The sequence below is a fragment of the Cellulosimicrobium sp. SH8 genome (assembly GCF_025818875.1).
In the GTDB taxonomy this organism is placed as follows: domain Bacteria; phylum Actinomycetota; class Actinomycetes; order Actinomycetales; family Cellulomonadaceae; genus Cellulosimicrobium; species Cellulosimicrobium cellulans_D.
In genome coordinates this window covers 55,346-170,688 of the sequence record NZ_JAMXMH010000007.1, presented here as the reverse complement: position 1 = coordinate 170,688, position 115,343 = coordinate 55,346, and the positions used below count along the sequence as shown (strand labels likewise).

Sequence of the window (115,343 nt, the reverse complement as noted above, 5' to 3'; positions counted from 1 at the left end):
CGAGCAGCGAGTACGCGCACCTCGTCGGCGGGCAGTTCGCCCACCACCCGCGCCGCACCGCCGGGCCGGGTACGCCGCTCGGGCCGCTGCGCGGCGACGAGACGGACAGCTTCGTCACGCACAGCGTGCGCGTCGTCCCGGAGCGGTCCCACCACCCCGTCGTCGCCGGGCTCGACGACTTCGAGATCACTACCGAGCAGTACTGGGTCCTCACCGACGACTACGACGACGTCCTCGCGACGACGACCGTCGAGGCCCGGCCCGAGGACTCCTGGCACGACCCGTCGACCTCGCCCGCCGTCTGGACGCGACGGTGGGGCGCCGGCCGCGTGTTCGTGTGCACCGTCGGGCACCGGCCCGAGGACCTCGAGCACCCGACCGTCCGCACGATGGTCGAGCGCGGGATGCTCTGGGCGAGCCGGCAGGAGCACGCGCTGTGACCGCCGAGGCGCCGACCCTCGCGGCGACCGCCGGAGCCACCGGTCGCCCGGCGGGAGTGGGGATCGTCGGCTGCGGTGCGATCAGCGGCCAGTACCTCGCGACCCTGCCCCGGCTCGACGGCCTGCGGCTCGTCGCCGTCGCCGACCTCGACCCGGAGCGCGCGGCGGCCGTCGCGGCGGAGCAGGGCGTGCGCGCCCTCACGGTCGACGCGCTCGTGCGCGACCCCGAGGTCGACGTCGTCCTCAACCTCACCACGCCCGCCGCGCACGAGGAGGTGGCGCTCGCGGCGGTCGCCGCGGGCAAGGACGTGTACGGCGAGAAGCCGCTCGCTGCGGACCGGGTCGCCGCCGCGCGGGTCCTCGCGGCCGCCGACGCCGCGGGCGTGCGCGTCGGGTGCGCGCCCGACACCGTGCTCGGCACGGGCATCCAGACCGCGCGCCGCGCCGTCGACGACGGCCTGCTCGGGACGCCGGTCGGCGCGACCGCGACGATGGTCACGGCGGGCCACGAGCGCTGGCACCCGCACCCCGACTTCTACTACCGCCCCGGCGGCGGGCCCCTGCTCGACATGGGTCCCTACTACGTCACGGCGCTCGTGCACCTGCTCGGCCCGGTGGCGTCCGTGGTCGGCACGTCGAGCCGGGCGCGCGCGACGCGCACGATCGGCTCCGGGCCGCGCGCGGGCGAAGAGATCCCGGTCGAGGTGGACACGCACGTCACGGGGGTCCTCACGCACGCGTCGGGCGCGCTCTCGACCCTCCTCATGAGCTTCGACGCCCCGGCGAGCCAGGCGCCGCCGATCGAGGTCCACGGCACGCTCGCGTCGCTCCAGGTGCCCGACCCGAACGGGTTCGACGGCGCGGTCCGCATCCGCGAGGCCGCCGGAGACACGTGGCGCGAGCTCCCGGTGCGCGCGGGCTTCCGCGGCGCCGGGCGCGGGTACGGCCTCGCGGACCTCGTCGCCACGCCCGACGGCGTCGAGCCGCGCGCGAGCGGTCGGCTCGCCCTGCACGTGCTCGACGTCATGGAGTCGTTGCTCGACGCCGCGCGCACGGGTGCGCGCGGGGAGGTCGGCGCTGCCGCCGCCCGCCCGCGTGCCGTCCCGCTCACGACCGTCCCCGACGAGAGGGGGTAGCACACGACGCTCCTGCACGAGACGTGACCGACCGTGCCGGGACCGTGACGACGACGTCGCGCCGGCACCCCCAGAGAAACGGACTTGAGCACATGAGCTTCACCCGACGTTCCTTCCTCGGCCTGACGGCCGCCGCCGCGGCGACCGCCGCCGTCGGCACCTCCGCCTCCGCCGCCGGCCCGGCCGCGGCAGCCCTCCCGGGCGCCGCCGTGGCGGTCAGCCCGCCCGGCGACGTCGTCGGCAAGATCACCGCCGGCTACCAGGGCTGGTTCGCGTGCCGGGGCGACGGCGCCCCCATCGACGCGTGGTGGCACTGGGCCCGCCAGGCCGACCAGGCGCCGTCGACCACCAACACCGTCATCAAGTCGTGGCCCGACGTCCGCGAGTACACGACGACGTACCAGACCGCGTTCCCCGCGCTCGGCGACGGCCGCCCCGCGCGCCTCTTCTCGTCGTACGACCAGCAGACGGTCGACACGCACCTGCGGTGGATGGCCGAGAACGGCATCCACACGGCCGCGCTCCAGCGCTTCAACCCGTTCGGCGGCGAGGGTCCGACGCGTGACGTCATGGCGAGCCGCACGCGCACCGCCGCGGAGCGCGCGGGCGTGAAGTTCTACGTCATGTACGACGTGAGCGACTGGTACGCGATGCGTAACCAGATCACCCAGGACTGGACGACGAAGATGTCCGCTCACGTCGCCTCTCCCGCGTACGCGCGGCAGAACGGCAAGCCCGTCGTCGGCATCTGGGGCTTCGGGTTCGACGACGCCCAGCGTCCGTTCACGCCGCAGGAGTGCCAGGAGGTCGTCGACTGGTTCAAGGCGCAGGGGTGCTACGTCATGGGCGGCGTCCCCACGTGGTGGCGCGAGGGGACGGGTGACTCGCGCCCCGGGTTCGGGGGCGTCTACCGGTCGTTCGACATGATCTCGCCGTGGCTCGTCGGCCGGATCGGGAACGTCGCGGGCGCGGACGACTTCTTCCAGCGCGCCACCGTGCCCGACCTCGCGGAGTGCACGCGCCTCGGCATCGACTACCAGCCGTGCGTCCTGCCCGGCGACCTCCAGGAGGGCCAGCGCGCGCACGGCGACTTCATGTGGCGCCAGTTCTACAACCACGCCCGGGCGGGCGTCGCGAGCGCGTACATCTCGATGTTCGACGAGTACAACGAGGGCAACCAGATCGCGAAGACGGCCGCGACGGCGGCGGACGTGCCCGCCGGGTCGGGCATGCGCGCCCTCGACGAGGACGGCACGGCGTGCTCCTCCGACTACTACCTGCGCCTCACGAACGACGGCGGCCGCCTGCTCCGCGGCGAGATCGCGCTCACGGCCGTGCGCCCGACGCCGCCCGTCGTCGGCGGTGGGCCGGGCCCCGTGACCGGCCTCGTCACTCTGCGGGCGCGCGCGAACGCGCAGTACGTCCAGGCCCGCCAGACCGACGGCGGCACGCTCGTCGCGGGCGGACCGACGGTCGGCGCGTGGGAACGGTTCCGGCTGGAGGAGCTGGGCGGCGGGGTCGTGGCGCTGCGCGCCGAGGTGAACGGGCAGTACGTGTGCGCGGAAGGCGCCGGCGCTCAGCCGCTCGTCGCGAACCGTGCCGCCGTGGGCGCGTGGGAACGGTTCCGGCTCGAGGACCTCGGTGGCGGTGCGGTCGCGCTGCGCGCCGAGGTCAACGGCCGCTACGTGTGCGCCGACGGCGCGGGCGCCCAGCCGCTCGTCGCGAACCGGACCGCCGTCGGGCCGTGGGAGACGTTCGACCTCGTCCGGCTCTGACCCGCGTCACCACCCGTTGGCGCTGCGGCGGATGACGTCGCGCCGCAGGTCCAGCAGCGCTGCGCGGGCACGGCGACGGCGGTCGGCCGGGTCCACGGTGAGCTCGTCGCCCGGGTTGGCACGACGCTGCGGCTCCTCGCGGGGGCGCAGGTCCAGCGACACCCCGAGGTCGGTGGTCCGGTGCGCGGCGGTCCGGTGGTCCGCCGCCCGATCGCCGGCGGACGCTCGCGTCGACGGAGCGTCGGCGCGGCCGGGGATCGACGGGGCGGAGAAGAGCGGGCGGTTGTCCGGCACGGGAGCCTCCTCGGGGGCGGCCGCGAGGGCGGCCGCGGGTCGGGACGGATGCTGGTGCGCCGGGCTCGTGGCCCGGCGCACCTCCATCGTGCGACCGCGACGTTTCCCCCGGTCGTCCGAGGCGTTTCGGTCGTGTTGCAGCCGATCCGCCGCCCCGTGAGACGCCCGCCCGGGCCGAGCACGAGGTTGCTGCCGTTTTCGGGCCCATGACGCCAGCAACCTCGTGCTCGACGCCGCGTGACGTCGTGCTCGCCGCGCCCAGGACGACGGTCAGGTGGAGCCGCGGCCTCCGCACGAGGCGACCGTCTCGCCCTCGACGACGACGGACGCCTCCCAGTTCCATGCCGTCGGGAGCGCTGCGACCGTCGCCAAGGGGACGTGGACCGTGTACAGCCCTGCGCCGGCGGCCGTGGGCGGGACGACTTCCCACTCGCTGCCGCCGTCCGCGCGCTGCTCGACCCGGAACGGCGACCGGAACTCGCCCAGAGGCTCGCCCTGCCACGTCTCGAGGCGCAGGACGAGGGCGGCGTCCAACGGTCTGTCGGGCGTGGCGTCCAGGTCGAGGTCGACCGCGAACGACGCGTCGAGGCCCGCCTCGTCTCCGGCCTCGTCGGGGAGCGGGCTCGTCCGGGTCACGCCCCACCGGCTCTCGGTGCCCGGCATCGACCAGTTGACGACCTGCACGTCGCCGACGGTCAGGGGGGACTCGTCCGACACCTCCGGTGTGCACGTCGCCGTCCATACGTCGCCGCCGGTGTACGTGGCAGGGCCGAGGACGAAGACGGCGCTCCCCACCGAGAGGATCGTCGCCGCGGCGGTGACGGTGCGCGACGGCGTCGGGCCCCCGGTGCCGGTCCCCGGGCCGAGGAACGGCACTGGCGGGCGGACCCGGCGCAGCACGACCGTGCTGCACACCGAGTCGGCGAACGTCCGGCGCTGCGCGTGCCAGAGCGGGCGGAGGAAGCCGATGTACAGGATCGCGTCGAGGAGGTGGGCCAGGTGGCGCAGGACGGTGCGGATCAGCCCGGCGGGCCGCCCGGTCGTGTCGTGCACGACGACGATCCCCACAGTCCGCTTGCCGGGCGTCGCCCCGGTCCAGCCCTGGAGGGCGAAGAGCGCGGCCGCGGTGCCGAGAGCCCACCAGGTGCCGCCAGGGACCACGGTGCTCGTGGTCACGCCGAAGCTGATCGCCGGGATCCAGGCCACCTCGTAGGCGGGCCCGACCGCGAGGAACAGCACCGTCGCGACGATCGCCGTGTCGAGCAGCGACGCGACGACCCGGCGGGACCAGCTCGCGTACTCCTCGCGCGTCGGCTCCGGACCGAGTCCGGGAAGGGTGGGCTCGAGGTCTCCGGCTCCGACGTCGTGCGTCGGCCCCCTGCCGGTCGGGGCGTCGATGGCCACGCGCCGATCCTGGCAGAGACCCCGCCGGGCGGGAAGCCCGCGCCACGCCGCGGAGGAGCGGGTCAGCGGAAGGAGTGGCGCCGGCCCGCGACGACGGTCGCCAGGACCGGGACCATGAGGGCGAGCGAGACCCACGGCAGCCCGGCCGGTCCGGCGACGGCGAGCGCCGCCCCGCCCACCGCACCGCCGAGCGCTACGGACGTGTTCCAGACGGTGACGAGCGCGGACTGCGCGACGTCGGCGCCGTCGCCCGCGGCCCGGGCGGCGGCGGTCGTGTAGAGGGTGCCGGCCCCGCCGAACGCGGCACCCCACGCGGCGACGGCGAGCACGACGATCACCGTCGACGTCGGCGCGAGGCCGAGGACGAGCATCGCGAGAGCGAACACGACGACGGACCCGAGGGTGAGCGCACGCAGCCGGTGGTCGATGAGCGCCCCGACGAGGACGAGCGCGCCCGCCGACGCCGCGCCGAGCACGAGCAGCAGCGCGCTGGTCCGCGAACCCTGGCCGAGGTGAGCGAGGTGGATCGCGACGTACGTGTACAGCGACGTGTTGGCGAGCACGTTGAGTCCGGTCACGAGGAGCACGGGCCGCAGCCCGGGACGGGGGAGCACGGCGCGGATCGGGAGCTGGGCGCCGCGCGGGGTGCCCGCGGCGGCGGGGACGCCGAGCCGTACCCAGGCGAGCAGGCCGAGGCCGACGAGCGAGAGGACGCCGAACGTCCACCGCCACCCGACGGCGGCGCCGAGCACCGCACCCGCGGGCACCCCGAGCGTGAGGGCGAGCGGACCCCCGGCCATCGCGATCGTCATGGCGCGCCCGACGCGGTCGGCGGGCACGATCCGGCGCACGTACCCGGGCAGGAGCGCCCACGTGAGCCCGGCCACGAGCCCGGCGGCGAAGCGCGCGACGAGCGTCAGCGCGAACGACGACGACACCGCGGTGACGGTGTTCGCGACGACGAACCCGGCGACCGTCACGAGCAGCAGGGTGCGGCGGTCCCACCGCGCCGTGGCGCGCGTGAGGGGGATCGCGGCGACGATCGCGCCGACGGCGAACGCCGTGACGGTCTGCCCGGCGGCACCGGCTCCGACGCCGAGGTCGGCGGCCATGGCGGGCAGCACGCCCGCGGGCAGGATCTCGGTGAGCAGCGTGAGGAACCCCGACGCCGCGAGCGCGAGGAGGGCGCCGACCGGCAGCACGCCCGGGCTGCGGGCGCCGGAGGCGGGGCGAGGGGCGCCGGCCGACGCGGTGCCGGGGTCCGGGACGGTGGCGGTGATGGGTGTGCTCGTCGTGGACATGGGGTTAGCATGGATGTCTGACATTGATGTGAAGGTCAAGCGGGGCGACCCGGTGAGGTGGATCACGTGCGGATCGGCGAGCTGTCCCGGCGCACCGGGACCCCGACGCGGCTCCTGCGGTACTACGAGGAGCAGGGCCTGTTCACGCCCGAGCGGGCCGAGAACGGGTACCGCGAGTACGGCGAGCACCTGGTCGACCGCGTGCTCCAGATCCGCGGGCTGCTCGAGGTCGGCTTCACGACGAAGATCATCAAGGAGTTCCTGCCCTGCCTCGGCAACGCGCCGGAGATCCACCTGCACAACGCCTACCCGGACAAGATCGCGCTCCTGGAGACGGAGCTCGCGCGCCTGGAGGACCGCCTCCGCATCCTCGAGAAGAACCGCGACGCCATCGCCGACTACCTCGAGCGCATCCGCCCGTTCGCCCAGCGCCCCGAGGACCGCGTCCCGGCGTCCGCGCAGCCCGCCGTCGTCCCCTGACCCGCCCACCCGCCTGCCCGGCTTTCCCGCCGAACACGAGGTTGGTCTCGTTATCGGACCGAAAACGACAGCAAGGTCGTGCTCGACAGCGCGCAGGGTCGTGGTCGACGGCGGCGGTCGCGTCGCGGAGGCGCGGCGCCGCCAGGCTGTTGCTACTCCGGGCGCGGCGCGTACATGATGACGGCGACGCCGGCGAGGCAGAGCAGCGCGCCGGCGACGTCCCAGCGGTCCGGGCGGAAGCCGTCCACGACCATGCCCCACGCGAGCGAGCCGGCGACGAACACCCCGCCGTACGCGGCGAGGATGCGGCCGAAGTTCGCGTCGGGCTGCAGCGTCGCGACGACGCCGTAGAGCCCGAGCGCGACGACGCCCGCCCCGATCCACAGCCAGCCCCGGTGCTCGCGCAGTCCCTGCCACACGAGCCACGCCCCGCCGATCTCCAGCAGCGCGGCGAGCACGAACAGCGGGATCGAGCGCGCGAGGTCCATGCGCGCCAGCGTAGGCCCGCCCGACCCCCGCCCCGTCGCTGCCGGCGAGCTCGCGCGCCCGGCCCGCGACCCGCCGTCGAACACGACCCTCGGCGGGGGAGGGGTGGTCAGCGCAGGGGGTCGAAGGGGCGGATCTCGTCGGGGGTCTCCCCGGTCGTGACGAGGTGGGCGAGCGCACGGCCGGTCGCGGGCCCGAGCACCATGCCCCACATGCCGTGGCCGCCCGCGACGTAGACGCCGGGGGTGCGGGTCGCGCCGACGAGCGGCAGGCCGTCGGGCGTGACGGGGCGCGACCCGACCCACTCGTCGTGCCGGTCGTCGAGGTCGACGCCTTGGAACAGGTGCCGCACGGACGCGAGGATCGCCTCGATGCGGCGCGGCTGGAGAGGCTCGTCCGGGCCGCGGAACTCCATGGTCCCCGCGATGCGGAACCGCCCCTGGTACGGCGTGCACGCGACGCGGCGCGCGGGCAGGTAGATCGGCGTCTCCACGGGCTCGTCGGTCTTCACGGTGAACGAGTAGCCGCGCCCGGCCTGCACGCGCGTGCGCACGCCGAGCGGCGCGGCGAGCGTCGGCAGCCACGCGCCGGTCGCGAGCACGACGGCGTCGCCCCGCAGCACCACCCCTTCCTCGCGCTCGGTGGGGGACCCGGCTCGGCGCGGCGCCCCGGCGTCGCGCCCGACGGCGTCGCTCGCTCTGCTCGTGTCCCTCGCCCCGGCGAGCCCGGAGTCCCCGGCCGTGCCGACGAGCGCCGGGTGTGCGGCGGCGTCGGGGTGCACGGCCCGCGCGTAGACGCACGCGCCGAGGCGTCCGGGCTCGACGTCGAGGACCTCGAGCCCGGTGAGGATCCGTCCGCCGCGGGCGCGCACGGAGTCGGCGAGGGCGTGGACGAACGGCCCCGGCTCGAGGAAGCGCTGGCCCTCGAGGGCGTACACGGTGGAGACGCTGTCGGTGAGCTGGTGGGCGCGTTCGCCGGCCTCGACGCGCCGGACCGGGACGGTCTGCCCTGCGGCGGCGACGTGCTCGAGCTCGCGGAGGAACGGCCGCGCCTCGCGCACGTGCTCGAACGCGACGGTGAACGGCCCGGGCGTGGTCCCCGCCTCGACACCGTGGCCGAGGCTCCCGCCCGCGGCGAGCTCGTCGAACGCGTCGAGCGCGACGCGGTCGATCGGGGTGAGGGCCGCCATCGCGTGGTCCCAGCGGCGCTGCGTCGCGTGCGCCATGAAGCGTGCGAAGAACGCCCACAGGCGCGGGTCGAACCGCAGCGGCACGTGCAGGGGTGCGGCGGGGTCGAGGAGGGCGCGCGGCCCGTACGTCCAGAGGGACGGGTCGGCGAGCGGCATCGCCATGCCGGGGGTGAGCCACCCGGCGTTGCCCCACGAGGATCCGGCGGCGACGCCCTCGCGGTCGACGACGGTGACCTCGACACCTTGCTCCTGGAGGTGCCAGGCGGTCGCGAGTCCGACCATGCCGGCGCCGACGACGACCGCCGTGCGGGGCGCTCGGCCCGGCGACGCGGACCGGGCGTCACGGGTGCGGGGACGGGGACGAGAGGTCGTGCTCACGCCGGGCTCCTTCGACCGACGCCCGCCTCGCGGGTGGCGAGGCGGGCGCGTGGCTGGTGTGCGACGGGATGGTGTCGCAACCCCTTCAGCGTGGTGGATCCTTCGGTGTGCGGCAAGATGTTCCGAAGGATCGTCACAGAGTCGGGCAGCGACCGCGGTGACCTTCAAGGAACCGTCAGAGGAGGCTCCCCGTGCCGAAGGATCTTCGACCCGTCGTCCTGGACGACGTCGACCGCCGCATCCTCGACGTCCTCGCGACCGACGCGCGGGCGACGAACGCGGCGGTCGCGGCCCGCGTCGGCATCGCCGCGTCGACGTGCCACGCGCGCGTGCGCGCCCTCGTGGACCGGGGCGTGATCCGCGGCTTCCGGGCGGACGTCGACCCGGCCGCGCTCGGCCGCGGGCTCGAGGCGCTCATCGCGATCCGGCTCCAGGCGGGAGCGCGCAAGGGCCTCGAGGCGTTCCGCGACTACCTGCTCACGCTGCCGGACGTCGAGGGCGTCTTCTTCGTCACCGGCGACCGCGACTTCCTCCTGCACGTCGCCGTCGCCGACTCCGACGCCCTGCGCGACCTGGTCTCCAAGACGCTCAGCGTGCGGCCCGAGGTCGCGGGGACCAGCACGACCGTGATCTTCGAGCACGCGCGCCCCTGACGCCGCACGGCGCCCCGCACTCCCCGGCCGGGCCGCGGCGGCCGACGATCGCTCAGGCCGTCGCCCGACGGTCAGCCCTGGAGGTAGTGCAGCACCGCGAGCACGCGGCGGCTGTACCCGCCGGCGGCGTCGAGCCCGAGCTTCGTGAAGATCGCGTTGCCGTGCTTCTCCACCGCGGACAGCGACAGGTGCAGCGCTGACGCGATGCCTGCGTTGGTCCGGCCCTCGGCCATGAGTCGCAGGACGTCGTGCTCGCGCGGGGTCAGTCGCGACAGGGGATCGGCGCGACGGGTGTCGGCGAAGAGCTGGCGGACCACCTCCGGGTCCACGACGAAGTCGCCCGCGTCGACGCGCCGCAGCGCGTCGAGGAGCTCCGAGACCCGCATCACCCGGTCCTTGAGCAGGTAGCCGACGCCGGCGCCGTCTCCGGTCACGAGGTCTCGCGTCGGCTCGGCCTCGACGTACTGCGAGAGCACGAGCACCCCGACCCCGGGGAACCGGCCACGGATCTCGATCGCCGCGCGGATGCCCTCGTCCGTGTGCGTCGGGGGCATGCGCACGTCGAGCAGGACGACGTCGGGTGCCGGTCGGCGTCCGAGCAGCGCGAGGAGCTCGTCGGCGTCGCCGACCGCGGCAACGACCGTGATGCCCTCGTCCTCGAGGAGGGCCCGCAGCCCCTCGCGCAGGAGCGCGGAGTCCTCGGCGATCATCACACGCACGGCAGCACCGCCGTCACGGTGGTGGGGCCATCACGCGGGCTGTCCACGTCGAACGAACCCCCGAGCGCCGCCGTCCGGGCCGCGAGGCCCGCGAGCCCCCGGCCTCCTCGGGCGGTCGCACCGCCCCGCCCGTCGTCGGTGACGCGTGCCGTGACGACGCCGTCGCCCGCGGTGACCGCGACCGCGGCCCGCGTCGCGTCGGCATGCTTGGTGACGTTCATCAGGGCCTCGGAGACGACGTAGTACACGCACGCCTCGATCTCTGGGCGCAGGCGACCGTCGAGCCGGTAGTCGAGCCGCGCGGGGGGCATGGCGCGCGCCGCCAGACGGGCCAGGACCGGGCGCAGCCCGCGGGTGTCCAGCGCGGCGGGGTGCACCCGCCACGCGACGTCGCGGATGCCCGTGAGCACACGGGACGCCTCGTCGGAGGCCTCGGCGAGGAGCCGGTCGCGGACCACGGGATCCGGGGTACGCCGTCCGCGGTCGAGCAGCATGCCGAGCGCGACGACCTGCTGCTGGACGCCGTCGTGCAGATCGCGCTCGACCCGCCTGCGTTCCGCCTCGACGGCCGCGACGATGTCCGAGCGGGAGGCCGTGAGCGTCTCGATCTGCGCGAGGAGCTGAGTCCGGTCCTCCGCGCCGAGCAGCCGGCTCGCCGCCGCCCGCTCGAGCGCCGCGGACCCGACGAGCCCCATGAGCGCGAGGTACAGCAGGACCGCGCCCGGGACCGCCGCGGACAGGATGGTGAGCCCGTGGACGGGGTACTGGTCGTCGTTCGCCAGCGAGGGCACGTGCAGGTCGAACGCCCACGACGCGATCATGAGCGTCGCGGCGAACGCCCCGTAGGCGAGCAGGACCACGATCCCGGCGCTGAGCACGCCCACCGGGAGACGCGCGGCGAGGTAGCGCACGGGCCGGCCGGCGTCGTCCGTCGCCTCGGTGCGCCAGGCGAGCCAGCGCCCCAGCCGGCGTACGTGCACGCGTACGGTCGCCCGGACGACGCGGTCGCGCCACGCGCCGACGCGCGACGAGGTGCGTGCGAACGGGGCGACCGCCGCCGCTGCGAGCAGCGTCAGCGCGTCCATCGGGACGAGGCACGCCCCGAGCGCGACACCGTACGACGCGCGGACCACGGACGGCGGTCGGAGAGGCACGCGCCTCACCCTAGCCAGGAGTCGCTGCGGGCGGACTGCGGAAAACCGCATCCTGGACCGCGGGCTGCCGCAGCGGCTCGTGCGCGACACCGCGCGGCGGTGGTGCCCGAGACACTCCTAGCGTCGACGCCATGACTGACTCGACGGCCTCCGCCCTGGTTGCGGCGTCCTCCGACGCCGGACCGATCACCCGCCTCACGGACTGGGCCGTGAGCCTGATGGAGTCTCTCGGCGCTCCGGGCGCGGGCCTGGCGGTGGCCCTGGAGAACCTCTTCCCGCCGATCCCGAGCGAGGTGATCCTGCCGCTCGCCGGGTTCACGGCCGCCCAGGGGCGCCTCGGTCTGCTCGAGGCGATCGTGTGGACCACGGCGGGCTCCGTCGTCGGAGCGCTCCTGCTCTACTGGCTCGGCGCCGCCCTCGGCGTCGAGAGGCTCCGCGCGGTCGCGGCACGCCTGCCGCTCGTCCGGGTCGAGGACGTCGACACCGCGGAGGCGTGGTTCGCCCGGTACGGGAAGACCGCGGTCCTCGTCGGGCGCGTCGTCCCGATCGTGCGCAGCCTCATCTCGATCCCGGCCGGCGTCGAGCGCATGCCGTGGGGGACGTTCCTCGCCCTGACCGCGGTCGGCAGCGGCGTCTGGAACACCGCTCTCGTCCTGCTCGGCTACGGTCTCGGTGAGCGGTGGCCCGAGATCGAGGCCGCGATCGGGACGTACCAGAAGGGGGTCCTCGCCGTCGTCGCCGTGCTCGCCGTGGTGTACGTCGTCCACCTGCTGCTCCGCCGCGCGCGTGCCGACGCGGTGCCGCGGCCGGGTGGCTCCGCGCCGAGGCGGCACGCGCGTCGGTGAGCACCCTCGTCGGCGAGGAGGCGCATGGGTTCGTGGGAACGGGGCGACGGCGTCGTCGAGCTGCCGGACGGGCGCCGGGTGCGGGGTCGCGGTCTGCGTTCCGGGCCGCCCGGGCCGGGCGACGTGCCGGAGCTCGGCGTCTACCTCACCGGAAGGCGGCCGCCGTCGCAGGCCTGGGAGTCGTGCTGGGTCCGGTGGCCGGACTTCGCGCTGCCGCGGTCCACTCCGGACGCCGTCGAGACGCTCCGCGAGGCCTACGAGCGGGCGGCGGACGAGCGTGTGGAGGTCGCCTGCGGGGGCGGGACCGGCCGGACCGGCACGGCGCTCGCGCTCCTCGCCGTCTGGGGCGGCGTCCGTCCCGACGACGCCGTCGCCTGGGTCCGCGCGCACTACCGGCCTCGCGCCGTCGAGACGCCGTGGCAGCGCCGCTGGGTCCGCCGCACCGGGGCCGGCATGGTCCCGTAGAGCCGGCTCCGGAACACGGGCGTGCCGGGGAGATCGTCCGTGGGTGCCTGGTCGTACCGTCCGAGGCATGGATCGAGAGACCTTCTGGGAGATCGTCGACGCCGCGCGGGACCGGGCGGGCGCGGGCGCGGACGACCGCGGCGCCGAGGACGACCCGCTGCCCGGCGTCCTGACCGACCTGCTCGTCGAGCGGCTGAGCCCGGACGAGATCCTCGCGTTCGCCGACGTCGCCGGTGCCGTGGCGCGCGACGCCTACGCGTGGCCGGTGTGGGGAGCGGCGTACCTCGTCGAGGGCGGGTGCAGCGACGACGGCTTCATGGACTTCCGCGACGGGCTCGTCCTCGCGGGTCGTGCGACGTTCGAGCGTGCGGTCACCGCCCCGGACTCCCTCGCCGACCATCCCGTCGTCGCCGCGATGGCCGACGGCGGGTCGCCCTGGTTGGGGTTCGAGTCGCTGGACTCGCTCGTGGGGGACGCGTGGTCCCGCGCAACCGGCGAGGACGACGAGGCGTACTACGCGGCCCGGGAGCGGACGTCGTCGGGCCACGCCCTCGCCGAGCCCGCCGGCGAGCAGTGGGACTTCGACGACGACGAGGAGAACGCGCGCCGTCTTCCGCGGCTCACCGCGCTCTTCGCGGTGTGACCGGCACGGGCCGGGGCGCCTCCCCCGGGCGCCGGGGGAGGCGACGAGGTCAGACCCGCCAGGCGAAGAGGCCCGTCGGGTCGTAGGCCGACCGGACCGACGCGAGCCGCGCCGCTGTCTCGGGCGACCAGGCCCGCGCGAGCGTCTCGTCCGTCCACGGCCCGGGAAGGAAGTTGATGTTCGTCTCCGTCGCGGCCCACGGCTGCGACCACTGCGCGAACGACGCCGCGGCGTCGATCATGTCCGGCACCCGCGGCGGGTTCACGCCGACCAGGCTGAACAGGAATCCGGCCGTGCGCCCGCCCGCGGCGGACCCGCCGTCGACGTCACGGGCGCCCGCCGCGCCGACGTGGCGCAGCTCCGCCGCGACGAACGGGGACCCGCTGCCCGGCCCGAGCTCCGCGAGGAACTGGTCGAGGAAGTCCCCGTCCACCGCCCGCAGGCCCTCGCCGTAGACCCACGACGGCCCGGCGTCCTCGGGGTCGTTGTGGATCGTCGCGACGGCGGTCGTCGGGATCTCCCCGAGCGCGTCGGCCATGACCGGGGCGAGCGCCCGCAACGGCGCGGCCAGCCGCTCGCCCTCGGTGGCGTCGCCCGGGTAGGCGAAACGCAGCGCGAGCACCGTGCGACCGCGCAGGTGCTCGGGGATGAACGGCAGGTCCGGGAGGGCGAGCACGACGGCCGACGTCGTGACGTCGTCGGGCGCGGTCGCGGTCCAGGCGATCCACCCGCGCAGCACGTCCTCGATGTGCGGGGCGTCGAACGTGAGCGACCCGGCGTACAGGGTGCGCAGCGGCGCGAGCTCCACGTCGACGCGGGTCACCACGCCGAGGCCGCCCTTGCCGCCGCGCAGCGCCCAGAACAGGTCCGGCTCGGAGTCCGCGCTCGCCTCGACGACCGAGCCGTCGGCCAGCACCACCCGGAACCCGCGGACCCAGTCCGTCGTGAGCCCGTGGCTGCGCGTCAGCGGGCCGAACCCGCCACCGAGCGTGTACCCGACGACGCCGACTCCCGTCGAGGACCCGGTGACCGGGGCGAGGCCGTGCTCCGCCGCCGCCTCCACGACGGCCTTCCAGCGCGTCCCTGCCGAGATGCGGGCGATACCCGTCACGGGGTCGACCTCGACGCCCGCGAGGTCGCCCGTGCCGAGCACGAGCCCGTCCGTGACCGGGGCGGCCGCGCCGTGGCCCGTCGCGTGGGCCCGCACGCGCAGCCCGTGGTGGGCCGCGAACCGGACCGCCTCGACGACGTCGGCCTCCGTCGCGGCGAGCACCGCGAGGTCGGGGTCGTGCACGACGAGCGTGCTGTGGGCGGCCACCGCATCCGCGGCCGTCGGTCCGCCGTCGGGCAGGTCGTCGCGGGCGAGGACGCGTCCGGCGACACGGTCGCGCAGGGCCGCGACGTCGGTGGGCGGGAGCGTGGTGGCAGAGGTGGTCATGGTGTGGTCCCCTTCGTCGCGGTGTGCGCGTCTCGACGCTAGGTGCGGTCACCCACACGACGACGCGCGGGCACGGTGTGTGACACGTGCTCCGAGGGGTAGGGAGGGCTGCGGTTCAGGTTCGTGGCGTCCCCGGCAGCGGCAGCCAGTCGAGGACGTCCTGGATCGTGCGGTCCCAGAAGCCCCACTCGTGCGTCCCGGGCGAGAGCTCCGACCGCAGCCGCACGCCGGACTCCCGCGCTGCCTGCTCGAACGCCCGGTTGCCGTCGACGAGGAAGTCCTCGGTCCCGCACGCGAGGAAGAGGTCGGGGAGGTCCGCGGTGCGCCCCTCGGCGGCGGCCCGGCGCACCAGCGCGAGCAGGTCGTCGTCCGACCCGGCGATCTCGCGGTCGCCGAACACGCGCTCGATGTCCGGCAGCCGGCGCTCGCGATACGACTCGTCGGCGAGGTCGAGCACGCCGGACAGGCTCGCCGCCGCCGCGAACCGCTCGGGGTGCCGCAGCGCCCACCGGAACGCCCCGTAGCCGCCCATCGACAGGCCCGCGACGAACGAGTCCTCTCGACGCGACGACACCCGGAAGAACTGGTCGACCAGGCTCGGCAGCTCCTCCGACAGGAACGTCCAGTACCGGTGCCCGTGCACCTCGTCGGCGTAGAAGCTGCGCTCCACGCGCGGCATGACGACGGCGAGCCCCCGGTCGGCGACGTACCGCTCGATCGACGTCCGACGCGTCCAGATCGTCTCGTCGTCGCTCATGCCGTGCAGCAGGTACAGCACCGGCGCGCCCTCGGCGCGGGCGCTCGCGGACCCGGCCATGCCGATCTGGGTCGTCGTGGCCTGCGGGAGCACGACGGTCATCGTCGTGCTCACCTCGAGCACGTCGGAGTAGAAGGAGCAGCGGACGAGTGCCACGGGTCGCCTCCCGGCGGGGGTCTCGGGGTGTCGGATGCCGCCACGGGGCGCCCGGCGGCGTCCTCAGTCTGCACGCTGTGAGCCATCCCACGGGCCGCAGCTCGCTCGGCCTGGAGAAATGAGGCTAGCCTTACCTTGCTCTGCCGCCAGCCCTGGCGGCGCCACCGTTCCCCTGGGAGAGTCCATGCGTCGCTCGACGTCCTCCGCCTCGCACCGCACGGCCGCGGTCGCCACCCTCGCGCTCGGCGCGCTCGTGCTCGCCGGCTGCTCCGCGGGGTCCGACGACGGCGGGGCCGTCGACGACGCGTCCACGGCCCCGGCCGCAGGCGGCGCCTTCCCGGTGACGATCGAGAGCGCCCTGGGCGACGCCGTCATCCCCGAGCAGCCTGAGCGGGTCGTGACCTGGGGCTGGTCGACGCAGGACGCCGTCCTCGCGCTCGGGGTCGTGCCCGTCGCGATGCCGCGCAACGATTACGGCGGTGGCGAGGCGGGGATCCTGCCGTGGGACGAGGACGCGATCGAGGAGCTCGGTGGCGAGACCCCGACCCTGCTGTCCGGCTCGGACACGGGCGAGGTCCCGTTCGAGGAGATCGCCGCCGCGCAGCCCGACGTCATCCTCGCGCCCTACTCCGGCATCACGCAGGAGGAGTTCGACCGGCTGTCCGAGGTCGCGCCCGTCGTCGCGTACCCGGACCAGCCGTGGGCGCTGCCGTGGCAGGACCAGCTCGAGATCGTCGGGACTGCCCTCGGCAAGAGCGACGAGGCGGCGGCGCTCCAGACGGAGACCGACGACTACGTCTCGTCGCTCGCCGCTGACCACCCCGAGCTCGCGGGCACGACCTTCGTCTACGCCGCGGCGAACACCCCCGGGACGCTCAACATCTTCCGGGCGGACGACCCGCGCGTCGACCTGCTCGAGGACATGGGCATGACGCTCAGCCCGAGCGTCGCCGAGCTCGACGCGTCGCCCGACGACGGCACGTACTTCTACCGGCTCAGCGAGGAGCGCCTCGGCGAGATCGACACCGACGTGCTCGTCATGTACTTCGGCAGCCAGGACGAGGTCGACGCGTTCACCGCGCTGCCGTCCGTCGGTGCGATGGAGTCGGTGCAGCAGGGCCGGTTCGCCCCGATCGTCGGCGAGTCGTTCGTGATGGCGAGCAGCGCCCCGACCGTGCTCTCCATCCCGTGGATGCTCGACCAGTACGTCCCGCAGCTCGCCGAGGCGGCCGCCGCGTCGAAGTGAGCGACGCGGCCGCGTCCTGCGCGACGCGGCCGCGGACTCAGCCGCCCAGGACGTCCAGCAGGCGCCGGACCGACGTCCCGAGGCCCCACCGCTCGGTGAGCCCCGCGAGCGCGTCGGGGTCCGCGGGGGCGGTCGGGAGCGCGTCGTGGACCTCCCCGACGGGCGCGTCCGGGGCGACGCGCACCACGAGCGGGGCGACCTCCAGGTAGGCGGCCGCCTCGGTGAGCCGGCGGCGCTGCGTCGCCGTCAGACCGGGGTCGCCCGCCTCGCGCGCGGCGAGCACGCCCGCGAGGTCGCCGAACCTCGCGAGCAGCGCGACCGCCGTCTTCTCCCCGATGCCGGGGACGCCGGGCAGGCCGTCGCTCGGGTCGCCGCGCAGCACCGCCATGTCCGCGTACGCCGCGCCGGTCGTGATCCCGTACCGCTCGGCGAGGCGCGCCTGGTCGACGACGTCGAGGTTCCGCACGCCCTTGGTCGGGTAGAGGATGCGGACGCCCGCGGCGTCGTCGGCGAGCTGGAACAGGTCGCGGTCGCCGGTGACGACCTCGACGGCGGCCCGGCCCGACGCGTCCGGCGCCACGCCCTCGGCCGCGCGCCGCGCGACCTCGCGGGCCGTGAGCGTGCCGATGACGTCGTCGGCCTCGTAGCCCGCCGCGCCGACGCGCGCGATCCCCAGGGCCGCGAGCACGTCGACGATCACCGGGACCTGCGCGACGAGCTTCTCCGGGACCTCCTCGACTCCCGTGGTCCCCGGGACCTTCTCCGCGACCCGGTGCGCCTTGTACGACGGGATGGCCTCGACCCGGAACGCCGGGCGCCAGTCGACGTCCCAGCACGCGACGAGGCGCGACGGTCGGCGGTCGGCGACGAGCGTCGCGATCATGTCGAGCAGGCCGCGCACCGCGTTGACCGGCGTGCCGTCGGGGGCCTTGATCGAGTCGGGCACCCCGAAGAACGCGCGGAAGTACAGGCTCGCGGTGTCGAGGAGCATGAGCTCGCCGCCCGCCGTCGGGCCGCTGCCTGCCGGGTCGCCCGCCGGGCCGCTCGAGGGGGCATCCGAGGGGGCACCGTCGTCCGTGCTCTGCGTCATGCCGCCATCCTGCCGTACGGCCCCGACACCCGGCCCGCGGTGGTGCCACGGTCCTGCGCGCGCCGCCGGGCGACGCACGCGGTTCACTGGTGCCGTCGACTGCTACACGGAGGTGAGCGTCATGTCCACGACGACGCGACGAGGAGCCGGTGCGGCCCTCGCCATCGCGGTGATCCTGCTCCTGGGTGCCTGTGCGGCCGGGCCGAACGTCGCCGCGAACCCCGGCGGCTACGGGTTCTGGTGGGGACTGTGGCAGGGGATGATCCTGCCGATCACGTTCATCGTGTCGCTCTTCACCGACACCGTGAGCATCTACGAGGTCGACAACAACGGGAACTGGTACGACGTCGGGTTCATGCTCGGCATCGCGCTGTTCTCGGGCCCCGTGATCGCCCTGCGCGGGCGTCGTTAGGCGCCCGGAGCCTCAGCCCTGCGCCGGTGCCGCCGTCTTCCCGGCGCGGCCCGAGACGAGGAAGACCGCCAGGATCGCGACGGCGATGAAGATGACGTTGAAGGTCCCCGCGAACGCGTTGAGCGCGTCGGACCCGGCGTTCGTCCCGTGCGTGTCGACGCCTCCGGTCGCGAGGATCGTCGTCGGGTCGGTCGCGGCGTGCAGGAGGATCGCGGGCACGATGCTGCCGGTGACGCGCATCGAGAGGTACATCATGGTGCCGAACCCGAACGCGTAGACCACCGTCGTGGCCACGGTCAGGAGGTCCTGCCCCGAGACCAGGTTCGACGCGTGCAGGAGCGCGAAGAGGAGCGACGACAGCACCATCACGACCTTCTCGCCGTAGCCCGCCCGGCGGAGCATCGTGACGGCGACGCCGCGCGTCAGGACCTCCTCGGCGAAGCCGATGCACAGGCCGAGCGCGAAGACGGTGAGGATCACCGTGACGTCGTACGACGACCAGTCGGTCGCGACGAGGTGCAGCACGACCGGCACGAGCACGAGGACGACCGCGACCCACATCCACGGGCGCCCTGCGATCGGTTGCGGACCGAACACCTCGCGCCGCCAGCGCATCGTGGACAGGAAGGCGACGAGCAGCAGGCTCATGACGAGGATCGGCAGCAGCAGCCCGAAGAACACGGAGCCGGAGGAGTCGAGGAGCTCCTCGCCGCTGTCCGGGCCCAGCCCGGTGAGTCCCACGAGCTGTCCGAGCCCGAGGTACACCGCGATGTAGAGGACGGCGAAGAGGAACGCGCGCCACCAGCCGCCGCGGTCCCAGAAGCGCTGCCAGCCCGACCGCGGGGTGGCCTGCTCGATCGATCCCGTCACCTCGGTCATGGGTTCCCCTCGTCCGTCGCCGCACAGCCGTCGGTGCCGGCCGATCGGTGCGAACGAGCGCGACCGACACGCCGAGCGTAGGGAGCGGCCGCGCGGTGCGCGCGGCGAACCGCCCGTCAGCCGCCGGTGGTGGTGGTGAGCGCGGATGCGAGCCGGGGGAGCGCGCCCGGGACGAGCGAGTAGTACGCCCAGCGGCCGCGCTGCTCGCGGGTGAGCAGACCGGCGTCGACCAGGATCTTCAGGTGGTGGCTCACCGTCGGCTGGGAGAGGCCGACCGGCTCGGTGAGGTCGCACACGCACGCCTCGCTCCCGTCCTGCGCGGCGACGATCGCGAGGAGCTGGACCCGGGTGGGGTCCGCGAGGGCCTTGAAGGTGCGGGCGAGCTCGCGCGCGGTCTCGGGATCGACGGCCTGCGTGACGGGTCCGCAGCAGCCTGCGCCGTCGCCGACCGGCGCGAGGGTCGGTTCGGTCGTCGTCATGCCACCATCGTCGCACAGATTGACAACCTTCGATACGTCCCCCACGATGCTCATATCGACAACCTTCAATGCGAGGAGCGGTGATGGTCGAGGTGGTGCGGGACGAGCTCCCGGTCGTGGTGATCGGGGCGGGTCCGGTGGGTCTGGCGGCGGCAGCGCACCTGCTGGAGCGGGGGCTCGAGCCCGTGGTGCTCGAGGCGGGCGACGGGCCTGGAGCGGCCGTGGCGTCGTGGGGCCACGTGCGGCTGTTCTCCCCGTGGCGGTACGACGTCGACCCGGCGGCTCGCCGGCTCCTCGTACCGACGGGTTGGGTCGAGCCGGAGCCCGACGCCCTGCCGACGGGCGCAGAGCTCGTCCAGCGGTACCTGGCGCCGCTGGCCGCCACGCCGGAGATCTCGGCGCGCCTGCGCACCGGGACGCGGGTGCTGGCGGTGGCCCGCGACGGGGCGGACAAGACACGCTCGCTCGGACGGGAGCGCCGCGCCTACCGCGTGCGGACGGTCGGCGCCGACGGCGCGGTGCGCGACGTGCTGGCCCGCGCCGTGGTCGACGCGTCGGGCACGTTCTCGACCTCGAACCCGCTGGGGGCCTCGGGCCTGCCCGCCGTGGGCGAGGCGGAGTCGGCGGCGTTCGTGACCGGTCCGCTGCCCGACGTGCTCGGCGCCCAGCGCGACCGGTTCGCCGGTCGCGACACGCTCGTCGTCGGGATGGGTCACTCCGCGGCGAACACGCTCCTAAGCCTCGTCGAGCTCTCCGAGTCCGAGCCGGGCACCACGGTCACCTGGGCGATCCGCGGCGGGTCCGCGCGACGCCTGTTCGGAGGCGGCTCCGACGACGAGCTCCCGGCACGCGGGCTGCTGGGCACGCGCCTGCGGGCCGCCGTGGAGGCGGGGCGCCTGACGCTGCTCACGCGCGTCTCGATCGAACGGCTCGTGCCCGGCGCCGGGACCGTCCAGGTGCTGGGGACCGCGCGGGACGGTGCCCTCCACCTCGAGGTGCACCAGATCGTCGACGCGACGGGCTTCCGGCCGGACCTGGACATGCTGCGCGAGGTGCGCCTCGACCTGGACCCGGTCGTGGAGGCGCCCAGGGCTCTGGCCCCGCTCATCGACCCGAACCAGCACTCCTGCGGCACCGTGCCCCCGCACGGGGAGCAGGTGCTCGCCCACCCGGACGACGGGTTCTACCTCGCCGGCATGAAGTCCTACGGGCGCGCGCCGACCTTCCTGCTCGCCACGGGCTACGAGCAGGTCCGTTCGATCGCCGCGGCACTGGCCGGGGACAGGGCCGCGGCGGACGCGGTCGAGCTGAACCTGCCCGCGACCGGGGTCTGCTCGACCGACCTGGCCCTGGAGGCCGACGGCGCGAGCGCGGCCGGGTCGTGCTGCGGCACCGCCCCGGCCGAGCCGCAGCTGGTCACTCTCGGGGTCGGGGCGCCGCCCGGGGTCGGGTTCGCGACCAGCGTCCTGCACGGCCGCTCGGGCGACGCGGACCACGCCTGAGCGCCCGGCCGCGCGTCGGTCCCGGGTGGGACCGCCGCGCGGCCGGTCCCTCAGCCGCGCGGGATGGCGACCGGGGCGACGTCGAGCTCGTCCAGGAGGGTGAGCACGCGGGCGCGGATCTCGTCGCGGATGGGGCGCACGGCGTCGATGCCCTGTCCGGCCGGGTCCTCCAGAGCCCAGTCCTCGTACCGCTTGCCGGGGAAGATCGGGCAGGCGTCGCCGCAGCCCATGGTGATGACGACGTCGGACGCCTGGACCGCCTCGGTCGTGAGGACCTTGGGCTGCTCGGCGCGGAGGTCGATGCCCTCCTCGAGCATGGCCTCGACGGCGACGGGGTTGATCTGGTCCGCCGGGGCCGAGCCGGCGGAGCGGACCTCGACGGCCCCGCCGGACAGGGCGCGCAGGTAGCCGGCGGCCATCTGCGACCGGCCGGCGTTGTGGACGCAGACGAACAGGGCGGACGGCTTCGTGGTGGCGTTCTCGGTCACGGTGGTCTCCAGGGCGGTGGGGTCAGGCGATGGTCAGGGTCAGGTCGGGCAGCAGGTCGGCCAGGAGGCCCCGTACCCGCTCGTCGAGGTCGTCGCGGATGGCGGCGACCCCGGCCGGGGAGGCCAGGGCAGGGTCGCCCACGAGCCAGTCCTCGTACCGCGTGCCGGGCAGCACGGGGCACACGTCGCCGCAGCCCATCGTGACGACGACGTCCGCGGCGCGGACGGCGTCGTCGGTCAACGGCTTGGGGAAGGCCTCGTCGGCGGTGATGCCGAGCTCGGTCAGCGCGCCCCGCACGCCGTCGTGGATGTCGGCCGCAGGGGTGGATCCGGCGGAGCGGACGACGACCCGGTCGCCGGCGTAGTGGTGCAGCAGGGCGGCGGCGAGCTGGGACCGTCCGGCGTTGGCGACGCAGACGAACAGCACCTGGGGTCGCGCGTCGTCGGCGCGGGTCAGGTCGGCCAGGCGCTGGCGGGCGAACCTTCCCGTGAGCGGCACCAGGTGGGCCGAGACCTTCGCCGACCGGGCCAGGTCGGTGTACGACTCGCGGACCACGCGCTGCACGACGTCGAACCGGACGTCGGCGAAGGTCTCGGCCAGGTCCTCGGCCAGGTGGTCGAGGGCGGCGTCGACGTCGTCGAGACCGGCGAGGACCGTCGCGCCGTGCCTGCCGCCGAGCGCCGCCGGGGCGAAGGAGTCCAGCAGTGTCGTCACCGCAGCCTTGTAGCCGCCGGTGATGCGGTACCAGACCCAGGTGCCGCGTCGCTCGGACGTCAGCACGCCGACGTCGCGCAACACCTTCAGGTGGTGCGACACGGTCGGCTGCGAGACGTCCGTGAGGGCGGCGAGGTCGCACACGCACGCCTCGCCGGCGGCGGAGGTCGCGATGAAGGAGAGCATGCGCAGCCGCAGCGGCTCGGCGAGGGCCTTGAGCGTCGTGGCGACGGCGCCCGCGACCTCGGTCCCGATCGCGTGCGCCTCGACCTGCGGCGTGCAGTCGGCGTCCGTGACGGGCAGCGGCAGGGGAGCGGTGGTCATGACCTCACCTCGCGAGCACGATCGCCTTGTCTTGACATGCGTCTATATTGATACGGGTCGATATGGTCCGCAAGTCCTGAGGGCGTGGATTCCGGCGCTGGCTGCGGGAGGGATCACGCGGATCGCATGATGGCGCCGGGTGCGTGTGCCGGTTCTGATGGGTCTCCTGACGTGCTGACGGTCGGCACGAGGGAGGACAGCGTGGGTCTCGACGTCCGGCCTGGATACAACACGACGGTCCCCGACGCGATCACCACACCGGACCGGGTGGGGACGAGCATCGGCGAGCTGCACTTCGTCGACGGCGTCCCCACGCCCGAGACGGCGTCGCGGGTCTTCGACCACCTCGACCTGGTGCGGGGCGTCGAGGCGTTCCTCGGGTGCATCCCGGCCGCGTCGCTGGAGGGGATCCGGCGGGGGATCGCCGAGGTCGCGGGGGAGGCGTGCCACCAGGGCGCGATCGCCGACCGCCTGCTGGACTCCGACCCGCTGTTCCTCACGGGCAACACCGACACGGTGTACGCGATCGTCATGCTCGACATCGAGCGCGACGGCCCGACGGTCGTCGAGGTGCCGCCGGGGTGCGGTCCCGGCACGGTCGACGACGCGTGGTTCCGGTTCGTGGTGGACCTCGGCGCACCCGGACCGGACCGGGGCGCCGGCGGCACCTACCTGGTCGTCCCGCCGGGGTACGACGGGGAGCGGCCGGAAGGCTGGTTCGTCGCCGAGACGCCCAGCGCGGTCAACCTCGTCATCCTGCGGGGCTTCCTGGTCGACGGACGGCCCGACGCCGCGGTGCGGCTGTTCGAGACGGGCGTCAGGGTCTACCCCCTGTCGCGGCGGGACGACCCGCCGGCGATGGAGTGGGCGTCGTTGTCGGGCGTCACGGTGAACACGGTCCACGCGAACGACTTCTCGTTCTACGAGGAGGTCGCCCACGTGGTGGCCAAGGAGCCGATCGGGGTCGTCGACCCGGAGACGCGAGGCCTGCTCGCCTCGATCGGCATCACCAAGGACGCGCCGTTCGCCCCGGACGACCGGATGCGCCGCATCCTCACCGACGCGGCCGCGGTGGGGAACGCCACGGCGCGCGCCATGGCGTTCCGGTCCCGCGAGCCCGCGTTCTTCCTCTACGACGACCGCCGGTGGCTGAGCCCTTTCCCCGGCGGCGACTACCGGTTCCTGCGCGACGGCGGCGCGGGCGGCCGCTACCTCGACGCCCGCACCACGTTCTTCTACCTCGCGACGGTGAACACGCCCGCGATGGCGCTGAAGATGGTCGGCAAGGGGTCGCAGTACGCGCTCGCGACCGTGGACGTGGACGACGCGCCGCTCGACGGAGGGAAGACGTACCGCCTCCGGCTCCCGGCCGACGCGCCGGCCGCGGACTTCTGGTCGGTCGTGGTGTACGACCCCCAGACCCGCTCGGAGCTGCAGACGGGCCAGCCGCTGCCGAGCCGGAACAGCAAGCGCGACGACCTCGTCCCCAACGACGACGGCTCGGTGGACATCGTCTTCGGCCCCGAGGAGCCGCGCGAGCTCGCCGCGAACTGGGTCCAGACCGTGCCGGGCAAGGGCTGGTTCGTCCTCCTGCGCCTCTACGGCCCGCTCGAGAGCTGGTTCGACGGCACCTGGCGCCCCGGCGACGTCGAACCGCTCTGAGCGGTCGGACGCCGAGGACTCGATCAGCAATCCGCTTGAACCAGCCAGGTCCGGGGCGGGAGGGTCGTGCCATGACCGACCCCCTGCTCCGCCCCGCTCGCCCCGACGACACCGCCGCGCTGGTGGACGTGTGGCGGCGGGCCGTCGAGGCCACGCACGACTTCCTCACCCCGGACGACGTGGCCGAGCTGGAGGTCGGGGTGCGCGACGAGTACCTCGCCGCCGTCGACGTGACCGTCGCGGAGCGGGACGGGCGGGTGGCGGGGTTCGTCGGGACGGTCGGGCACCGCGTCGAGATGCTGTTCGTCGACCCGGACCTCCACGGGCAGGGGATCGGCCGCGCGCTGCTGGCACATGCCGGTCGGGACCACCCCGTGCTCGAGCTGGACGTCAACGAGCAGAACCCGGCCGCCCTCGGTTTCTACCGCGCGCAGGGGTTCGTGGTCACCGGGCGGTCCGCGACCGACGACCAGGGTCGCCCGTTCCCGCTCCTGCACCTGCGCCGGGAGGCGTGACCCGGACGGCGACCGATGAGCGGGCGCGCCCGCACCGGTCGACCCTGGGGAGAGCGGGCCACCGGCCCGTGCGACCCCAGGAGGAGACATGCTCGGCAAGGCGTTCAGCGGGTTCTCGGTCGACGACGTCGAGGCGGCGCGGCACTTCTACGGCGACCTGCTCGGGCTCACGGTCGAGGGCGAGGACCTGCTGTGGATCCGGGTGCCCGGCGACTCGGGCGTGCTCGTCTACCCCAAGGGCGACGCGCACGAGCCCGCGTCGTTCACCGTCCTCAACTTCCCGGTCGACGACGTCCCCGGCACCGTCGCGGCCCTGCGCGAGCGCGGCGTCGCGTTCGAGAAGTACGCGGGGACACCGGTCGAGACCGACGACGACTTCGTCTTCCGCGGTGGTGGTCCGCTCATCGCGTGGTTCACCGACCCGGCGGGCAACGTGCTGTCGGTCATCCAGGACGACGACGCCTGATCCCGCGACCTCCCGGACCGTCGCACGGGCCCCGCCCGGGCCCAGGTCCTTCGTCGTGCGCGTCCCGCACGCCGCTGTCATCCTGCAGAGAACCGCGTGCACGTCGCGCGGCCGCGGGCCGACGAGCGCGTCCCCGTGCGGCGGCGTCGTGAGGAGAGCTCGTACAGCCAGAGAGCCCGCCGGAGCACGTGAGCCCGCCGCCGGACTGGGTGCCCGTGGAGCGTCGATTCCTCGGGATGGACAGGGTGACCCTCCTGCCCGCCGCGCTGGTGGCCCTCCTGGTCGCGCTCGCGATGTGGGGCCTCCCTGCCCTCGACCGGAGCGTGCCCGTGGACGACCCGGCACGGGCCGGTGACGTCCTCCGTGTCGGCGACGTGGAGTTCGACCCCGTCGCCGGGTGGAACATCGAGGAGGGAGTGCTGGCGTCGGAGCCGCCGGAGTCGGGGGAGTTCCCGACGACGGCGCAGGTGTCCGACGACGGTGTCGCCTTGACCGTCGCCTCCGACGACTTCGACGGCACGCCCGCCGAGCTGCTGGCGCAGCTGCAGCGCAACAACGAGCGCGAGGGCGACGGCGTGGTGATCGACGTGGACGGTGCGCGGGCCTTCCGGACGGACGACGGCGCGCGCGGCGTCATCAGCAGGGTCAGCACCTCCACCGGGTCGGGGCTCGTCGCGACCCTGGTCTTCGACGGCACCGGTGTCGAGGTCGTCGCGACGGGGCCGAGCACGACGGCCGACGACGACCAGGCCGAGGCCGACGTCGTCGACATGATCCGTTCGATCCGGCCCGTCACCGAGGGGGCGTCATGACCCGCACCGAGCTGCTCGACCGACGTGCGCAGGTGATCGACGAGGTCGGCTGGGGCCAGCGCGTCTCCTGGTTCCAGCCGCGCAACGCGTGCCTGTGGGTGTTCGTCGCGGTGGTCGCCTACGGCGTCTGGTACACCGTCTCGCAGGTCCGCTCCCAGGGCCCCGCCTACGGGGAGCCGCTCGGCGTCTCGGCCGTGATCTTCGCCGTGTACGCGGTCCTGTTCTGGTGGTTCACCACGCACATCGACCGGTACTCGCGCCAGCCGCTCGACCTGCGCATCGCCGCCTTCGTCTGGGGTGGCTTCGCGGCGACCTGGGCCGTGGCGCTCAACGGGAACTCGGCGCTCCTCAGCCTGTACAGCAAGCTGGGCAGCCCGACGTTCGCCACCGACTGGGGGCCGGGGCTCGCGGCGCCGGTCATGGAGGAGTGGGGCAAGGGTGCCGGAGTGCTCCTGCTCCTGTTCATCGCACCGCGGGTGCTGCGCACCGCGTTCGACGGGTTCGTCATCGGCGCGTTCGTCGGCCTCGGCTTCGAGATCTTCGAGGACATCCTGTACGCGCTGAACTCCGCACCAGCCGGGTTCGGCGTCGACCCGGTCGGCTCCAGCCTCCAGACGGTGCTGCTGCGCCTGGCCACCGGGTTCACCTCGCACATCCTCTACTCGGCGATCTTCGGCGCCGGCGTCGTGTACCTCGTGGGCACCGTCGCGCAGCGTCGGCGGGTGGGGCGAGGGCTCCTGCTCTGCCTGGTCGCGATGGTCCTGCACGGTGTGTGGGACGCGAACGGTGCCCTCGCGGGCGGGAACGAGACCGTGATCATCGTGCTCCTCGCGCTGCAGGTCGTCGTCGCCGTCGCCGTCGTGCTCGTCGTCTTCCACGTGGTCGTCGGGCCGGAGCGGGCCGCGATGCGCGACCTCGTCGCGCCCGAGGTCGACGACGGGACGCTCACCCCCGAGGAGGCGGACGCCCTCGCAGGCGCGTGGAAGCAGCGGCGGGCCTACCGCCGCGCCGGCGGGGTCCGCGACCGGCGTCGTCGGGCGCACCGGCTCGAGGCTGCCCACGACCTCGCCGAGGCGATCGGGAACGCCCAGGGTCGCGAGACGGAGAAGGTCGCGTTCGCCCGCGCGGAGCTCGCCCGGTTCCGGCCGACCGACGCCAGGGAGGAGCAGCCGGTTCCCTGACCGTTCCCGCGATCACGTCGAGCCGGGCCCGCCCAGGCCCTCCTCGCGGGCGCGGACGATCGCGGCGGAGCGGTCGCGGACCGCGAGCTTGGCGAGCACGTTCGCGACGTGATTCCGCACGGTCTTGGGGCTGAGCACCAGACGGCGCGAGATGGAGGCGTTGTCGAGCCCGGCCGCGACGAGGTCGAGCACCTCGCGCTCGCGGTCGGTGAGCTGCGGGAACGGCACGCGCGCGGCGGTGCGCCCGCCCACGACGTACGCCATGGCCCGGTCCGCGACGGACGGGGAGAGGATCATCGCGCCGTCCGCCACCGCGTGGACGGCGCGCTCGACCTCGGCGGGGCTGGCGGACTTCACGAGGAACCCGCGTGCCCCGGCGCGGACGGCCGCGACGACGGCGTCGTCGTCCTCGTGCATCGTGACGACGAGCACGCGCGCGGCCGGGTCGGCCCGCACGAGGTCGCGCGTCACGTCCACGCCGGAGCCGTCCCCGAGGTCGAGGTCCATGAGCACGACGTCGGCGCCCGCCCCGGCCCCGGGCGGGTCCTCGTCCAGGTCCAGGCCGAGCAGCGTGCGCGCCTCGGCCGCGGACGCCGCCTGCCCGACGACGCGGATGCCGTCGAACGAGTCCAGCAGCGCCGCCATCCCGAGCCGGAACACGGGGTGGTCGTCCACGACCGCGACCCGGATCACGACGCGCCCTCCCGGGCGAGCGCCCCGGCCGGGACGAGCGGGAGGGTGGCGCGCACGCGCGTGCCCGGCCGTTCGCCGTCGGGCCGCACGGCGGTGACGTCCAGGCGCCCGCCGAGCTCGTCCGTGCGCTCGCGCAGCGACCGCGAGCCGACGCCGCGGGTCGCCTCGGGCGCGATCCCGCGGCCGTCGTCCTCGCACGTGACGACGAGGCAGCGGTCGCCGACCCGGACGGTCAGCCGGCACTCGTCGGCCCCGGAGTGCCGTGCGGCGTTGACGACGCTCTCGCTCGCGATCGCGTAGGCGGCCGCGGCGACGCGCGGGTCGAGGCCGTCGCACGGGTCGCAGCGCACGTCCACGACGAACCCCGCGAGCGCCTGGCGGCCCGCGAGCTCCCCGAGCGCGACCTCCAGCCCGTGCTCGTCGAGCGACGGCGGGAGGAGGCTGCGCGAGAGGGCGCGCACGTCCTCGACGCGCTGCGCCACCTCGGCGCCGAGCGCGTCGAGCACGGCCGCGGCCGCGGCGGGGTCCGTCTCGAGGGTGTTCCGCGCCCCCTGCAGCCCCAGGCGCAGGCCGACGAGCCACGGCCCGACGCCGTCGTGCAGCTCCCGGCGGATGACCCGCCGCTCCGCGAGGCGGGCGCGCGTCGTGGCGTCGCGCGCCTCCTCCAGCTCGCGCGCGCCCTGGGCGAGCGCGAGGCCCGCCCCGAGCACGGGCAGGAGCTGGTCCAGCGCGTCGCGCGTCCGGGCGTCGAGGCGCTCGCCCGCACGGGCGACGACGTGGACCCGGCCGAGCACCCGCCCGCCGTGCGTCACGGGCAGCGAGGCAGTCTGCCCGGTCGAGCGGGAGGTCGGCCCGGACCACGTCGGTCCGGACGGGTCCTCGGAGGCGCCGGGCTCCGTCGGACGGTCCGGGGTGCGCTCGATCGTCACGCTCTCCAGGCGCAGCGCCTCGCGCACACCGACGGCGAGGCTCACGACGAGGTCGTCGGCGGTCGACGCCGACGACAGGTGCCTGCCGACCCTCAGCGCCGCCCGTCCCGGGTCGTTGCCCTCGCCGTAGACGAGCGTGCGGACCCGGTGCCGCAGCCACGTGTGCAGGGGCTGCACCGCGAGCGCCACCCCGACCGCCGCGACGACCTGCGCGGCGGGGCCGTCGACGACCGTCGTCGCGAGCACCACGACCACCGCGTAGACGACCGCGAGGCCCACGGCCAGCATCGCGGCGACGGTCGCGCGCGACAGCACGAGGTCGATGCCCCACAGCCGGTTGCGCAGCACGCACACGAGGATCGCGGCGGGGAAGAGCGCCTGGCACGCGAGGTGCGTGAGGGGGAGCGCGAGGAGCACGTCGGGGTCGGCCCACGTGCCGAGCAGCGGGAGGAACGACAGCGCCATGAGCGCGGTCCCGAGCGCGAGCAGACCCAGACCGCGGCGCTCCTCGACCGGCCCGCGCCGCCAGCGCCACGCCGTCGCCGCGGCCGTGACGAGCCCCATGACGACGACGCCGAGGATCGCGGGGCGCGGGTCGTCCGGGGGCGCGAGGAAGAAGTAGGCGATCGACGCGACGCCGCCCGCGACCCCGCACCACGCGCCGGCGCCGAGCCGCCCGCCCCGCACGAACCACGGGACGAGGACGAACAGCCCGACCGTTCCGGGGACCCACGCCCACCCGTAGGCGTCCGCGAGCGGCGTCAACGGCGGCATGCCGGGGTGGGTCGAGGCGTAGCTGCGCCACGCGCCGCCCAGGGCGGCGACCCCGCCGCCGATCCCCGCGAGCGCGACGAGCCACCCGACGACGTGCGGCCTGCGCACGAGGATCACCGCCGCGACGGTCCCATAGACGAGCGCGACGGTCGCGTCGACGACGACGAACAGCAGGTCGCCCAGCAGCAGCGGCACCCCGGACGTGAGCTGGAGCGCGAGCGCGGACACGCCGAGCACCCAGGCGAGGACGCCGATCGTCCAGCCCGTGCGGGGCATCCCGGCGCGGCCGGGCCCGGGGTCGGCCACGGGCCCACGGTAGGGCCGCGGCACGCGCGGCGAGAAGGGCCCGGGCGGGAGATCACCCGGTGCCCGACGGCGCCCGGGCAGCGGGCGTCGTCGGGCACCGGGGCGGGGAGTGCCCGGCAGGGTGTCGGCGCTCAGCGCCGGTCCCCGAGGGCGAAGCCGAGCGCGGTGACGAGGAGCCAGATCGGCCCGACGAACCCCGCCATGTACTGGAGGGGCGACACGCCCGTGAGGAGCGCGAGCCCGCCGAGCACGAACCCGACGACGCCGATCCACCGCGGCGCGGCCGCGTGCCGCAGGGCGGCGACGCCGAGCGCGACGCCCGCGACGCCCGCGCCGACCCACAGCCACGGGATCGTGGCGACCCAGTCGCTGTAGAACGCGCCCGACTCGGGGACGATGAGCGCGGTGTCGCCGAGGCCGAACAGGAACTGCGTGTCCAGACCCGAGCCGAGCAGCCCGGCGACCGAGACGAGCACGAGGCCCCAGCCCGCGACGGTCGGCAGGAGCGACCCGGCCGGCGCCTGTGCGTCGAGGCGGCGCTTGAGGCCCGCGGCGAACACGAGCACGAGCAGCGCGCACGCGATAGTCGCGGTGTGGAAGAGGATCTGGGTTCCTGTGCGCCCTGCGAGGTCGGCGACGATCGCGTCGGCGTCGCCCGCGGTCTCCTCCCAGTTCACGCCGAGCGCCATCGAGGACTGGATCGAGACCAGGCCGAGCACCCCGGCGACGACGCCGGTCCAGGCCCACGCGCGGGGCGTCGTGCCGCGCGAGCGGCGGGTCGGGTCGCCGGCGAGCGACGACGAGGCGGTGAGCGAGCTGTCCTGCATGAGGGACGACCTTCCGTTCGGGACCGCCCATCCCGCGGCCGGGGACCGCCACGTGCCGCGACGGTCCCCGCAGCGTCGAGCGGGCGGCGTCCCGGGCCCCAGGGGCAGGCGTCCCGACCTCCCGGGCAGGTCGCAGGGCTCCGGGTGCACGACCCCACCCCCGGTGCCATGCTCCGAACCATGTCGACTCCGAAGCCAGCAACACCCACCATCGTCCAGCAGCAGCAGGCTCTGAAGCAGTCGCTGCCCTTCCCCGACACCCGCGACTTCGACGACGTGAACCGGGGCCTCGTCGCCGCCATCGAGGCTCCGGTCCTTGCCGACGACGGCACCGTCCTCTGGGACAACTCGACCTACGACTTCGTGACGGGCGAGGCGCCCGACACGGTGAACCCGAGCCTCTGGCGGCAGTCGACGCTCGCCGCCACGGACGGCCTGTTCGAGGTCGTGCCGGGCATATACCAGGTGCGGGGGATGGACCTCTCCAACACCTCGTTCGTCGAGGGGGACGAGGGAGTCGTCGTCATCGACACGCTCCTGTCGGCCGAGACGGGGGCGGCGGCGCTCGCGCTCTACCGCAAGCACCGCGGCGACCGCCCGATCAAGGCAGTGATCTACACCCACTCCCACGCCGACCACTTCGGCGGGGTGAAGGGCTTCGTCTCGCAGGAGGAGGTCGACGCCGGAGCGGTGAAGATCTTCGCGCCGGAGGGGTTCATCGAGCACGCGGTGTCCGAGAACGTGTACGCCGGCACGGCGATGAACCGCCGCGCCGGGTACATGTACGGCGCCGCGCTCGCGAGAGGTCCGCAGGGCGGCGTGGGCGCGGGCCTCGGCCAGACGCTGTCGATCGGTCTGGTCTCCCTCATCGCCCCGACGGACCTCGTCACGACGACGGGGCACGAGGAGGTCGTCGACGGCGTCCGCATGGTGTTCCAGATGGCACCGGGTACCGAGGCCCCTTCGGAGATGCTCATCTACCTGCCGGACTTCAAGGCGCTGTGCGCTGCCGAGGACGCGACGCACAACCTGCACAACCTGCTGACGCTGCGCGGCGCCGTCGTGCGCGACCCGAAGGCGTGGTCGAACTACCTCACCGAGACGATCGACCTGTGGGGTGCAGACGTCGAGGTCGTCTTCGCGTCCCACCACTGGCCCACGTGGGGCCGCGAGCGCGTGGTCGAGTTCCTCTCCCTCCAGCGCGACCTGTACGGCTACCTGCACGACCAGACGCTACGGCTGCTCAACAAGGGGCTCACGGGACCCGAGATCGCGGAGGAGATGGTCCTTCCGCCCGCCCTCGAGAACGCATGGAGCACGCGCGGCTACTACGGTTCGGTGAGCCACAACGTCAAGGCGATCTACCAGCGTTACCTGGGCTGGTTCGACGGCAACCCGGCGCACCTGTGGGAGCACGTCCCCGTCGAGCGGGCCAAGCGCTACGCCAAGCTCGCCGGAGGTGTGGACGCCCTCGTCGCGAACGCCCGCGAGGCCTTTGACGCCGGCGACTACCGGTGGGCCGCGGAGGTCGCCAACCACGCCGTGTTCGCCGAGCCGGACCACGCAGACGCGCGCGAGGTGCTCGCCGACACGTACGAGCAGCTCGGCTACGGCTCGGAGAACGGCACGTGGCGTGACTTCTACCTGTCGGGCGCGACCGAGCTGCGCGACGGCCAGTTCGGCACCCCGACCGAGACGACGGCCCCCGATGTCATCGGTCAGCTCACGCCGGCGATGCTGTTCGACGCCATCGCCATCACGGTGAACGGCCCGAAGGCGTGGGATGAAAGGCTCTCGATCGACGTCGCGCTCACCGACGTCGACGAGCGTTACCGCCTCCGGCTCGCCAACGGCGTCCTCACCTACAGCGCGGCGCCGCAGAAGGGCGACGCCGACGTCACGCTCACCACGACCAAGCGTGCCCTCCCGGCACTTGCCACCGGCGCTCTCACCGCTGAAGGGCTCGCGCAGGCGGGCATCGAGCTCTCCGGTGACGCCTCGGTCCTCGCACGGCTCGCCGCCGTGCTCGACCCCGGTGACAAGAACTTCGCGATCGTCACCCCCTGAGCCGGCCGACGCCCGCGCCGCGGCCCGACGGTCGCGGCGCGGGCGTCGTCGTGCCTGACCTGGACGGCACTCCGTTCGCCGCGACGAACCGGAGGCGCTGTGTCAGGGTCGTGGCGGCGGGCGTGCGCGGACACGCGCCGCGGGGCTGAGCGTGACCGGAGGGCGACGGCATGGCGAACGGGCGGGCGACGCAGGCGACACGGGGGACGCGAGCACGGGCCGCGCGGCGTTCGAGACGCCTGCGCCGTGCCTGGGCGGCCCTCGGGACGTTCCTCCTCGCGCTGCCGCTGGTCCTCGTGCCCGCCGTACCGGCCTCGGCCGCCACGTGGAGCATCAGCAAGGAGGCGACGACCCCCGGCCCGTACAGCCCGGGGCAGCTCGTCACGTACGAGGTGCAGATCTCGTGCTCCGACCCGAGCACCGCGTGCCAGAACACGGTCTTCACCGACGACCTGCCGGACGGGCTCGAGCTCGTCTCGGCCGAGATCATCAGCCAGCCGAGCGGGACCGCAGGCGACCTCACGGTCGACACCGACGGCGACGTCGTCATGGCCACCTGGCCCTCGTTCACGAACGGCGAGCAGGCGACGATCGACATCACGGTGCAGATCGACCCCGACCTGCCGTTCAGCGCCGACGGCGTGCCGATCACGAACACCGCGTCGGTCGTCGCGGACAACGCGCCGCAGAACTCCGCCGACGCGACGGTCACGCCCGAGGTCGAGCTCGTCCTGGACTCCGAGACGACGAAGACGATCGCGCCCGAGGGGGCGCTCGCCGCCCCGGGGACGCCCGCGACCATGACGATCGGCGCGACGAACACGTCGAACGACCCGGTCGACACGCTCGTGATCCAGGACCCGGTCGACCCGACCGCGGACCCGAACCCGTTCACCTACCTCGAGTACGTGAGCACGGGGGACGTCACGCTGCCGCCGAACGCGACCACGGTCACCGAGGAGTACTGGGACGGGGACTCGTGGGAGCCGCTCGACGACACCGTCGACCCGGCGACGGTCCAGGGCGTGCGGTACACGTTCAGCGGGGACATCCAGCCGGGCGCCACGGCGAGCATCCCGGTGAACGTCCAGCAGTCCGACGCGGTCACCGGGCTCACCGACCCCACGACGATCACCAACGACACGTCCTCGTACGTGACCCACGCCCAGGGCGAGTCCGACCCGACGACCGCGGACGACACGTACGTCGTCACGCCGCCGAACAACAGCGTCACCGCGTCCAAGAGCTTCGACCCCGCGACGGTGAGTGCCGGCGACCCGACGACCGTGACCCTCGGCGCGACGAACACGGGCACGCCCGTCGACTCGCTGACCATCACCGAGCCCGCGCCCGGTACTCCCAGCCCGTTCGAGGGCGACGACCCGCTGACCTTCACCGGGTTCGGGCCCACGGGCGACGGCACGGGGGTGCAGTGGCCGATCGGGGCGACCGGCGCGAGCGTGACGTTCACGTGCGCCGACGGCTCGACGCCCGAGGTCGACGCCTCCGCGCCCAACACGCTGCCCAACCCGCCCGACGACTGCGTCGTCCTCGGCTTCACCGTCGTCTTCACCGGCGACCTGCCCAACGGCGCGGCGGCGTCGATCCCGTTCACGGCCGACACGGACCCAAACCAGGAGGACGAGGACGTCACGCACCCCAACACCGTCGAGGCGACCGTGCCGAGCGCCGACCCGGCGGACGCCTCCGCAGACCTCGTGACGCTCGTCGACCGACTCGCGACGAGCACGACGAAGAACATCTCCCCGTCGGAGATCCCCGCGATCCCGGGCCAGAGCGTCGTCGTCCAGCTCCCGACCCAGCTCCTGCCGTTCGGGCCGGACGGCTCGACCACGAACGCCGACCAGGTCGTGATCTCCGACCCGACGGACCCGAGCACGCCGAACGAGTGGTCGCAGAACTTCGTGCCGACCGAGGTGCGCAGCACGGACGTCCCGGCGGACTCGACCCTGACCGTCAACTACTGGAACGGCACGGCGTGGGTGCCGGCACCCGGGTGCGGGCCGTACACCGGACCCGACACGGTGAGCTGCGACCTGCCGGACGACGCGCAGGGCGTCCAGTTCGTCTACGACTCGACAGGAGACGGCTTCCCTCCCGGGACGTCCTTCCAGCCCAACTTCGTCGCCGAGTACACCGGCCCGACCGACCGCGACGACCCGATCGAGAACTGCGGCGCGTCGAGCGCGTCGTCCTCGAACGTCCCGGAGACACTGCCCGCCCAGGGCTGCGACACCGTCGACCCGTTCCCGGTGGACGGGGACGGAGACCTCGATCTCATCGCGAAGGACTTCCTCGGGGGTGACCCGCCCACCGTGCTCGCCCGGTCCGACGACCAGGTGACCGCGCAGATCACGTGGTCGACCAACGGCTTCTCGGGCGTGGACCCGCTGGTCCTCTCGGACACCGCCGACCCCGTCGCCGCGGACGACCCGGCGATCGCCGGATCGTTCTACGAGGCGTTCGACCTGGTGCGCGTCGAGGCGATCGACGCGAGCGTGGACCCGCTGATGCAGTACGACCAGATCGAGAGCGTCGAGCTCTTCATCGGCGGCGCGTGGGTCCCGGCGTCCGGTGACCCGTGCCCCGCGGCGTGCGACGGGACGTTCCCGGGATACACCCTGACGGCCGACGAGCAGGAGTCCGCGACCTCCGTCCGGCTCACCTACACGGAGTCGCCCTCGCGCACCACGACGCCGAGCGACCCCACCACCCCGGCTGTGGGCGACGGCGTCGCACGCTCGACCCTCTCGAGCGGTCGGCACCTCGACCTGACCTTCGAGGTGCGGGACTACAAGCGCAGCGACGGCAGCCCCGTCCTCGGCTCGACGCACGAGACGATCTACAACCTCCCCGACGACCCGGGCATGGTGCGTGACACCGCGCGGGCCACCGGCACGTTCGACGGCACGGACTACACCGACACCGACTTCGACGACGTGCTCATCCTCGACCAGCCGCTCAACGTGACGGTCGCCAAGGACTGGAGCGGTGGCCCCCTCTCCGTCCCGCCGCCGGGAACACCGGCCGAGTTCTACCCGTCGACCACCGTGACGGTCACCGGGACCAACACCTCGGCGGCCAAGGTCGACCAGCTCCGCCTCGTCGACCCGGCGGACCAGGGGTCGGGCGCCGTGCAGACGGCGGAGGGAACCCACCCGTTCGACACGTTCACCCTCACCGGCATCGACCTCACCCCGCCCGCCGGGGCGACGTCGACCACCGTGACGCTGCACCTCGAGGGCGGTGGCACCGCGGTGTACGACACCGAGGCCGAGGCGGAGGCGCTCGCGCCTGCCGATCTGGTGGACGTCGTCGGGATCGAGGTCTCCTACGACGGCCTCGTCGAGGCGGGGGCCGCCGGGGTCATGGCGCTCACGCTCCAGCTCCGCGAGGCCGACCGCTACACCGGCGAGCCGATCTACGGCGACGACGGCGTGATCGTCGTCGACCAGAACCCCGTCCCGAACGGCGCCGCGGCGACGATCGACGACCCGGGGGGCACGAGCGGAGACGTGCGGCTCGCGAACGACGACGCCACGATGGAGCTCCAGACCGCGGGCATCGACATCGCGGTGGGCAAGTCGTTCAGCCCGGGCACGATCGTCGAGCCCGGGACGGGTCCGGTGACGATGACGATCTCCGGTCAGCCGCTCGGCCCGTCGCGCAGCGTCGAGATGGTGCTCACGGACGACGACCCGCAGTTCTGGAACCAGTACGACTTCGTCGGGTTCGCGGGGGCGAGCCTCGCCGCGCCGATCCAGCAGGTGCGGGTCGACGCGTTCGTCGGCGGCACGTTCTCCGGCGACCCCGGGTCGCCCGACCCGGTGACCGTGACCGGGGGGGCCTGGGTGCTCGGCCAGGAGCAGGCCTTCTTCGCGCTCCCGGACACCGTCGACCCGGCGGACGTGCAGGGCCTGCGGTTCACGTTCAGCCGCACCGACGACTCGATCTGGGAGAACCCGGCGACCCCGGTGCAGACCGTTCCGATGTCCGTGGAGCGGCGCGAGGAGATGCGCTCCGGGGGACCGGTGCTCCCGGACCTCGCGGCGAACCCGCCCGGCCCGGGCGAGACCGCCCCGGGCGTCGCGAGCAACTCGGTGCAGGGCAGCACGACGGGCGCCGACCTCGTCGTGAATCCTGACGATCCCGGCGGGCCACTGGTCCCGGTGAGCGCGGACGACTCCGCGGACGCGTCGATCCTCTACGAGCACGCCACGAACGGGGTGCAGATCGTCAAGAACTTCGACGGCGTCGTGTCCGGCAGCCTCAAGCCGCCGAACGCGGTGATCCCGATGAACATCGCGATCACGAACACGGGCGACCGGCCGATCGTCGACCCCGTCGTGGTCGACGACCCCATGCCCGCGGACGCGCTGGGCCCGCAGCTCACGCTGGCCGACGCGGCCGAGCCGTTCGTGTACGCCCTGAGCGGGGCGGACCCCGACCCGACGACGCCGGACCTCCCGACCGACGCGGCGCAGGTCACGGTCGACCAGGCCGGGAACATCGAGAGCCTGCGGTTCTCGTTCCCGGACGGCTCGGTGCTGGAGCCGAACCAGACCTACACGATCACGGTGCTCGTGAAGTTCCGCGTCGGGATCGCGCCGAACACGCTCGTCGCCAACACGGCGGGCGTGATCGGCGACCGCCCGTGGGACGAGTGCGTGACGCGGCTGGACGAGGCGACGGGTGCGTGCGAGGCGGACGCCGACGTGCGGCCCACGGAGACCGCCGTCATCGCCCAGTCGAAGTTCGTCAAGGCGACGGACGACGACGAGCTCGACGTCTTCGTGGACCCGGACTACACGGGCGCTCCGGTCGTCTGCCAGCCCAACGCCGCCGGCTTCTACTCGTACCCGTGCATCCCCGTCATCGCCCCCGGGCACGACGAGACCTGGCGCGTGCGCATCGACAACGTCGGCAACAACCCGTTCACCAAGGTCGTCGGGTACGACAGGTTCCCGACCCCGGGCGACACGGGCTCGTACGACACCTCGCCCCGCGGGTCGGCGTGGGCGCCCGTCCTCACGGCCGACCCCCCGCCGGCGCTCGTGAACGCGCCGCCGGGGACGCAGGTGCAGTTCTCCTACACGACCGCGGACGACCTCTGCCGCGACGACATCGAGGACCCCCTCGACGAGCCGATCTGCCCGACCGACCCCGCGACCGGGTGGGCGCCGTTCGTCCCGGGCCTGCCCGTGTCGATCTTCGAGGAGATCACCGCGATCAAGTTCGTCCTCACGTTCCCCGAGGACCAGCCGTTCGAGCCGGGCGAGTTCGTGGCGATCGAGGCGACGTCGACCACGCCGCCGGAGGTCCCCGCCGCGGGCGACCGGTCGATCGCGTGGAACTCCGCCGCGGTGTCCGCCGCCTACCAGCGGTCGGACGGCACCATGCACAACCTCCTGCCGACCGAGGGCCAGAAGGTGGGCGTCGCCACGGCGTCCGGGCCGCTCGAGGTGAACAAGCTCGTCACCGGTGAGGGCGCCCAGTACGCGCCCGACTCGTTCGCGATGTTCGTGCAGTGCACCTCGGCCGTCGGTTCGTGGCTCGAGACGCCGCTCGACCCGATCCCGATCACGGTCGTCCCCGGGACGCCGACGGTCGTGCCGGACCTTCCGTACGGCGCCGAGTGCACCATCACCGAGGACGGGACCAACGGGGAGACCGAGCTGATCGTCGGCACGGTGACGATCGACAGCGAGGACCCGGAGGACCCCGTCTCGATCACCGCGACCAACGTCTACGCGCTGTCGAGCATCGAGATCTCGAAGGAGGTCGTCACCGACGCGGTGGACCAGGACGGGAACCCGGTGCCGTTCGGCCCGTTCGCGGTCGACGTCGCGTGCTCGTTCCTGGGCGAGGACGTCTATGCCGACGGCTACGACGCCGAGAACCCGATGACCGACCTCCCGATCGAGGACGGGGAGACCCTCGAGCTCACGGGCCTGCCCGTCGGCTCCGTCTGCACCGTCACCGAGTCGGGCACCGGCAACGCGTCGTCGGTCACGATCACCGTCGACCAGGGCCTCCCGGGCCACCCCGTGACGACGGACGGCCCGACGACGGACGTCACCCTCACCCCCGACGTGCTCGGCGCGAGCACGAACGACGTCACGCTGACCAACACGTACGACGTCGGCGCGATCGGTCTCCAGAAGGTGGTCGACGGTGAGGGCGGGCCCGCGTACGGGAGCGGCCCGTTCACCGTCACGGTCGTCTGCACGTACGACGACGACGGCGACGGGCCGGGCGCTCCGCGCACGGTCTACGACGGCACCGTCGTGCTCGGCGGGGCTGGGCCGCTCGACGCGCAGATCGCCAACCTGCCGACGGGCGCGGTCTGCGACATCGAGGAGGTCGACGACGGCGGCGCCACAGGGTCGGTCGTCGTCCCCGAGACCGTCACGGTCGGCAGCGGCGACGTCGCGAACGTGGTCATCACCAACACGTTCGACGTCGGCACGATCGAGGTCGACAAGGAGCTCGACGGGCTCGGCGCCCTCTACGGCCCGGGACCGTTCGAGGTGACGCTCGACTGCACCTACGAGGACGTCGAGATCCTCGTCCCGGGCGGCGCGGCGCGGACGTTCGTGCCCGGCCAGCCGGCGGTGTACGAGGACCTGCCCGTCGGGTCGCAGTGCACGGTCACCGAGACCGACGACTTCGGGGCCACCGAGGTCACGGTGAGCGTCGACGGCGGCGAGCCGGTGGACGGCACGTCGGTCGACGTCGTCGTGCCGCCCGCGGCCGAGGACGGGTCGCCGACCACCGTGACCGTCACGGTGACCAACGCGTTCCACACGGCCCCGCTGCTGGTGGAGAAGGTCGTGGACGGCGACGCCGCTGGCTTCGCGCCGTCGATGCCGGACCTCCCGCCGCTGCCCGAGCTGCCCGCCGAGCCGGTCACGCCCGAGGAGCTCGCCGCCCTCATCGCGCAGCTCGAGGAGTTCTACGCGCAGTTCCCGCTCGAGGGCATCCCGTACCGGGCGTCCGTCTCCTGCACGTTCCAGGGCGCCGAGATCGAGGTCCCGGGCGGCGCCGTGCGGCCGTTCGGGCCGGGCCTGCCGGGCGTCTACTTCGGCCTCCCCGTGGGCGCGGTGTGCACCGTCACGGAGACCGAGACCGGCGGGGCGACGACGGTCACGGTCGAGCCGAACCCGGTCCAGGTCGAGGAGCGCGTGCTCCCCGGCCCCGCGCAGGTGGTCACCGTGACCAACACCTACGACGCGGGCGCGATCGAGGTCACCAAGGTCGTCGACGGTGCCGGTGCCGAGGCGTTCGGTGCCGGGCCGTTCACGGTGAGCGCGGCGTGCACGTTCCTGGGCGAGCCGATCGAGGTGCCCGGCGGCGCCGAGCGCACGATCTCCGGGGGCGAGGTCGCCGTCTACGACGGGCTCCCCGTCGGCGCGGAGTGCGTCGTCACGGAGACCGCGACCGGCGGTGCGGCCTCGACGACGATCTCCGCGTCGGTCGAGGGGGGCGAGCCCGGTGCGGCCACCATCGGTGCCGACCCCGCGCAGGTGACGGTGACGAACACGTTCGACGTCGGGCAGGTCGTCGTCACGAAGGCCCTCGCCGGGCCGGGCGGGTCGCAGCACCGCGGCGACGAGTTCGTCGTCACCCTCGCGTGCACGTGGCAGGTCGACGGCGTCACGACGGACGTCGTGATCCCGGGCGGCGCCGAGCGCACGCTCTCGGCCGACGACGACTGGACCGCGGTCTACGAGCTGGTCCCCCAGGGGGCGGAGTGCACGCTCGCCGAGACCGACGCGGGCGACGCCGAGGCCGTGACGCTCGCCGTCGCCGGGACCGACGTGACGGTCGATCCCGACGATGCGACGCCGACGTCCGACGCGTTCACCGTCCCGACGGGCGACGCCGCCGAGGTCGACGCGACCGTGACCAACGCGTTCCGCACCACCGGCGGGGGCAGCCTCCCGCCGACCGGCGCGAGCGTCGGGGCGGTCGCGGTGCTCGCGATCCTGCTCACGGGGACCGGCGCGCTGCTGGCCGACGCCCGGCGGCGCGGAACCCGGACCGCAGGGCGCATCTGACACGGCCCCTGGTCAGGCCGCGCCTGCGGTTGCGGAACCTGACCAGGGGCGGGACCGTTACCGCATGATCCGCTTCCTGCTGAGCTTCGCGATCAACGTGGTCCTCGCCGCCGTGGGCCTCCTCGTCGCCTCGAGCCTGTTCGACGGCGTCACCGTGCACGCCTCGGGCTTCGTCGTCGCGGTGCTGATCTTCGCGGTGGCCCAGGCGATCCTGGCACCGTTCGTGTTCAACGTGGCGCGCAAGTACGCGTCGGCGATCCTGGGCGGGATCGGCCTCGTGTCGACCTTCCTCGCCCTGTGGGTCGCGACGCTCATTGGCGACGGCCTGGAGATCTCGGGCGCGTCCACGTGGATCGGCGTGACGGTCGTCGTCTGGCTGATCGGCGCGCTCGGCGGCTGGTTCCTCGGGTGGCTCGTCCTCACGCGCTGGTGGGACGGCCGCCAGGAGCAGAAGCGCATCCGCGAGGCCACGAGCAAGGGCTGACGGTCGGCGTCGCCCGCGGGACGGGCGGCACCGCCGCCGCTACCGCAGGAGCGCGGTGACGCGCTCGACGCCGTCCGGACCGCCCGTCGTGCTCTCGTGCACGACGAGCCGCGCGAGCTCGCGCAGCGGGACGTTCCGGTCGTTGGACGCGCGCCGGAGTCGCGCGAAAGCCTCGTCCGGGTCGACGCCGTACGCGAGCATGACGGCGCCCTTGGCCTGCTCGATCGTCCCCCGGGTCTCCGCCGCGGCGGCGATGTCGTGCCGGGCCCGCTCCTGCGCGTGCGTCGTCACGGTCCGGGTGACGTCCACGAAGTAGCCGACGAGCTCGGTGACGGTGCCCGTCTCGCGGTCGCGGCGGCCCTGCCCGACCACCACGAGGAACCGCTCGCCGCCGTGGGCGTCCATGATCCGGTGCACGCTCGAGAACGGCTCGCCGGTGCGTCGTGCCTCGTCGAGGATCTGGCGGACGCGCTCGCGGTCGTCCGGGTGCTTGTGCGCCAGGACGAGGGGGGTCGTCGGTACGACGTCGCCCGGTTCGAACCCGTGCAGGCGGTACGTCTCGGGCGACCACCACCACACGCCCGTGCTCAGGTCCAGGCGGTACTGGCCGATCTGCTGGTGCGCTCCGCGCGCGAGAGCCTGCTCGATGGCATGGTCGTCCACGGACATGCTGGCCTCCGGGTATCCGGTGGATGAGGAGCCAGGTCCAGACTCGACCACCCGAGCCTACCGCGCCGCGGCACCCCGCAGCGATGGCGAGCGCGGCGCCGAGTTCCTACCGTGGAGGCGCGGCCGAGGTGCCGCGGGGGGCGCCGGACGTGAAGCAGCCCGCTCCGGCGTGCCTTCCCCCCCCCCGCCGACGTCAGGCGAGCAGGGCCGAGAGGCCCTTCTGGATCCGCAGGACCGCGAGGACGAGCGCGCCCACGGCGGCCTACCGGGCACCTTCGTTTGGGGTCCGCTGTGCCCACCGCTCGGCGGCGGCCACCGCGTCGTCCAGCCCGCCCATGACCTCGGCGCTCGCGTCGACGACGGCGTCCTCGCCGAGCTCGGCCACGGTGCCCGTGCGTTCGAGGAGCTGGCGCATCGCCGGGGAGACGCCGACGAGGACGAGCCGGTTCCCCTGGGCGGCGAGGTGCCTCGCGGTCCGGTGCAGGAGCTCCATGACGGCGGACGACGGGATGTCCGGCAGCGTCCGCAGCACCAGGACGAGGACGGCGCGCTCGGCGCCGTTGCCGTCGGGGAACTGGCTCTCGATCCGGGGGAGCGCTGCGAAGAAGGAGGTACCCGAGAAGTCGAGGACGGTGACCTCGCCCGAGCGCAGCCGGGTCGGGAGCTCCTGCGAGGTGCGCCAGCCGCCGTCCGGCGCGCGCGTCAGGAGGACGAGGCGCGACTGCCGTGCGGCCTGGACGCAGTACAGCAGCAGGGACAGGACGGCGCCCACGACGATCGCCTGCTGGAGCGGCACCTGCGTCGTCGCGACGAACGTGACGACCATCGCGAGCGACGAGAGGGGCGACGTCCGGAAGACGAGGGCGATCTCCCGCCGCTTCCCCCAGACGAGCTCGCCCCCGACCACGAGGATGAGCCCGCCGATCACCGGCATGGGGATGAGCTCGGCCAGGCCGCCGAGGAGGAGCACGACGAGCGCGAGGAAGGCTCCGCTGACCGCACCTGCCCAGCGCGTCCGCGCGCCCGCCTCGGCCGCGACGCCCGTCCGGGACATCGAGCCGCCGCTCGGCAGGGCCTGGAAGAGCCCCCCGGCCACGTTGGCCCACCCCTGCGAGCGGAAGTCGGCGTTGGTGTCCGACCGGGAGCCGTCGGGGTTGGGCATCGAGGGGGCGATGGACGCGGCCTGCGCGAGGCCGACGAGCGCGACGGCGACCGCGCCGCCCACGAGAGCGGGTGCCGCGGACAGGTCGGGGAGCGACAGGCCGGGGAGCGCGGACGGGATGGAGGCGATGTCGGCGACCTGGCGCACGTCGATCCCGGCCGCGACCACGACGACGGTGACGGCGACCATCGCGACGAGGAGCGCGACGGGGACGAGGCGCCGGACCGACCGGGCCAGGGCCCACACGAGGATCGTCCCGGCCGCGACCAGCGTGGAGGCGAGGTCCCACGACGTGACGTGGACGAGCCAGTCGCCGAGCTGGTAGAGCCGGTTGTGGCCTTGCGGGTCGTAGCCGGTCGCGTCCTCGAGGACGCCCGTGATGATCTGGAGGGCGATCCCGGTGGAGAAGCCCACCATGACCGCGTTGGAGACGAAGCTCATGACGGCGCCGAGGCGCAGCGCCCCGAGCACCAGCATGACGAGGCCGACCATGATCGTGAGCGTCGCGACGTTGGCGGGGTCCGTGGGTTCCAGGCCGGCCGCCGCGAGGACGCTCTGCGAGGTGAGCGCGATCGCGCTCGTGAGCGTCGTGATCATGAGGACGGTCCGCGCGGTCAGCGACCCGACGATCGCGGGCGCGACGCCGGCGTAGAGCCCGGCGACCGGGTTGAAGCCGGCGATCGAGGCGTAGGCCATGCCTTCCGGGATGGAGAACAGTCCGGTGACCATGCCGGAGACGACGTCCGAGCGCGTCGGGCGCCCGGCGCGCCGCAGCAGACCGGCCCAACCCGCCCGCCGGGGGCGACGGCCGTCGCCGGGACCCGTGCCGCCGGGGTCGGTGGGGGTGTCGGCGTCCGGCACGGTCAGCGCTCCGCGGGCCCGGCCGGGGTGGGCGCGGGACCGAGCGCGGCGAACTCGGGCCTGCCCTCGGGGACGGTGACGCGCAGCGGGGGCATCGAGCGGACGACGAGCCACAGCGGGACGACGGCCACGCACAGCACCGGCAGCAGGTGGACGTCACCGACGGTCACGGCCGCCATGAACAGGGCGAGCCAGCCGTCGCGGGCGACCACCAGGACCGCTCCCAGCACGCCCGCGGACACGGCGATCGCGGGGGGCACCGCGGGGACGAGCGCGGCGGCCGAGAGCCCCAGGGCCACGCCGACGAAGACCGCCGGGAAGATGCGGCCCCCGCGGAAGCCCGCGCCGGCCGCGACGACGAGCGCGGCGAGCTTCACGACGGCCATGAGGAGGATCGCGGACCAGGCGAGGGTGTCGGCCTGGTCGGCGAGCTCCTTCATCTCCTCGAGACCCTTGAAGAGGGTGAGGGGCCCGCCCAGGACACCCAGCAGGCCCAGCACCAGCCCGCCGAGCCCCAGCGCGAGCACCGGGCTGCGGAAGCGGTGGAAGAGGGTGTGCACGGGGGTGAACGCGAGCACGGCGAGGAGTGTGACCAGGGCTGCGACGACGGCGATCACCGCCATGCTCGCGACGTCGCCCAGCGCCGGGCCGGTGTAGTCGGGGAGGTCGACCGCGAAGGTCGGGGCGCCGACCGCCGTCATGGTGACGGCGCCCGCCCCGGCGGCACCCAGGGGGGCGAACAGCCGGTCGAACAGGGGGCCGCTCCGGTCGCCGCGCTCGGCGAAGCTCTCGGTGAGCACGAGCGCGGCGGCGACGGGCGTCGCGAACATCGCACCGATGGTGCCGGCCATCGCGAGCGCGACCGCCCCCGTGACGGGGACGCCGAACCGCGGCCGGCACAGGAACCACGCGGCGAGCGCGACGTTGAGGGCGATGATGGGGTTCTCCGGCCCGAGGCTCACCCCTCCGGCGAGGCCCAGGACGAGGGCGAGCGCGAGTCCCGGCAGGGCCCGGAGCGGGAGCGGGGCGGAGACGAGCTCCGTGGTGGCCGGGTCGACGCCGGCGTGCCCCGGCGCCCAGCGGACGGTGGCGCCCACGAGCACGCCCGTGAGGGTGAGCACGAGGACCGTCCACCACGTGCGCGTCGTCGTGACCCCCCAGGCCTGCGGCAGCCGGTCCCACACCAGGTGCTGGATCCAGGTGGCGAGCTCCGAGAGTGCGAGGAGCGTGAGCGCGCTGACGACACCGACGACGAGGGCCGGGACCACGGACCGCAGGAGGCCCCTCGTCGTGAGGGCGGTAGCCGGCGCGTCGGACACAGGGGAAGAGAACCACGGGCGGAACAGGGCTGCATCCGGAGGCCCGGAGCCCCGGGAGTCGCGGAAGCCCTGAACCTCGGCGCTGACGGCGTGCCGGTCCGGGCCGCCGCCGCTCGCCGCGCGCAAGCCTGGGCCCAGGGTTACGTTCGACGCGTCCCGGGGCGCAGCGCCGCGCCCCCGCCGAACGTACGAACCGGAACGAGAGGTCTGACGTGGCAACGCTCACCGTGTGGAAGTTCGACACCCCCGAGGGCGCGCAGCGCGCCGAGGACGCGCTGCTCGCGCTCCAGAAGCAGGAGCTCATCCAGGTCCAGGACGCGGCGGTCGTGTCCTGGGAGGAGGGCAAGAAGAAGCCGAAGACGCGGCAGGGCAACAGCACGACGGCCGTCGGGGCGCTCGGCGGCACGTTCTGGGGCCTGCTGTTCGGCCTCCTCTTCTTCGTCCCGCTGCTCGGCGCGGCCATCGGCGCGGCGTCCGGCGCGATCGCGGGCGCGCTGACCGACGTCGGCATCGACGACGACTTCATCGACTCCGTGCGCAGCAAGGTCACGCCGGGCACGTCGGCCCTGTTCGTGCTGACGTCGGGCGCCGTGATCGACCGCGTGCACGAGGCGCTCCAGGCCGAGGGCGTCCACGGCGAGCTCATCCAGACGAACCTCTCCGCGGACGAGGAGGCCAAGCTCCGCGCGGCCTTCGACGAGAACGCCTGAGCAGCCCTCCCCGGGTGAGGTGCCCGACGGCGGCGTGGACCGCCGTCGAGCACCTCACCCGCCCGTACGCCACGGCACCGGTGCCGTAGCCCGCGCAGTCCCCGTCGTCCCGCCCCGGGACCGGACCACGAAGGAGGCCGCCCATGGGCGCGGCGATCGGTCAGTCCCTCCCCGTCGCGGTGGGTGTGCTCATCAGCCCCCTGCCGATCGTGGCGGTCGTGCTCATGCTCGTGAGCGGGCGGGCGAAGGCGAACGCCTTCTCGTTCCTCGTCGGGTGGTTCGTCGCGGTCGGCGCGGTGACGCTGCTCGTCGCGACGCTCGCCGGGGCCGCCACGCCGGACGACGACGGCCCGCCGCTGTGGGCCGCGATCCTCAAGATCGTCCTGGGCGTCCTGCTGCTCCTCCTCGCGGTGAAGCAGTGGCGCGGCCGCCCCCGTGCCGGGGTCGAGCCGCCGGCACCGAAGTGGATGGCCGCGATCGACGCGTTCACGCCCGTGAAGGCCGCCGGCCTCGCCGTCCTGCTGGGCGCGGTCAACCCGAAGAACCTTTTGCTCGTCGTCTCCGGTGGTGCGGCGATCGCGTCGGCCGCTCCTGCGGACACGAACGCCCAGGTGGTCGCGTCCGTCGTGTTCGCGCTCGTCGCGAGCCTCGGCGTCGCGACCCCGGTCTTCATCTACCTGTTCATGGGATCCCGCGCCGCCACGATGCTCGACGAGCTCAAGGCGTGGATGATCCACAACAACGCGGTCATCATGGCCGTCCTCCTGCTCGTCCTGGGCGCCAAGATGCTGGGAGACGGCATCGCGGCGCTCTGACCGCGTCCCGTCGACCGCGGAGGACGGCGCGGGACGGCCGGTCTCAGTCGATGCCCTCGGCGCGCCGCTCGTCGACCGTGCGCTCGGCCTCGAGGGCGGCCTCGCGGTTCTTGCGACGGCGCCGCGCGGTGCCGCCGTCGCCGTCCCGGTCCCGCCCTCTGCCGTGCGGACGGTGCCCCTCGGAGCCGGGGTCGTGCAGCATGTGCGACTCGATGAGCTCGTGCCGCTGGAGGTACGTGTTCGCGACCGCCTGGATCGTCGCGGCGATCGGCAGCGCGAGGAACGCGCCCAGCGCACCGAACACCGCGCCGAAGGCGAGCACGACGACGAAGCTCACCGCCGGGTTCATCTCCAGCGCGCGGGCAGAGACCTTGGGGGAGAAGTACAGGTTCTCGAGCTGCTGGTACCCGATGATGAATGCGAGCACCCCGAGCGCCTGCGGCAGGCCCTGGGACGTGAGCGCGACCGCGACGGGCAGCGCGCCGCCGATGTAGGTGCCGATCGTGGGCACGAACTGCGAGACGACGCCCGTGAACACGGCGAGGGGGAGCGCGTAGGGCGTCTGGATGATGAGCAGGAACACGAACGTGAAGGCGCTCGACAGCGCGGCGAGGACGATGCGGGAGTTGATGAAGTCGGAGACCTTGACCTGGGTGATCTCCCAGAGCCGCAGCACCTCCTCCTGGCGGTTCGGCGTGAGCCAGCGGCACACGGCCGCGCGGAACTTCGGTCCCGCCGCGAGCAGGTAGTAGGTGACGAGCATGATCGTCAGCGACGCGAAGATCCCCCCGACGATCGTCGTGGTGACGACCAGGGCGCCGGACGCGACGTCGTCGCCGAAGTCGTTGATGACCTGCCGGATGAGGTCGTCCGAGTCGGGGATGACCACGTCGAAGCGGTCCGCGACGAAGTCCTGGACGCTCGCGTACAGGGCGGGGAGCGACTGGACGAGCTGGACGAGCTGCTGGACGAACAGGTTCCCGAAGAGCGCGAGGACCACGAGGATCGTCAGGAGCGAGCCGATCAGGGCCACTGCCGCCGCCGCACCCCGCCGCCAGCCGTGGCGCACGAGCCACACGACGATGGGCTCCAGGGCGAGCGCGACGAAGAACGCGATGAGGATGTTGACCCCGAGCGACTTGAGCTGACCCATCGCGTACCACGCGAAGACCCCCACGAAGACCGCGACGACGGCCATGGCGAGCGCGCGCGGGACCCAGCGCGGGGGCCTTCGGGAGTCGTGCTGGACGGGGCGTGTGCCGGCGTCCGGCACGTCCGACCTCGGGTCCTCGGCAGGGGTCGGCGTCGTCATGCCCCGAACCTAGCGGCGCCTCCCGCGGCGGACCCACCGGGCGCGCCGCACCTTCCGGATGCCGAACCCCGCGACCGGTGCCACGATCGACGCGCACGCTCGTCCGCTCGTCTCGCTCCGGCCGTGGTCGGTACCCCAGGAGGACTCGCATGGCACGCTCGTCGCAGGTCTCGGCATGGGTCGGCTGGGTCTGGTTCGCGGGGATCGTCCTCGTGACGATCGGCTTCTTCAACGCGATCAGCGGGCTGGTCGCCGTCTTCTCCCCGAACAGCCTCGTCGGTGTCACCGACGCGGGCATCGTCGTCCTCGACGTCTCGACGTGGGGCTGGATCCACCTCGTCATCGGGGTGCTGCTCGTCCTCACCGGCTTCGCGCTGCTGTCCGGCAAGGGTTGGGCACGCATGGTCGCGATCGTCCTCGTCGTCCTCAACGCCATCGCCCAGTTCACGACCCTCCAGGTGACGCCCTGGTGGTCGATCGTGACCATCGCGCTCGACGTGTTCGTCCTGTGGGCGCTCGTGGTCCACGGCGACGAGGCCGAGCGCGCCGCGCGATGAGTCGCCCGCCCGGGGTCCCGGTCCCCGGAACCCGCGTCCGCACGGCAGTCCTCGCACACACCCAGAGACTCAGGAGCACCGTCCCATGGCAACGTCCACCTTCGGCCCGGTCGAGATCGTCGCGATCGCCTTCCCCGCCGACCGCATCCCGGCCGGCGTCCAGGCCTCCGTCCTCGAGGTGCTCGCGGAGGGCACCGTCACGCTCCTCGACCTCGCGGTCGTGCGGCGCTCCGACGGCGGCGACGTCGAGGTCATCGAGGTGACCGACCTCGGCGACGAGCTGGAGATCACGGACGTGGAGCTCACGGGTGCGGGCCTCGCGGGGGAGGAGGACCTCGACGCTGTCGCCGCCGGGCTCGCCCCGGGCACGTCGGCACTCGTCCTCGTCGTCGAGCACACGTGGGCCCGCGGCGTGATCGCCGCGACCAGCGCGGCCGACGGCGTCGTGCTGCTCAGCGAGCGCATCCCGGCCGAGGTCGTCAACGAGGTCGCGGACCTCGCGCTCGTCGCGGACTGAGTCGCCCGCCCACCGCGTCGTCCGTCAGCGCACCCGACCCCGTCCACCGAACCAGGAGAACCTCATGCCCATCCGTCGTATCGGCCGTCCCGGGCTCATCGGGACCGCCGCCCGCACCGCCGTCATCGCGGGCACCGCGTCCGCGACCGCGGGCGCCGTGCAGCGCCGCCAGGCGAACCGTGCGCAGCAGTCGTGGGAGGCCCAGCAGGCCGAGGCCGCGCAGGAGCAGGCCCGCATCGAGGCGGCGGCCCAGCAGGCCGCGGCCCAGTACGCCCAGCCCGCGCCCGCCGCACCCGCGGCGGCCCCGCAGGACGACCTGCTCGGCCAGCTCGAGCGGCTCGGTCAGCTCCACGCCTCGGGCGTGCTGAGCGACGCCGAGTTCGCCGCGGCCAAGGCCAAGCTGCTCGGCTGACAAGGAGAGGTGCCATGGCCACGTTCACCGTCTGGAAGTTCGACTCGCCCGAGGGCGCGGACACCGCGTCCCGGATCCTGCACGACTCGGCCTCGGACCACGCGATCCGCATCATCGACACCGCGGTCGTCACGTGGCCCGAGGGCGCGGCCAAGCCGACGACCCGCCACGGTCACCAGGACGAGTGGCGCGGGACCGGCTGGGGCGCGTTCTGGGGACTGCTGCTCGGGTCGCTCTTCTTCGCCCCCGTCCTCGGTGCCGCGGCCGGCGCCGCGATCGGCGCGTCGTCGAAGGCGATGGCCGCCGTGGGCATCGACAAGGACCAGCTCGACCGCATCCGGGAGGGCGTCACGCCCGGCTCGTCCGCGTTGTTCGTCGTCACCGAGGACGGCGACCTCGACCGGGTCGGCGAGCGGTTCCACGGCACCCACGGAAAGCTCGTCGCCACGAACCTCACGGACGCCGAGCGGAGCACGCTCCTCGAGACGTTCGACTGACCGCCCGGCCCCCCGCGCCCTCAGTCGTCGAGGCGCGCGGGGAGGCCGAACAGCGGAAACCACGAGGCCGTGTCGAGGAACGCGTTGATGGCGGTCACCCGCCCGTCCTCGGTCTCGATCACCTGGAGCGCCCAGGGCTCGTGCCCGCCGCCCTCCGCGCGCCGGTACTGGCCGAACCCGAACGTGCCGTTCACCGCCACCGGCACCATGCGGGACCCCTCGCACTCGTAGCCGGGCCCCGTCATCCAGGTCACGATGTCCGCCGTGCCCTTCATCCACAGCGGGTACGGCGGCATGGACAGCGTCGCGTCCTCGTGGAGGATCGCGACGAGCGCGTCCATGTCGTAGCGCTCGAACGCGTCGAGGTAGCGCTCGAGCAGCATCCTCTCCTCCTCGCCGAGCCCGGCGTTCGACGCGACCGGCGCGGGTGCGGGCTCGACGTCGTCCGCGAGACCCGAGCTGTCCCAGTGGGCCCGAGCCGCCAGGGTCGCGCGCGCTCGCTGGAGCGCGCTGTTCACCGACGCCACCGTCGTGTCGAGCAGCTCCGCGACCTCGCTCGCCTGCCAGCGGAGCACCTCGCGCAGCAGGAGCACGGCGCGCTGCTTGGGCGGCAGGAACTGCAGCGCGGCGACGAACGCGAGCCGGATGGTCTCGCGGCCCACCGCGACCTGCGCCGGGTCGCCGTCGTGCGGCAGCACGCGGTCGTCGGGGACCGGCTCGACCCACGTCTCCTCGGGGAGCACCTGGCCCAGGTTCTCGGCCTCCGGCGCCTGCGGGCCGCCGAGGCCCATCGGCCGCTCGCGCCGCTTGCGCGCACCGAGCGCGTCGAAGCACACGTTCGTCGCGATGCGGTAGAGCCAGGAGCGCAGCGACGAGCGACCCTCGAACCGGTCGTAGGAGCGCCACGCGCGCAGGAACGTCTCCTGCACGGCGTCCTCCGCCTCGAACGAGGAGCCCAGCATGCGGTAGCAGTAGCCCGTGATCTCCCGGCGGTGGCCGGCGAGGACGGTGTCGAGGTCGTCGCGCTCGGGCAGGGGGGCGCCGCCGGTCGCGGTGGTGCCGGGCCGGAGGCCCGTGGGGGTGGCGAGGTCGGTCATGGTGCTGCCTCTCAGGACTCGATGGTCTCGACGTTCGCGAGGGGTGCCTGCGGGTGGACGCGAGATGCTGCGACCACCCGTGCGGGACCAGGGGAGTGGCCCACCTCACACACGCTACCTCTGCCCTCCGACACGGCACAGGGGGACGGAGATCAGTCGTCGAGGTCGATCTCGAACCACACGGTCTTGCCCGGGACGCCGTCGACGGCGTCGACGCCCCAGCGCGACGCGCAGCGCTCGAGGAACTGCACGCCTCGGCCGCCCGTCTCGTCCGGGCGCGGGGACCGCAGCCGGGGGAGCGCCGTCGAGCCGTCCCGCACGGCGACGCGCAGGACGCGATGCCCGACCTCGAGCTCCGCGTCGACCGGGGCCGCGCCGTGCTGGACCGCGTTCGTCAGGACCTCGCTCGTGAGGAGCATCGCGATACGCCGGACCGCCGGCGAGACGTCACAGCTCTCGAGGACGTCGTCCACCCAGCGACGGGCAGGACCGATCGCCGACGACGCGTGCTCGACCTGCCGCGTCAGGACCGACGGGCGACCCGGGCCGGGCGGTCGCACGGCCGTGTGCCGCACGCGCAGCGCGAGGACGGCGACGTCGTCGCGCTGGTCGGCGACGAGCCGGCGCACGAGCGCGTCGGGCAGGGCGGACGTCGCGGTGGCCGTGAGCTCGGCGAGGGCGGCCTGCAGGGCGCCGAGCCGCTCGGCGTAGGACGTGCCGCGCCGCTCGACGAGGCCGTCGGTGTAGAGGAGGAGCGTGTCCCCGTGCGCGAGGTGCGCGCGATGGTCGTGCCGCGCGGTGCCCGGGAGGACGCCCAGCATGAGGTCCGGGGCCGCGTCGAGCGTCTCGACGCTGCCGTCCGCCCGCAGCACCAGCGGGGACGGGTGCCCGGCGTTCGACCACGTGACGTCGAAGCCGTGCGCGGTGCGGTCGAGCCGCACGACGGCGGCCGTGGCGCTCGAGTGCAGCGCGAGGCCGCGGTTGGCCCGGTCCAGGAGCCGGAGCAGGACGGCGGGCGGCTCGTCCTGGCACCACGCGAACGTGCGCAGCATGGAGCGGAGCTGGCCCATCTGCGCGGCGGCGCGCATGTCGTGGCCGGTGACGTCCCCGATCATGAGGACGCACGCGTCGTCGTCGAGCACCACGGCGTCGTACCAGTCGCCGCCGACCTGGTCGGTGCGGGTCGCGGACGCGTACGTCGCGGCGAGCTCCGCGCTGCGCACCGACGGGAGCTCGGTGAGCATCGCCGCCTGGAGCGTCGTCGCGACGCGGTGCCGTTCCTCCAGGAGCCGGACGCGGTCGAGCGCGTGCGCGACGTACGACGCGACCGTCGTCTCCGTCTTCACGGCGTCCTCGTCGAACTCCCGGACGACGTCCCAGGCCAGGGCGACGACGCCGAGCAGCCGCTCGCCGGCGAGGACGGGCAGGAAGGAGCGTGCCTCGACGCCGGCCGGCGAGATGAGCGCGGCGGCCTCGGGCAGGCGCGCCGCGTACTGCGCGTGGTCGCGGAAGAACAGGGGCTCGCGCGTCCGGGCCGCGATCGCCGCGCCCCGCTCGGCGTCGACCCGCATCCGGCGGAAGGACGTCGGGACGCCCGGCTCCAGGTGGTCGAGCGTCGTGTACTCGAGCCGCGTGCCGCTCGCGTCGAGCATCGCGAGGCCCGCGTAGCGGGCGCCGATCGCGGCGCCGACCGCCGAGAGCCGCTCCGCCACGTCGCGCACGGACGTCGCGGCGGCGAACGACTCGGAGAGCTCCAGGAGGAGACGGGACCTCCGGTTCGCCGCGAGCGCGACGCGCTGCATGCGCTTCGCCCGCGCCCGGGCGAGGCGGAGCCGCAGCTCGGAGGTGCACGCGGACGCGAGGTCGGCGAGGGTCGCCAGGTCCTCGTCGGACCACGGGCGCGGGCGCCCGTCGAACGCGCACAACGACCCGACGGCGCGGCCGTGCGGGTCGAAGATCGGGAAGCCGGCGTAGGAGACGACGCCGATGTCGTCGACCGCGCGGAGCGAGGCGAGGTGCGGGACGACCCGCGCGTCCTCGACCACGAGCGGTCGCGCGTCGCTCGTGACGAACTGGCAGAACGTGTGGCTCAGGGGCGTGCGACGCTGGGTCTGGTACGGCTCGGGCAGGCCCAGCGCGCCGGGCAGCACCGCCTCGTCGTCGAGGACGAGCGTGACCAGCGCCGACGGCACCCCGAGCTGTCGCCGCACGAGGCGCGCGAACCGGTCGAACGACTCGTCCGCCACCGGCTCGGCGAGCCCCGCCTGCGCGAGCTCGTGGATCGCCTGGGCGTCGGTCATGGTCCAGTATCACCAGGACGAGGCCGGTCAAACAGTGCAAGCCGCGCCAGCCGGGCACGGGGACGGGGTGAAATCGGGAAGAAGGGAACGTCGGGTGAGGGTGCTGCGTGTACCGCTCGTGAGACCACGAGACGACGGCGGGCACGGCCCGCGAGGAGTGACGACGTGACCGCGACGGGTGCGGCCGGACCGGTCGGGGGGACAGGCGGGCTCGAGCTGCTGCTCGACGGCGTCGAGGGCGACCACCGGGACGACCATCGGGACGACCATCGCGACGACCATCGGGACGACGGGCAGGACGGCGCGGCGACGGTCGAGGTCGACCTCGTCGCCCGGCGCACGCGCGACCAGGAGTTCTCGGCCTTCATGCGGGACGCCCGCGACCCCCTGCACCGCATGGCGTACCTGCTCTGCGGGGACCGGCACCGGGCGGAGGAGCTCACGCAGCACGCGCTCGAGCGGACGTACCGCGCGTGGTCGCGGGCCCGCGAGCGCGACCCCCTCGCCTACGCCCGCCGCGTGCTGGCCAACCTGCGCGTCGACACGTGGCGCCGCACGCGGCGCGAGGTGCTCGCCGGGCCGGACGAGCTCGCGCAGGCGGAGGGCGCCGGCCGACCGGGCCGTCCCGGCACCGGGTCGTCGACCGGCTCCGTCGACGACCGCGACGCCGTCGTGCGGGCGCTCCTGACGCTCCCGGTCAAGCAGCGTCGCGTCGTCGTCATGCGGCACCTGCTCGACCTCAGCGAGAGCGAGGTCGCCGCCGAGCTCGGCATGCCCGTCGGCACCGTGAAGTCCACGGCCTCCCGGGGCCTCGCCCGCCTGCGGGCGCTCCTCGGCGCGACCGACGGCACCGCTCCCGGACCGACGACCCCGACCACCCTGACCTCCCCGACCACCCGGACCTCCGGAAGGACACCCCGATGAGCCCTGTGACCGGTAGCCCGGTGCCCACCCCGCCCGAGGACGACTTCCTCGCCCGGCTGCGGAGCACGGCCGACGACGCCGTCCCACCCTCCGAGCTCGACCTCGACGTGGTCCTCCGGTCCAGCCGACGCGGCGTGCAACGCCGCCGGTCGCTCGCCGGCGTCGCGGGCGTCGTCGCGCTGGGGCTCGTCGGGACGGGCGTCGTGACGGCGGGCGGCCCGGACGGGCTCCGCGACCTCGCGCGCGAGGTCGTCTCCGGGTCGTCCGGGTACGAGGCCGTCACGGCGCGGGCCACCCTCGTCGACGTCGCGCCGGGCGTCGTCGCGGTGAAGGAGCCCGCGACGTACCTGCGCGAGGACGGCGCGTACGTGCTCGACCTCGGCCTCGGTGCGTGGCGCGACGGCGAGCGGTTCTTCGTCGAGTACCTCCCCGAGCCCGCGGAGAGCGAGCAGCCGCCCGGGCTGCGCGTCCTCGCCGGTGACGACGGTGACCTCGCGGTCCTGCGCCGCGGAGGGACGGCGGGAACGGTCGTGCACGACGGCTTCCAGCACCTGGTCCTGCTCCAGCGGGAGGGTGGGGAGGGCGGGCTCGTGCTGAGCGCGCGGCTGTCCGGTCCCGAGACGGGTTCCGACCCCTCGAGGGAGCGCGATCACCAGCAGACCTGGATGGTCCTTGCCGGCGAGGGACCTGCCGTGACCGGGCCGACGTATCGGCTCCCCGACGCCTGGGCGGGAGGGCTCCTCCTCAACGTCGCGGCCCTCGGCCCGGACGCCGGCGCGGCGACGGACGTCCGCGGGGTCGTCAGCTCCACGGACTTCACGGACGGCAGCACGTTCACGGCGCTGACGTGCGGCTCGCCGCTGACCGGTCCCGACCGGGACCCGAGCTGCCGAGCCTCGTACGACCCGACGACCCGGGAGGTCGTGCCGATCGAGACGTCGCCCGCGATGCCCCGGCTGCTCGTCGATCGTCTGCTCCCCCCCGTGTCCGGCGACGCGTCCGAGTCGGAGCTCAGGACGTGCCTCGCCGTGCGGGGGGTCGAGGCCGGCGCGCTGCCGAGCCGCTGGGACCTCGACCCTGGGGGCGTGGACGGGGACGTCTGGCGGCAGTGCCTCCTCGACGTGAGGATCATCTCGTCGGCGCGCACGGACCTGGCGCTGAGCTCCGTCCAGCCCGGCTCGTGACACCGGCGCGTACGGACGCGCCGGGGCGTCGCGGCGGACGCGGGTCGTCTCAGGTGCCGCCGCGCGACCTGAGGTCGCCGAGCGCGTGCTCGGCTCCGTGCGTGTCGAGGTAGGTGCCGCCGCGGACCTCGGGGACGAGCGCGGCGTCGGGTCCCGCCGTGAAGCGGTGGACGAGCGGGTGGCCGGTGGGCACGTCGAGGTCCTGGACCTCCTCGGGCGTGAGGTCGTCCACGAGCACGGACAGCGCGCGCAGCGAGTTGCCGTGCCCGACGACGAGGACCGCCTCGCCCCGGGCGAGCGTTGCGCGGGTCGCGGCCCAGAAGGGGCGCAGCCGCTCGACGACGTCCGCGAGCGACTCGGCGTCCGGGCGCAGGGCCGCGCGCGCGGCGTCGGGCAGGCGCAGCAGGGTGTCGTCGACGAGCGGGCGTGCGGGGTCGTCCGCCGCGAGCGGCGGCGGCCGGTGCAGGTAGGAGCGGCGGTAGCGCCAGTAGGCCGCCTCGCCGTAGTCGCGCCGGACGACGTCGCGCGGCTTGTCCGTGAACGCGCCGTAGTGGCGCTCGACGAGGCGCCACTCGACGGCGAGCGGGGGCGGCCCGGGCAGCGCGTCGGCGACGATCGCGGCCGTCGTCGACGCGCGCACGAGCGGCGACGTGACGACGCGGCGCGGCGCCAGGGCGGGCTCGCGCGCGACGGCGTCAGCGAGCAGGCTGGCCGCGCGCCCGGCCTCCGCGACCCCGACGTCCGAGAGCGGCACGTCGAGCAGGCCCGTGAATCGGTCGCCCGCGTTGAACGTGCTCTGCCCGTGGCGCACGAGGACGAGTGTGCCGGCAGACCCGCCGTCCGACGACCCGGGCGACCGGCCGGACGACGAGCCCCGCGCCCGGTCGGACGACGAGCCCATCGCGTCAGACCTCGAGCAGCCCGCGCTGGTGCGCGAGCGAGACGGCCTCGGCGCGCCCGGACGCGCCGAGCTTGGCCAGGACGTTGGACACGTGCACGCTCACCGTCTTCGCGGAGATGAACAGGCGCTCGCCGATCTGCCGGTTGGTCAGGCCCTGCGCGACGAGCAGCAGGACCTCCTCCTCGCGCTCGGTGAGGACCGCCGTCGTGGACCGCCGGACCCCGGGCAGGTCGAGCCGGCCGCGGCGCCCGAGCGCGCGCACCGCCTCCGCGAGCGGGGCCGCCCCCATCGACTCCGCCTCCTCGAGCGCCTGCGCCGCCTCGATCTCGGCGGCGTTCCGGTCGCCCGCGCCGAGCAGCGCCTGGGCCCACCGGTAGCGCGAGCGCGCGACCTCGTACCGGTAGCCGTAGTCGAAGAGGCGCGTCGTCTCCTCCCACAGCACCGGGTCGCCGTCGCCCGTGAGCCGGGAGTGCTCGGCCGCGGCGCGCGCGAGCCAGGCGCGCCCCTCGGGCCCGAGGCGACCGCCGCGCGGTCGGCCACGCTCCGCCGTCGTGCGCGCCGCCTCCAGCAGCTCGTCGCCGCGCGCGACGAGCGCCGCGACCTGTCCGGTGCCGGACGCGCCCTGGAGGCGCGCCGCGTCCGCGGCGTCGGCGAGCGCGGCGAGCGCGAGCGCCGAGATCCAGATGCGGCCCAGGAAGTAGTCGCTCCACGTGCGGCCCAGGTGGTCCACGAGCTCGACGGCGAGCGCGACCGCCTCCTCGTCGCGCCCTGCCCAGGTGAGCGCGTCGATCGAGCAGCCGCCGGAGATGAGCGCGATCTGCCCGTCCCGGAACCAGTCGCGTCGCAGGGCCGCGCCCCGGGCGAGCGCGTCGTCGTCGCCGCGCGCCACCGCCGCGTAGAGCTGGACGCAGGAGAGCTGCGGCGTGGACCCCTCCGGCATGGTCTCGCCCGTGGTCTCGGTGGGCGTGAGGTCGCCGAGCACGTACCGCACGAGGTCGCGGAACAGGCGCAGCTCGACGCCGTACGCGCTCCAGCCGAGCCCGGTGGCGCGCGCCCGGTCGAGGCCGTCTGCCGTCACCTGCAGCGCCTCGTCGATGCGGCCCGCGTAGTAGCGGTTGGCCGCGATGTTGTACCAGCAGCGCAGCTCGGTGAGGATGTCGCCCGCCTCGACGGCGCGCTCCCGGGCCTGGGCGAGCAGCACCGCGGCCCGGTCGTCGTCCGCGACCTCGAGGATCGCCATCGTCGTGAGCACGTCGGCCTCGACGTCGGGCGCGTCGAGCCGGTGCGCGACGTCCAGGGCCTGCGTCGCGACCTCCGCGGCGAGCTCGTCGAGGTCGGCGTTCATCGCCGCGCGTGCCCGCATCGCGAGCGTCCAGGCGCGGTCGAGCGACGGCGGCTCCTCCGGGAGCACGGCGAGCGCGGCTTCGGTGTGGGCGAGGGTCTCCTCGACCTCCTCCGTGCCCAGCAGGTACCGGGACAGGACGTGCCGCAGCGAGGCCTGGCGCATCGGGTCGCCCGCGGTGCCCTCGACGACCTTGCGCGCGAGCGCGACCGCGCGGTCCGGCTCGCCCGCGCGGCTCGCCGCCCCGGCCGCGGCGAGCGCGACGGTGACGCGGTCCTCGCCGAGCAGGTCCGCGGCGTCGGGCACGGCCCGCCACAGCGCGAGCACCTGCTCGAGGTGCCGCAGCTCCTCCGCGGGCGCGAGCACACGCGCGGCCTTGCGGGCGGCGGCGCGCGACGCCGTGAGCGCGGCCGGGAGGTCGTGCGCGGCGAGCGCGTGGTGGGCGCGCAGCGCGGGCGACCCGAGCGCGGGGTCGTCGTCGAGCGCGGCGAGGTAGGCGCGGTGCACGCCGACGCGCTCGCCCGGCAGCAGGTCGGACGCGACGGCCTCGGCGAGCAGCGCGTGGCGGAACACGACCGTGTCGCGCGCGCCGTCGCCCTCGACCGCGAGGACGTGGTGGGCGATCGCCTCGCGCAGCGCGGCGTCGAACGAGCGCCCGGTCGCCGCCTCGCCGTCCGCGGCGTCGCGCGCGAGTGCGGCGCGCAGGAGCGGCTCGCTCACCTGGCGCCCGGACACCGACGCGACGCGCACGAGGTGCTGCACGGCGGGGTCGAGCACCTCGAGGCGGGCGCGCAGCACGTCCGCGAGGGACCAGGGCAGCTCGTCGTCGAGGCCCGACTCGACGAGCTCCTCGGCGAAGTACGCGTTGCCCTCGGAGCGCGTCCGCACGGACTCGAACGCGTCGGGCAGCAGGGGCGCGCCCGCGAGCGCGGTGGTGAACTCGCGCAGCTCGCCCTCCGTGAAGGGGGAGAGCTGCACGTGCTCGACGCGCGGGTGCCGCAGCAGCTCCGCGAGGACGGGGCGCAGGGGGTGGCGACGGTGCAGGTCGTCCGCGCGGTAGCTCGCGACGACGAGGACGTGCTCCGCGCGCAGGCGCGCGACGACGAAGCGCAGGACGTCGCGGCTCGACGGGTCCGCCCAGTGCAGGTCCTCGACGACCAGCACGAGCGGGGCCTCGGCCGTCCCCGACGCGGCGAGCGCCGCCGCGACGCTCTCGAAGAGCTGGAGGCGCTCGCCCTGGCTCTGCTCGTCGTCCGCGGGCGTGCCGGCGTCGAGCAGGCGCGCGAGCGCGGGCCGTGCGGCCACGGTCTCGTCGACCGCGGGGTGCTGGGCGCGCAGCGTCGTCAGCGCCTCGGAGAAGGGGAGGTAGGGGAGACCGACCTCGCCGAGGTCCACGCAGTGGCTCCAGACCACGGTCGCGCCGCTCCCGGCGGCGAGCTCCGCCGCGCGCGTGAGGAGGCGGGTCTTGCCGACCCCGGCGTCGGCGCCGACGAGCACGACGCCCGGCTCGCCGCGGCGCGCGCGCTCGACCGCCGCGGAGAGCGCGTCGAGCTCGGCGGCGCGGGCCACGAAGGGCGCGCGCGAGGAGGGGCGTGGCACGGCTCCCATCCTCGCAGCGTGCACCGACACGTGACCACCGCTTACCTCGCCGGAGCCCGCGCCGGACACGACGACGCCGCCGACGAGAGGGTTCTCGTCGACGGCGTCGGGAGGCGCGGTCACCGCGCCGCGTGGTCGTGGCGCTGACGGCGCCCGCGCCACCAGTGCAGCAGCGAGGGCTCGTCGTGCCGGAAGTCCTCGCGCAGACGCTGCGTGCGGTACGCGAGATCCGCCTCGAAGGTCGGATCGAACTGTGCGCTCATGGTCGTCCCCGTCTCTGCAGGCACCCTGCCTGTCCGACACTCACGTTCGTCCTGAGCACCCGGGCGTCGCATCGGACGACCGCGCACCGTTCGGGGGAGGGCGCCTTAGGCGGTGCCCGCTCGGGGCCCTGAGGTGTCTGAGGTGGGTCGTCGCGCCTAAGGCACCCGGACGTCCGTCCGTCCGTCGGGCACGAAATCTGGTGGACGGCGCCACCCGGCAGGGACTATCACCAGGGCATGACGACCCCCGCGCCCTCCTCGTTCGACGTCCGGCCGCTGGAGCAGGAGGACCGCGACCCGGCCCTGGACGTGGTGTGGCGGGCCTTCGGGTGGGGGTACCGGCAGGACTCGGCCGACGACGTCTTCGCCGGCCGGTCGATCGAGGCCGACCGCACCCTCGTCGCCGTCGACGGCGCGGGCGGGGACGTCGTCGGGACCGCGAGCGCGTACTCGCTGCGGATGACCGTGCCCGGCGGGGACCTGCAGCCCGTCGCCGGGGTGTGGATGGTGACCGTCGCGCCCACCCACCGCCGGCGCGGCGTCATGACGGCGATGATGCGCCGCCAGCTCACCGACCTCGCCGCCGGGGGCGAGGCCGTGGCCGCGCTCTGGGCGACGGAGGCCGGCGTCTACGGGCGCTACGGCTACGGGATCGCGTCGTGGCGACAGCCCATCGAGGTCGACCTCGCGCGCGCCGCGTTCACGCCGCACGCGCGGGAGCTCGCGGCACGGTCGTCGGCCCGCCTGCGCCTGATGTCCCTGGCCGACGCACTGCCCCACCTGACCGCCGTCCACGACGACCTCCTGGGCGCGCGGCCCGGGACCCTCGCGCGCGACGCCGACCGGTGGCAGTTCCTCCTGGGCGGGGGTGACGGCCGACCGGCGGCCGAGATCGTCGTCGCCCTCGGCCCCGACGGCCCCACCGGGTACGCGGCGTACCGGGTCCGCGAGGGGAAGCCCGGGCTGGTGCCGGCGGGCGTCGTCGCCGTCCAGGAGGTGAGCGCCACGGACCCGGCCACCCACGCCCGGCTCTGGCGCTACCTGCTCGACCTCGACCTCATGAGCACGCTGACGTGCGAGTCGCGGCCCGTGCCGGACCCGCTGGCCCACCTGCTCGCCGACCACCGGCGGATGCACGCGCGCCTCGACGAGGCCCTGTGGGTCCGTGTCGTCGACGTCGAGCGCGCGCTCGGGGCCCGTGCCTTCGCCGCGCCCGTCGACCTCGTCCTCGAGGTCAGCGACGAGGTCGTCCCCGCCAACGCCGGGCGGTGGCACGTCATGGTCGGCGAGACGGGCGGCACGGCTACGGTGCGCCGGACCGACGCGCGACCCGACCTGACGCTGGACGTCGGCGACCTGGGAGCGGCCCACCTGGGCGCCACGCCGCTGCACGTCCTCGCGCTGGCCGGGCGCGTCGTCGAGCACACGCCCGGCGCGGTCGCCGCCGCGTCGGCGGCCTGGTCGTGGTCGCCGACGGCGCACACCGCGGAGATCTTCTGAGCCGTCCCGTCCGCCGGACGTGACCGGGGTCACTCCTCCCGTTGCCAACGGCCGGGGCCCGGCGCAGACTGGACGGAGGACCGGACCCGCCTGTGGGGGTGACCTCGTGACCGACACCTACGACATGCTGCCGATGCTGGGCCGTGGCAAGCACCGCAACCCGAAGAAGGGCGCGTGCTTCATGGAGCTCGCGTCCTACCTCGCGGGGGAGCGGTGGAGCGACCATCCACGGTGCACGCACCCGCTGCTCGCGATGCTGGCGCGCGCCGTGAACGACCTCACGGTCGACCCGGAGCGCCCCAAGCTCGCGCCGCTCATCCCGTCCGTCATCGGGCTGACGAGCGACGACCCGCACTGGGACGTGCGCATCTCGCTGCGCGCCGCCGTGGCGGCGCTGCCGATCGCCCCGGCGGACCGGCAGCAGACGCTCGCCGTCGCGATCATCGGGGCCGAGAAGATGCTCGACGTCCTCGACGACCGCCCCGCGGGCACGCTGAGCGCGGAGTCGGCGGACGCGCTCGCGAGCTGCCCGCGCACGGCGCGCTGGGCGCAGCGGTTCTGCGAGGGCGCGCGGCTGCGGCCGAGCCGGTTCGTGCGCGACGCCGCACCGAGCATCATCTCCGCGGCGGTGCAGGGCATCGCCGAGGCGTGCGTGCCGGACCCGGACGAGCGCCTGCGCGCGCTGCTCGCCGCGACGATCGACGACTGCCGCGCCTGGGACGACGCCGAGCCCGCACCGGCGCTCGACCCCGAGTCGTGGGCCCCCGTCGTGCGGCCCTCCGCCGTCGGGACACGGTGAGCCGCCGGTGAGCGTCACGGGGGACGGGCTCGACGAGAGCCTGGGCGCGCAGCTCTGGGCCGCCGTCGACCCGGCGGTCCCGCCCAGCGGTACGGGCTGCGCCGAGTGCGACGCGGCCGGCGGGTGGTGGGTCCACCTGCGCCGCTGCGCGACGTGCGGCCACGTGGGGTGCTGCGACACGTCGCCGGCCCAGCACGCGACGGCGCACTTCCAGGAGACCGGCCACCGGCTCATGCGCTCGTTCGAGCCCGGCGAGGACTGGTACTGGGACTACGAGACGTCGCAGGTGCTCGACGGACCGCACCTCGCGGCGCCGCTCTCGCGCCCGCCGGCGCAGGGCTCGCCCGCACCGGCCGACCGGGTGCCGTCCGACTGGACGTCGCTCATCCACCGCTGACCCACCGCCTTCGTCGCCCAACCCGGGGTCCCTCCTCACCTGAGCCGTCAGGTGAGGAGCGACCCCGGGTTCGGCGTCTCTCGGGGTCCGTGGGCGCTGCCACGCGATGTCGTGTGCTGTTACCTGTTGTCTTTTTCTGGTGGAAGTTGTTTGATTCTGGGGAGACGTCGTGCGGTGCGCCAAGGAGGGCGACCGCCGGACACGGGAGCCCGGTTCGCCGCCGCGTCGGAGCAGTCCCTGGATTCACTCGACGAGGAGGAAGCACGGATGCAGTCCATGACAGCGGTAGCACCACCACGGGGCAGACCGGCGAGGATCGTCGCGGCGGCGCTGGCCGCCGCGCTGACGGTCCCCCTGGCCGTGGCGACGGCGGTCGGGGCGACCGCGACGCCGGCGGCCACGACGACGGACGAGGCGGGCGCGGCCGACGTCGCGGCCCAGGACCTCGCGCTCGACAACGGCCTCAAGGGCGAGTACTTCCTGTCCGGCGGCCCGTCGTGGCCGCTCACCGACCTCAAGGCCACGATCCCCGACCAGCGGATCGAGTTCCCCAACCTGGTCCCCACGTTCGCGGAGCTCACGGGCCGCGGCGAGCGCACCTCCGCGCGCTGGACGGGCCAGATCACGCCCGACTACAGCGAGGCGTACACGTTCTCCGCGATCGGCGACAACGGCTTCCGGCTGTGGATCGACGACCAGCTCGTCATCGACCACTGGGTCGACGACTGGGACGTCGAGCAGACGTCCGCCCCGGTCCAGCTCCAGGCGGGCCAGGAGTACTCGTTCCGCATGGAGATGTTCCAGAACACCGGAGGCGCGCACCTCCGGTTGCGGTGGCAGAGCCCTTCGCAGCAACGTGAGATCGTGCCGACCGACGCGTTCACCTACCCCGACGACTTCGTCGTCTTCCCCGCCCAGGCCGCGCTCGAGAGCGACGGCACGAGCCTCAACGTGACGTTCCAGGGTGCCGCGGGCGGCGTCGACGAGAGCCTCGTCGACCACCTCAAGGTCCAGGTGGACCAGCTCGCGTGGCCCGTCGCGCAGGTCGCGGCGCAGGGCGACGTCCTCGGCATCACGCTCGCCGAGCCCGTCGACCGCGCGTCGACCGCCCGCCTGGTCTACGACGGCGAGGGCGACCTCACCGTCGGCGGCGAGAAGGTCGGCTCGCTCAACCTGCCGGTCACCAACGGGTCCGAGTTCCGGATCCAGACCCCGTGGGCCGACGACTTCGACCCCACCAACCCCCTGCCGGAGTACCCGCGCCCGCAGCTCACGCGCGACGCGTGGCAGAACCTCAACGGCGTCTGGCAGTTCGAGGCGGCGGAGTCCGACGACGCCGTGCCGAGCGGCCGCGACCTCGACGAGGAGATCGTCGTCCCGTACGCGGTCGAGTCCGCGCTCTCGGGCATCGAGCGGCGCGAGGACGACATGTTCTACCGCCGTACGTTCGAGGTGCCGCAGGACTGGGCGGTCGGGAGCGACAACCGGCTGCGCGTCAACTTCGGCGCCGTCGACTACGTCGCCACCGTGTACGTCAACGGCACGGAGGTCGGCACCCACCGCGGCGGGTACGAGTCGTTCTCCGTGGACGTCACGGACGCGCTCGTCGAGGGCACCGAGCAGGAGCTCGTGGTGCGCGCCGTCGACACGACGGACGGCAGCAACCAGGCCGTCGGCAAGCAGACGCTCAACCCGGGCGGCATCTTCTACACCCCGACCTCGGGCATCTGGCAGACGGTGTGGATGGAGCCGGTCCCGACCGCGGCGATCGACGCCGTCGTCACCACGCCCGACGTCGAGGCGGGCGTGCTCGCGGTGACCGCGCAGTCGGCCTCCGCGTCCGAGGACGCCGAGGTGACCGCCGTCGTGCGGGACGCCGAGGGTGCCGAGGTCGGCACCGTCACCGGCGCCGCGAACGAGCAGCTCGTGGTCGAGGTCCCGGACGCGCACCTCTGGTCGCCCGAGGACCCGTACCTCTACGACGTCGACGTCACCCTGACCGACGGGGGCGCGACCGACACCGTGGCCTCCTACGCGGGCATGCGCTCGATCGAGGTCTCGGAGGTGGACGGCGTCCAGCGCATCCTGCTCAACGGCGAGAAGACGTTCCTCATGTCGACGCTCGACCAGGGCTACTGGCCGGACGGCATCTACACGCCCGCGTCGGACGAGGCGTACGTGTTCGACATCCAGGCCCACAAGGACCTGGGCTTCAACACGCTGCGCAAGCACATCAAGGTCGAGCCGGCACGGTTCTACTACCACGCCGACACGCTGGGCCTGATGATCTGGCAGGACATCCCCAGCGGTTGGTTCAACAACGGCGACACGAACCCGGCGTCCCGCGTCTTCTGGGAGCAGGAGATGAAGGACATCATCGACCAGCACCGCTCGGTGCCGTCGATCATCGGGTGGGTCACGTTCAACGAGGGCTGGGGCGAGTGGAACCTCGGCGACACGGCGCGGATCGGCAACACGATCGACGAGTACGACCCGAGCCGCATCCTCAACACGCACTCGGGCTACAACTGCTGCGCGTCCAAGGGTGACTCCAAGACGGGCGACATCATCGACTGGCACCAGTACACCGGCCCGGCCCTGCCGAAGCCGGACGCCACGCGCGCCGCGATCGACGGCGAGCACGGCGGCTTCTCGATGAGCGTCCCGGGCCACATGTGGCCGGGCGTTTCCGCCAACCCGTACGGCGGCGTCGCGAACAGCGAGGCGCTGACCGACGCGTACGTGCAGAACACGGAGAAGCTCGTGCGGCCGGCGCAGTGCTACCTGTCCGGCTCGGTGTACACGGAGATCTCCGACGTCGAGAACGAGCTCAACGGCTTCTACACCTACGACCGCCGCGTCCTCAAGATGGACGCCGCGCGCGTCAAGGACGTCAACGAGCGCGTCGTCGCGGCGGCGAAGCAGGGTTCCGCGCCCGTCGACCCGGGCACCCCGGGCCTGACCGGCACGGGCCGCTGGTCGTTCGACGAGGGCCAGGGCACGACGGCGGCCGACGGCGTGGGCGACCACGCGGCGTCGGGCGCGGGCACCTGGGTCGCGGGTCACGGCGAGTCCGGGTCCGCGATCAAGCTCAACGGCACGAACCAGTCGTTCACGACCGAGGGTCCCGTCGTCGACACGACCGGCTCGTACACGATCTCCGCGTGGGCGCAGCTCGACAAGACGCCCGGCGGCGCGTGGTCGACGATCGTCGGCCAGGACTCGTCGCTCGGCTCGAGCGCGTTCTACCTCCAGTACGGCGGGGGCGGCCGGTGGGCCTTCTCCTACGAGGGCGAGCCACGCGCCGAGTACGTCGTGCAGCCCGTCCTGGGCGACTGGTACCACGTCGTGGGCGTCCGCGACGCGGCCGACCAGAAGCTCAAGCTCTACGTCAACGGCGAGCTCGTCGGCCAGTCCGACGTGTGCGGCGGCACCACGCCGTCGGGCCCGCTGACGATCGGGCGCGGGCAGTGGAGCGGCAACCCCGTCGACTACTGGCCGGGCACGATCGACGACGTGCGCGTCTTCGACCGGGCGCTGTCCGACGCCGAGGTCGCCCAGGTCTACGCCGGCGACGACGGCGAGGAGCCGACGCTCGACGTGACCGTCACGGCCGACTCGCGCTGCCTCGCGGGCAAGGTGTACGTGGCGGTGCGCGCGACGAACGGTGAGGACGTCCCCGTGGACGTCACTCTCGCCACGCCGTTCGGGACCAAGGCGTTCGCCGCCGTGGCCCCGGGCGCGAACGCGTACCAGTCGTTCGCGGTGCGCGGCACGTCCGTCGAGGCGGGCGAGGCGACGATCACCGCGTCGGCCACGGTCGACGGCGAGCAGGTCTCCACGGAGGTCGTCGCGCCGTACGACGCGACCACCTGCGGCTGAGCCGCGAGCCCTGACAGCAGACGCCAGGCCCGCCCCGTCCGGTTCTCCGGGCGGGGCGGGCCCCGGTTGTCGCACGCGGGCTACGACGGTGGGACCCGGGTGGTCGTGGCGCGGTGGTTCCACGCGGCGATGGCGCTGTCGAGACGTGCCCGGGCGGCGACGTAGTGGATGAGATCGATGGGCGCGTCGTGGTCGACGACCGAGATGACGTCTTCCATCTCACGTTGGGAGGCGTCGATCTCGCCGACCAGGTCGGTGGAGCGTCGGGGTGGGTTCTCGCGGTCGTCGGTCATGGGGTGTGAGCCGCGTGCGCTAGAGGCGGTGTGCGAGGCGTCGGCGGAGCTGGTGGATGCGGAGGGTGCCGACGACCAGGGCGACGATCCCGACGCCGATCCCCGCGATGAGCAGGGCCAGGGCCAGGGGGACGGAGCCTTGCCAGCCGAGGAACGAGACGAGCACGAGCTGGGTGTTCTGGAGCATGAACACGATGAGCGCGACCAGGACGACGGCGGCGACGCACAGGCCGACCCACGTCGCCCCGGTGCGGGTCCGGGGACTCCTCGTGGGGTTGCCCGACGTGCGGGACACGCGTGAGCCTGGCCGGCTGCCTGACACGGCAGCGGTGGGCTGCCCGTTGGTCGCGGAGGTGAGCGGGGTGGTGGCCATGGCGGCCTCCTAGCGGTTCCGGGCCCGCGCACCTCAGACGGGGCACGTTCGCCGCGGATACCGTGACCCTACGCCTCGCACCTGGGAGCGAACCTGGGAGCGGCTGTACGCGCGGGACCGATGTTCCTAGCGGCCGAGGCTGGCGGCCAGGGGGCAGGAGAACGGTTCGCGAGCGCGGCCGGGGACGTCGTTGAGGTACTGGACGACGATCCGGTAGGAGGTGAAGAACCCGACCTCGGTGTAGGTCACGCCGAGCTGGGAGCAGTACTCGCGCACGAGGGGCTGGACGCGCCTGAGGTTCGGGCGCGGCATGCTGGGGAACAGGTGGTGCTCGACCTGGCGGTTGAGACCACCCATGAAGAAGTCGACGACCGGGCCGCCGCGGATGTTGCGGGACATGAGGACCTGGCGGCGCAGGAAGTCGACGTCCGCGGTCGCCGGGACGATCGGCATGCCCTTGTGGTTCGGGGCGAACGCCCCCCCGAGCAGGATGCCGAAGACCGCGAGCTGCACGGCCAGGAACGCCGCCGCGACGGTCGGGGGGAGCAGGAGGCCCAGCGCCACCAGGTAGAGCGCGAGCCGCGCGAGCAGGACCGGGACCTCCACGCCCCGGTGGGGCACCGGCCGACGCCCGAGCACCCTGCGCACGCTCGCGACGTGCAGGTGGAGGCCCTCGAGGGCGAGCAGGGGGAAGAAGTACCAGCCCTGCCGGTGGGCCAGCCGTCGTCGCCAGCCGTGGCGGCTCGCGACGACGGCGGGCGTGAACGCGATCACGCCCGGTGAGATGTCGGGGTCCCGGCCCTCCTGGTTCGGGGCGGTGTGGTGGGCATCGTGCTTCGCTGTCCACCAGGCGTGGCTGAGGCCGACGAGCGCGTTCGCGAGGATGCGCGCGGTCCAGTCGTTCCACGCGCGGGACCGGAACACCTGCCGGTGAGAGCTGTCGTGACCGAGGAACGCGAGCTGGGCGAGCACGAGCGCGAGCACCACGGCCAACAGGAGCTGCCACCAGGAGTCGCCCACGAGGACGATCCCCGCCCAGACGGCGCCGAACGCGGCGACGGTCAGGACGAGCCGGGTCCAGTAGTAGCCGTACCGCCGGCGCAGCAGGCCGGACTCGCGCACGATCTTCGCCAGCACCGAGTAGTCCCGAGCCGTCGATCGGGCCGCTGGCCGCACGCGGCCCGTCAACGCCAGGGGCTGCCGCGCCTCACTCGAAGCGGACACGGTCGGCCTCGGCCTTCACGCTCGCCGTGCGCAGCACCTCGGCCGCGCGCCACTCGGCCAGCTCGTCGGCCTTGCGCGTCCGCTCGTTCGTGATCGTCTCCTCGACGTCGCGCAGAACCGTCGCGATCTCGTGGGCCAGCCCGCCCGAGAGCATGGCGAGGTTCGTGTTCTCGATGAGCAGGCGCCGGTCCTCCACCCGGAGGACGATGCCCGGATACCCGTGGTCGGCGAGCAGCGCGGTGACGGCGGGGAGCTCGAGCAACGCTTGCTCCGGACCAGACACCCGGCGGGAGAACACAGCGGTCACGGTGTACAGCTCGGGCTCGGCTCCCGTGCCCAGCTCGCGCGGTAGCGCGGTGTCCAGGACCCCCCGCAGCTGCAGTGCGGTGTCCTGGACTCGCCCGAAGGAGGTAGGGGTGGGTGTGGTGGTGCTCATGGCGTCGTCCGATGCTCGGAGCCGGCCGCCCGGCTCGCGTCCGCTGCCGTCGCGGCAGTCGGTGAGGCGCCAGGCGTCCCACTCAAGGAGATCGGGGACTCGTCCTCCAGGTCGGGTTCACGACCGCCGTCGTCGTCCCAGCGCGCACCCGAGGTGACTTCGTCCGGAGCGACGGTCTCGCCCTGCGTCCGAGAGCCGACTCGATCGGCGACACGTGGGCCGATCTGGCGATCAACCACACCTCGACACTACACCTGGCGGGCTTGCTCGCTGCGTCCGCCAGGGCCGTCGAGAGCAACGGGTGGGAGGATGGGCAGATGGCGCTGACCGAGTTCCTGCTCGCCCGGATCGACGAGGACGAAGCAGCGTGCGCGAGCCTCGAGGACGAGTCGGGGCCACCGACGCCGTGGTCACGGTCGCGCCTGCTGACCGAGTGCGCGGTGAGACGGCGCATCATCACCCTCGCGTACGAGGCCACCGGGTACGACATGACCGCCGACCTCGAGCGGGACAGCAACGACCGCGCCGAGAGCGGCATCGCCTTCGTCGGCGACCGCATCCTGCGGGCACTCGCCACGCCCTACGCCCAGCACCCGGACTTCGACCCTGCCTGGCGCACCTGACGACTCACCCACCGACCCCGACCCCCTTTCGCGTGGCGAGCGGGCCCCGCAGGGCGCATCGTCGGTAGCGCGACCACGTGTCGCGGGGAATGCCGGTCGTGAAGCAGCCCGCTACCGGCGTGCCTCCCGACCCGGACGACGTACCGCGACCGCCAAGGGTCGAGAAGACAAGCCGAGAGCGTGGTCCGCCATGACCGTCATCGAGAAGTGGATCACCGTCGACTGCCCAGGCTGCGGCGGCCCCGCTCGTGCCCGCGTGCTGCACATCGTCGCCTGGGGCTCGATCCCGGGAACCCGGATCCCGCACCGGGTCAGCATCCTGTGCCAGTACCACTGCTCGGTCACGCGTGACGAGGCAGCATCGGCCGTGCTGGTCTGCCCCGAGTGTCGGTCGCACGTCGCCTCGGTGTGATGTCCAGGGAGGTTGGTCAGCAGGCTGACCAACCTCCCTGAACACCACACCTAGGCCGCGAAGGTCGCCCACACGGTCTTGACCGTATCGGTGCGGTACCACCCGACGTCCAGCGAGAGCTGGCGGGCCATGTGGAGACCGACGCCGCCGGCACCGGGGATGCGGCGCCCGGCGTAGACCGGCTCGTGCGAGACGTCGTGGTCGGCGACCTCGAGGAGGAACCGGTCGTCGGTGCGGGCGAGCCGCACGATCGTCGGCGGCAGCCCGTGACGCAGTGCGTTGGTCGCGAGCTCCGACGCGATGAGGACGAGCGTGTCGGGGGTGGCGGACAGCCGCCCGGTCGTGACCACGCCCTCCGCCTCCAGAGCGTGGACCACTCCGGAACGGAGTGCCGAGAGCCCCTCGGTCGTGCTCAGCACCCACTCCCGGACGGGGCGGTAGCCCTCGGGCGGGTGGGAGGTGGTGAGCTCGTCGTCGTCGGTCGGGACCGCGATGGTCGGCAGGTCGTCCATGAAGCCCCCCGGTCGCTCGGTGCCCGTCAGGCGTTGCGTCGGTTCCCCTTGGTGACCGCGCCGTAGATCCCGAGCGTGATCAGCGAGCCGAGGATCGCGAGGAGCCAGGTCCGGAAGTCGCCCAGGTCACCCAGCGCCGTGCCGAAGAAGACCGAGCCGAGCCACCCACCGAGCAGCGCTCCGAGGATGCCCAGCAGGATCGTGATGATCAGCGAGCCCGTCTGCTTTCCCGGCAGCACCGCACGCGCGATGAGACCGGCGACGAGGCCGAGGACGATGTACGCGAGCCAACCCATGGATTTCTCCTTTTGTCTGCTGTGCGAGTTTTGCCCCCAGGTCCGTCAGCATGGCAGGGGCTGCCGGAGCTCGCACGCCGACAGCCCGGCCCCCGCGGAGACGCGTCGGGCGTCGCGTCTCCGCGGAGAGCCCCGTCGAGGGGCGGCGGGAGGGGGAGCGCGCGGCTCAGCCGGCCGAGCGCTCGTGCGGAGGGTCAGGGTCCGGGGCGTCCGCAGCGGTCTCGACGAGCTCGACGAGGTCGAGCGCCCCGCTGAACTCGAGCAGCTGGAGCACGTGCCCAGGCGTGCGCAGGAGCCGGGGGCGGTACCCCGTCCGCGTCCCCATGAGCACCAGATGGAGGCCGCCGGAGTCCATGAACGTGACCCGCGAGAGGTCGATGGTCCACGGCCGGTGGCCGATCGTCGCGGCGAGGCGCTCCTTGACCGCGTGGGCGACGGAGAAGTCGATCTCTCCCCACATCACCCAGTGCCGCGCGTCGTCCTCGATCTGGACGCCTCCGGTCGCTCCGTCCGTCATGGTGGAAGGTCTCCCGTCTCGTGAGCGGGACGACCCCACGTGCCACCCGTGTCGTTCGCTCCCTGGGGCACCTCCTCCGAGCTCGCGCCGCCGGCCTGAGGGGTCCGGACCTGCGCGCCCCGGTCAGGGCGTCGTGGCGCCGGCGACGTTCACCAGCCACCCGACGCCGAACCGGTCGGTGAGCATGCCGAACTCGTCGCCCCACGGCGCGGTCTCCATCGCCATGACCTCCTGCGCGCCGTCGGACAGCGCGGCGAACCAGGCGCGGAGGCGCTCGCGGTCGTCGGGGCCGCCGAACAGCGCGACCGACGCATGGTCCGTGAGGGTCGTCCCCGGGGGTACGTCGGACGCCATGAGCGTCCCGGCGCCCTCGATCGGGAGCTGGGCGTGCATGACCTTCTTCGCCTGCGCCGGGTCGTCCACCGGGCCGAACGAGTCGTAGGTGCTGATGTCCGGCGCGACGCCGAACACGGTGCCGTAGAACTCGACGGCGGCACGCGCGTCTCCGTCGAAGTTCAGGTAGGGGCTGAGCTGAACGGCCATGATGGCCTCCTCGTCGAGATGGACCTGACTCCTGTGTGGACGGCCCGGCGCGGCCGGACTGAGCGGTCCCTCCCCGTCGGGTCTCGCGCCGCGGAGGTGTCGGCCGGCCGGTGGCGCCGTTCGGCTAGGGTGTGCGCGGCCCGACGGCGCGGCCACCGGACCGCGGGCGGCTCACCCGCGTGCGGCCCACGGACCGAGGAGCGCGACAGGGGGACCGGGCGTGCAGCGCAACCTCGTCCACGTCTTCGACGTGACGGGCGCGGACCCCGCGCTCCTCGACGACGACCCGACCGTGCGCGGGTGCCTCGACGCGATCGTCCGGCACGCGGGCATGACGCCGCTCGGCGAGGCGTCCCACCGCTTCGAGCCCCAGGGCACGAGCGTCGTGATCCTGCTCGCCGAGTCGCACCTGGCCGTGCACACGTGGCCCGAGCACGGCACCGCCTACGTCACCCTCACGACCTGCCGGCCCCCGACGTCGGCCACGTTCACCGACGACGTCCGCGCTCTGCTCGCAGACGCCCTGGGCGCGTCCGACGTCGCCGTGCGGAGCCTCGTGTGAGCCGGACCCGCCCGCGGCTCGCGATGCGGGTCGGCGAGGACCTCGTCGGCACGCCGCCCCACCGCGCCACGCCGCGCGCCGTCGCCGTCCTGTCGACCGTGCACGGTGGTACCACGTTCACGTGGGAGGAGTGGCAGCTCCTCGCCCACGACGGCGCGGACGTCTGGGTCGAGTACGACCACGACACGCGCGACGTCACGCTGCTGCACCCGACCGAGGCGTGGCCGCCGGTCGTCGACCTCTCCTCGCTGCACACCGGCCGCACGCTCGCCCTGCGCCTCGACGGGCGGCAGCACTCGCTCGTCGTGCGCGAGCGCGGCACGGGCCGGGTCGAGCACGTCGAGGGGCAGTTCGCCGAGCCGTTCGTCGTCGGGCAGCAGGTCGAGTACGTCGACCTCTCGGCCCACGGGACGATCGTCTCGATCGAGCGCACGACCGGCCCGCTCGGACCCGTGACCGCCGTCTACCGCGGCCGGCGCCTCGACGCGGCGGAGCAGCGCCGCCTCTTCGGCCGCCGCGTCGCGCCGCGCACCCTCCCCGGGGGCCGGTTCGTGGCCTTCGCGGTCGCCGCCGTCGTGCTCGTCGGGCTCGTCGCGTCGTGCACGGCGCGCGCCGCCACGGGCGAGGGGGCGTGCACGCCGCGCACCGTCGAGACCGTCGCGCCGTCCGGCGAGGTGACCCCCACCGAGCAGAGCGGCACGTGCGTGCGCCGCTCCGTGTACGGCGGCGGGGGCGGGGGGCTCGGCAAGTGACCCGCCCGACCGTCGGACCCCTCGTCGAACCCGTCCGCCCGACCGCCCGTCCCACGACCTGACCCCGGGAGACACCGTGATCGCAACCGCCGCCGCCCCGCTGGCGTTCCTCTGGTCCTTCTTCTCGACCATCCTCTACTCGGCGCTCGGCATCGTCCTGCTGCTCGTCACGCTCGTGGTCGCCAACAAGGTGTTCCGGCTCAACCTGCACCGCGAGCTCGTCGACGAGCACAACGTCGCGTTCGGCGTGATGATCGCGGGCCTCGCCGTCGCGATCGGCCTCATCATCGCGGGGACGATCAGCTCCTGACCGTGCTCGACCAGCAAGAGCTTCCGCCCGGGTCGGCGCCCGCCGCCCCCGCGGACGACGCCGCACCGCCCGCCGGACGCGCGCACCGCATGGACCGGCCGACGGTCTTCGCCGCCGCGCTGCTCGTCGCCGTCGGTGGTCTCGTCTACGAGCTCATCCTCGGGACGGCGGCGTCGTACCTGTTCGGCGACTCCGTCGTCGCGTTCTCCGTCGCGACCGGGCTCACGCTGTTCGGCATGGGCCTCGGCTCGCTCCTCGCGCCGCGGCTCCAGCGCACCGCGGGGCTGAGCTTCGTCCGCAACGAGCTCGTGCTGTCGCTCCTCGGCGGCACGTCGGTGCTCGCGCTGTTCTGGGCGTACGCGTCGACCGAGCTCGCGTGGGTCGTGTTCGTGATCCTGTCGCTCGCGATCGGCACGGCGATCGGCGTCGAGATCCCGCTGCTCGTCGCGGTGCTCAAGGAACGGGGGAGCGAGGGGTCGGTCTCGCTCCTGTCGAAGGTGCTCGCGCTCGACTACTTCGGGGCGCTCGCGGCGTCGCTGCTGTTCCCGTTCCTCCTGCTGCCGTACCTCGGGCTCGTCCGCACCGCGTTCGCGGTCGCCGTGCTCAACGTCGCGGTCGCGGCGTTCATGCTCGCGCGCATGGGCCACCCGCCGCGGTGGACCGCGCTCGCCGCCGTGACGCTCGCGGTGCTCCTCGCGGGGTTCGCCGCGTCCACGTGGCTCGAGACCCGCATCAGCGCGGGGATGTACCAGGACCCGGTCGTGGCGCAGGAGCGCAGCGCGTACCAGCAGGTCGTCGTCACCGAGTACCGCGGCGACACGCGCCTCTACCTGGACAACCAGCTCCAGTTCTCCTCCGTCGACGAGGCCCGGTACCACGAGACCCTCGCGCACGCGGCGATGACGTCCGTCGCGGCACCCGCGTCCGTCGCGATCCTCGGCGGCGGCGACGGCCTCCTCGCGCGCGAGGTGCTGCGCTACGACGCGGTGCAGGAGGTCACGCTCGTCGACCTCGACCCCGCGGTCACCGACCTCGCGCGCGAGAACCGGCTCCTCACCGACCTCAACGAGCACGCGCTCGACGACCCGCGCGTGACGGTCGTCAACGCCGACGCCTTCCGGTGGGTCGAGGACACGCCGCAGGCGTTCGACGTCGTGCTGATCGACCTCGTCGACCCGTCGACCGAGCGCGTCGCCAAGCTGTACTCGCAGGAGTTCTACGGCATGGTCGCCTCGCACCTGCGGCCGGGCGGCGCGTTCGCGACCCAGGCGACCTCCACCTACTTCACGCCGAACGCGTTCTGGCAGGTCGTGTCCACCGTCCGCGCCGCGGCCCCCGATCGTGCCGTCGTGCCGCTCACGGTCAACGTCCCGTCGTTCGGCGAGTGGGGCTTCGCGCTCTCCCTCGCCGGGGGTGACGCGTCTGCCGGGGCAGGAGAGCCCGACGGCGTCCCCGGGCTCTTCGCGCGCACGCCGCTCCCCGAGGGCCTGCGGTTCCACGACGCGGCGTCGCTCGCCGCGACCACGCACCTGCCCGCCGACAACCCGCCGCGCGACCTGCCGCCGTCGACCCTGCTCTCCCCGACCGTGCAGCGCACGTATCAGGAGGACATGCGCACCTGGCGCTACTGAGCCGCGTGCGCCACGGCCTCCAGCGCGTCGAGCGCCGCGAACGGGTCGTCCGGGCGGGAGGGGTCGGGGCTCGTCGCGACGAGCACGACGCTCGACACCCCGCCCGCGCCGAGCTCGGCGAGCCGGGCCCGGAAGGCGTGAGGGGGTCCGACGACGGCGAGCGCGTCGACCCACGCGTCCGGCATCGCGGCGGCGAAGGCCTCGGGGGTGTCGCTCGCGTCGCGCAGGGCGCGGAAGTCGTCGGCGAACGGCAGCGGGTCGATCTGCGCCGACCAGTCCGACTCGCCCAGGACGGCGAGGTGCGGTCGGACGATCGCGCGGGCGGTCGCGACGTCGTCGTGCACCGCGCCGAGGGAGAACGCGACGACGCGGTGCTCCGGCGGGGCGGCGTCGCCCGCGCTCGCCCGACCGGCGTCGATCGCGGCCCGTGCGACGGCCAGGTACTCCGGGGTCACGGGCATGTCGAGGATCGTCCCGTCGGCGACGCGTCCGGACACCTCGAGCGAGCGCGGGCCGCGGACCCCGGCGAGCACGGGCGGCGGCGAGGCGGGCGAGGCGTGCAGCGCGACGTCGTCGACCGACACGTACCGCCCGGAGACGGTCACGCGCTCACCGTGCAGCAGCGCGCGCACGGCCGACGTCGTCTCCTCGAGCATCGCGAGCGGGCTCCCGGGCCAGACGCCGATCTGCCGCATCCACGCGGGCATGCCGTGCCCGAGCCCCAGGTGCAGGCGACCGGGGTGCAGGGCGGTGAGGGTCGCGGCCTCCATCGCGGCGGTCGACGGCGCGCGCGTCGCGGCGGGGAGGATCCCGATGCCCACCGTCAGCCGCTCGGTCGCGGCGAGGACGGTCGCGGCCTGCGCGATCCCACCGTGGAACGTGAGGTCCTCGACGACCCACACCTCGTCGAGGCCCACCTCCTCGGCGCGGCGCGCGAACGGCACGATCTGGTCGGCGGGCAGCTCGCGCGGCAGGATCACACCGAGCGCGGGGGTCGTCGAGGTCGCCATACCGCGACCGTACTCTGACAGCGCTCCCACCTGCGAGGTCGCCCGGGCGACCGCCCGGAAAGCCCTGGCCTCGCCCGGGGGGTGGCGCCTACCGTCGAGGCATGACCGCGCTCGACGACGACGCCCTGGCCGCCCTCGACACCCACCTGCGCGCGGCGGCCGACGCCGACGCGTTCTCCGGCGTCGTGCGGATCGAGCGCGACGGCGACCCGCTGTTCGAGCGCGCGTACGGCGTCGCGTCGCGCCGCTGGGGCGTCCCGGTCCGCACGAGCACGCGGTTCGACGTCGCGTCCGTGACCAAGCCGTTCACCGCCGTCGCGGTGCTCCAGCAGGTCGGGGAGGGGCGGCTCGGGCTCGACGACCGCATCCACGACCACGTCGACCTCGCGGACACGACGATCCCGCAGGGGGTGACGCTCCGGCACCTGCTGACGCACACCTCGGGCATCGCGGACGACGCCGACGAGGAGGCGGGCGAGTCGTACGAGGCGCTGTGGGTCGACCGGCCGAGCTACTCGGTGACGCGCACGGTCGACTTCCTCCCGGGGTTCGTCCACAAGGAGCCGAACTTTCCGCCGGGGGAGGGGTGCCGGTACTGCAACGTCGGCTTCGTGCTCGCCGGGCTCGCGCTGGAGGCCGTCACCGGGACCACGTACCGCGAGCACGTGCGCGAGCACGTCTTCGCGCGGGCAGGCATGGACCGCTCCGGTTTCTTCCGCATGGACGAGGCCGAGCCCGACGTCGCGGAGGGCTGGGAGCCCGTCCGCGAGGGCCCGGAGGACGAGGGGCCCGTCACCGGCTGGCGGCAGAACATCTACTCCTACCCGCCCGTCGGCTCGCCCGACGGCGGCGCGCACGTCACCGCGCACGACCTCGCCCGGTTCTGGGCCGCCGTCCGCGGCGGTGAGCTCCTGCCGCCCGACCTCACGCGCGCGTTCCTCACCCCGCAGGTCAAGCACGACGACGGCGACACGGACGAGACGGACGACAAGGACGCCGAGGGCGTGGAGCGCGCGGCGAGCGTGCACTACGGGTTCGGGCTCGAGTTCGAGCTCCTCGCCGACGGCTCCGTGCGCTCCGCGTACAAGGAGGGGATCAACACCGGGTCGAGCGCGATGCTGCGCCACTACCCCGACGCGGGAGCACCCGCCCCGCACGGCCTCCCGCCCGCCGGGGCGCCCGGCGTGACCGTCGTCGTCGTGTCCAACGGGGAGGCCGGCGCCTGGGAACCGGTCCGACGGATCGACGCGCTCCTCCTGGGGTGAGCGAGGGCAGCCCGGACATTGCGTGGCGTGCAAACGTAGGTCGCCATCCGGCGTAACCTTCCGGGGTGACGAGTGGAGGACACCAGCCGCCGGTGCTGTCGGACGTGGCACAGCTCGCCGGAGTGAGCATCTCGACGGTCTCGAGGGTGCTCACAGGGCGTACCCCCGTGAGCCCTCGGCTCAGGGACAAGGTCCAGGCGGCGGTCTCGGAGCTCGGCTACCGGCCCAACGCCGCGGCGCAGACGCTCGTCAGCGGACGTCGCTCGACGGTGGCGGTCCTCGCGAGGAACACGCTGCGGTACGGCTACGCTGCCACCCTCCAGGGCATCGAGGAGGCCGCGCGGGCGGCGGGCTACGTGGTGTCGATCGCCGTCGTGGAGTCGGAGGCGCCGCGCGACCTCGATCGCGCGGTCGACCTCGTCCTGTCGCAGTCGCTGGCGGGAGCGATCGTCGTGGAGTTCGACTCGCTCGGCGTGCGCACGCTCGAGTCGTTGCCGGACGCGCTGCCCGTCGTCGCGGCGGCCGGTGCTCGGCGCCGGCCGGGTCCGCGACCGCACGCGTTCCTCGACGACCAGGCGGGGGGCGAGGAGGCGACGCGCTACCTCCTGGGGCTGGGGCACCGCACCGTGCACCACGTGGCGATCCCGTCGACACGTCCGCGCAGCGGTCGAACCTGGGGCTGGCGTCGCGCGCTCGAGAGCGCGGGCGTTGAACGGCCTGGCGTGATCCAGGCGAGCTATGACCCGGACTCCGGGTACGAGGCCGGGCTGGCGCTCGCGGCGGACCCGGCCGTCACCGCCGTGCTGTGCGGCAACGACGAGCTCGCCATCGGCGTCATGCGCGCACTCACGGAGCAGGGCAGGCGAGTGCCCGAGGACGTCAGCGTGGTCGGCTTCGACGACCAGCCGTTCGCGCGCATGTGGAGCCCGCCCCTCACGACGGTCGCCCAGGACTTCGTCGACCTCGGACGCCGGACGTTCGGGATGCTCGCGCGCTGGGTGGAGACGGGCGAGCGTCCGGAGGACAGCGCTGCCAGGCCAGAGCTCGTCCTCCGGGAGAGCGCTGCGCCACCTCGGGACTGACACCCCCTCCTCTCCTCCGGCCGCACCGGAAGTCGCGGTCGGCGCGTCGCCCCGCGCCCCGTGACCCGGCACACCCAGTCTGACCAACGTTTGCAGAGCAAGGGATGTGTGCGCTAACTTCTGACCAACGTTTGCAGGAACCCGCACAGGTGCGGGGCGACGAGGGAGTGCGCGTACGTGGTGAGCACAACGGTGGCCGAGGACGTCCGGGACGCGGACGGAACCCAGGCATGGCCTCGAGTGGTGCGTCTGGCGGCGGCCGGTGCGGCCGTCGTCCTCCTGCTCCCGGAGGACGGTCTCCCCGAGGTGCTGCACTGGGGCGCCGACATCGGGGACAGCCGCGAGGACCTCGAGGACCTCGAGAGGGCGACCCGGCCGGTCCTCGCGACGAACGGCGTCGACCACGGCGTGCGCGTCGCGCTCCTGCCGGAGTCCTGGACGGGCTGGACCGGGACGCCGGGGCTCTCCGGTCACCGTGCCGGGGCGAGCTGGTCGCCGCGGTTCCGCCCGACGCGGATCGACGTGGACGAGCACGAGCAGGGCGGATCGGTCGTCGTCCAGGCGCACGACACGGCTGCTGGCCTGCGCCTCGGGCTGGAGCTGGAGCTGCTCCCCTCGGGTCTGCTCCGGCTGCGTGGACGGGTGACCAACGTCGGGGCCCGGCCGTACACCCTCGACGGCCTGCGCCTCGCCCTGCCGGTCCCCACGAAGGCGGACGAGATCCTCGACCTCGCCGGGCGCTGGGCCAAGGAGCGAGTCCCGCAGCGGGCTCCGTTCGTCGTCGGCTCCCACGTCCGCGAGGGCAGGCACGGTCGGACCGGTGCAGACGCGGCGACGGTGCTCGTCGCGGGCGAGCCCGGGTTCGGCTTCGAGTCCGGGGAGACGTGGGGGGTCCACGTCGCCTTCAGCGGCAACCACGTCGTGTCCGCCGAGCGGACCTTCGACGGTCGCCGGCTCCTCCTGGGCGGCGAGCTGCTGCTGCCCGGCGAGGTCGAGCTGGCGCCGGAGGAGTCATACACCGGCCCCTGGATCTATGCGAGCCACGCGGACGGGCTCGATGCGCTCGCCGCCCGGTTCCACGACCACCTGCGCGCGCGCCCCCGGCACCCGCGCTCACCCCGCCCGGTCGTCATGAACGTGTGGGAGGCCGTCTACTTCCACCACGACCTCGACCGGCTCAAGGAGCTTGCCGACCTTGCGGCGGAAGTGGGGGTCGAGCGGTTCGTGCTCGACGACGGGTGGTTCGGCGGGCGTCGTGACGACGCCACCGGCCTCGGCGACTGGGCGGTCTCCGAGGAGGTCTGGGGCGACGGGCGCTTCACCGAGCTCGTCCGGCACGTCAAGGGGCTCGGGATGGAGTTCGGGCTCTGGTTCGAGCCCGAGATGGTGAACCCCGACTCCGACCTCGCCCGGCGGCACCCGGAGTGGATCCTCCAGGTCGAGGGCAGGCTCCCCGTCGAGGCACGCCACCAGCAGGTGCTCGACCTCTCGCACCCGGGAGCATACGAGCACGTGCTCTCCAGCGTCGTCGCCGTCGTCCGCGAGCACGGGGTCGACTTCGTCAAGTGGGACCACAACCGCGACCTCGTCGACGCAGGGTCGACGCGCACCGGCCGCGCCGGGGTCCACGAGCAGACGCTCGCCGCCTACCGCCTCATCGACGAGATCCGCGCGCGGTGCCCGGGCCTGGAGATCGAGTCCTGCTCGTCCGGCGGCGCACGGGTCGACCTCGAGATCCTCGAGAGGACCGACCGGGTCTGGGCGTCGGACTGCATCGACGCCCACGAGCGGCAGCAGATCCAGCGCTGGACCGCGCAGCTCCTGCCGCCCGAGCTGGTCGGCAGCCACGTGGGGGCGGACCGGGCGCACACGACGGGCCGCCGGCTCGACCTCTCGTTCCGCGCCGCGACGGCGGTCTTCGGGCACTTCGGCATCGAGTGGGACCTCTCGGAGGCCGGCGAGGCAGAGCGCGCGGAGCTCGCCGGCTGGGTCGACTACTACAAGCAGGTGAGGCACCTCGTGCACACGGGTCGTGTGGTGCGCCGGTCGCTCGAGGGCGGTGACCTGTGGCTCCACGGCGCGGTGAGCCCGGACCGCACCGAGGCGCTCTACGGCCTCACGCTCCGCGAGCGCCACGTCACCTGGCCCGCGGGCCGGGTGCGGCTGCCCGGCCTGGACCCTGACGCGACGTACCTCGTCCGCCCGTCGGGCCCGGCCGTCGTCCGGGGCGACGACCCGCGCACGGCCCCCACCTGGTGGGCGGACGGACTGCGGCTGAGCGGGGCGGCGCTCGGCTCCGTCGGGATCAGCGTCCCGGCGCTCGACCCGGACCAGGCGGTGCTGATCCACGTGGAGGTGGAGAGATGAGCGCGGAGACGAGTACGCGTCCGGCAGCCCCCGCCCGGGCGGCTCGGCGGCGGTCGCAGGAGGTGCGGAACCTCCCCGCGGCGCTGCTGTTCGTGCTGCCCGCTGGCATCGGGTTCCTCGTGTTCTTCCTGTGGCCGACGCTTCGGGGGATCTGGCTGAGCTTCACCGACTCGACCGCGTTCAACGCGGGCGGCTTCGTCGGGCTCGAGAACTACCAGCGGATGGTCGCGGACCCGGTCTTCTGGAACGCCTTCAAGGTGACCATCTGGTACGTGCTGCTCAACATCGGGCTCCAGACGGTGCTCGCCGTGGTGGTCGCGGTGCTCATGCACCGGCTCACGCAGTCGATGGCGATCCGCGGCATCATCCTCACCCCGTACCTCGTGTCCAACGTCGTCGCGGCGATGCTCTTCCTGATGCTGCTCGACTACCAGCTCGGGTTCGTGAACGAGCTGGTCGAGACGCTCGGCGGCGACCGCATCATGTTCTTCGGCGACCAGTCCCTCGTGATCCCCACGATCGCCCTGGTGAACGTGTGGCGGCACCTCGGGTACACGGCGCTGCTGCTCTTCGCCGGGCTGCAGACGATCCCGGAGAACCTCTACGAGGCGGGCCGCGTGGACGGCGCGTCCGAGCTGCGCATGTTCCGCTCGATCACGATGCCGCTCCTGCGCCCCTACCTGGGCCTCGTGCTCATCGTCACGATGATCGGTTCGTTCCAGGTCTTCGACACGGTGTCGGTCGCGACCCAGGGCGGGCCGGCGAACGCCTCGAACGTCATCCAGTACTACATCTACCAGGTCGCCTTCAGCCGCGGGTACGACTTCGGGTACGCGTCGGCCATGTCGGTCGCCCTGCTCGTGGTGCTCGCCGTGATCGCGGTCGTCCAGTTCCGGCTCACCCGGGCCAACCAGAACGACATGGCGTGAGGTTCCGATGACCACCACAGCTCCAGCACCCGTCGCGGCACCGACCGAGCAGGCCCCGACCGAGGCGACGACCCGTCGTCGGCCCCGGATCACCCCGGGCCGCGTCCTCGGCTGGGTCGTGCTCGTGCTCCTCATGATCGTGACGATCTTCCCGTTCTACTGGATGTTGCGGACGGCGCTGTCCACCAACGCGGCACTGCCCGGAGGCGCCGCGGACCCGCTGCCCGTCGGGTTCAGCTGGGAGGGCTTCCGCCGCGCGCTCGGGCTCGCCACGGCGCAGGAGTCGCTCGCCGACGGCGGGTCCGGTGCCTCGATGGACTTCCCGCGGTACCTGCTGAACTCCGTCGTCGTCGCGACCCTCGTCACGGTCTGCCAGGTGTTCTTCTCCGCGATGGCCGCGTACGCGTTCGCGCGGCTGCGGTGGCCGGGTCGCGACGCCGTCTACGCGGTCTTCCTCACCGGCCTGATGGTCCCGACCATCTTCACGCTCCTGCCGAACTTCCTCCTGGTGCGCGACCTCGGCCTGCTCGACACGCTGCCGGGGATCGCGCTCCCGACGATGCTCATGACCCCGTTCGCGGTGTTCTTCCTCCGGCAGTTCTTCGCCGGGATCAGCTTCGAGATCGAGGAGGCGGCGAAGCTCGACGGAGCCGGGCGGTTCAGGACGTTCTTCACGATCGTCCTGCCCATGGCCTCGCCCGCCGTGGTGACCCTCGCGGTCCTCACCTACATCACGGCGTGGAACGACTACCTGTGGCCGTTGCTCGTGAGCCAGTCCGACGACTCACGAGTGCTCACCCTCGCGCTCGGGATCTTCCGGGCGCAGTCCCCCCAGGCGTCTCCGGACTGGGCCGGCCTCATGGCGGCGACGCTGCTCGCAGCGCTGCCGATGCTCCTGCTCTTCCTCGCGTTCGCGAAGAGGATCGTCAACTCGATCGGCTTCACGGGAATCAAGTAGCCGCTCGTCACCAGGGGGCTCACGGGTACGGCGGCCGTCGGACCCGACAACCATTCCGCACCATCGACGCGGATGTCTGCGAAAGGGAACAACGATGCGAAAGTCTGTCCACGCCGCGGTGGCAGGATCCCTGGTCCTCGCCCTCGGCGCCTGCTCGTCGGGGGGCGGCTCGGGCTCGGGCGGTTCCGGCGACGAGATCTCGTACTGGCTCTGGGACTCGAACCAGGTACCCGCCTACCAGGCGTGCGCCGCGGCGTTCACGGAGGAGAACCCGGACGTCACGGTCAAGATCGAGCAGTTCGCCTGGGACGACTACTGGACGAAGCTCACGGCGTCGTTCGTCGGTGGCTCGGGTCCGGACGTCTTCGTCGACCACCTGTCGAAGTACGGCGAGTTCGCCGCGCAGGGACAGATCGTCGCGCTCGACGAGCTGGTGGAGAAGGACTCGGTGGACATCACCGTCTACGCCGAGGGGCTCATCGACCCGTGGCGCTACGCCGACGGCTCGCTGTACGGCCTCCCGAAGGACTGGGACACGACCGCCTTCTTCTACAACGAGGCGCTCGTCGCCGACGCCGGCTACACGGCGGACGACCTGTGGGCGGCCGACTGGAACCCGGACGACGGCGGCACGTTCGAGCAGATCGTCGCGCACCTGACGGTGGACGCGAACGGAGTGCGTGGTGACGAGGCCGGGTTCGACAAGTCGAACGTCGCGGTCTACGGCCTGGGCATCAACCCGAACTTCGAGGAGACGGGCCAGATGCAGTGGGCCAACTTCACGGGCTCGCTGGACTGGGACTACCTGGACGAGAACCCGTGGGGCACGCGCTACAACTTCGACGACCCGGAGTTCCAGAAGGCGGTCGACTGGTTCTACGGCCTCGCGGACAAGGGCTACGCACCTGCGGCGGGCGTGTTCTCCGAGGAGACGCTCACCCAGGTGGGTTCCGGCAAGGTCGCCATGGGCACGAACGGCTCCTGGGCGACCGGGACCTTCAAGGCGCTCGAGGGCGTCGAGGTCGGTATCGCGCCCGGGCCGGTCGGTCCGACGGGTGACCGCGCGTCCGTGTTCAACGGGGTCGCCGACTCGATCAGCGCGTCGTCGAAGAAGCAGGACGCGGCCTGGGAGTGGGTCCAGTACCTCGGCTCCAGCGCGTGCCAGGACATCGTCGCCGAGCACGCCGTCGTCTTCCCCGCGATCCCCGAGTCCGCGGACAAGGCGCTGGCCGCGTTCGAAGCGAAGGGCTGGGACGTCTCGGCGTTCTTCAGCTACCGCGAGGAGGGCCGCACGTTCCTCCCGCCGATCACGGTCCGCGCCGGTGAGGTGAACGCCATCGCGTCGGTCGCGTTCGAGGACATCGCTCTCGGCAACAAGGACGCGTCGTCCCTGACGGAGGCGAACGAGCAGATCAACGCGGTCCTGGCGGACTGAGCACCAGCACGGACGGTGGGCGCGGCGCCCCGTGCCGCGCCCACCGTCCGCTCGGGGCGGTCGCACCGGCCGTCCCCCGGTTTCGACAGCACGAAGGAGTGTGGACAGATGCAAGGCAAGAGAACGGACGGCGGGCGCACGGTGCTCCGCCGGCTCACGGCAGGACTGACTGCGTCCCTGGTCGCCGCTACCGGAGCGGTGACCGTGCTGCCCGGTGCGGCGGCCGCCGAGGACGTCGAGGTCCTCGCGGTCGACCTGTCGGCGTCGACGGGCGCGGTGCAGGGCGGAGCGTCAGGCATGCTCTACGGCCTGGGCGACGACGGCGTGCCCACCGACGCGATCATCGCGGGGGCACGCCCGACGAACGTCACCCAGAAGGCACCGCACGGTGCGCAGCACCCCAACGGGGACCCGCTCGAGGTCGAGCGCTCGCTCTTCGAGAACGGGGGCGAGTACCTGATGGTGAACATCCAGGACTACTACCCGGACTGGTTCTACAACGGCGGCAAGCGTCCCGAGGACTTCGACACCTACCTCGACATCGTCCGCACCGTCGTGACGAGCATCGTGGAGGAGTCCGACTACCCGGAGCGGTACGTCTTCACGCCGTTCAACGAACCCGACGGCGGCAACTGGTACGGCGACTGGAACGTCATGCGGGACACCTTCCTCGCTGACTGGAAGGCGGCGTACGAGACCATCAAGGAGATCTACCCGGAGGCGAAGATCGCCGGCCCCGGTGACGCGTGGTGGCACGGGACCAGCACCCGCCAGATCCTCACCTACGCCAAGGCGAACGACGTTCTGCCGGACATGTGGACCTGGCACGAGCTCGGTGTCGAGAACCTCGCCACGTTCCGCTCGCACCTCGCGGAGTTCCGTCAGATCGAGCGCGAGGTCGGGGTCGGTCCGCTCCCGGTGAACATCACCGAGTACGCGATGCGTCGTGACATGGGCGTCCCGGGCCAGCTGGTGCAGTGGATCTCGATGTTCGAGGACGAGAAGGTCGACGCGCAGACGGCGTACTGGACGTTCGCGGGCAACCTCAACGACAACATGGCCAAGAACAACGGCGCGAACGGCGCCTGGTGGCTGCTGAAGTGGTACGGCGACCTCACCGGCGAGACCGTGGAGCTCACGCCGCCGGCGCTGAACAAGGTCGACACGCTGCAGGGCCTCGCAGCCCTCGACGAGGAGAAGCACCAGGCGACGGTCCTGTTCGGTGGCGGCTCGAAGGACGTCCGCGTCGACGTGTCGGGCATCGACGCCGAGGTGTTCGGCGACGAGGTCGACGTCCAGGTGCGTCGTGCCGAGTTCACCGGGCAGGAGGGTGAGGCGCTGGCGCCGCCGGTCGTGGTGGCCGAGCGTGCCGCGGTGGTCGATGGTGCCGTGCAGGTCGTGGTCCCGAACAGCGACCGTCACTCGGCCTACCAGGTCGTGGTGACGCCGACGCTCGACGAGGCGCCGGTGGTGGACACGACGTGGGCGCACCGCCTGGAGGCGGAGTCGGCGCAGCTGTCCGGGCTGACCGTGGTGGACCGTCCGGCCGGGGACGCGTGGACGTTCGCGGCCTCGGGCGCGAAGGACGTGCGCGGGTTCACGTCGGCGGGTGCGTCGGCGTCGTGGACGGTCGACGTCCCGACGACGGGCACGTACCGCCTGGGTGTCATCGCGGGAGTGAACGGGCCGAACGTGGGGCCCGGCTCGCACGCGCTGTTCGTCGACGGAGCCCAGGCGGGCACGATCCGCTACGAGGCCGGGTTCTCGGACTCCTACCGTGGCAAGGCCGAGGTCCTGGTGGAGCTCCAGGCGGGCGCGCGCGAGCTGTCGGTGCGTGCCAGCGCCGACGGGTCCACGGTCCTGCCGGGCGCGAACGTGACCCTCGACCGGTTCGACCTCGAGCGCGTCGACGGTCCGGACACCTCGACCTACCCGGCGAACCTCGCCCGCCTGTCCGGTGCGACGGTCTCCTACGACGCCGGCACGGCCGGGCGCGTGGAGGTCGCGGGCGAGGGCTCGGCGACGTTCTACGTGGCCGCTCGCGAGACGGGGTACTACGACGTCACGCTGGACTACTCGGCGGACGCGGCAGCGACGGTGGGCCTGCGGCTCAACGGTCGTGAGGTGGCCGGTCTCGCGGCGGACGCCGCGGGCGAGCGCACCTCGACGGCGCGGCTGCACCTCGCCAAGGGCATCACGGAGCTCACGGTCACCTCGCCCGAGGGCATCGCGCTCGGGTCGCTGACCACCACGCGGGCCGCCGAGTCCGACGCGACGGTCACGACGGTCGAGGCCGAGGACGTGCTCCAGCTCGCGGGCGGTGCGCGCCTGGAGTCGGTGTCGCAGCCGACCGACGTGTCCGGCCGGCAGGTCTCCTGGCTGGGCGGCAGCCCGCAGAGCGTCGCCGTGTGGCCGCGCGCCGAGGGTGTGGGCGCGGGTCAGTACGACCTCGTGGTGCGGTACGCGAACGCGGAGAAGAACACCGGGCACGCGTACAACACCGACGTCATTACGCGCTTCCTCGACGTGAGCGAGGCCGGGGCCGGCACCACGCGCGGCGCCTTCCGGCACAACTACTCGTGGAAGGGCTTCTGGACCCACACGGTCGCCCTGGACCTGACCACGGACGACGGCGCCCTGACGCTGGGCAACGCGACGGGCTGGGCCCCGAACCTGGACACGCTCGCCCTGGCGCCGCTGGTGCTGGACGTGACCAACTCCGGTTCCTCCGCGGGCGTCGCGCTGGACGTCCAGGTCCAGCCGCGCTGCCTGGCCGGCAAGGCCTACCTCGCGGTGCGCGCGACGAACCAGGAGCAGTCCGCCGTCGACATCTCGGTCGCCACGGCGTTCGGCACCCGCGAGTTCGCCGCGGTCGGCTCCGAGCGCTCCGGCTACCAGTCGTTCGCCACGCGCGCGGCCCGGCTCGAGGCGGGCAGCGTCACGGTGACGGGCGCGACGGACGGGCGTGAGGGTCGGTACGACCTCGCGTACGACGCGCTCGACTGCGGCTGATCCGCTGACGGTCGTCCGCCACGTCGCTCGGGCCTCGCAGGGTATGAACGACGCGAGGCCCGAGCGACGGGCTCCAGGTCGTACGCACTACACGGACCTGGAGCTCGCGCTCCGGGCGTTCGGCGCCTGCGACGCCAGGACGACCGCAGCGGTCCGGGACGTCGTCGCGGACGTCTCGTTCGACGACGTCTGGATGCCCCGGTCGCGCGGGTACGTCGCGCTCGCGCGTGCCGGGGTCATCCAGGCCTGGATCCATCCCGGCTTCGTCGACGTCAGGTCGGGGCCCGGCGGGGCCCGTCGGATCCCCCTCCCGCGCCGCGGACCGGCAAGCACAGGCGACGTCGACCCCGGCACGATGCACGACGGCGACGTCGAGGAGACCGCGATGACGACTGATCGGCGACCCACCCCGACGCGGGGGGAGCGGAGCAGCGACCGGCTGCTCGGTACGGTGCGCAGGGAGCGCATCGCCGCCGCCGTGCGCGTCCGTGGCGTCGTCACGGTCGCCGACCTGGTCCGCGACCTCGGGGTGTCCGAGATGACCGTTCGTCGCGATCTCGCCGCCCTCGCGGAGCGCGGTCTGCTCCACCGGGTGCACGGCGGCGCGACGTCGGCCCGAGGACAGGGAGCGGTGCACGTCCCGCGGCCCGGACCCCCTCGTGCGGGTGACGACGCGCTCGCGGAGGTCGCCGTGCGGTTGATCGAGCCCGGGGGCGTCGTCGCGCTGGGGTCGGGGACCACCACGCCCCTCCTTGCAGAACGGATCGTGAGTGATCCACGGCTCCGGCCGCTCACGGTCCTGACGAGCTCGACGGTCGTCGCGCGAGTCGTGGACTCTGCAGGAGACGGCCTGCTGACGGCGATCCTCACCGGTGGCACGCGCACCGCGTCGGGGACTCTCGTGGGCCCGCTGGCGCGACGCGCGTTCGGCGAGATTCCCAGCAGGCTCGCCTTCGTCGACGCCTGCCGGATCACGTCCGAGACCGGGGTGGCGGACCTGGGCCACGACGAGGCCGACGTCAGCCGGGCGATGGTGGAGAACGCCGATCGAGTCGTGGTCCTCGCGAGCCGATCGGCCTGGCGGCCCGGCGGGCGGCACCCGATCGCTTCGCTGGACGAGGTCGACGTCCTCGTCACCGACGACGCGGCGCCTGCCCGCGAGCGCGAACGGGCCGGGTCCGCCGTCGGGCGGCTGCTGCTCGCACCTGCCGGGGCCGCGCTCCCGGCACGTCGTCGTCTCGTACGCGACTGAGGTGGCCCCGCACGCCACGAGACTCCGCGCGCCTCCGCACGAGACCTCCACACGGTCCGGCCCGCATCGGCCCAGCGGGGTCGGGTCGCTCGCCTAGGCTCGTGAGCCATGCCCTCCGGACTCTCCGCCGCCCTCTCGGCCGCCCTGCCCGCCGCGTCGACGGCGGAGCCCGCGCTCGACGGCGTCGCCGGCTGGGCCGTGAACCTCATGGAGACGCTGGGCCCGGTCGGCGCGGCGATCGCGATCGCGCTCGAGAACCTGTTCCCGCCCCTGCCGAGCGAGATCATCCTGCCGCTCGCGGGCTTCACGGCGAGCCAGGGGAGCTTCGGGCTCGTCGAGGCCATCCTGTGGACGACGGCCGGGTCGGTGGTCGGGGCGCTGGCGCTGTACCTCGTCGGGGCGCTCGTCGGGCGCGAGCGCACGCGCTGGGTCGCGGAGCGCCTGCCGCTCGTCAAGGTCGCGGACGTGGACCGCACCGAGCAGTTCTTCCTCAAGCACGGCGGCGCGACCGTCTTCTTCGGTCGCTTCATCCCGATCTTCCGCAGCCTCATCTCGATCCCGGCCGGGGTGGAGCGCATGCCGCTGTGGAAGTTCCTCGGTCTGTCCGCGGCGGGCAGCCTCGTGTGGAACACGATCTTCGTCTACGCCGGGTACGCGCTCGGCGAGCAGTGGCACGTCGTGGAGGAGTACGCGGGCGTGCTCCAGAAGGTCGTGATCGTGGTCGTCGCGGCCGCGGTCGTGTGGTTCGTCGTGACGCGCGTCTGGCGCTGGGTGAACGACGACGAGCGCCCCGCCCACGCGCGCGGCGGGCGGTCGTCGTCGCCTGCCCGCGACGACGCCTGACCGTTCCCGACGCCTGACGGCCCGCACCCGGGTCGTCCCGACGCTCGCGGCGCGGCAGTCCCGCGGTCGTCGCCCGCGCGGTCGGGGCGAGCCTGGCGGATGATCGGAGCGTGCCCGACGAGACCCCCCGCCCGAGCGCGCCGCCGAGCCAGCACCCGAGCGCGTCGCCCGGCGCGTCCCGGGCAGCGCCCGATGCTGGAACCGACGGGGTGCTCGTCGCGACGGGGCGGCACTCCCCGCTCGCTGCCCAGCGGCACCGCGTCCGCGTGCGCCGGGTCGCCGCGACCGTCGTCGTGGTGCTGGCGGTGCTCTCGCTCGCGGGCCTGGTCGCGCGGCGGCTCTGGGAGCGGCTGACCGTCTTCCAGGACTTCCTGCCGGGCGTCGAGGCGAGCAGCCGCGCGTCGAGCATCCTGCTCGCGGCCGTCGTCCTGCTCCTCACGGCGCGCGGCCTGCGCAACGGCCACCGGCTTTCGTGGGTCGTGACGTGCGCGGTGCTGGGGCTGACGGCCGTCGCGCACCTGGTCCACCACCGGCACGCGCTGCCCGCGGTCGTCGTGCTGCTCGCCGTCGGGTGGCTCCTCACGCAGTGGCGCGCGTTCCCCGTCCTGCCCACGCGGCGCGCGGTGCGCCGGGCGGTGCTGCTCCTCGTTGCGATCGGGGTCGCGCTGGTCCTCGTCGTGGTCGCGGTCGCCGTGGTGCTCGCGGCGCGCGACGCGGGCGACGCCGAGCTCGAGAGCGCGGCCCGCGTGCTCGCCGCGGTCGCGACGGTGCTCAACCTCGTGCTCGTGGTGCTCGTGCTCTGGTGGCTGCTCTCCCCGCGGTCGCCCAAGCCCGCGACGACGGCGGAGCACCTCGCCGAGCGGGAGAAGGCGCGCGCGGTCGTGGCCGCGCACGGGGGCGGCACGCTCGACTACTTCGCCCTGCGCGACGACAAGGACTGGTTCTTCGTGGGCCACGGCGTCGTCGCCCACTCGGTCCGCAACGGCGTGTGCCTCGTCTCGCCCGACCCGATCTGCCCGCCCGCCGAGCGCGAGCTCGTCTGGGCCGAGTTCCTCGACCACGTCGCGCGCAACGGCTGGAAGGTCGCGGTCGTGGCGGCGGGCGAGCCGTGGCTCCCGGTCTACGAGGCATCGGGCCTGCTGCCTGCGTACCTCGGCGACGAGGCGACCGTGGACTGCCCGTCGTTCACGCTGGAGGGCAAGGCGCACAAGTCGCTGCGCCAGGCCGTCAACCGCGTCGCGCGCACCGGGTACACGACGACCTTCCACGACCCCACGGCGCTCGACCCCGCGCTGCGCGACGAGATCGCCGCGATGAGCGACGAGTCCCGGCGCGGCGAGGACGAGCGCGGGTTCTCCATGACGCTCTCGCGCCTGTTCGACCCCCACGACACCGGGCTCATGCTGTCCGTCACGCGTTCCGCCGAGGGTCGTGTGGACGCGTTCTGCCAGTGGGTGCCGGCGAGCGACATCGACGGCTGGTCGCTCGACGTCATGCGCCGCCGCCTCGACGTCCCCGACCTGCCGAACGGCCTCGTCGACGCGACGATCGTCGCGACGATCGCGGAGCTCGTCGCGCGCGGCCAGCGCGGGCTGGGCCTCAACTTCGCCGTCCTGCGCGAGCTCATGGAGGGCGAGCGCGACTCGCGGCTCGACCAGCTCGTGCGGCCGGTCGTCAAGAGGTTCTCCGAGGGCACGCAGGTGGAGACGCTCGCGACGTTCAACGACAAGTTCGACCCGGGCTGGACGCGCCGCTACGTCGTCCTCGACTCGGCGGAGCAGGCCGCCGCGCAGGCGCTCGTCATGGCCGGCGCGGAGGGGGTCACGGAGATCCCCGTGATCGGCCGGTTCCTGCGCGGGGTCGGCGCAGCCCCGGCAGAGGCCGCCCCCGCCGTGGCGACGTCCGGACCTGGAGCGGGGGGCGAGGCCTCGTGATCCTGTCTCTCCTCGCCGCCGTCGCCGCGAGCGTCCTGTACGCGGTGAGCACGATCATGCAGGCCGTGGCGACGCGGCGGGCGCACGGTCTCGCGGCCGTCGCGCAGCCGCTCGTCATCGGCGGGCTCGTGGTCGACGGCGTCGCGTGGCTCCTCTCGTTGCTCGCCCTCGACCATCTGCCGCTGTTCGTCGTGCAGGCCGTCGTCGCGGCGTCGCTGGTCGTCGTCGTCCTCCTTGCGCGGCTCGTGCTCGGCGCGACGCTGCGCCGTACGGACCTCGTGGCGATGGGTGTCGTCGTGGCCGGGCTCGTCGTGCTGGCGCTGGCCGCGGGGGAGCAGCCCGCGACGCACCCGCCGGCGGGCTTCGTGACGTGGGTCAACGTCGCCGGGGCCGCCGTCGCTGTGGGCACGGCCGCCGCCTACCGGCGCGGGCACCCCGTGCTCCTCGCCGTGCTCGGCGGCCTCGGGTACTCGGTGGCGGCGGTCGCCGCGCGCGGCGCCCACGCGTCCGGCGACCTGCTCGACACGGTGCTCCAGCCGCTGGCGATAGCGATCGTCCTCGGCGGCGTCGCGGGCGCGCTCGCCTACCTGCGCGCGCTCGAGCGCGGCGCGGTGGGCACGGTCGCCGCGACCGTGTCCGTCCTCGAGGTGCTCGTCCCCGGGATCGTCGGGCTCGCGGTGCTCGGCGACGTCGTGCGGTCGGGCTGGGCCGTCCCCGCGGTGCTCGCGACCCTCGCCGCGGTGGGCGGCTGCGTCGTCCTCGCGACGAGCCCGGCGAACGCCGCCGCAGAGGAGTCGGCCCCCACCCCCGCGGCCCCGGGAACGACCTAGTGTGGGCCGGAAACCCACCGAACCCGGGGTCGCTCCTCACGCGCACGGCTTCCTGAGGAGCGGTCCCGGGTTCGGCACCGAGGGAGGAGCACGATGCGCACACCCCTGGACGTCCTCACGCTCGACGCGCTGCGCCGGCGGACGTCGGTGAAGTGGCGGGCGTTCGAGCCCGACGTGCTGCCGCTGTTCGTCGCGGAGATGGACGTCGCGCCGTGCGAGGCCGTGGTCGACGCCGTGACCGCGGCCCTGCGCGCGGGCGACACCGGGTACGACGTCGGCACCGCCTACGGCGAGGCGTACGCGCGGTTCGCGGAGCGTCGGTGGGGCTGGTCGTTCGACGCCTCGACGTCGCGCACGCTGCCGGACGTGATGCTCGCGATCGTCGAGGTGCTGCGCGTCCTCACGGCCCCGGGCGACGCGGTCGTCGTGAACCCGCCGGTCTACCCGCCGTTCTACGGGTTCACCGCGAACGAGGGGCGGCGGGTCGTCGACGCGCCGCTGGGCGCCGACGGTCGGCTCGACCTCGGCACGCTCGAGCACGCTTTCGCCGACGCGACGGGCGTCGCCGCGAACGGGCGCGGCCCCGGGAGCGGGCGCCGCGCCGTCTGGCTCGTGTGCAACCCGCAGAACCCCACCGGGACGGTGCACACCCCCGCCGAGCTGGAGGCAGGCCTCGCGCTCGCCGCCCGATACGGGGCGCGCGTCGTCGCGGACGAGATCCACGCGCCGCTCACGCGCCCGGGCCTCGACGGCCGCCCGGCGACGACCCACACCCCGCTCCTCGCCGTGCCGGGCTCCGAGCGGGCCGTCGCGATCGTCTCCGCGTCCAAGGCCTGGAACCTGCCGGGGATCAAGGCGGCGGCGGCCGTCGCCGGACCGGACGCCGCCGACGACCTGCGCCGCATCCCCGAGGAGGCGAGCCACGGCGTCCAGCACGTGTCGGTGCTCGCGCACGTCGCCGCGCTCGACCACGGCGAGGCCTGGCTCGACGCTGTCCTCGCGGGCGTCGAGCGCAACGCGTGGCTCCTCGCCGACCTCCTCGCGGAGCACCTGCCCGGGGTCCGGTACCGGCCGGGCGAGGCGACCTACCTCGCGTGGCTCGACTGTCGGGGGCTCGACGGTGCCGCGGCGCGCGTCGATCCGGTCGGGAGCGCCGGCGGCCCGACGCCCGCGCAGGACCCGCGCGGCTGGTTCCTCGACCGCGCGCGCGTCGCGCTGGAGGACGGCCGCCGGTTCGGCCCCGGCGGCGACGGGCACGTGCGGCTCAACCTCGCGACCGGGGTCGACGTGCTCACGGGGGCCGTCGAGCGTATGGGCGCCTCCCTCGGGCTGCGCTGAAGAACCCGGCGCCGCGGCGACCGACGACTTCCTGCGCCACGCACGGTCACCTCCTCGACCACCAGCCCGACCAGCAGCCCGACCAGCAGCCCGATCCACCTGGAGGCCCTGTGCCGTTCGACCCCGTACCCCTCGACCGCACGTTCACCGCGCCCGTCGGCGTCGACGTCAAGGGCGACACGTGGCCCTGCGTGGAGGTGCCGGAGGCGCGCGAGCTCTTCGGGACCCTGCGGTCGGTGCGCGTCGACGCGACCGTCGACGACGTGCCCCTGCGGAACGTCGGGCTGATGCCGACCGGAGCGGGCGGCCTGATGCTGTCGCTCAACGCCGCCATGCGCAAGCGCCTCGGCAAGGACGTGGGCGACACCGTCACGGTGCACCTGGAACGACGGCTGAGCTGAGGGCGCTGACAGTGATCTGATGACCGCCCGAGGATTCGCGGGCAAGTTCCCGACATCGTTGCGCGAACGCCAAACATCTCCCTAAGATACATTCGATGAATCTGGTCCGCGGGGTCCGTCAACGAGGAGGGAGGCCCTGTGCCCGGTCACGACGTCGTCGACGCCCACCACCACCTCTGGGTCCGTGCGCGGACACCCCAGGACTGGATCGACCCGGTCACGATGGCGGCGATCGACCGCGACTTCGTCCCCGCGGACCTGCCCGCCGCCGCGCACGGCGTGAGCGCGGCCGTCGTCGTCCAGTCGGCGAGCCGGTGGGCCGAGTCCGCGGAGCTGCTCGCCACCTGCGCGTCGCCGCAGGGGAGCGCGGCCCGGCTGGCGGGCGCCGTCGTCTGGGCCGACCTCACCGCCCCTGACCTGGCAGAGCGCCTCGACGCGCTGCGCGCGGGGCCCGGCGGCCGGTACGTCGTGGGCGTGCGCACCATGCTCCAGGCCGAGCCCGACCCCGCGTACCTCGACCGCGCAGACGTGCGGCGCGGCGTCACCGCCGTGGGCGCCGCCGGGCTCGCGTTCGACCTCGTCCTGCGCGACCACCAGCTCCCCGCGGCGGCACGGCTCGCGGCCGCGCTCCCCGACGTCCCGTTCGTGCTCGACCACCTCGGCAAGCCGCGGCTGGACGCCGGTGGCGCGGCGGGGGCCGACGGGGACCGGCTCGCCGCCTGGCGCCACGACGTCGCCGCGCTCGCCGCCCTGCCGAACGTCGCTGCGAAGCTGTCCGGCCTCGTCACCGAGGCCCGCTGGGACGCGTGGACCCCGTCCGACCTGCGGCCCGCCGTCGACCACGCGCTCGACGTCTTCGGCCCGGCACGCCTGATGTTCGGCTCCGACTGGCCGGTGTGCCTGCTCGCGAGCGACTACGGCCGGTGGTTGGAGACCGTGCGCGGGCTGCTCGCCGACCTCGCCCCCGGCGAACGCGACGCCGTGTGGGGCACCACCGCGCGCCACGTGTACGGGCTCCCGGCAGCCGCCGGTGCTGCAGCCGACGCCCGACCACCAGCACGCACCCGAGACTGAGGAGAGGCTCCCCGTGACACCACCGACCAGCCCGCCGCCCGAGCTCGACGGCGTGCGCGCCGTCGTCACCGGCGGCGCGTCCGGCATCGGCGCCGCGATCGTGACGGCGATGCTCGCGCGGGGCGCGCGCGTCACCTCGGTCGACCGCACGACCGACGGCGTGCCCGTCGGCGCCCACGCCGAGGTCGCCGACGTCACCGACGACGCCGCCGTCCGCGCCGCGATCGACGCCGCCGCCACCGCGATGGGCGGCATCGACGTCGTCGTGAACAACGCCGGCATCGGCGCCCAGGGGACGGTCGCCGACAACGACGACGCCGAGTGGCTGCGCGTCCTGGACGTCAACGTGCTGGGGATCGTGCGCGTCACGCGCGCGGCCCTGCCGCACCTGCGGGCGTCGGACCGCGCCGCCGTCGTCAACACGTGCTCGATCGCCGCGTGGACGGGGCTCCCCGCCCGGGCGCTCTACTCCGCCTCCAAGGGCGCCGTCCAGGCGCTCACGCTCGCGATGGCCGCCGACCACGTGCGCGAGGGCATCCGCGTGAACTGCGTGAACCCCGGCACGGTCGACACCCCGTGGGTCGGGCGCCTGCTCGACGCCGCGGACGACCCAGCCGCCGAGCGCGCCGCGCTCGAGGCCCGCCAGCCCACGGGCCGGCTCGTCAGCCCCGAGGCGGTCGCGCACGCCGTCTGCTACCTCGCGAGCCCGCTGGCCGCGGCGACGACGGGCGAGGCGCTCGCGGTCGACGGCGGCATGCACAACCTCCGGGTCCGCCCGCCCGCGGCGTCATGACGGGGGAGCAGCCCGGCACGACCGCGCAGGCGGCGGTGCTGCCCACCCGCCGGGTCCGCGACACCGCCGTGCGCCTGACGTCGCTCGGGTACGGCGCGGCGCAGGCGGGCAACCTCTACCGGCCCACGTCGGACGCCGAGACCGCCGCCGCGGTCGACACCGCGTGGGACCTGGGCGTGCGCTACTTCGACACCGCGCCGCACTACGGGCTCGGGCTCTCCGAGCGCCGGCTCGGCGCCGCGCTGCGCGACCGCCCGCGGGCCGAGCGCGTCGTGTCGAGCAAGGTCGGGCGGCTCCTCGTCCCGTCGCCGGAGACGGCGCACGAGAAGGACCCGGACCTGTTCGACGTGCCCGCCGACCAGCGCCGCGTGTGGGACTTCACGCGCGACGGCGTGCTCCGGTCGCTCGACGCGACCCTCGCGCGCACGGGCCTGGACCGGGTCGACGTCGTCTACCTCCACGACCCCGACGAGCACTGGGAGGTGGCCTCGCGCGAGGCCGTCCCCACGCTCGTCGAGCTGCGCGACCAGGGCGTCGTCGGGGCGGTCGGGGCCGGGATGAACCAGTCCGCGATGCTCGCGCGGTTCGTGCGCGAGACCGACGTCGACGTCGTCATGTGCGCCGGGCGGTTCACGCTCCTCGAGCAGCCCGCGCTCGCCGACCTGCTGCCCGCCGCCCTGGAGAGGGACGTCGCCGTCGTCGTCGCGGGCGTCTACAACTCGGGCCTGCTCGCGCGCGACGTCCCGCCCGACGACGCCACGTACGACTACGCGCAGGCACCCGCCGCGCTGCTCGACCGCACCCGGCGGACCGCGGCCGTGTGCGCCGACCACGGCGTCACGCTGCCCGAGGCGGCGCTCGCCTACGTCCGCCTCCACCCCGCCGTGGCGAGCACCGTCGTCGGGCTCCGGTCGCCCGACCAGGTGCGCCAGGCGTACGAGCGGCACACCGCCACCGTCCCGGACGCGCTCTGGGACGCGCTCGTGCGCGCCGGGCTCCTGGCCGAGGGCGCCTCGCCCGCGACCTTCGCGCGTCCCTGACACCTCCCCGAGAAAAGAGGACCTGATGCACCTGCTCCGCCTGGGGCCGCTCGGCCACGAGATCCCCGCCGTCGCCGAGGACGGCACCACCTACGACCTGCGGTCCCTGACCGCCGACCTCGACGGCGCGTTCCTCGCGGCCGACGGCGTCGCGCGCGTGCGCGACGCGCTCGCCGCGGGGACGCTGCCCGTCCTCCAGCACCCGGAGCGGCTGCGCCGCGGGGCGCCGGTCGCGCGGCCCGCGGCCGTGATCTGCATCGGGCAGAACTACGCCGCGCACGCCGCGGAGTCGGGGGCCGAGCCGCCGTCGACCCCGATCGTGTTCCTCAAGCACCCGAACACGGTCGTCGGCCCGGACGACACGCTGCCCGTCCCGCCGGGTGCTGAGCGGCTCGACTGGGAGGTCGAGCTGGGGGTCGTGATCGGCCGGGCGGCGAGCTACCTCGCGTCGCCCGAGGAGGCGCTCGCGCACGTCGCCGGGTACACGGCCGTCGACGACGTGAGCGAGCGCGCCTGGCAGCTCGACGAGTCGCTCGGGCAGTGGTCCAAGGGCAAGTGCGGGCCGGGGTTCGCGCCCACGGGCCCGGCGCTCGTGCCTGCCGACGAGCTCGACGCCAGGGACCTGCGGCTGCGCTCGTGGGTCAACGGCGAGCCGCGCCAGGACTCCACCACCGCGGACATGATCTTCGACGTCGCGTACCTCGTGTGGCACCTGTCGCAGTACATGAGGCTCGAGCCCGGAGACCTGATCTGCACGGGGACGCCGCAGGGCGTCGCGCTCTCGGGCCGGTTCCCGTACCTGCGCGACGGCGACGTCGTGGAGGTCGAGATCGCCGGGGTCGGGCGGCAGCGGCACGCGGTCGCGGCCGCCGTCGTGCCCCCCTCCGTCTCGGCGGAGGGGGCGCTCGACCGCGCCCCGGTCGCGCGGTGACGGACCCGTGCTGCGCTACCCGCTGCTGCACCCGGGCCTGATCGGCGCGCTCGCGGGCGCGGGGCACGGCTCCCGCGTCCTGCTCGCGGACGCCAACTACCCGCACTCGACGGGGCGCGTCCGGGGGCGCACCGTGTCCACCTCAACCTGCGGCCAGGGTTGCTGACGGTCGACCAGGTGCTCGAGGTCCTGCTCGACGCGGTCCCCGTCGAGTCGGCGGCCGTGATGGTCCCGTCGGGGGCCGAGGGCGACGTGCTCGCGCGCGGCGCCGAGGTGCCCGCGCACGCGGGGTACCGCGCCGCGCTCGCCGCGGCGTCGCCGTCGGCCGCCTGGCAGGGGCTCGACCGGTTCACGTTCTACGACGTCGCGCGGGGTGACGACGTCGCGCTCCTCGTCGCGACCGGGGACGAGCGGGCGTACGCGAACCTCATGCTCACGGTGGGCGTGCGGCAGGACTGATCGCTCCCCGATGGTTCGATGAATCATCCGATGTTGAGCGCGTTTTGTCGGGATTGGACTCCCTAGTTTCCGCCTCAAACCGCGAATCCTGCGTCAGACTCTTGAAATGCATCGGATGTCTGCGGTAGAACTGACCTCGGTCACATCCAAGCAAAGGGGCTTCACGTGAGCACGGAACCGACTCCCGCGGTGCGTGCGGGGGATCCACCCGCGACGGCGGGGACCCCGCTCCTGCGCGTCGCGGGCATCACCAAGGCGTTCCCCGGGGTCAAGGCCCTCGACGACGTCCGGCTCGACCTGGGGCACGGCGAGGTGCTGGCCCTCGTCGGCGAGAACGGCGCCGGCAAGTCGACGCTCATGAAGCTCCTCTCCGGCCTCTACCAGCCCGACGCCGGGACCATGGAGCTCGACGGCGAGCCGCTCGACGTGCGCTCCCCGCGCCAGGCGAACGAGCGCGGGATCAGCATCATCCACCAGGAGTTCCACCTCATGCCCGACCTCTCGGTCGCGCAGAACATCTTCGCCGGGCGCGAGCCGCGGCGCGCCGGGTTCATCGACGACCGCGCGCTCGTCCGCCGGGCCACCGAGCTCTTCCGCCGCCTCGAGATCCCGCTCGACCCGCGCCAGCCCGTCTCCCAGCTCAGCGTCGCGGGGCAGCAGATGGTCGAGATCGCCAAGGCGCTGTCGTTCGACGCGAAGGTCCTCATCATGGACGAGCCGACCGCCGCCCTGAACGACGTCGAGGTGCGCACGCTCTTCCGGCTCATCCGCGGGTTCGTGACCCCGAGCACCGGCGTCATCTACATCTCCCACCGCATGGACGAGATCAAGGAGATCTCGGACCGGATCACGGTCCTGCGCGACGGCCGCTACATCGACACGCTCGACACCCCGGGGACCGACGTCAAGGACGTGATCGCGCGCATGGTGGGTCGCGAGATCCAGACCGACGTGCGGCCCGCTCCCGCCGCCGAGGGCCGCCCCGTGGTCCTGTCCGTCCGGGGGCTCAGCACCCGCAAGCTCCTCAAGGACGTCTCCTTCGACCTCCACGAGGGGGAGATCCTGGGCTTCGCGGGGCTCATGGGCGCGGGCCGCACCGAGGTCGCCCGGGCCCTCGTCGGCGCCGACCGGAGCACCGGGCACGTCGAGGTCCGCGGGCGCGCGATCCACGTGCGCAACCCCGCCGACGCCGTGCGCCACGGCATCGGCTACCTCTCCGAGGACCGCAAGCGGTACGGCCTCCTGCTCGACCAGGACGTCACCGCGAACGTCATGCTCTCCTCGCTCGGCCGCGAGACCCGCGCCGGCTTCGTCCGCGACGGGGACGCGCGCCGCGTCGCGACCGACATGGTCCGCCGCCTCGCGATCAAGACGCCGTCGGTGCGCCAGCGCACCAAGAACCTCTCGGGCGGCAACCAGCAGAAGGTCGTGCTCGCCAAGTGGCTCGTGCGCGACTGCGACGTGCTGATCGTCGACGAGCCGACGCGCGGCATCGACGTCGGCGCGAAGGAGGAGATCTACGAGCTCCTCCGCGCGCTCGCGGACCAGGGCAAGTCGATCGTCATGATCTCGTCCGAGCTGCCGGAGGTCCTGCGCCTGTCCGAGCGGATCGTCGTCATGTGCGAGGGCCGGGTCACCGGCGTCCTCGACAACGCCGACGCCACGCAGCACAACGTCATGGAGCTCGCGACGCAGTTCGGCGGCGCCGAGCACCTCCTCGCCACGACCGGAGACGCCCGATGACCTCGACCACCACCGTCCGCGACGCCCTGCCCGACGCCGCCGTGGCGTCGCGGGGCCCGCGCTACCGCCAGCAGCTCCAGCAGATCCTCGCGTTCGCCGGGCTCGTCGTGATCTTCGCCTTCTTCTCGATCGCCAGCCCCTACTTCCTCGACTGGGCGAACATCAAGGGCATCCTGCTCGCCACGGCCGTCACGGGGATCATGGCCCTCGGTGCGACGTTCGTCATCGCGACCGGCGGGATCGACCTGTCCGTCGGGACGGGCATGACGCTCTGCGCGGTCATGACCGGCGTGTTCCTCACCAACCTGGGGCTGCCGCTCGTGGTCGGCGTGCTCGGCGGCATCGCGGCCGGCGCGCTCCTCGGGTTCGTGAACGGCCTCAACGTGTCGTTCCTCGGCATCCCACCGTTCATCGCGACGCTCGCGACGATGATGGTCGCGCAGGGCCTGTCGCTCGTCATCTCGGGCACCAAGCCGATCTACTTCTCCGACGTCGCGGGCTTCGGCCAGATCGCGCTCGGCGAGCTCATCCCCGGCCTGCCGAACGCCGTCCTCATCTTCTTCGCCGCCGCCGCCGTCGCGGGGGTCCTCCTCAGCAAGTCGCTCATCGGCCGGTACGCGCTGTCGATCGGCTCGAACGAGGAGGCGACCGCGATCTCCGGCATCGACGTGCGGCGCTGGAAGGTCGTCGTCTACACCGTGGCCGGCGTCTTCACCGGGCTCGCGGGCGTCGTCATGGCGTCCCGGCTCAACTCCGCCCAGCCCGGCCTCGGGCTCGGCTACGAGCTCGAGGCGATCGCCGCCGTCGTCATCGGCGGCACGTCCCTGCGCGGCGGCAAGGCCACGATCCTCGGCACCGTGATCGGCGCGCTCATCATGGCCACGCTCACCAACGGCCTGCGGATCATGTCCATCCCGCAGGAGTGGCAGAAGGTCGCCGTCGGCATCGTCATCCTCCTCGCCGTCTACACCGACATCCTCCGGCGCGGGAAGGACGCCTGACCCCCCGCGCTCCCCACCCCGCAGCACCGCCACCTCCCTCGTCTCCCCTGACGACGACGTCATCCCCCGAAGGAGCACCTCATGAAGACCACCCGGGTCGCCCGCCTCAAGTACGTCGGCGCCGCGAGCGCCGCAGCCCTCCTGCTCGCGCTGGGCGCGTGCAGCTCCGCCGACGACGGCGGGACCGGTTCCGGCGGTGACGGCGGCGGCGACGGCGACACGCCGTACGTCGCGCTCGTCTCCAAGGGCTTCCAGCACCAGTTCTGGCAGGCCGTGAAGCAGGGGGCCGACGACGCCGCGGAGGAGCTGGGCGTCGAGGTCACCTTCGAGGGTCCGGAGACCGAGACCGAGGTCGACAAGCAGCTCTCCATGCTCCAGACGGCGCTCGACAAGAACCCCGACGCGATCGGGTTCGCCGCGCTCGACTCCGAAGCATCGATCCCGCTCATGTCCGACGCGCAGTCGCGCGGCATCCCCGTCGTGGCGTTCGACTCCGGCGTGGAGTCCGACGTGCCGATCACGACGGTGTCCACCGACAACGAGGCCGCCGCCGCGGAGGCGGCGAAGCACATGGTCGAGCTCATCGGCGGGAGCGGCAAGATCGCCGTGCTCGGCCACGACCAGACGTCGCAGACGGGCCAGCAGCGCGTCTCCGGGTTCGTCGACTACATCGAGGAGAACGCGCCCGACGTCGAGATCGTCGACGTGCAGTACGCGGGCGGCGACCAGCTCAAGTCCGCCGACGCCGCGAAGTCGATCCTCCAGGCGAACCCCGACCTCAAGGGCATCTACGGCACCAACGAGGGCGCCGCGACCGGTGTCGTCAAGGCGGTGCAGGAGCTCGGAGCGGCGGGCACGCTCACGGTCATCGGCTTCGACTCCGGCAAGGCGCAGACGGACGCGATCCGCGACGGCCTCATGGCCGGCGCGATCACCCAGAACCCCGTCGGCATCGGCTACGAGACCGTCAAGGCCGCCGTCGCCGCGATCAACGGCGAGGACGTCGAGCCCGTGATCGACTCCGGCTTCTACTGGTACGACGCCACGAACATCGACGACGAGGAGATCGCCGCGGTCCTCTACGAGTGACCCGGCGGGACGAGTGACCCGGCGGGACACCCCGCTGAGATCGACCCGTGCGTCCTGAGATCGGCCCTCTGAGGGTCGATCTCGGACGCACGGGTCGATCTCGTGTGCGGCGCGGCGGCTCCCCCCGCGAGGCCGAACCATGGCTCCGCGAGGTAGAGCCGTGGTGGTCGTGTTCGACGGCGTGTGGTCGCCCTGGGTGGTCGGGGTGGGTGGTGGTGCCGCGTCTACCATCCGCCGCTCGTTCCTCGCGGCTCCCGCCAGGCCCGACCACGACGCGGCACCACCACCCACCCCGCCCGGCTTCGACTCACCACGGTCTGTACTCGCCTCGGGCGACTGCCCGCGGTGTCGGGTTCGTCCGGCGCCGCGCCGTCCGTCGCACGCCGGCCCTTGCGGCGGGCGGGTGGTCTCGCTCCCGGGGCAGGCACCTCGCCGCGACGGGCCGCGCGACCCGATCGCATCGGCGGGCCCGGCCGGCTCGGACGGTGACCGACTGCAGCGGTGACCTGACCGCCGTGGGGCACGACCACCACGGTTCTACCTCGGCCGACCACGGTTCTACCTCGGTGGAGGCCCTGGCGGGGGGTCAGGCGTCGTCGTCGGGGAGGTCGTCCGGGACGCGGGGGAGGGACTCCTCGACGCCGAGGAGGTGGTTCGCCATGCGCAGGCGTGCGCGCTCGGGGTCGTGCGCGGCGAGCGCGCGCCAGATCGCCTCGTGCTCGCCGTGCGTCCGCTCCTCGGCGCCCTCCTCGTGGAGCCCGCGCCAGAGGCGCTCGCGCACGGTCCGGCTGGCGAGCGACTCGACGAGCGCGGCGAGGACGGGGTTGCCGGAGTGCACGGCGATGATGCGGTGGAACGCGATGTCGGTCTCGATGAAGCGCTCGTGGTCGACGGCGGGCTCGCGCAGGATCTCCTCGACCTGGTCGAGCACGCCGCGAGCCTCGGCGAGGGCCTCGTCGGTGATGTGGGTCGCGGCGAGCCCGGCCGCCTCGGTCTCGAGGATGCGGCGCACGTGGTGGAAGGGGAGCGCGCTGCCGTCGCCCTGGAGGTCGACGACGAACCCCATGGGCGACAGGAGCCGCCGGGGGTCGAGGCTCGTGACGTAGGTGCCGTCGCCCTGGCGGGTGTCGACGATGCCGAGGATGGACAGGGCGCGCACGCCCTCGCGGAGGGAGCCGCGCGAGACGCCGAGCGCCTCGGCGAGGTCCTTCTCGACGGGCAGCCGGTCGCCGGGACCGAGCTGTCCGTCGAGGATCATGCGCCTGATGCCGTCGACGACCTCATCCGTGCGGGACATGGGTGCAGTATGGCCTATCGCAGCACGGGTGCGACGGATTCCTCCGATGACTGCGCGAGGTGGCCGGGCGCCGCGCTCGCGCGTCGCTCCGTCCAGTACGAGCCGCCGGGGAACCGGTACTGCGCGACGGACTCGGCGTGCATCTGCGTCGAGTACCCAGGTCGCGAGGGGAGGACGTAGCCGCTGCCGGCGCCGGTGTCCGCGACGACGCACGGGTCGGTGAAGTGCTCGTGGAGGTGGTCCACGAACTCGGTCACGCGGTCGGTCAGGTCGCCGGCGATCGCGACGTAGTCGAGCACGGACACGTGCTGCACCATCTCGCACAGCCCGACGCCGCCCGCGTGCGGGCAGACGGGCACGCCGAACTTCGCGGCGAGGAGCAGGACGGCGACGATCTCGTTGACGCTCGCGAGCCGGCCGGTGTCGAGCTGGCAGAAGTCGATCGCCTCGGCCTGGAAGAACTGCTTGAACATCACCCGGTTGTGGCAGTGCTCGCCGGTCGCGACGCCGATCGGCGCGACCGCGCGCCGGATCGCGGCGTGCCCGAGCACGTCGTCGGGGGAGGTGGGCTCCTCGATCCACAGGGGGTCGAACGGCGCGAGCGCGGCCATCCACTCGATCGCCTGCGGCACGTCCCACACCTGGTTCGCGTCGACCATGAGCTTGCGGTCCGGTCCGATCACGTCGCGCGCGATGGTGAGGCGGCGCACGTCGTCCGCGAGGTCGGCGCCGACCTTGAGCTTGATGTGGCCGTACCCGGCGTCGACGGCCTCCTGGCACAGGCGCCGCAGCTTCTCGTCGTCGTACCCCAGCCACCCGGCGGACGTCGTGTAGACGGGGTAGCCGGTGCGCTCGAGGTAGGCGATCCGCTCGGCCTTCGTCGCGGCCTTGGCCTCGAGGAGCGCGACGGCCTCGTCCGCGGTGAGCGCGTCGGAGAGGTAGCGCAGGTCGGCGACGGCGACGAGCTCCCGGGGCGTCAGGTCGGCGAGCAGACGCCAGAGCGGCTTGCCGGCGCGGCGGGCGACGAGGTCCCACGTCGCGTTGAGCACCGCCGCGACGGAGAGGTGCACGACGCCCTTCTCCGGGCCGAGCCAGCGCAGCTGCGAGTCGGACGTCAGGGTGCGGTACACGCCTCCCATGTCGGCGGCGAGCTCGTCGACGTCGCGGCCGACGAGGGCGCTCGCCTGCTGACGCGCGGCCTCGGCGACGATGTCGTTCCCGCGCCCGATGGTGAAGGTCAGACCGTGACCGGCGAGCGGTTCCCCGGACTCGTCGGTCGCGTCCGTGCGGAGCACGACGTAGGCCGCGGAGTAGTCCGCGTCCTTGTTCATCGCGTCCGAGCCGTCGGCCGTGAGCGACGTCGGGAAGCGGACGTCCTCGATCTCGACCCGCGTGATCCTCGCCATGCGTACCCCTCGCCGTCCCCGCGGGAGACCGCGGAATACATCTGATGACTGGTCACAATCTAGGCAGTTCTTGCCGGAAGGTCAAGGATCCTCCGACCAATCTGCGTCAAGACATCGAATGAGTGACGCTCACACAGTGACGCCACGCGCGCCCACGCCGCCGGTGTCCGGCGACCCCGCGCGACGCACGGGCCCCGGTCGGGGGAGACCCGGGGCCCGTGCGTCGTCGAGCTGGTCCGCGACGTCAGCAGTCGCGGCCCTCGAAGGCGACGTCGTGCGTCGCCACCGGGCCGTCGGCCGTCGCGCGCGCGGTGACCGTGGCGGTGCCCGCCTCGACCGTGGTCGCCCGCACGGCGAACGACTGGTACGCGTTGGCCCCGGGCTGGACGCCCGCGACCGTGCGCGCCCCGTACGGGGTCTCGAGGGTCACGTCGAGCGGCGCGTCGTCGTCGTTGGTCGCGCGGACCGCGACGTACGCACGGCCGGCGAGGCAGCGCGTCTGCACCTCGACGCTGACGTCCGGCCCCGGCTCCTCGGCGTCGAACGCGAGCTCCTGCCACGTCGCGACCTCGTCCGCGGTGAGCGCGCGGGCGAACACCGCGACACGGTCCACGGCGCCGCGCTGGACCTCGCCGCCGCCCTGGTTGGCGCCGACGTGGAACGGACGCGTCTGGCACCCGTTGATCGCGTCGTAGCCGCCGACCGTGCCGCCCGAGCGGGCGACGCCGTCGACGTAGACCGTGATGGCGCCGTTCTCGCCGATCGTCACGACGAGGTCGAACCAGCGGCCCGTGGGCACCGTGACCGGGGTCGTGGTGCCCGTCCCGGCCGTGATGACCCGGACGTTGTTCGACGGCGTGAGGTCGACGAGGATGCCGTCGGCGTCCTGCCCGACCGGCTGCGCGTCGAAGAGCCGCCGGTACGACGACTGCCCGGCGTCGATGCGGAACTCGCCCGCGAACGACGCCTGGTAGAGGTACCCGAGCTGGAAGGGCTCGCTCGCGACGTAGGTGTTCGGTCCGAGCGTCTGGGCCGACCCCGTCGGCCCCTCGGCGAGCACGGCACCCGTGCCGACGACGCGCGGCGTGCGCCCGTGCCCGGACGCGTCCGTGAGCGGGCTCTCGCCGAGGTCCCACGCGAGCAGCGTGTCGTCGGACGGCGGCGCCGGGCACGGCGACGGCGGTCGGACGGCGATCGCGGCCCGGCCCTCGACCGTCCCCTCGCCCGCGGTGAGGCGGGCGACGACGGCGGACGTCCCCGACGCTCCGCCCGCGCCGACGGTGACGCGGAAGGAGACGTCGCGCGACTCGCCCGCCGGGACCGTCTCGAGGTCGGCGCGCGCCGGCTCGGCGGACCAGGCCGCCTGACCGTCCTCGACCGTCGGGAGCACGAGCGCGAGCTCGCCGCCCTCGATCGGCGCGTCGCCCACGGCGGACACCGTCGCGGTGACGTCGACGACGTCGCCCGTCGTCGCGCTCGCCGGGGCCGCGACGCTCACGGTCGCGAGCGCGGACGCCGTGTAGGTCGCCCCTGCGGACGCCGCGAACGTCACCTCCGCGCCGTCGCGCACGTGCTCGACGGGCGACCCGTCGCCGTCGACCAGCGTGTACGCGCCCGAGGCGAAGAGCGGGCTGCGCACGGTCAGGTCGCCCCCGCGCGACGGGTGGAGCGTGACCTCGCGGGCCGCGCCCCCGGTCCAGGTCGCGTCGACCTCGGTGCCGCCGCGCGCGACGAGCCCGGTGTACGACCCCTCGGCCCACGCCGACGGCAGCGCCGGGAGCACGTCGACGACGCCGTCCTGGCTCTGGAGCAGCATCTCGGCGACGCCGGACGTGCCGCCGAAGTTGCCGTCGATCTGGAACGGCGGGTGGTTGTCCCACAGGTTGTCGAGCGTGCTGCCGGTGAGCTGCTCGCGCAGGAGCTTGTGCGCGCGGTCGCCGTCGAGGAGGCGCGCCCAGAAGTTGACCTTCCAGGCCTTGCTCCAGCCGGTGCCACCGTCGCCGCGGCCGTCGAGAGACACGCGGGCCGCGGCCGCGAGGTCCGGGGACGACGACGGCGAGACGGCCCCGCCCGGGAAGAGGGCCCAGAGGTGGCTCACGTGCCGGTGGGTGTTGTTGGGCTCGTCGAGATCCTCCTTCCACTCCTGGAGCTGGCCCCACGACCCGACGCGCAGGCCGGGGTCGAGGTCGGCGCGCGTCGCCGCGAGCTCGTCCAGGAACGCGGTGTCGGTCTCGCCGAGCGCCGCGGCCGCCGCGGCGGTGTTGGCGAGGTGCTGCGTGACGATCTGCTGCGAGATCGACGCGCCCGCGGTGAAGTCGCCCTGCTCGGGCGAGTAGCTCGGCGTCACGACGAGCGAGCCGTCGCGCGGGTCCACGACGAGGAAGTCGAACCAGAACTCCGACACCGACCTGAGCATCGGGTACGCGCGCTCGGCGAGGAACTCCTCGTCGCCCGTGAACAGGTAGTGCTCCCAGTAGTGCTGCGCGAGCCACGCCGCGGCGTCGGGCTGCCAGAACGACTGCGGGTACTGGTGCAGCCCCGTGAAGCCGTACGGGTTGGTCTCGTTGCCGACGACCCAGCCGTCCGCGCCGTACATCGTGCTCGCGGTCACCTCGCCGGGCGCGACCATCGAGTCCACGTAGTCGAACAGCGGGGCGGTCGTCTCGGAGAGGTTCGTCGTCTCGGCCGGCCAGTAGTTCATCTGCAGGTTGATGTTCACGTGGTAGTCGGCGTCCCACGGCGGGTTGTTGACGCGGTTCCACACGCCCTGCAGGTTCGCGGGCAGCGACCCGTCGCGCGACGACGACACGAGCAGGTAGCGCCCGAACTGGAAGTACAGCGCCTCGAGCGCGCGCTGGTTCTCCGGCGTCGTGCCCGCCCGGTAGGCGGCCAGGAGCTCGTCGGTCGGGACGTCGGGCAGCTCGGCGCCGAGGTCGAGCCGCACGCGCTCGTAGAGCTCGTGGTAGTCGGCGAGGTGCGCCTCGCGCAGCGCGTCCGCGCCCTTCCCAGCCGCCGCGTCGACGCGGGGCGTCACGACGTCGAGCGGCGCGACGCCGCTGCGGTACGCCGGGTACTCGCCCTCGTAGTCGGTCGCGGCGGAGAAGACGATCGTCGCGGAGTCGGCGCCCGCGACCGTGACGCGGCCGTTCGTGCCGTCGGTCCGGGTGCCGCCGTCGGTGAGGACCTGCGCCTGCGACGCGAACCGCAGGCCGTTGTTGGTCAGGGTCCCGGAGGTCGTGATGCGGCCGCCCGCGGCGGCCTGCGCGACGTTCGACCGACCGGACGGCAGGTCGAGCCGCGCCTCGAAGCCGATCGCACCGGGCTCGTCGGCGGTGAGCCGCACGACGACGACGTCGTCGGCCGCGCTCGCGAAGTACTCGCGCGTGTACGCCGTCCCGTCCAGCTCGTAGGTCGTGGTGACGACGGCGTCGCCGATGTCGAGCGCCCGGCGGTAGTCGGTGGCGGTGCCGGTCTGGCCGGCCATCTCCAGGACCAGGTCGCCGTAGGTCTGGTAGGAGCCGAAGTTCGTCTTCGGCTGGCCGAGCACCGAGGCGACCTCCTCGGGGCTGACGCTCCCCTCGGCGTCGATCCGGTCGCGGACCTGCTGGATCGCGTCCGGCCGCGGGGTGGTCCAGTTGCCGAAGTTGTAGCCGGAGGCCCCGGGGCCTCCGGTCCAGAGGGTCTTCTCGTTGAGCTGGAGCTGTTCGCGCGCGACGCCGCCGAAGACGGTGGCGCCCATCGCGCCGTTGCCGATGGGCAGCGCGCGCTGCTCCCACTCCTGCTGGAGGTTCGACGCCGCCGTGTTCAGGGGCTCGTCGAACCAGATGGTGTCGGGGTCGCCGGGGATCGTCGCGCCGGGTGCGGTCACGGCACCCAGCGTGCCCGACGTCGGGGCGCTCGCCCCGGACGCGGGCGCCGCCAGGAGCGCGAGCGGCACCGCCAGCGCCCCTGCTGCGGTCGCGGCGACGAGCCGGCGGGCGCCGGCGGGTCGCGCGAGGGGTCGGACTCGGGACATCAGTGGCCTCCAAGAGCAGCGCGTCGGTGCGCCGCGGTCGGTCGGGTTCGGCGCTCGGACTACGCCAGGGCCCAGGAATCATCCGATGTGTCATCGACCAATGTGGCGGAAGGGCGGCCTGGGGTCAAGAAGAACGGAGAAATCGCTCCCTCTTCATCCAATCATTACGTGGTGCACCTCCCGGCGACCGGGATGGGCAGCGCTCCCCATCGCGGCCGAAGCGCGCTCCGCGTAGCGTCGGCGTGCGACCGTCGAGACGAGGCTGTCGACACGTGCGCGTGAGAGGACACGCGCAGGTGCTGGGAGGAGACGGCATGAGCGGCTTGTGGGGCGCGGACGTCCGGGCGCTGCGCGCGCTCGCGTCGACCCTGCGCGGGGGCGCGGACGCGCTGCGGACCCACCGGGCACAGGTGACGTCCGTCGTCGACGCCGCGACCCGCTGGGAGGGCCCCGACGCCGCGGAGTTCCGCAACGACTGGGCCGCGAGCCTCGGTCCCTCGCTGGTCACCACCGCGACGCTCCTCGACGCCGCGGCCGACCAGGTCGCCGCCGACGCCGACCAGCAGGAGTCCGCGAGCAGCGACAGGGGCGGCACCCCGGGCGGCCCGGGCGGCGGCTCGACGTCGGGCCCCGGTGCTCAGCAGCAGACCGTCCCCACGCCCACCCCGGGCGAGTACGCCGCGATGGACGCGAGCGAGCGCGCGGAGTGGCTCGCGAACGCGACGGACGCCCAGGTCGCCGCGCTCTACGCCCAGATGGTGCGGCTCGGCGTCGACCCCGACTCCCCAGGGTTCTCGGACCTCGCCGTCGCGCACTGGACGCGCGTCGCCGCCGCCGAGGCGGGCTTCGACTTCGCCGACTGGGACCCGTCCGCCGGGGCGTCGGCCAACCGCGAGATCATCGAGGGCGTCTACACGTACTACGGCGAGCTCTACCTCGACAACCCGTGGATGCAGTGGGCGGGCATGGCCGCGATGATCGGGCCGTCGTTCGCCGCCGGGTTCTTCGACCTCGACATGATGCGCCAGCTCGCGCAGGGCGTCGCGAGCGGCGCGCAGGCGCTCCCGCCCGGCGTGGACCGCGCGGCGCTCGAGGCGATCGCGACCATGTCCGACGCCGAGCTCGGGTTCTACGAGAACCAGTTCCTCTCGATGCAGCGCGAGATCTTCGTCGACCAGGCCGTCATGCACGAGGCGTACCTCAACGGCGGCATGGAGGAGATGGAGCGGCTGCTCGAGGCCGGCGTCATCGACGACGCCGCGTACCAGGCCTGGTCGGACATCGAGGCCGGACGCGCGGGCGACGCGCAGGCGCTCGCGGACGGCAACACCGCGCTGCTGTGGCGCGAGCAGAATCAGATCATCGCCGACGACTGGCAGACCATGCGCGGTCACCCCGTCACGGGCGAGGCCTTCACCTACCTCATGACGCTCGTCGGGGAGCCGTCCATCCCGGGCGCGGGCACGTACGCGCAGTACGACCCCTTCACGGTGAGCGTCGAGACGCCCGGCCCGGAGAACATCGGCATCCCGTTCACGGGGATCTCGTTCGACAACCCCGTCCAGGGGACCGTGACGGTCGAGACGCCGCTCCCGGGCGGCAACATCGCGGACCAGGCGACCCGCTGGGAGTACATCGCGAACGACACCCTCCCCGCGTACCAGCAGCTCGTCACGCAGCACCCGGACCAGGCGGCGCAGATCATCGGCACCGACGTGTCCGACCGGATCGACGACTACCGGCTCACGAACCCCGCACGCGTCGGCCGCATCCTTGACAGACTGACCGAGTGGGACGTGGACGTGGACCAGTGAGCCGACTCGGCCTGGCAGGGCGGCGGCGGACGGCGACCCGGGCCGCGGTCGTCGTGCTCGCCGGGTCGCTCGTCCTGGCGGGGTGCACGGTGACGTTCGACGACCCGGGCGACGCGACCACGAGCCCGGGCGGGACGAGCACGGCGACCGGCGGGACGCCGTCGGGCGGCGAGGCCGGCACGACGACGATCGAGGACATCGAGAGGGGCGAGCCCATGCGCTGGGACGTGAGCAGGCCGATCACCGCGGAGTCCGTGGGTCTGGGCGAGTCGCAGGCCGTCGTGCGGGTGCCCGACGGCGCGGCGCAGGTGGAGCTGACCCTCCCCGACGGTACGTGGTCGACGACGGCCGAGGAGCTGACGATCCAGCCCCGTCGCGGCTACGTGAGCACGATCAACGTGTTCCGCACCCTGTCCGGCGGGCAGGCGGTCCACGACCAGCTCGTCGCCGACGCGGACGCCCTCGGCTTCCCCCGCTCCCAGGTCGACCGCTGGCTCGAGGAGCTGCCCGCGTCGCTCGACGCGTCGCGCGCGGGCGGGACGCGCGAGCGGACCGGGATCAACGGCTCGAACGGCGACGTCGTGACCTCCGTGCAGATCAGTCACGAGCCCGGGCCGGGAGGCGACGAGAGCATCCGGCTCTGGTACGCGATCAGCCCGGTCACCCCGGACTGACGACCGGGCGACTCCGCCTCGCACGCCAGGCGTGAAGAAGCGGAGGACGAACCGGGCCGGTTCGTTCGGGACGTCCGGGACGTCCGAGGCGTGGGGTAGCGTCCGTCCCGTCCCGAACCGCCCGGAAACCCAGGGGAGCAGCCGGTGAGCAGCGTCGCGCACGTCCACGGTCGAACGAGCACGCAGGTCGGGCCGCGCGTCCGGCACCGGGTCGTGCGCTGGGTCTCGGCCGCCGCGCTCGCCCCTGTCCTGGCCCTGCCGCTCGCGGCGTGCACGCCCGACCGGCCGGAGGCGCAGGACGCCGCGGCGGCGCTCGCGCAGGCGATCCAGGAGGGCGACGTGAGCGGGCTGGAGTTCCGCAACGGCGCCGCGAAGGACGTCCAGGCCCATCTCGAGGCGGTGCTCGAGCCGCTCGCGCCGTACGAGCGCACGGTCGAGGTCTCGACGGTGGACGTCGTGGAGGAGGGCGACGACGCGGGCGACCGCGCGACGGCGACGCTCGCCTACCGCTGGGAGGTCGCGGGGGAGCAGGCCTGGGAGTACACGACGACGGCGGAGCTGGCGTTCGCGGAGGCTGCCGACGGGGAGGACGGCCCCGGGGCGTGGGACGTCGTGTGGGAGCCCGACGTGCTCGTGCCCGAGCTCGGCCAGGGCGACCGGATCGCGGTGAACCGCGTGCCCGCCGTGCGCGCGGGCATCCTCGGCGCGGACGACGTCCCGATCGTCCAGGACCGGCCGGTCTACCGGATCGGCGTCGACAAGACCCTCGTCGCCTCCGGCGCCTGGGACCGCGCCGCGCGCGAGCTCGCCGCGGTCGTCGGGCTCGACCCCGAGGAGTACGCGCAGCGTGTCGCGGGCGCGGGGGAGAAGGCGTTCGTCGAGGCGATCACGGTGCGCACCGAGGACACGGCGGGCGTGGACGTGGACGCGGCGCGCGGCGTCGACGGGGTCCGCGTGGTCGACGACGAGCTGCCGCTCGCGCCGACGCGCGAGTTCGCGCGCCCGATCCTCGGGCGCGTGGGGGACGCGACGGCGGAGATCGTCGACGAGTCCGAGGGAGCGATCGCCGCGGGCGACCAGGTCGGTCTCTCCGGCCTGCAGCGCCAGTACGACGAGCAGCTCCGGGGCGTCCCCGGCCTGTCGATCGAGGTCGTGCCGGGCGAGGGCGACGCGGAGGGGGAGACGACCGAGGTCTTCTCCGTCGACCCGGTGGACGGTACCCCGCTGAGCACGACCCTCCGGCCGGACATGCAGGTCGCGGCCGAGGCCGTGCTGGCCGGGCAGGGGCCGAGCGCGATCGTCGCGATCCAGCCCTCGACGGGTGCGGTGCTCGCCGCGGCGAGCTCGACGGCAGGCGAGGGGCTCTCGACCGCGACGACCGGCCAGTACGCCCCGGGCTCGACGTTCAAGGTCGCGACGACGCTCGCGATGCTCCGTGCGGGGCTCACGCCCGACACGACCGTCGCGTGCCCGCCCACGATCTCCGTGGACGGCCGCGAGTTCCAGAACGTCCCGGGCTACCCGACGTCGGCCCTCGGCGACGTGCCGCTGCGCACCGCGTTCGCCAACTCGTGCAACACCGCGATGATCGGGCAGCGGGACACGGTGACGCAGCAGGCGCTGCACGACGCCGCGGCGTCGCTCGGACTGGGCGTCGAGTCCGAGCTGGGAGCGCCGGCGTTCTTCGGCGACGTCCCGACCGACTCGCAGGGCACCGAGCACGCCGCGTCGATGATCGGGCAGGGCAAGGTCCAGGCCTCGCCGCTCGCGATGGCGACCGTCGCGGCGAGCGTCGCCGCCGGGCACACGGTGTCGCCGGTCCTGGTCCACCCGGACGTGCAGACCGTCGCCGACGAGGAGCCCGCGGGCACCCTCACCGAGGAAGAGGCGGCGACGCTGCGCGGCCTCATGCGCGCCGTCGTCACCGAGGGCTCGGCGTCGATCCTCCAGGACCTCCCGGGCGAGCCGGGCGCCAAGACGGGCACCGCGCAGTACGGCGACGGCAGCCAGTCCCACGCCTGGATGATCGCGACCCAGGGGGACCTCGCGGTCGCCGTGTTCGTCGAGACGGGCGACGGTGGCGCCGTCACCGCGGGACCGCTCCTGCACGCGTTCCTGGACGCGCCCAACGCCTGATCTCGCGAGAGTGCGACGCCCGGCCCCGGACCCCGGAGAATCGGTGCCGGGCGTCACTATCTCGGCGGCGGATCGCCATCTCGCGAGGTACGGGGAATAGGGTCCGCGGTCGGGTCGTTGCGTACTAGCAGGTATGATCGGTTGCCGCGGGCGTCCGTCTGCCCGCTTTCCAGCGAGAACCCACCGTTCCGGGAGAACCTTCGTGTTCGTCAGCGTGCCTGCCTGGCAGCTCACCCAGCGCCGCGACGTCGACCTCCGTCGAGTCGCCAGCGCGCTGTGTCGCTGACCCCCCGTCGCCGCTGACGCCTCTCCGCCTCCGCACACCCGTCAGGACCCCGGGTCGCCTCGCGACCTGAGCCGTTGACGCGCGTGGCGCGCCCCGCACCGTCAGGACTCCAGGTCGCCCCGACGACCTGTCCCCCTGCCCCGGGCCGCGCTGCTGCCGGCGCCCCGCGACGACGTCCCGAGCCCCTCTCCCGAGAGCGGGCGCTCGTGCGCCCGCGTCACCCCGAAAGGTCCCCCGTGTCCTCGACCCCCTCGTCGGCCGTCTCGAAGGCCGACCCGCAGCAGGCGAGCCAGGCCCCGGCCTCGGCGCCTGCGAAGAAGAAGCGCCGGTTCCCGTCGTTCAGCGTCCAGATCCTGCTCGGCCTCGCAGTCGGCGTCGGCCTCGGTGCCCTCGCCCTCGCCATGGGCCCGCAGGACGCGGCCGGCGATGTCCCCAACGGCCTCACCACGACGCTCGACACCATCGGCTCGTCGTTCGTCACGCTGCTCAAGGCCGTCGTGCCGCCGCTCATCTTCACCGCGATCGTCGCGTCGATCGCGAACCTGCGCACCGTCACCAACGCCGCGCGCCTCGCGGGCCAGACGCTCCTGTGGTTCGCCATCACGGCGGCGATCTCCGTGGCCGTCGGCATCGGCCTGGGCCTGCTGTTCCAGCCGGGCAACCGCGCGTCGGTCTCGCTCGACGCCGCGTCCGAGCCGGGCCGCACCGGCACGTGGCTCGACTTCCTCAACGGCCTCATCCCGGGCAACGTCCTGGGCCTGGGCGCGAGCACGCAGGTCGAGGTGACCGACGCCGGCGCGAGCGCCAGCACGTCGGTGAACTTCAACGTGCTCCAGATCCTCGTCGTCGCGCTCGTCATCGGCATCGCGGCGCTGAAGTCCGGCAAGAAGGCCGACCCGTTCCTCGCGTTCAACCGCTCCGCGCTCGCGATCGTGCAGAAGGTGCTGTGGTGGATCATCCGCCTCGCGCCGATCGGCACCGCCGGCCTCATCGGCTACGCCATCGCGGCGTACGGCTGGACTTCGCTCGCGTCGCTCGCGTGGTTCGCCGTCGCCATCTACGTCGGTCTCGCGGTCGTGCTGTTCGTCGTCTACCCGATCCTGCTGCGCACCAACGGCCTGAAGATCTCGAGCTACTTCAAGGGCGCGTGGCCCGCGATCCAGCTCGCGTTCGTCTCGCGCTCCTCGATCGGCACGCTGCCCGTGACGCAGCGCGTCACCGAGCGCAACCTCGGCGTCCCGAGCGAGTACGCGTCGTTCGCCGTGCCGCTGGCCGCGACCACCAAGATGGACGGTTGCGCCTCGATCTACCCGGCCATCTCGGCGATCTTCGTCGCGCAGATCTTCGGCATCGACCTGTCGATCACCGACTACCTGCTCATCGCGTTCGTGTCCGTCGTCGGCTCCGCCGCGACCGCGGGCCTCACCGGCGCGATCGTCATGCTCACCCTCACGCTCTCGACCGTGGGCCTGCCGCTCGCGGGTGTGGGCCTGCTGCTGGCGATCGAACCGATCCTCGACATGGGCCGCACCGCGGTGAACGTCGCGGGCCAGGCGCTCGTGCCGACCATCGTGGCCAAGCGCGAGGGCATCCTCGACCTGGAGCAGTACGAGGCCGCCACGGCCGAGGACCTCTTCGTGGACGAGGACGACGACGCGTCGTCCGAGGCGACCGCCACCGAGGCCACGGCGACGTCCGAGACCGCGGACGCCGCGCCGTCGGGCACCAAGGAGCCCGTGGGCGCCTCCGCCTGACGCCGACCAGGCGATTCCTCGCCGTCG

At 73.7% G+C, this 115,343-nt stretch carries 102 protein-coding genes (1 of these 102 cut by a window edge); 64 read left to right on the top strand and 38 right to left on the bottom strand.

What is annotated here, in order from left to right:
* The 3 genes from NF338_RS11640 to NF338_RS11630 form a co-directional block, all read left to right on the top strand.
* On the top strand, positions 1–440 hold the 3' portion of the coding sequence (locus NF338_RS11640) for a ThuA domain-containing protein (protein WP_264030922.1). Its footprint begins 301 nt before the window's first position; 440 of the gene's 741 nt are visible here — the last part of the coding sequence; the start codon falls outside the window, past its left edge; its stop codon occupies positions 438–440.
* On the top strand, positions 437–1,576 hold the full coding sequence (locus NF338_RS11635; protein WP_264030921.1) for a Gfo/Idh/MocA family protein: 1,140 nt from the start codon (positions 437–439) through the stop codon (positions 1,574–1,576). Before NF338_RS11640 ends, NF338_RS11635 begins: the two co-directional genes overlap by 4 nt.
* Positions 1,577–1,668: 92 nt before the next feature.
* Positions 1,669–3,351 carry a hypothetical protein gene (locus tag NF338_RS11630; protein WP_264030920.1) on the top strand — a complete coding sequence of 561 codons (1,683 nt, stop codon included), beginning with the start codon at positions 1,669–1,671 and terminating at the stop codon, positions 3,349–3,351.
* Positions 3,352–3,357: 6 nt separating this feature from the next.
* Here the strand turns inward: NF338_RS11630 and NF338_RS11625 are convergent, their stop codons facing one another.
* The 3 genes from NF338_RS11625 to NF338_RS11615 form a co-directional block, all read right to left on the bottom strand.
* Positions 3,358–3,645, bottom strand: coding sequence for a hypothetical protein (locus tag NF338_RS11625; RefSeq protein ID WP_264030918.1), 288 nt, complete (start codon positions 3,643–3,645; stop codon positions 3,358–3,360).
* 270 nt (positions 3,646–3,915) lie between these two features.
* On the bottom strand, positions 3,916–5,049 hold the full coding sequence (locus NF338_RS11620) for an RDD family protein (RefSeq protein WP_264030917.1): 1,134 nt from the start codon (positions 5,047–5,049) through the stop codon (positions 3,916–3,918).
* Between the two features lie 62 nt (positions 5,050–5,111).
* On the bottom strand, positions 5,112–6,350 hold the full coding sequence (locus tag NF338_RS11615; RefSeq protein ID WP_264030916.1) for an MFS transporter: 1,239 nt from the start codon (positions 6,348–6,350) through the stop codon (positions 5,112–5,114).
* A 66-nt stretch (positions 6,351–6,416) separates the two neighbouring features.
* Between NF338_RS11615 and NF338_RS11610 the strand changes: the two genes are divergently transcribed.
* A complete protein-coding gene (locus NF338_RS11610) occupies positions 6,417–6,830 on the top strand; it encodes a MerR family transcriptional regulator (protein WP_264030915.1) in 414 nt (137 codons plus the stop codon).
* 152 nt (positions 6,831–6,982) lie between these two features.
* Here the strand turns inward: NF338_RS11610 and NF338_RS11605 are convergent, their stop codons facing one another.
* The gene (locus NF338_RS11605) at positions 6,983–7,318 is read right to left on the bottom strand and encodes a YnfA family protein (RefSeq protein WP_171467221.1); all 336 of its coding nucleotides are present in this window, start codon (positions 7,316–7,318) and stop codon (positions 6,983–6,985) included.
* 107 nt (positions 7,319–7,425) lie between these two features.
* The gene (locus NF338_RS11600) at positions 7,426–8,883 is read right to left on the bottom strand and encodes an NAD(P)/FAD-dependent oxidoreductase (RefSeq protein WP_264030914.1); all 1,458 of its coding nucleotides are present in this window, start codon (positions 8,881–8,883) and stop codon (positions 7,426–7,428) included.
* Between the two features lie 191 nt (positions 8,884–9,074).
* On the opposite strand from NF338_RS11600, the gene NF338_RS11595 reads away from it, so the two are divergent.
* A complete protein-coding gene (locus NF338_RS11595; RefSeq protein WP_264030913.1) occupies positions 9,075–9,536 on the top strand; it encodes an Lrp/AsnC family transcriptional regulator in 462 nt (153 codons plus the stop codon).
* Between the two features lie 71 nt (positions 9,537–9,607).
* On the opposite strand, the gene NF338_RS11590 is transcribed toward NF338_RS11595, so the two are convergent.
* Together NF338_RS11590 and NF338_RS11585 are read right to left on the bottom strand one after the other, a co-directional pair.
* Entirely contained in the window at positions 9,608–10,246 is a 639-nt protein-coding gene (locus NF338_RS11590; RefSeq protein WP_264030912.1) for a response regulator transcription factor, read from the bottom strand.
* Positions 10,246–11,409 (bottom strand): sensor histidine kinase, encoded by a 1,164-nt coding sequence (locus tag NF338_RS11585; RefSeq protein ID WP_264030911.1) that lies wholly within the window; start codon positions 11,407–11,409, stop codon positions 10,246–10,248. The genes NF338_RS11590 and NF338_RS11585 overlap by 1 nt, the downstream gene beginning before the upstream one ends.
* Before the next feature lie 131 nt (positions 11,410–11,540).
* On the opposite strand from NF338_RS11585, the gene NF338_RS11580 reads away from it, so the two are divergent.
* The 3 genes from NF338_RS11580 to NF338_RS11570 all read left to right on the top strand — a co-directional run bounded on the left by NF338_RS11580 (position 11,541) and on the right by NF338_RS11570 (position 13,362).
* Positions 11,541–12,254 carry a DedA family protein gene (locus NF338_RS11580; RefSeq protein ID WP_264030910.1) on the top strand — a complete coding sequence of 238 codons (714 nt, stop codon included), beginning with the start codon at positions 11,541–11,543 and terminating at the stop codon, positions 12,252–12,254.
* 24 nt (positions 12,255–12,278) lie between these two features.
* On the top strand, positions 12,279–12,719 hold the full coding sequence (locus NF338_RS11575; RefSeq protein ID WP_264030909.1) for a protein-tyrosine phosphatase family protein: 441 nt from the start codon (positions 12,279–12,281) through the stop codon (positions 12,717–12,719).
* 67 nt (positions 12,720–12,786) lie between these two features.
* On the top strand, positions 12,787–13,362 hold the full coding sequence (locus tag NF338_RS11570) for a DUF4240 domain-containing protein (protein ID WP_264030908.1): 576 nt from the start codon (positions 12,787–12,789) through the stop codon (positions 13,360–13,362).
* A 49-nt stretch (positions 13,363–13,411) separates the two neighbouring features.
* Here the strand turns inward: NF338_RS11570 and NF338_RS11565 are convergent, their stop codons facing one another.
* A complete protein-coding gene (locus NF338_RS11565; RefSeq protein WP_264030907.1) occupies positions 13,412–14,800 on the bottom strand; it encodes an FAD-binding oxidoreductase in 1,389 nt (462 codons plus the stop codon).
* A gap of 115 nt (positions 14,801–14,915) precedes the next feature.
* A complete protein-coding gene (locus NF338_RS11560) occupies positions 14,916–15,713 on the bottom strand; it encodes an alpha/beta hydrolase (protein WP_264030906.1) in 798 nt (265 codons plus the stop codon).
* A 184-nt stretch (positions 15,714–15,897) separates the two neighbouring features.
* Between NF338_RS11560 and NF338_RS11555 the strand changes: the two genes are divergently transcribed.
* Positions 15,898–16,959, top strand: a complete 1,062-nt coding sequence (locus NF338_RS11555; protein WP_264030905.1) for an iron-siderophore ABC transporter substrate-binding protein — start codon at positions 15,898–15,900, stop codon at positions 16,957–16,959.
* A gap of 37 nt (positions 16,960–16,996) precedes the next feature.
* Here the strand turns inward: NF338_RS11555 and NF338_RS11550 are convergent, their stop codons facing one another.
* Complete coding sequence (locus NF338_RS11550) at positions 16,997–17,950, bottom strand: 5'-3' exonuclease (protein ID WP_264031005.1); 954 nt, start codon at positions 17,948–17,950, stop codon at positions 16,997–16,999.
* A 220-nt stretch (positions 17,951–18,170) separates the two neighbouring features.
* Between NF338_RS11550 and NF338_RS11545 the strand changes: the two genes are divergently transcribed.
* A complete protein-coding gene (locus NF338_RS11545; protein WP_264030904.1) occupies positions 18,171–18,461 on the top strand; it encodes a hypothetical protein in 291 nt (96 codons plus the stop codon).
* Positions 18,462–18,473: 12 nt separating this feature from the next.
* On the opposite strand, the gene NF338_RS11540 is transcribed toward NF338_RS11545, so the two are convergent.
* The gene (locus tag NF338_RS11540; protein ID WP_264030903.1) at positions 18,474–19,340 is read right to left on the bottom strand and encodes a CPBP family intramembrane glutamic endopeptidase; all 867 of its coding nucleotides are present in this window, start codon (positions 19,338–19,340) and stop codon (positions 18,474–18,476) included.
* 116 nt (positions 19,341–19,456) lie between these two features.
* Positions 19,457–19,819, bottom strand: coding sequence for an ArsR/SmtB family transcription factor (locus NF338_RS11535; RefSeq protein WP_264030902.1), 363 nt, complete (start codon positions 19,817–19,819; stop codon positions 19,457–19,459).
* 83 nt (positions 19,820–19,902) lie between these two features.
* On the opposite strand from NF338_RS11535, the gene NF338_RS11530 reads away from it, so the two are divergent.
* Positions 19,903–21,321: an FAD-dependent oxidoreductase gene (locus tag NF338_RS11530; protein ID WP_264030901.1), complete on the top strand. Its 1,419-nt coding sequence runs from the start codon at positions 19,903–19,905 to the stop codon at positions 21,319–21,321.
* Positions 21,322–21,371: 50 nt separating this feature from the next.
* Here the strand turns inward: NF338_RS11530 and NF338_RS11525 are convergent, their stop codons facing one another.
* Positions 21,372–21,809 (bottom strand): arsenate reductase ArsC, encoded by a 438-nt coding sequence (locus tag NF338_RS11525; RefSeq protein WP_264030900.1) that lies wholly within the window; start codon positions 21,807–21,809, stop codon positions 21,372–21,374.
* A gap of 22 nt (positions 21,810–21,831) precedes the next feature.
* Positions 21,832–22,848 (bottom strand): metalloregulator ArsR/SmtB family transcription factor, encoded by a 1,017-nt coding sequence (locus tag NF338_RS11520; RefSeq protein ID WP_264030899.1) that lies wholly within the window; start codon positions 22,846–22,848, stop codon positions 21,832–21,834.
* A 201-nt stretch (positions 22,849–23,049) separates the two neighbouring features.
* On the opposite strand from NF338_RS11520, the gene NF338_RS11515 reads away from it, so the two are divergent.
* The 5 genes from NF338_RS11515 to NF338_RS11495 all read left to right on the top strand — a co-directional run bounded on the left by NF338_RS11515 (position 23,050) and on the right by NF338_RS11495 (position 27,484).
* Complete coding sequence (locus NF338_RS11515; protein WP_264030898.1) at positions 23,050–24,510, top strand: DUF1254 domain-containing protein; 1,461 nt, start codon at positions 23,050–23,052, stop codon at positions 24,508–24,510.
* Positions 24,511–24,581: 71 nt separating this feature from the next.
* Entirely contained in the window at positions 24,582–25,025 is a 444-nt protein-coding gene (locus NF338_RS11510; RefSeq protein ID WP_264030897.1) for an acetyltransferase, read from the top strand.
* Between the two features lie 88 nt (positions 25,026–25,113).
* On the top strand, positions 25,114–25,491 hold the full coding sequence (locus tag NF338_RS11505) for a VOC family protein (protein ID WP_264030896.1): 378 nt from the start codon (positions 25,114–25,116) through the stop codon (positions 25,489–25,491).
* Positions 25,492–25,727: 236 nt separating this feature from the next.
* Positions 25,728–26,303 (top strand): hypothetical protein, encoded by a 576-nt coding sequence (locus NF338_RS11500; RefSeq protein ID WP_264030895.1) that lies wholly within the window; start codon positions 25,728–25,730, stop codon positions 26,301–26,303.
* Positions 26,300–27,484 carry a PrsW family intramembrane metalloprotease gene (locus tag NF338_RS11495; protein ID WP_264030894.1) on the top strand — a complete coding sequence of 395 codons (1,185 nt, stop codon included), beginning with the start codon at positions 26,300–26,302 and terminating at the stop codon, positions 27,482–27,484. The genes NF338_RS11500 and NF338_RS11495 overlap by 4 nt, the downstream gene beginning before the upstream one ends.
* 12 nt (positions 27,485–27,496) lie before the next feature.
* Here NF338_RS11495 and NF338_RS11490 read toward each other — a convergent pair whose 3' ends face one another.
* The 3 genes from NF338_RS11490 to NF338_RS11480 form a co-directional block, all read right to left on the bottom strand.
* Positions 27,497–28,177 (bottom strand): response regulator transcription factor, encoded by a 681-nt coding sequence (locus tag NF338_RS11490; RefSeq protein WP_264030893.1) that lies wholly within the window; start codon positions 28,175–28,177, stop codon positions 27,497–27,499.
* Positions 28,174–30,186 (bottom strand): sensor histidine kinase, encoded by a 2,013-nt coding sequence (locus NF338_RS11485; RefSeq protein WP_264030891.1) that lies wholly within the window; start codon positions 30,184–30,186, stop codon positions 28,174–28,176. Before NF338_RS11485 ends, NF338_RS11490 begins: the two co-directional genes overlap by 4 nt.
* 131 nt (positions 30,187–30,317) lie before the next feature.
* Positions 30,318–31,013 (bottom strand): hypothetical protein, encoded by a 696-nt coding sequence (locus tag NF338_RS11480; RefSeq protein ID WP_264030890.1) that lies wholly within the window; start codon positions 31,011–31,013, stop codon positions 30,318–30,320.
* 180 nt (positions 31,014–31,193) lie between these two features.
* On the opposite strand from NF338_RS11480, the gene NF338_RS11475 reads away from it, so the two are divergent.
* From NF338_RS11475 to NF338_RS11465, 3 genes are all read left to right on the top strand, one after another.
* On the top strand, positions 31,194–33,080 hold the full coding sequence (locus tag NF338_RS11475) for an alkyl/aryl-sulfatase (RefSeq protein ID WP_264030889.1): 1,887 nt from the start codon (positions 31,194–31,196) through the stop codon (positions 33,078–33,080).
* Between the two features lie 170 nt (positions 33,081–33,250).
* Positions 33,251–41,161 (top strand): DUF5979 domain-containing protein, encoded by a 7,911-nt coding sequence (locus NF338_RS11470; RefSeq protein ID WP_264030888.1) that lies wholly within the window; start codon positions 33,251–33,253, stop codon positions 41,159–41,161.
* Between the two features lie 64 nt (positions 41,162–41,225).
* On the top strand, positions 41,226–41,645 hold the full coding sequence (locus NF338_RS11465; protein WP_264030887.1) for a phage holin family protein: 420 nt from the start codon (positions 41,226–41,228) through the stop codon (positions 41,643–41,645).
* A gap of 39 nt (positions 41,646–41,684) precedes the next feature.
* Here NF338_RS11465 and NF338_RS11460 read toward each other — a convergent pair whose 3' ends face one another.
* The 3 genes from NF338_RS11460 to NF338_RS11450 all read right to left on the bottom strand — a co-directional run bounded on the left by NF338_RS11460 (position 41,685) and on the right by NF338_RS11450 (position 45,656).
* Complete coding sequence (locus NF338_RS11460) at positions 41,685–42,314, bottom strand: PAS and ANTAR domain-containing protein (protein ID WP_264030886.1); 630 nt, start codon at positions 42,312–42,314, stop codon at positions 41,685–41,687.
* Positions 42,315–42,576: 262 nt separating this feature from the next.
* Complete coding sequence (locus NF338_RS11455) at positions 42,577–44,337, bottom strand: SulP family inorganic anion transporter (RefSeq protein ID WP_264030885.1); 1,761 nt, start codon at positions 44,335–44,337, stop codon at positions 42,577–42,579.
* Positions 44,338–44,339: 2 nt separating this feature from the next.
* On the bottom strand, positions 44,340–45,656 hold the full coding sequence (locus NF338_RS11450) for an ion channel protein (RefSeq protein ID WP_264030884.1): 1,317 nt from the start codon (positions 45,654–45,656) through the stop codon (positions 44,340–44,342).
* Positions 45,657–45,868: 212 nt separating this feature from the next.
* Here NF338_RS11450 and NF338_RS11445 point away from each other — a divergent pair, with 212 nt between their 5' ends.
* Positions 45,869–46,366: a DUF1269 domain-containing protein gene (locus NF338_RS11445; protein ID WP_264030883.1), complete on the top strand. Its 498-nt coding sequence runs from the start codon at positions 45,869–45,871 to the stop codon at positions 46,364–46,366.
* A 143-nt stretch (positions 46,367–46,509) separates the two neighbouring features.
* Positions 46,510–47,181, top strand: a complete 672-nt coding sequence (locus tag NF338_RS11440; protein ID WP_264030882.1) for a GAP family protein — start codon at positions 46,510–46,512, stop codon at positions 47,179–47,181.
* 43 nt (positions 47,182–47,224) lie between these two features.
* On the opposite strand, the gene NF338_RS11435 is transcribed toward NF338_RS11440, so the two are convergent.
* Positions 47,225–48,493 carry an AI-2E family transporter gene (locus NF338_RS11435; RefSeq protein ID WP_264030880.1) on the bottom strand — a complete coding sequence of 423 codons (1,269 nt, stop codon included), beginning with the start codon at positions 48,491–48,493 and terminating at the stop codon, positions 47,225–47,227.
* A 149-nt stretch (positions 48,494–48,642) separates the two neighbouring features.
* Between NF338_RS11435 and NF338_RS11430 the strand changes: the two genes are divergently transcribed.
* The 4 genes from NF338_RS11430 (at position 48,643) to NF338_RS11415 (ending at position 50,476) form a co-directional block, all read left to right on the top strand.
* The gene (locus tag NF338_RS11430; protein ID WP_264030879.1) at positions 48,643–49,050 is read left to right on the top strand and encodes a hypothetical protein; all 408 of its coding nucleotides are present in this window, start codon (positions 48,643–48,645) and stop codon (positions 49,048–49,050) included.
* An 85-nt stretch (positions 49,051–49,135) separates the two neighbouring features.
* The gene (locus NF338_RS11425) at positions 49,136–49,567 is read left to right on the top strand and encodes a DUF6325 family protein (RefSeq protein ID WP_264030878.1); all 432 of its coding nucleotides are present in this window, start codon (positions 49,136–49,138) and stop codon (positions 49,565–49,567) included.
* A gap of 64 nt (positions 49,568–49,631) precedes the next feature.
* Entirely contained in the window at positions 49,632–49,979 is a 348-nt protein-coding gene (locus NF338_RS11420) for an SHOCT domain-containing protein (RefSeq protein WP_237841191.1), read from the top strand.
* A 14-nt stretch (positions 49,980–49,993) separates the two neighbouring features.
* Positions 49,994–50,476 (top strand): DUF1269 domain-containing protein, encoded by a 483-nt coding sequence (locus tag NF338_RS11415; RefSeq protein ID WP_264030877.1) that lies wholly within the window; start codon positions 49,994–49,996, stop codon positions 50,474–50,476.
* A gap of 20 nt (positions 50,477–50,496) precedes the next feature.
* Here the strand turns inward: NF338_RS11415 and NF338_RS11410 are convergent, their stop codons facing one another.
* Positions 50,497–51,573 carry a sigma-70 family RNA polymerase sigma factor gene (locus tag NF338_RS11410; RefSeq protein ID WP_264030876.1) on the bottom strand — a complete coding sequence of 359 codons (1,077 nt, stop codon included), beginning with the start codon at positions 51,571–51,573 and terminating at the stop codon, positions 50,497–50,499.
* Between the two features lie 152 nt (positions 51,574–51,725).
* On the bottom strand, positions 51,726–53,873 hold the full coding sequence (locus NF338_RS11405; protein WP_264030875.1) for a SpoIIE family protein phosphatase: 2,148 nt from the start codon (positions 53,871–53,873) through the stop codon (positions 51,726–51,728).
* A 165-nt stretch (positions 53,874–54,038) separates the two neighbouring features.
* Between NF338_RS11405 and NF338_RS11400 the strand changes: the two genes are divergently transcribed.
* Together NF338_RS11400 and NF338_RS11395 are read left to right on the top strand one after the other, a co-directional pair.
* Entirely contained in the window at positions 54,039–54,797 is a 759-nt protein-coding gene (locus NF338_RS11400) for a SigE family RNA polymerase sigma factor (protein WP_264030874.1), read from the top strand.
* Positions 54,794–55,981: a hypothetical protein gene (locus NF338_RS11395; RefSeq protein WP_264030873.1), complete on the top strand. Its 1,188-nt coding sequence runs from the start codon at positions 54,794–54,796 to the stop codon at positions 55,979–55,981. The genes NF338_RS11400 and NF338_RS11395 overlap by 4 nt, the downstream gene beginning before the upstream one ends.
* Before the next feature lie 49 nt (positions 55,982–56,030).
* On the opposite strand, the gene NF338_RS11390 is transcribed toward NF338_RS11395, so the two are convergent.
* The 3 genes from NF338_RS11390 to NF338_RS11375 form a co-directional block, all read right to left on the bottom strand.
* A complete protein-coding gene (locus NF338_RS11390) occupies positions 56,031–56,792 on the bottom strand; it encodes a 2,3-bisphosphoglycerate-dependent phosphoglycerate mutase (RefSeq protein ID WP_264030872.1) in 762 nt (253 codons plus the stop codon).
* A 94-nt stretch (positions 56,793–56,886) separates the two neighbouring features.
* A complete protein-coding gene (locus tag NF338_RS20990) occupies positions 56,887–59,823 on the bottom strand; it encodes a helix-turn-helix transcriptional regulator (RefSeq protein WP_318783048.1) in 2,937 nt (978 codons plus the stop codon).
* A 119-nt stretch (positions 59,824–59,942) separates the two neighbouring features.
* The gene (locus tag NF338_RS11375) at positions 59,943–60,086 is read right to left on the bottom strand and encodes a hypothetical protein (RefSeq protein ID WP_264030871.1); all 144 of its coding nucleotides are present in this window, start codon (positions 60,084–60,086) and stop codon (positions 59,943–59,945) included.
* A 237-nt stretch (positions 60,087–60,323) separates the two neighbouring features.
* Here NF338_RS11375 and NF338_RS11370 point away from each other — a divergent pair, with 237 nt between their 5' ends.
* The 4 genes from NF338_RS11370 (at position 60,324) to NF338_RS11355 (ending at position 66,664) form a co-directional block, all read left to right on the top strand.
* Positions 60,324–61,586 carry a GNAT family N-acetyltransferase gene (locus tag NF338_RS11370; RefSeq protein ID WP_264030870.1) on the top strand — a complete coding sequence of 421 codons (1,263 nt, stop codon included), beginning with the start codon at positions 60,324–60,326 and terminating at the stop codon, positions 61,584–61,586.
* Positions 61,587–61,692: 106 nt separating this feature from the next.
* Positions 61,693–62,385: a hypothetical protein gene (locus NF338_RS11365; RefSeq protein WP_253691315.1), complete on the top strand. Its 693-nt coding sequence runs from the start codon at positions 61,693–61,695 to the stop codon at positions 62,383–62,385.
* A gap of 7 nt (positions 62,386–62,392) precedes the next feature.
* Positions 62,393–62,782 carry a UBP-type zinc finger domain-containing protein gene (locus NF338_RS11360; protein ID WP_264030869.1) on the top strand — a complete coding sequence of 130 codons (390 nt, stop codon included), beginning with the start codon at positions 62,393–62,395 and terminating at the stop codon, positions 62,780–62,782.
* A 276-nt stretch (positions 62,783–63,058) separates the two neighbouring features.
* Entirely contained in the window at positions 63,059–66,664 is a 3,606-nt protein-coding gene (locus NF338_RS11355) for a LamG-like jellyroll fold domain-containing protein (protein WP_264030868.1), read from the top strand.
* A gap of 80 nt (positions 66,665–66,744) precedes the next feature.
* On the opposite strand, the gene NF338_RS11350 is transcribed toward NF338_RS11355, so the two are convergent.
* The 4 genes from NF338_RS11350 to NF338_RS11335 all read right to left on the bottom strand — a co-directional run bounded on the left by NF338_RS11350 (position 66,745) and on the right by NF338_RS11335 (position 68,990).
* Positions 66,745–66,957: a hypothetical protein gene (locus NF338_RS11350; protein ID WP_264030867.1), complete on the bottom strand. Its 213-nt coding sequence runs from the start codon at positions 66,955–66,957 to the stop codon at positions 66,745–66,747.
* A 19-nt stretch (positions 66,958–66,976) separates the two neighbouring features.
* A complete protein-coding gene (locus NF338_RS11345) occupies positions 66,977–67,330 on the bottom strand; it encodes a lipopolysaccharide assembly LapA domain-containing protein (protein ID WP_264030866.1) in 354 nt (117 codons plus the stop codon).
* A gap of 126 nt (positions 67,331–67,456) precedes the next feature.
* Positions 67,457–68,467, bottom strand: coding sequence for a fatty acid desaturase family protein (locus NF338_RS11340; RefSeq protein WP_264030865.1), 1,011 nt, complete (start codon positions 68,465–68,467; stop codon positions 67,457–67,459).
* A gap of 70 nt (positions 68,468–68,537) precedes the next feature.
* Positions 68,538–68,990: a hypothetical protein gene (locus tag NF338_RS11335; RefSeq protein WP_264030864.1), complete on the bottom strand. Its 453-nt coding sequence runs from the start codon at positions 68,988–68,990 to the stop codon at positions 68,538–68,540.
* A gap of 317 nt (positions 68,991–69,307) precedes the next feature.
* Here NF338_RS11335 and NF338_RS11330 point away from each other — a divergent pair, with 317 nt between their 5' ends.
* Both NF338_RS11330 and NF338_RS11325 read left to right on the top strand, forming a co-directional pair.
* A complete protein-coding gene (locus NF338_RS11330) occupies positions 69,308–69,613 on the top strand; it encodes a DUF6221 family protein (RefSeq protein ID WP_053369165.1) in 306 nt (101 codons plus the stop codon).
* 190 nt (positions 69,614–69,803) lie between these two features.
* Positions 69,804–70,025, top strand: coding sequence for a hypothetical protein (locus NF338_RS11325; RefSeq protein ID WP_053369166.1), 222 nt, complete (start codon positions 69,804–69,806; stop codon positions 70,023–70,025).
* A gap of 50 nt (positions 70,026–70,075) precedes the next feature.
* On the opposite strand, the gene NF338_RS11320 is transcribed toward NF338_RS11325, so the two are convergent.
* The 4 genes from NF338_RS11320 to NF338_RS11305 form a co-directional block, all read right to left on the bottom strand.
* On the bottom strand, positions 70,076–70,537 hold the full coding sequence (locus NF338_RS11320; protein WP_264030863.1) for an ATP-binding protein: 462 nt from the start codon (positions 70,535–70,537) through the stop codon (positions 70,076–70,078).
* A 26-nt stretch (positions 70,538–70,563) separates the two neighbouring features.
* Positions 70,564–70,833 carry a GlsB/YeaQ/YmgE family stress response membrane protein gene (locus NF338_RS11315; protein WP_053369168.1) on the bottom strand — a complete coding sequence of 90 codons (270 nt, stop codon included), beginning with the start codon at positions 70,831–70,833 and terminating at the stop codon, positions 70,564–70,566.
* A gap of 166 nt (positions 70,834–70,999) precedes the next feature.
* Positions 71,000–71,350, bottom strand: coding sequence for an STAS domain-containing protein (locus tag NF338_RS11310; RefSeq protein ID WP_264030862.1), 351 nt, complete (start codon positions 71,348–71,350; stop codon positions 71,000–71,002).
* 123 nt (positions 71,351–71,473) lie between these two features.
* Entirely contained in the window at positions 71,474–71,893 is a 420-nt protein-coding gene (locus tag NF338_RS11305; protein WP_264030861.1) for a VOC family protein, read from the bottom strand.
* 220 nt (positions 71,894–72,113) lie between these two features.
* Here NF338_RS11305 and NF338_RS11300 point away from each other — a divergent pair, with 220 nt between their 5' ends.
* The 4 genes from NF338_RS11300 (at position 72,114) to NF338_RS11285 (ending at position 75,148) form a co-directional block, all read left to right on the top strand.
* Entirely contained in the window at positions 72,114–72,455 is a 342-nt protein-coding gene (locus NF338_RS11300) for an S-adenosylmethionine decarboxylase family protein (protein WP_264030859.1), read from the top strand.
* Positions 72,452–73,207, top strand: a complete 756-nt coding sequence (locus NF338_RS11295) for a DUF4178 domain-containing protein (protein WP_264030858.1) — start codon at positions 72,452–72,454, stop codon at positions 73,205–73,207. The genes NF338_RS11300 and NF338_RS11295 overlap by 4 nt, the downstream gene beginning before the upstream one ends.
* Positions 73,208–73,283: 76 nt before the next feature.
* A complete protein-coding gene (locus NF338_RS11290; protein ID WP_047231757.1) occupies positions 73,284–73,517 on the top strand; it encodes a DUF350 domain-containing protein in 234 nt (77 codons plus the stop codon).
* 2 nt (positions 73,518–73,519) lie between these two features.
* The gene (locus NF338_RS11285) at positions 73,520–75,148 is read left to right on the top strand and encodes a polyamine aminopropyltransferase (protein ID WP_264030857.1); all 1,629 of its coding nucleotides are present in this window, start codon (positions 73,520–73,522) and stop codon (positions 75,146–75,148) included.
* On the opposite strand, the gene NF338_RS11280 is transcribed toward NF338_RS11285, so the two are convergent.
* Positions 75,142–76,158: an LLM class flavin-dependent oxidoreductase gene (locus NF338_RS11280; RefSeq protein ID WP_264030856.1), complete on the bottom strand. Its 1,017-nt coding sequence runs from the start codon at positions 76,156–76,158 to the stop codon at positions 75,142–75,144. The genes NF338_RS11285 and NF338_RS11280 overlap by 7 nt on opposite strands.
* A 101-nt stretch (positions 76,159–76,259) precedes the next feature.
* Here NF338_RS11280 and NF338_RS11275 point away from each other — a divergent pair, with 101 nt between their 5' ends.
* The 22 genes from NF338_RS11275 to NF338_RS11175 all read left to right on the top strand — a co-directional run bounded on the left by NF338_RS11275 (position 76,260) and on the right by NF338_RS11175 (position 101,934).
* Entirely contained in the window at positions 76,260–77,423 is a 1,164-nt protein-coding gene (locus NF338_RS11275) for a serine hydrolase domain-containing protein (RefSeq protein ID WP_264030855.1), read from the top strand.
* A gap of 65 nt (positions 77,424–77,488) precedes the next feature.
* Positions 77,489–78,505 (top strand): LacI family DNA-binding transcriptional regulator, encoded by a 1,017-nt coding sequence (locus NF338_RS11270; RefSeq protein ID WP_264030854.1) that lies wholly within the window; start codon positions 77,489–77,491, stop codon positions 78,503–78,505.
* Positions 78,506–78,748: 243 nt separating this feature from the next.
* The gene (locus NF338_RS11265) at positions 78,749–80,872 is read left to right on the top strand and encodes an alpha-galactosidase (protein ID WP_318783045.1); all 2,124 of its coding nucleotides are present in this window, start codon (positions 78,749–78,751) and stop codon (positions 80,870–80,872) included.
* Positions 80,869–81,801, top strand: coding sequence for a carbohydrate ABC transporter permease (locus NF338_RS11260; protein WP_264030852.1), 933 nt, complete (start codon positions 80,869–80,871; stop codon positions 81,799–81,801). Before NF338_RS11265 ends, NF338_RS11260 begins: the two co-directional genes overlap by 4 nt.
* Positions 81,802–81,808: 7 nt before the next feature.
* Positions 81,809–82,759, top strand: a complete 951-nt coding sequence (locus NF338_RS11255; protein WP_087470644.1) for a carbohydrate ABC transporter permease — start codon at positions 81,809–81,811, stop codon at positions 82,757–82,759.
* 94 nt (positions 82,760–82,853) lie between these two features.
* Entirely contained in the window at positions 82,854–84,194 is a 1,341-nt protein-coding gene (locus NF338_RS11250) for an ABC transporter substrate-binding protein (protein WP_264030850.1), read from the top strand.
* 108 nt (positions 84,195–84,302) lie between these two features.
* Positions 84,303–87,206 (top strand): hypothetical protein, encoded by a 2,904-nt coding sequence (locus tag NF338_RS11245; RefSeq protein WP_264030849.1) that lies wholly within the window; start codon positions 84,303–84,305, stop codon positions 87,204–87,206.
* A gap of 43 nt (positions 87,207–87,249) precedes the next feature.
* Positions 87,250–88,458, top strand: a complete 1,209-nt coding sequence (locus NF338_RS11240) for a DeoR/GlpR family DNA-binding transcription regulator (RefSeq protein WP_264030848.1) — start codon at positions 87,250–87,252, stop codon at positions 88,456–88,458.
* 108 nt (positions 88,459–88,566) lie between these two features.
* Complete coding sequence (locus NF338_RS11235; RefSeq protein WP_087470648.1) at positions 88,567–89,301, top strand: DedA family protein; 735 nt, start codon at positions 88,567–88,569, stop codon at positions 89,299–89,301.
* 110 nt (positions 89,302–89,411) lie between these two features.
* Entirely contained in the window at positions 89,412–91,235 is a 1,824-nt protein-coding gene (locus NF338_RS11230; RefSeq protein ID WP_264030847.1) for a bifunctional lysylphosphatidylglycerol flippase/synthetase MprF, read from the top strand.
* Positions 91,232–92,065 (top strand): hypothetical protein, encoded by an 834-nt coding sequence (locus NF338_RS11225; protein ID WP_264030846.1) that lies wholly within the window; start codon positions 91,232–91,234, stop codon positions 92,063–92,065. The genes NF338_RS11230 and NF338_RS11225 overlap by 4 nt, the downstream gene beginning before the upstream one ends.
* Before the next feature lie 93 nt (positions 92,066–92,158).
* Positions 92,159–93,403, top strand: a complete 1,245-nt coding sequence (locus tag NF338_RS11220) for a MalY/PatB family protein (RefSeq protein WP_264030845.1) — start codon at positions 92,159–92,161, stop codon at positions 93,401–93,403.
* Between the two features lie 110 nt (positions 93,404–93,513).
* Complete coding sequence (locus NF338_RS11215; RefSeq protein WP_264030844.1) at positions 93,514–93,804, top strand: DUF1905 domain-containing protein; 291 nt, start codon at positions 93,514–93,516, stop codon at positions 93,802–93,804.
* A 138-nt stretch (positions 93,805–93,942) separates the two neighbouring features.
* Entirely contained in the window at positions 93,943–94,878 is a 936-nt protein-coding gene (locus NF338_RS11210; protein WP_264030843.1) for an amidohydrolase family protein, read from the top strand.
* A gap of 13 nt (positions 94,879–94,891) precedes the next feature.
* A complete protein-coding gene (locus tag NF338_RS11205) occupies positions 94,892–95,671 on the top strand; it encodes an SDR family NAD(P)-dependent oxidoreductase (protein WP_264030842.1) in 780 nt (259 codons plus the stop codon).
* Positions 95,668–96,711 carry an aldo/keto reductase gene (locus tag NF338_RS11200; RefSeq protein ID WP_264030841.1) on the top strand — a complete coding sequence of 348 codons (1,044 nt, stop codon included), beginning with the start codon at positions 95,668–95,670 and terminating at the stop codon, positions 96,709–96,711. The genes NF338_RS11205 and NF338_RS11200 overlap by 4 nt, the downstream gene beginning before the upstream one ends.
* Before the next feature lie 25 nt (positions 96,712–96,736).
* A complete protein-coding gene (locus tag NF338_RS11195; protein ID WP_264030840.1) occupies positions 96,737–97,642 on the top strand; it encodes a fumarylacetoacetate hydrolase family protein in 906 nt (301 codons plus the stop codon).
* A gap of 7 nt (positions 97,643–97,649) precedes the next feature.
* The gene (locus NF338_RS20985; protein WP_318783043.1) at positions 97,650–97,808 is read left to right on the top strand and encodes an RbsD/FucU domain-containing protein; all 159 of its coding nucleotides are present in this window, start codon (positions 97,650–97,652) and stop codon (positions 97,806–97,808) included.
* On the top strand, positions 97,802–98,101 hold the full coding sequence (locus NF338_RS11190) for an RbsD/FucU domain-containing protein (RefSeq protein WP_318783042.1): 300 nt from the start codon (positions 97,802–97,804) through the stop codon (positions 98,099–98,101). The genes NF338_RS20985 and NF338_RS11190 overlap by 7 nt, the downstream gene beginning before the upstream one ends.
* A 165-nt stretch (positions 98,102–98,266) precedes the next feature.
* The gene (locus NF338_RS11185; protein WP_264030839.1) at positions 98,267–99,844 is read left to right on the top strand and encodes a sugar ABC transporter ATP-binding protein; all 1,578 of its coding nucleotides are present in this window, start codon (positions 98,267–98,269) and stop codon (positions 99,842–99,844) included.
* Entirely contained in the window at positions 99,841–100,845 is a 1,005-nt protein-coding gene (locus NF338_RS11180) for an ABC transporter permease (protein ID WP_264030838.1), read from the top strand. The genes NF338_RS11185 and NF338_RS11180 overlap by 4 nt, the downstream gene beginning before the upstream one ends.
* A gap of 81 nt (positions 100,846–100,926) precedes the next feature.
* The gene (locus NF338_RS11175; protein ID WP_087470659.1) at positions 100,927–101,934 is read left to right on the top strand and encodes an ABC transporter substrate-binding protein; all 1,008 of its coding nucleotides are present in this window, start codon (positions 100,927–100,929) and stop codon (positions 101,932–101,934) included.
* Positions 101,935–102,520: 586 nt separating this feature from the next.
* Here the strand turns inward: NF338_RS11175 and NF338_RS11170 are convergent.
* The 3 genes from NF338_RS11170 to NF338_RS11160 all read right to left on the bottom strand — a co-directional run bounded on the left by NF338_RS11170 (position 102,521) and on the right by NF338_RS11160 (position 108,652).
* Positions 102,521–103,231: a FadR/GntR family transcriptional regulator gene (locus NF338_RS11170; RefSeq protein WP_204538992.1), complete on the bottom strand. Its 711-nt coding sequence runs from the start codon at positions 103,229–103,231 to the stop codon at positions 102,521–102,523.
* Between the two features lie 14 nt (positions 103,232–103,245).
* Positions 103,246–104,637, bottom strand: coding sequence for an enolase C-terminal domain-like protein (locus NF338_RS11165; RefSeq protein WP_264030837.1), 1,392 nt, complete (start codon positions 104,635–104,637; stop codon positions 103,246–103,248).
* 244 nt (positions 104,638–104,881) lie between these two features.
* A complete protein-coding gene (locus tag NF338_RS11160; RefSeq protein WP_264030836.1) occupies positions 104,882–108,652 on the bottom strand; it encodes a glycosyl hydrolase family 95 catalytic domain-containing protein in 3,771 nt (1,256 codons plus the stop codon).
* Between the two features lie 314 nt (positions 108,653–108,966).
* On the opposite strand from NF338_RS11160, the gene NF338_RS11155 reads away from it, so the two are divergent.
* The 5 genes from NF338_RS11155 (at position 108,967) to NF338_RS11140 (ending at position 115,316) form a co-directional block, all read left to right on the top strand.
* Positions 108,967–110,466 (top strand): WXG100 family type VII secretion target, encoded by a 1,500-nt coding sequence (locus tag NF338_RS11155; protein ID WP_264030835.1) that lies wholly within the window; start codon positions 108,967–108,969, stop codon positions 110,464–110,466.
* Positions 110,463–111,140, top strand: coding sequence for a hypothetical protein (locus NF338_RS11150; RefSeq protein WP_264030834.1), 678 nt, complete (start codon positions 110,463–110,465; stop codon positions 111,138–111,140). The genes NF338_RS11155 and NF338_RS11150 overlap by 4 nt, the downstream gene beginning before the upstream one ends.
* Positions 111,141–111,284: 144 nt before the next feature.
* Positions 111,285–113,276 (top strand): penicillin-binding transpeptidase domain-containing protein, encoded by a 1,992-nt coding sequence (locus tag NF338_RS11145; RefSeq protein ID WP_264030833.1) that lies wholly within the window; start codon positions 111,285–111,287, stop codon positions 113,274–113,276.
* Between the two features lie 133 nt (positions 113,277–113,409).
* Positions 113,410–113,562: a putative leader peptide gene (locus NF338_RS21035; RefSeq protein WP_353707135.1), complete on the top strand. Its 153-nt coding sequence runs from the start codon at positions 113,410–113,412 to the stop codon at positions 113,560–113,562.
* 401 nt (positions 113,563–113,963) lie between these two features.
* Positions 113,964–115,316 (top strand): dicarboxylate/amino acid:cation symporter, encoded by a 1,353-nt coding sequence (locus tag NF338_RS11140; RefSeq protein ID WP_412846705.1) that lies wholly within the window; start codon positions 113,964–113,966, stop codon positions 115,314–115,316.
* Positions 115,317–115,343: the final 27 nt, after the last annotated feature.

Excerpts from the sequence above, each read along its gene's own strand:
- NF338_RS11570 (WP_264030908.1), top strand. The coding sequence starts at position 12,787 with ATGGATCGAGAGACCTTCTGGGAGATCGTCGACGCCGCGCGGGACCGG.
- NF338_RS11375 (WP_264030871.1), bottom strand. The coding sequence starts at position 60,086 with ATGAGCGCACAGTTCGATCCGACCTTCGAGGCGGATCTCGCGTACCGC.
- NF338_RS11180 (WP_264030838.1), top strand. The coding sequence starts at position 99,841 with ATGACCTCGACCACCACCGTCCGCGACGCCCTGCCCGACGCCGCCGTG.
- NF338_RS11575 (WP_264030909.1), top strand. The coding sequence starts at position 12,279 with ATGGGTTCGTGGGAACGGGGCGACGGCGTCGTCGAGCTGCCGGACGGG.
- NF338_RS11245 (WP_264030849.1), top strand. The coding sequence starts at position 84,303 with ATGCAAGGCAAGAGAACGGACGGCGGGCGCACGGTGCTCCGCCGGCTC.
- NF338_RS11410 (WP_264030876.1), bottom strand. The coding sequence starts at position 51,573 with ATGACCGACCTCGCCACCCCCACGGGCCTCCGGCCCGGCACCACCGCG.
- NF338_RS11310 (WP_264030862.1), bottom strand. The coding sequence starts at position 71,350 with ATGACGGACGGAGCGACCGGAGGCGTCCAGATCGAGGACGACGCGCGG.
- NF338_RS11305 (WP_264030861.1), bottom strand. The coding sequence starts at position 71,893 with ATGGCCGTTCAGCTCAGCCCCTACCTGAACTTCGACGGAGACGCGCGT.
- NF338_RS11460 (WP_264030886.1), bottom strand. The coding sequence starts at position 42,314 with ATGTCCGTGGACGACCATGCCATCGAGCAGGCTCTCGCGCGCGGAGCG.
- NF338_RS11470 (WP_264030888.1), top strand. The coding sequence starts at position 33,251 with ATGGCGAACGGGCGGGCGACGCAGGCGACACGGGGGACGCGAGCACGG.
- NF338_RS11280 (WP_264030856.1), bottom strand. The coding sequence starts at position 76,158 with ATGGCGACCTCGACGACCCCCGCGCTCGGTGTGATCCTGCCGCGCGAG.
- NF338_RS11200 (WP_264030841.1), top strand. The coding sequence starts at position 95,668 with ATGACGGGGGAGCAGCCCGGCACGACCGCGCAGGCGGCGGTGCTGCCC.
- NF338_RS11220 (WP_264030845.1), top strand. The coding sequence starts at position 92,159 with ATGCGCACACCCCTGGACGTCCTCACGCTCGACGCGCTGCGCCGGCGG.
- NF338_RS11495 (WP_264030894.1), top strand. The coding sequence starts at position 26,300 with ATGACCCGCACCGAGCTGCTCGACCGACGTGCGCAGGTGATCGACGAG.
- NF338_RS11330 (WP_053369165.1), top strand. The coding sequence starts at position 69,308 with ATGGCGCTGACCGAGTTCCTGCTCGCCCGGATCGACGAGGACGAAGCA.
- NF338_RS11405 (WP_264030875.1), bottom strand. The coding sequence starts at position 53,873 with ATGACCGACGCCCAGGCGATCCACGAGCTCGCGCAGGCGGGGCTCGCC.
- NF338_RS11565 (WP_264030907.1), bottom strand. The coding sequence starts at position 14,800 with ATGACCACCTCTGCCACCACGCTCCCGCCCACCGACGTCGCGGCCCTG.
- NF338_RS11555 (WP_264030905.1), top strand. The coding sequence starts at position 15,898 with ATGCGTCGCTCGACGTCCTCCGCCTCGCACCGCACGGCCGCGGTCGCC.
- NF338_RS11240 (WP_264030848.1), top strand. The coding sequence starts at position 87,250 with ATGAACGACGCGAGGCCCGAGCGACGGGCTCCAGGTCGTACGCACTAC.
- NF338_RS11435 (WP_264030880.1), bottom strand. The coding sequence starts at position 48,493 with ATGACGACGCCGACCCCTGCCGAGGACCCGAGGTCGGACGTGCCGGAC.
- NF338_RS11140 (WP_412846705.1), top strand. The coding sequence starts at position 113,964 with ATGGGCCCGCAGGACGCGGCCGGCGATGTCCCCAACGGCCTCACCACG.
- NF338_RS11465 (WP_264030887.1), top strand. The coding sequence starts at position 41,226 with ATGATCCGCTTCCTGCTGAGCTTCGCGATCAACGTGGTCCTCGCCGCC.
- NF338_RS11425 (WP_264030878.1), top strand. The coding sequence starts at position 49,136 with ATGGCAACGTCCACCTTCGGCCCGGTCGAGATCGTCGCGATCGCCTTC.
- NF338_RS11395 (WP_264030873.1), top strand. The coding sequence starts at position 54,794 with ATGAGCCCTGTGACCGGTAGCCCGGTGCCCACCCCGCCCGAGGACGAC.
- NF338_RS11350 (WP_264030867.1), bottom strand. The coding sequence starts at position 66,957 with ATGACCGACGACCGCGAGAACCCACCCCGACGCTCCACCGACCTGGTC.
- NF338_RS11275 (WP_264030855.1), top strand. The coding sequence starts at position 76,260 with ATGACCGCGCTCGACGACGACGCCCTGGCCGCCCTCGACACCCACCTG.
- NF338_RS11195 (WP_264030840.1), top strand. The coding sequence starts at position 96,737 with ATGCACCTGCTCCGCCTGGGGCCGCTCGGCCACGAGATCCCCGCCGTC.
- NF338_RS11505 (WP_264030896.1), top strand. The coding sequence starts at position 25,114 with ATGCTCGGCAAGGCGTTCAGCGGGTTCTCGGTCGACGACGTCGAGGCG.
- NF338_RS11475 (WP_264030889.1), top strand. The coding sequence starts at position 31,194 with ATGTCGACTCCGAAGCCAGCAACACCCACCATCGTCCAGCAGCAGCAG.
- NF338_RS11500 (WP_264030895.1), top strand. The coding sequence starts at position 25,728 with ATGGACAGGGTGACCCTCCTGCCCGCCGCGCTGGTGGCCCTCCTGGTC.
- NF338_RS11545 (WP_264030904.1), top strand. The coding sequence starts at position 18,171 with ATGTCCACGACGACGCGACGAGGAGCCGGTGCGGCCCTCGCCATCGCG.
- NF338_RS11370 (WP_264030870.1), top strand. The coding sequence starts at position 60,324 with ATGACGACCCCCGCGCCCTCCTCGTTCGACGTCCGGCCGCTGGAGCAG.
- NF338_RS11530 (WP_264030901.1), top strand. The coding sequence starts at position 19,903 with ATGGTCGAGGTGGTGCGGGACGAGCTCCCGGTCGTGGTGATCGGGGCG.
- NF338_RS11440 (WP_264030882.1), top strand. The coding sequence starts at position 46,510 with ATGGGCGCGGCGATCGGTCAGTCCCTCCCCGTCGCGGTGGGTGTGCTC.
- NF338_RS11430 (WP_264030879.1), top strand. The coding sequence starts at position 48,643 with ATGGCACGCTCGTCGCAGGTCTCGGCATGGGTCGGCTGGGTCTGGTTC.
- NF338_RS11605 (WP_171467221.1), bottom strand. The coding sequence starts at position 7,318 with ATGGACCTCGCGCGCTCGATCCCGCTGTTCGTGCTCGCCGCGCTGCTG.
- NF338_RS11540 (WP_264030903.1), bottom strand. The coding sequence starts at position 19,340 with ATGACCGAGGTGACGGGATCGATCGAGCAGGCCACCCCGCGGTCGGGC.
- NF338_RS11345 (WP_264030866.1), bottom strand. The coding sequence starts at position 67,330 with ATGGCCACCACCCCGCTCACCTCCGCGACCAACGGGCAGCCCACCGCT.
- NF338_RS11325 (WP_053369166.1), top strand. The coding sequence starts at position 69,804 with ATGACCGTCATCGAGAAGTGGATCACCGTCGACTGCCCAGGCTGCGGC.
- NF338_RS21035 (WP_353707135.1), top strand. The coding sequence starts at position 113,410 with ATGATCGGTTGCCGCGGGCGTCCGTCTGCCCGCTTTCCAGCGAGAACC.
- NF338_RS11160 (WP_264030836.1), bottom strand. The coding sequence starts at position 108,652 with ATGTCCCGAGTCCGACCCCTCGCGCGACCCGCCGGCGCCCGCCGGCTC.
- NF338_RS11550 (WP_264031005.1), bottom strand. The coding sequence starts at position 17,950 with ATGCTCCTCGACACCGCGAGCCTGTACTTCCGCGCGTTCTTCGGGGTG.
- NF338_RS11315 (WP_053369168.1), bottom strand. The coding sequence starts at position 70,833 with ATGGGTTGGCTCGCGTACATCGTCCTCGGCCTCGTCGCCGGTCTCATC.
- NF338_RS11320 (WP_264030863.1), bottom strand. The coding sequence starts at position 70,537 with ATGGACGACCTGCCGACCATCGCGGTCCCGACCGACGACGACGAGCTC.
- NF338_RS11580 (WP_264030910.1), top strand. The coding sequence starts at position 11,541 with ATGACTGACTCGACGGCCTCCGCCCTGGTTGCGGCGTCCTCCGACGCC.
- NF338_RS11170 (WP_204538992.1), bottom strand. The coding sequence starts at position 103,231 with ATGTCCCGCACGGATGAGGTCGTCGACGGCATCAGGCGCATGATCCTC.
- NF338_RS11250 (WP_264030850.1), top strand. The coding sequence starts at position 82,854 with ATGCGAAAGTCTGTCCACGCCGCGGTGGCAGGATCCCTGGTCCTCGCC.
- NF338_RS11415 (WP_264030877.1), top strand. The coding sequence starts at position 49,994 with ATGGCCACGTTCACCGTCTGGAAGTTCGACTCGCCCGAGGGCGCGGAC.
- NF338_RS11235 (WP_087470648.1), top strand. The coding sequence starts at position 88,567 with ATGCCCTCCGGACTCTCCGCCGCCCTCTCGGCCGCCCTGCCCGCCGCG.
- NF338_RS11420 (WP_237841191.1), top strand. The coding sequence starts at position 49,632 with ATGCCCATCCGTCGTATCGGCCGTCCCGGGCTCATCGGGACCGCCGCC.
- NF338_RS11480 (WP_264030890.1), bottom strand. The coding sequence starts at position 31,013 with ATGCAGGACAGCTCGCTCACCGCCTCGTCGTCGCTCGCCGGCGACCCG.
- NF338_RS11590 (WP_264030912.1), bottom strand. The coding sequence starts at position 10,246 with ATGATCGCCGAGGACTCCGCGCTCCTGCGCGAGGGGCTGCGGGCCCTC.
- NF338_RS11155 (WP_264030835.1), top strand. The coding sequence starts at position 108,967 with ATGAGCGGCTTGTGGGGCGCGGACGTCCGGGCGCTGCGCGCGCTCGCG.
- NF338_RS11630 (WP_264030920.1), top strand. The coding sequence starts at position 1,669 with ATGAGCTTCACCCGACGTTCCTTCCTCGGCCTGACGGCCGCCGCCGCG.
- NF338_RS11510 (WP_264030897.1), top strand. The coding sequence starts at position 24,582 with ATGACCGACCCCCTGCTCCGCCCCGCTCGCCCCGACGACACCGCCGCG.
- NF338_RS11520 (WP_264030899.1), bottom strand. The coding sequence starts at position 22,848 with ATGACCACCGCTCCCCTGCCGCTGCCCGTCACGGACGCCGACTGCACG.
- NF338_RS11175 (WP_087470659.1), top strand. The coding sequence starts at position 100,927 with ATGAAGACCACCCGGGTCGCCCGCCTCAAGTACGTCGGCGCCGCGAGC.
- NF338_RS11260 (WP_264030852.1), top strand. The coding sequence starts at position 80,869 with ATGAGCGCGGAGACGAGTACGCGTCCGGCAGCCCCCGCCCGGGCGGCT.
- NF338_RS11255 (WP_087470644.1), top strand. The coding sequence starts at position 81,809 with ATGACCACCACAGCTCCAGCACCCGTCGCGGCACCGACCGAGCAGGCC.
- NF338_RS11165 (WP_264030837.1), bottom strand. The coding sequence starts at position 104,637 with ATGGCGAGGATCACGCGGGTCGAGATCGAGGACGTCCGCTTCCCGACG.
- NF338_RS11615 (WP_264030916.1), bottom strand. The coding sequence starts at position 6,350 with ATGTCCACGACGAGCACACCCATCACCGCCACCGTCCCGGACCCCGGC.
- NF338_RS11335 (WP_264030864.1), bottom strand. The coding sequence starts at position 68,990 with ATGAGCACCACCACACCCACCCCTACCTCCTTCGGGCGAGTCCAGGAC.
- NF338_RS11355 (WP_264030868.1), top strand. The coding sequence starts at position 63,059 with ATGACAGCGGTAGCACCACCACGGGGCAGACCGGCGAGGATCGTCGCG.
- NF338_RS11535 (WP_264030902.1), bottom strand. The coding sequence starts at position 19,819 with ATGACGACGACCGAACCGACCCTCGCGCCGGTCGGCGACGGCGCAGGC.